Genomic DNA, 115343 nt, shown 5'->3' on the forward strand with positions numbered 1-115343 from the left:
ATCGCGCTGTGTGGATCATGATTGAAGTCCACCGAAACCAGTGGTGCTTCAGTATAGTCAACAATATTACGTAATGTACACTGAGATGCGTTAATAATGGTTTGATTTACGTCATTAACTTTCACATTTGTACTAATTGTGACACTTAAATCCATTGCTGTAACGTTTACCGTTGGAACTCTTACAGAAATTGCTTCAAATCTGTTAGAAAATTTCGGGAAGATTCTTTCAATACCTTGATGAAGCTTCGTATCAACAGGGATGATCGATTGACTCGCACTACGAGTTCGACGTAAGTCAGTGTGGTAAGCATCGATCACTTGCTGATCATTCATAGAAGAGTGAATGGTGGTAATCGTCCCCGAGTCGATACCAAATGCATCATCCAGTACTTTAATAATTGGCACAATACAGTTGGTGGTACAGGAACCATTCGAGACAATTGTCTGATTGGCAGTTAACGTCTCGTGGTTAACACCATAGATAATGGTGTTATCAAGGTCATTATCACCTGGGTGAGAGAAAAGGACTTTCTTGGCACCCGCTTCGATATGTTCTAAACCGTCCGCACGGCAACCGAACACACCAGTACAATCGAGCACAATGTCGACATCCAGATCTCGCCAAGGAAGTAATTTTATTTCATTTAAATGTAGGATACGCACGGCATCATGATCGCCGTTATCGTGATGAACGTAGAGATGTTCTTGGTCATGGCTAATTCGTTTAAAGAATCGACCGTGGCTTGTGTCGTATTGAAGCAAATGCGCCATCGCCTCTGGCTGGGCAAGTTCGTTGACTGCTACCACTTTAATATCTTGATGTTTTCCGCTTTCATAAATAGCGCGCAAAACATTTCGACCGATTCGTCCGAAGCCGTTTATCGCAACTTTCAGCATAGTTCCATCGCCTTTATAATATTTGTTCTAATCGGTTAATGATGGTACTCGATATGCCCCCTATAAGCAGCAAAAGAGTGACATATAACGCAAGCCCTCGCTGTACACTTACGTAATCCTTGATGCAACTATCAATTTACACCTTACCGCTGCTATGATTAGTTACAGTCTGTAGCAACCTTTGGCGATTTTTCTAACCGTTTAACAACCAAAGGACAAGGTTATGAAATCATACCCCGCTACACACTTTTGTCAGAAATGTCAGTCTGATACACCACATAGTGAGCTTTTAGAACGTAAGCCTAGTAGCTACGATACTGATACTTCACTATTAGGGCGTATCACCTTATTCGCACATACTTTTATCAACGGCGGTCACTACTACGACATGAACAGATACGTTCAGTGTAAAGTTTGCGGACAAAAAGAGCTGGATAACAAGGGCAGTGAATTTGAGTAGGCATAAAAAAACCGAGCTGTTTAGCTCGGTTTTTTATTGTTAACTTGTCATTACGCAAGTAATTCTTGTGCTGTGTTCACGACATTTTCAACCGTGAAGCCAAACATCTCGAACAGTTGATCCGCTGGTGCAGATTCACCAAACGTTGTCATACCGATGATACGACCATCGAAACCAACATACTTGTACCAGAAATCTGCAATACCCGCTTCAATCGCGATACGTGCCGTCACATCTGATGGAAGAACGGCTTCGCGGTAAGCTGCATCTTGCTTATCAAAGGCATCCGTTGATGGCATTGATACCACGCGTACTGCTTTGCCTGCTGCTGTTAGTTCTTCATCTGCTTTTACTGCTAGCTCAACTTCAGAGCCAGTTGCAATAAGGATAAGCTCAGGTTTGCCAGCGCAATCTTTTAGGATGTAAGCACCTTTAGCGATGTCCGCCACTTGCTCTGCTGAACGTGGTTGTTGCGCAAGGTTTTGACGCGAGAAGATCAGCGCTGATGGGCCATCTTTACGCTCGATTGCCAGTTTCCAAGCCACTGCAGATTCAACTTGGTCACATGGACGCCATGTGCTCATGTTTGGTGTTAGACGCAGTGATGCCATTTGCTCAACAGGTTGGTGAGTCGGGCCATCTTCGCCAAGACCGATAGAGTCGTGCGTGTACACTTGGATGTTTTGCACTTTCATCAGTGCTGCCATGCGCATTGCGTTACGTGCGTATTCCATAAACATTAGGAAGGTCGCGCCGTAAGGAACAAAACCGCCGTGTAGTGCGATACCGTTCATGATCGCGGTCATACCAAATTCACGTACGCCGTAGTGAATGTAGTTACCCGCGAAGTCGTTTGCTTCTAGCGATTTAGAACCAGACCACATGGTTAGGTTAGAAGGCGCTAAGTCAGCAGAGCCACCCATAAATTCTGGTAGCATTGCACCGAATGCTTCTAGTGCATTTTGTGAAGCTTTACGTGATGCGATGTTGGCAGGGTTTGCTTGAAGATCAGCAATGATTTGGCTTGCTTTCTCTTCCCACTCTGCAGGAAGTTCGCCGTTCATACGACGCTTAAGCTCTGCCGCTTCTGCTGGGTAAGCCGCTGCGTATGCATCAAATTTTGCGTTCCAAGCCGCTTCTTTGTCAGCGCCAGCCGCTTTTGCATCCCACTGTGCGTAGACGTCAGCTGGGATTTCAAATGCAGGGTGCTCCCAACCAAGGAACTCACGCGCTGCTTTGATTTCTTCAGCACCTAGTGGCGCACCGTGACAATCGTGTGAGCCTGATTTGTTTGGTGAACCAAAACCGATGATAGTTTTGGTACAGATAAGAGTTGGGCGAGGATCAGCTTTTGCCGCTTCAATCGCTGCATTAATAGCTTCTGAGTCGTGACCGTCGACTGCTGGAATAACATGCCAACCGTACGCTTCAAAACGCTTAGGTGTGTCGTCAGAGAACCAACCTTCCACGTGACCATCGATAGAGATACCGTTGTCATCCCAGAATGCGATTAGCTTACCAAGACCTAATGTACCCGCCAGTGAACATGCCTCATGCGAGATACCTTCCATTAGACAGCCATCGCCCATAAACACGTAAGTGAAGTGGTCAACGATGTCATGGCCTTCTTTATTGAACTGCGCTGCCAGTGCTTTTTCAGCCAATGCCATACCAACAGCATTAGTGATACCTTGGCCTAGCGGACCCGTGGTCGTTTCAACACCTGGCGCATAACCATATTCTGGGTGACCTGGTGTTTTTGAGTGCAGTTGACGGAAGTTCTTTAGATCATCAATCGATAGCTCATAGCCACTTAGGTGCAGCAATGAGTAAATCAGCATTGAACCGTGACCGTTAGACAGAACGAAACGGTCGCGATCTGCCCACTCTGGGTTTGCTGGGTTGTGGTTTAGGTGTGAACGCCAAAGAACTTCAGCGATATCAGCCATACCCATAGGTGCGCCTGGGTGACCAGAGTTAGCTTGTTGAACGCCATCCATGCTTAGAGCGCGGATTGCATTGGCAAGGTGTTTACGAGAAGACATGTCTGCTCCTGAGTGCAAGTAAGCGAGTTAATCATTCGGGGGAATTGTTGTGGGCGTATTCTCTCAAAGCCCCTAGAGCACTGCAAACGATTTCCAGACATAAAATCCACAAAATTGCAGATTTTATCTGCCAAAATCGTCAACTTTTCCTCCCTGTCACCATTCGATGCAAACGATTGCTGGCAAATTTCAGTAAAAAAGAGCTTGTAATTCGAGCGGGCAAAATTAGAATAGACGTCTAGATGTAGAAACACCTACATAGCTTAAGACTATTTTTAATACAGGTTTGATACCCGTATTCCTACATAAATGGAGTTCACATGGCTAAGCACCTATTTACTTCTGAGTCGGTTTCAGAAGGCCATCCAGATAAAATTGCAGACCAAATCTCTGATGCTGTTCTTGATGCGATCTTAGAACAAGACCCGAAAGCACGTGTTGCGTGTGAGACTTACGTTAAGACCGGTATGGTGATGGTCGGCGGTGAAATCACAACTTCAGCTTGGGTTGATATCGAAGAGCTAACTCGTGAAACAGTGCGTGAAATTGGTTACGTACACTCTGACATGGGCTTTGATGCAAACTCTTGTGCGATTCTAAACACCATCGGTAAGCAATCGCCAGACATCAACCAAGGTGTTGATAAAGCAGATCCTAAAGAACAAGGCGCTGGCGACCAAGGCATCATGTTCGGTTACGCATGTAACGAAACAGATGTACTAATGCCTGCACCAATCACTTACTCACACCGCCTAGTCGAAAAACAAGCGGAAGTGCGTAAAAATGGCACATTAGACTGGTTGCGCCCTGATGCTAAATCTCAGGTAACGTTCCAATACGACCAAGGTAAGATCGTTGGTATCGATGCTGTGGTACTTTCAACTCAGCACTGTGACTCTATCTCTACGCCAGATCTACGCGAAGCGGTAATGGAAGAGATCATCAAACCTGTTCTACCATCTGAGTGGTTAAGCAAAGATACTAAGTACTTTATTAACCCAACAGGTCGCTTTGTTATCGGTGGCCCAATGGGTGACTGTGGTCTAACTGGTCGTAAAATCATCGTAGATACTTACGGCGGCGCAGCTCGTCACGGTGGCGGTGCGTTCTCAGGTAAAGATCCATCAAAAGTAGACCGCTCTGCAGCTTACGCAGCACGTTACGTTGCTAAGAACATTGTCGCTGCAGGTATGGCTGAGCGTTGTGAGATCCAGCTTTCTTACGCAATCGGTGTTGCAGATCCAACCTCTATCATGATCGAAACGTTTGGTACTGAAAAAGTGTCACACCAGATCATCATCGAAGCAGTACGTCAGTTCTTCGACCTACGTCCATACGGTCTACAAGAGATGTTGAACCTACTTCAACCTATCTACAAGAAGACTGCGGCTTACGGTCACTTTGGTCGTGAAGAGTTCCCATGGGAAGCAACTGACAAAGCCGTTCTACTACGTGAATTTGCTGGTTTAAACTAACCACCTAATTTCACTAACTTTTCAAGCCCTCGCTTTTGCGGGGGCTTTTTTTATTCCCAGCGAACACCTCTCTTTTAGGCAGCTAAATCCGCAAATAATTTGTAAATTTGCCCATCCCTGCCAATAGTTAATTTAATGTTAAATATTATTTGTGACGTATAAAACTATGATGTGGCTCACGACCATACCAAGCAAGACAAGTCACTGCGTGATTTATTGACTGTTTGATTGGTAGCAGATGTCCCAACGTCAGCCCAACATCATTCGTAGCCACGCTACGCCAGTGGCATCCGTGAGAGACAATCAAGGAGGAAGTCATGCCTCGAACAGTGAATAACCCATCAGAGCTTAAGCCGGAGCGAAAAGAGGTACCTAACCACGAGTACGCCCGAACCTACCCAGCCAACACGGTCAGTATAAGTGCCCCCTTTCATTGGCTAGCATTAGGCCTACACGACTTTGTTCGCATGCCAATTATTAGCGCTTTTTACGGCTTGTGCTTTATGGCAGCCGCCATTGGCATTGTGCTTTTGGTCCAATGGCAAGGCACACATCTGGTCATTATGCCCAGCCTAGTCGTTTACATGCTGATTGGTCCTTTTCTTGCGCTGGGTCTTTATGATGCCAGTTGGGAGCGAGAGCGTGGACACACCCCTAGTTTATTCCACTCTATTAAAGCCATTGGGCGGAACTCCAGTTCTCAATGGGCATTTGCCGTATTGCTCGCTGTATGTATGATTTTCTGGATGCGTATCGCAGCGCTGTTGCATGCACTCTACCCATCGGTTCAAGGGGCACCGCTGACTGACTTCCTTCCTTTCTTAGTTATCGGCTCGATGGTCGGGTTGGTGCTAGCGTGCGTTGTGTTTAGTATTTCTGCATTCTCGATCCCACTAATGATGGAACGTCGTGTGGATATGATGACAGCCGTCTTTACAAGCTTTAATGCCGTCCGCTCGAATATTTCAGCAATGGTGGTTTGGGCGGCAATAATCTGTGGTGGTGTTTTAATTGGCTTCGCTACCTACGGGATTGGTATGCTGTTTACCATGCCCATTCTTGGTTACGCCACTTGGCATGGCTACCATGAAGTGATTAAGAAAAAGCACCAGCCTTAACAGCACAGTCACTTCCAGTTATTATCACTCAGCCCAGCCTTATCGCTGGGCTGAATTTTTCTCGCACAACTCTCTGGAACCGTCGTGGATATCGAACTTCGCTATCGAGCGCAGCAAAAAGTTGCACACTGCTTACAATTAGCTGAACAAGCGTTTAAACGCTCTTTTACCAAGCCGATCATGCGCTATAGCTTGCGTGGAAAAGCGGCCGGTAAAGCTTATCTCCAATTGAACGAAATTCGCCTTAACTCCGTACTGTTTTTGGAAAACCAACAGGCATTTCTTGAGGAGGTTATTCCTCATGAAGTCGCGCATTTAGTTACGTATCAAGTCTATGGCCGAGTTCGCCCACACGGTAAAGAGTGGCAAGGGGTCATGGAGGCGGTGTTTAATGTCCCCGCGAGCACCACGCACCGTTTTTCCACCGACTCGGTGGCGGGTAAAACGTTTGAGTACCAATGCCAATGTACCCTCTATCCACTGTCGATTCGTCGCCACAATAAAGTGATTCGTCATCAAGCGAGTTACCGCTGCCAGAAGTGCCAACAGTTGCTTACTTTTACCGGTCGCCAGTTGTCTTAATTGTTAAATTATCATCTAACAACCGCGCATTTGAGTGTTATTATGCAAAAAGTCATTCCTTTATAAGACTTTTTCATGCGAACACTCTTAGGTTTATTGCTTGCCGTGACCGCAAGCAGTGCGGTGGCAGCCCCACCCACTTCCTTTTCTGCCGCGAAACGTGAAGCGGTGAGTATCTACAAAGATCTCGAAAAAGATATCAACTATGCCACCAGTTTTTACTGTGGTTGTGATATCCGCTGGCAAGGTAAAAAAGGCATCCCAGATCTCGATGCATGTGGCTACAAGATTCGAAAACAAACGCAAAAAGTACGCGCAACACGCATCGAATGGGAACATGTCGTCCCGGCATGGCAATTTGGTCACCAACTGCAATGCTGGCAAGATGGCGGGCGCAAAAACTGCTCTCGTCGAGATAAGCAGTTCAAAATGATGGAAGCGGATCTGCACAATCTCACTCCTGCGATTGGTGAAGTGAATGGCGATCGTTCCAACTACAACTTTAGTCAGTGGAATGGCGTTGACGGCGTGACCTATGGCCGTTGTGAAATGCAGGTAAACTTTAAACAGCGTCAGGTTATGCCACCGGATCGCGCTCGCGGATCGATTGCCCGCACCTACCTCTATATGAGCCAAGAATACGGCTTCAAGCTATCGAAACAACAGCGTAACCTCATGCTTGCTTGGAACAAAACATACCCAGCCGAAACATGGGAATGTGAGCGCGATAAACGCATCGCCAAAGTACAAGGCAATCACAACCCTTTTGTCATGGACGCCTGTCGTAAACGGTAAGCAGCCCTTATTCTCCCCCAAGTTTCCTTGAGGTACTTGGGGAGAAACCATCGCGTTAAGCAATCGATCCCTTGTTTTTTCTGCTTAACGCATCCATGTTACTCTCTAGATATTAAAACCAAGCTGGAACTGATACACCATGCGAATTCCTCGAATTTATCATCCTGAAACTATTCACCAACTTGGCGTTATCGCTCTAAGCGATGATGCTGCCGGTCATATTGGAAGAGTGCTGCGAATGCAGACTGGTCAAGAGGTGTTGCTATTTGATGGTAGCGGTGCAGAGTTTCCAGCGGTGATAAGCTCAGTTTCGAAAAAGAACGTCGAGGTCGAAATCACGGAGCGAGTTGAACGCAGTTGTGAGTCACCTTTGGACTTGCATCTAGGTCAGGTAGTATCTCGCGGTGACAAAATGGAGTTCACCATTCAAAAGTCGGTTGAACTGGGCGTAAATACCATTACACCGCTTATTTCTGAACGTTGCGGTGTAAAGCTCGACCAAAAACGTTTCGAAAAGAAACTAGAGCAATGGCAAAAAATCGCCATCAGCGCTTGTGAGCAGTGTGGTCGCAATACCGTGCCAGAAATTCGCCCAATCATGAAACTCGAAGATTGGTGTGCTGAAGAGTATGACGGTTTGAAACTCAATCTGCATCCACGTGCAAAGTACTCTATTAATACCCTACCGACCCCTGTAGAAAAAGTTCGTTTGTTAATCGGTCCGGAAGGCGGCCTATCTGCCCAAGAGATCGATATGACTCAAGAATACCAATTTGAAGAAACGTTGTTAGGCCCACGCGTTTTGCGCACAGAAACCGCAGCGTTAACTGCAATTACCGCACTACAAGTTCGCTTTGGCGACCTTGGTTAAACGGAGAAGATCATGATTAAACTTGGCATAGTGATGGACCCAATTTCGTCCATCAACATTAAGAAGGATTCTAGCTTTGCCATGATGCTAGAAGCACAGCGTCGTGGCTACGAAATCCACTATATGGAAATGAATGATCTACACCTAGATCAAGGTGTTGCGATTGCAGATACAAAAGTGGTGACGCTAAAAGAAGATCCAAACGGTTGGTATGAGTTCAAGTCTGAGCAAACCATTAAACTGGCAGACTTAGACGCAGTATTGATGCGCAAAGACCCACCATTCGATACCGAATATATCTACGCGACATACATTCTTGAGCGCGCAGAGGATGAAGGTGCACTGATTGTTAACAAACCGCAAAGCCTGCGCGACTGCAATGAGAAACTATTTACCGCTTGGTTCCCAGAGCTAACGCCAACGACCATAGTGACACGTAAAGCGGAGAAAATTAAAGCCTTCCGCGAAGAGCATGGTGACGTGATCCTCAAGCCTTTAGATGGTATGGGTGGTGCATCGATTTTCCGCGTTAAAGAGAACGATCCAAACGTCTCTGTGATTATCGAAACATTGACCAACCACGGTCAAAACTACGCCATGGCGCAAACCTTTGTTCCAGACATCAGTAATGGTGACAAGCGTATCCTCGTGGTTGATGGCGAGCCAATGCCTTACTGCCTGGCACGTATTCCAGCCAAAGGGGAAACTCGTGGCAACCTTGCAGCTGGTGGCCGCGGCGAAGCTCGTCCACTCAGTGAGACAGATAAACAGATCGCAGAAGCTGTAGCGCCTACACTTAAAGAAAAAGGTCTTATCTTTGTCGGTCTCGACGTCATTGGTGACAAGCTAACTGAAATCAATGTGACAAGCCCGACTTGTATTCGTGAGATTGAAGCGGCTTTTGATATCTCAATTACGGGCAAGTTGATGGATGCCATCGAGCGTCGCATTAAAAAATAAAGTCCAATGGGGCCTAGTGCCCCACTTTGGTTTGACATAAGGCTGGATACTTATGAACTTAACTAACCACTTTTTAGTTGCTATGCCAGGGATGAAAGATCCCTACTTTCAGCGCAGTGTCATCTATATTTGTGAGCACAATCAGGACGGAGCCATGGGCTTGATGATCAGCTCTCCGATTGAGATAACTGTCGGTAAGATGCTTGAGCAAGTCAATGTTCAGCCCGTTCATCCCCAGCTAAAAACGGAAAACCTTGCCATGCCGGTATTAAATGGCGGTCCGGTTTCAGAAGATCGTGGTTTTATACTGCATCAACCAAAAGACAGATATGAGTCCAGTATTCAAATGACCGACCATATTTCTGTCACCACCTCAAAAGACATTTTAAGTGTCCTTGGTACGGAAGCTGAGCCTAATCACTACTTGGTAGCGCTAGGTTATTCTGGCTGGGAAGCGGGACAACTGGAAGTTGAGTTGGCTGAAAATTCTTGGCTAACCGTTGAAGCGGACCCAAGTGTGATTTTTGAAACACCAGTCAAAGAACGTTGGCAGAAAGCAGTCCAAATGTTAGGTATTGATGTGGCACAGCTATCAAGCGATATTGGTCACGCATAACCAATGGTAGTGAGGTCACTACCGCTCTTTTCGCTGGTCTTATTAACACCATTACTAGAAGCAAATTATGTCTAACAGAACCATCATGGCTTTCGACTTCGGCACCAAAAGTATCGGCAGTGCGATTGGTCAAGAGATAACCGCAACAGCATCACCACTGAAAGCTTTTAAAGCCAACGACGGTATCCCGAATTGGGATGACATCGAAAAGCAAATTAAAGAGTGGCAACCCAATCTACTCGTAGTTGGGTTACCTACAGATTTGCACGGCAAAGATTTAGAAACTATCACGCCACGCGCGAAGAAATTTGCTAAGCGTCTACAAGGCCGTTATGGCTTGCCTGTCGAACTGCATGACGAGCGTTTGTCGACCGCTGAAGCGCGCGCAGAGCTGTTTTCGATGGGTGGCTATAAGGCACTATCAAAAGGCAACATCGATTGCCAATCAGCAGTCGTGATTTTGGAAAGTTGGTTTGAAGCCCAATGGGGTGAGTAACAGACTCCAACGCAAAAATTCGCAGCAAACAAAAATCCCAAGCCTAAAGCTTGGGATTTTTCGTTTCGAGTTGGTCGCGATTACTCGCCCGCAACCTTCATTGTTTCAAGTAGGATAGAGCCTGTTTGGATCTGTGAGCGTGTCTCGACGTCGCTACCCACAGCGACAATCTGCTGATACATCTCTTTCAAATTACCTGCAATGGTAATTTCAGACACAGGGTATTGAATCTGGCCATTTTCGACCCAGAAACCTGCCGCTCCGCGTGAATAATCACCCGTCACCACATTGACACCTTGCCCCATCACTTCCGTGACCAATAGACCGGTGCCAAGCTCTTTAAGCATCTGCTCAAAGTTTTGGCCCGTCGACGTCACGTAACAGTTGTGGATGCCGCCCGCATGACCGGTTGGTGTCATCTTCATTTTACGCGCAGCATAGCTAGTGAGTAGGTAGGTCGCCAGTACACCATCTGTAATGATTTCTGTATCACGAGTGTATACACCTTCGCTATCAAATGGACTTGATGCCAAGCCGCGCAACACATGTGGACGTTCAGAAAGATTAAACCAGCTCGGTAGAACTTGCTGACCAAGATGATCCAATAAAAATGATGACTTACGGTAAAGATTACCACCACTGATCGCCATAACGAGGTGTCCCAACAGACCCGTCGCAACATCCGCGGCAAACATGACTGGATACTTGCCCGTGGCGAGGCGTTTTGCGTCTAATCGGCTAACGGTCTTTTCAGCAGCTTGGGCACCCACTTGCTCAGGAGCCCATAAATCGTCTTTATGACGCGCGACGGTATAACTGTAATCACGCTCCATCTCACCATTAGCGCCTTGACCGATCACACAACAACTGGTGCTGTGACGACTGCTGGCGTAACTGGCGAGCAAGCCATGGCTGTTACCGTAAACTTTCACACCATAATGGCTATCGTAGCTTGCGCCGTCACTCTGTTTGATCTTGCTGCTAAACGCCAACGCACGTTCTTCTGCAGCAATCGCCACTTGTGCGGCATAGTCAGGATCAGGCGTATCTGGGTGGAACAAGTCAAGATCTGGAATCTCTTGCACCATCAATTCTTTTGGCGCAGGTCCCGCACAAGGGTCTTCAGATGTGTATTGAGCGATATCTAGCGCAGCCAATACGGTTTGCTGAATCGCCTTTTCACTCAGATCAGAAGTGGATGCGCTGCCTTTACGCTGACCGCGGTAAACGGTAATACCCAGCGCCCCATCACTATTGAATTCCACGTTTTCCACTTCACACATGCGGGTAGAAACACTTAAGCCAGTCGACTTAGTAATGGCAACTTCTGCGGCATCAGCTTTGACTGCTGCCATCTCCAGTGCTTTCGCGACTGCAGCTTCTAGCTCAGCGCGTTGCTGAGCGACTTGCTCTTTTACGTCCATATTTCATCTAAATAATCATGAGTCTTGCTTCTAGGATAACAAGAATTTCGCTTTCTCCCCACGATTCTTGTTAAAATAGAGGAATAGATAGTCAAATAAGGCAAAACAGATGGCACGTAAAAATCAAAAAGCGCCATGGGAACCGGAAGAAGAGATCATCTGGGTAAGTAAATCCGAGATGAAGCGCGATATGGAAGAGTTGCAAAAGCTGGGTGAAGAACTGGTCGGTCTAAAACCGTCTACTCTGGCTAAGTTCCCATTGAGCGAAGATCTGGCTGAAGCAATCCACGATGCACAACGTTTTAAAAACGAAGCACGTCGTCGTCAGCTACAGCGAATCGGTAAGCTGATGCGTTACGAAGATCCAGAGCCAATTCAAGCGGCATTGGATAAGGTTCGTAACAAGCACTCGCAAAACACGGCAGTACTGCACAAGTTAGAGCAACTACGTGATCGTGTTGTTGAACAAGGTGATACGGCAATTGACGAAGTAATGGAGCTTTACCCAGCTGCAGACCGTCAACGTCTGCGTCAGCTTGCACGTCAAGCCGCGAAAGAAAAATCATCGAACAAGCCAGCAAAAGCGTTCCGTGAAATTTTCCAAGTGCTTAAAGAGCTCAATGACGAAGAGTTCTAACTCTCGCTCACTGACTCGAAGAAAATAGAAAAAAGGTTGCCCATTGAGCAACCTTTTTTGTTTTCACCAGCGTTGATTTAATGGCCTGCTTTCACAAACGCCGCTAACTCAGTGTTTGGGTGGGCAACACTGAGCTGGTCGATACTCGCTGCCACGGCAATTTTTCCATGGTTAATAAAGGCAAAATCAGTCGCAATAGCGCGCGCATCACTGACATGATGTGTCACCATGACCACGGTTAGATTGCGCTCATTCGCTAAACGTTGAACCAAACTCAACATCTCTTCACGCAGCAGGGGATCAAGTGCTGAGAATGGCTCATCCAATAGCCAAATCGGATGCGGCTGAACAAAACAGCGCGCCAACGCCACTCGCTGACGTTGCCCGCCTGAAAGTTGCTCTGGTAAGCGATCAAGTAACTCTTCAACGCCAACCTGTTGTGCTGCCCGTTCGATTTGCTGATGTTGTTCTGCCGTCAGTTTTAACCCCGGATGCAAACCAAGCCCAATATTCTCTCTCACACTCAAATGAGCAAATAGGTTATGTTCTTGAAACAGCATCGCTAATGGTCTTTGATGTGGAGCTTTACCGATTAACGATTCGTTTGCCGCAACAATATCGCCACTAATGGGCTCAATAAATCCCGCGATTAATGCCAGCAAGGTTGATTTGCCCGCCCCGCTAGGCCCCATCAAAGCGCAAATTGAGCCTGCCGCTATCTGCAAGTCAAAATCAAATGGCTGATTATGATAGGTATAATGAACTTGCTTAACATTTATCATGCTGAACCTTTGTATTGGCTTTAAACAGTTTTTCAATCAAAGTAAAACAGACCACGCTCAAGAGCAGCAAAGTTAAGGAAACGACACCAGCCGCTTCCATTTGATAGCTGCCTAATAGTTGGAAAAGGTAAAGTGGCAGAGTACGAAACTCTTGTCCGCCAAATAGCGCAATGGCCCCTAAGTCACCAATAGCCAACATAAAGCTGATCGAAAATGCATGCGCCATCGGCTTTTGCAAACCGCGCCACTCAATCACTTTGAAACGTTGCCAGCCTTTTAGTCCTAAACTCGCGGCAAGATATTGGTATTGCTGCTCAATCTGCAACATTGGCTGTGAGAGCGTTTTCACCACATACGGCAAGCCCATCAATGCATTCACCGCCACGACGATAAAAAAGGCAAAACTAAACACATCGGTAATATTGCGGAGCAATAAAAATAGACCGGTTGAAATAACCAGCCCTGGGGTCACCAGAATAATCGTCCCGAGTAACTCAATCTGATCAGCACGACGAGCCTTGTGATTCAGACGCAATCGCCGGCTAGTGGTCAACACCGCTAGACCCGCAGATAGGGCAATGACACTCGCTACCACAGCTACTTGCAAGGAAGCGAGTAGTGCTTGCCAAAAACGGGCATCGCTCAGCACGCTAACAAGCTGCGAGTTCAATCCACTGACGATCACCACCAGCAGCGGCGGTACCACTAGTAAGCTCGCGATAAGGATCCAAGCGCCATCCCAAATTTGCCATCCAAGCGTGTCGTTAACCAAATAACGTTGATGGGTCATCGAGCCACTACTTACCGCAACGGGTTTCGCCAAACGCTGAATCGTTAGCGCTAACACGCCACAAAGTAGCATTTGCCAAATCGCCAGTAACGCGCCAGCCTGTAAATCAAAATCAAACTTAATTGCTTGATAAATTGCCAGCTCAATCGTGGTTGATTTTGGTCCGCCGCCCAACGCCATCACAGTAGCAAAACTGGTAAAGCACAGCATAAACACGAGGCCAGAAACATGAGGCAACTGTTGACGCAGGCGTGGCCACTCCACCCACTTAAACTTCTGCCACTGACTCATACCAAGGTGGGCACACAGCTTATGTTGCTCTTGTGGAATGGATTCTAGCGCCTGCAATAAAAGCCGGGCAGCATAAGGGAGATTAAAAAAGGCATGCGCCAGCAAAATCCCATTCAACCCATAGATGGAAAACGGCAGCTCATCACCAAAATAAGCAAACAGATCGGCGAACAAGCCAGAATTACCATAAATCGCTAACAGACCAAAAACCCCGACTAAAACTGGCAATACCAAGGTTGAACTAAACAGTCTGAGTAGCAGATTTTTGCCTTTAAAATCACGTTTAGATAGCGCATGAGCAACCGGCAGCGCAAAACCGACACTAATGAGTGTCGAGAGAAACGATTGATAGAAACTAAACTGCGTGACGTGGCGGTAGTATGGGTCTTGCCATACCGCAAGAACATTCAGTGAGGGTGCCGCGTAGAACAACGCTGCTAGGGCTGAAAATACAAAGGTCGCGATAACCATCGCGACCACTAGCCCGATTTTAGGCGTACAATTCAAGCAAGCACCCTATCGAGTCAATGCGCTTTGCCATTCGCGAATCCATGCTTTACGCTGCGCTGCAACTTCATCGGAAGTAAAACTTAGCGCCTTAATTGGCACGCTCAAAGATTCATACCCTTGCGGCAATGCAATATCAGTCACTGGATACATCCAGTTGCCCGTTGGCATTGCCGATTGGAAGCCCTCACTTAAGATAAACTGCATAAATTTATCTGCTAACTCAGGGTGTTGCGAACCTTTAACTTTTGCAGCCACCTCCACTTGAGTGTAATGACCTTCAGAGAAGTTAGCCGCAGCAAAGCGCTTATCTTGCTCTGCGATAATGTGATAGGCAGGCGACGTGGTGTATGACAACACCATATCCGCTTCACCTTCGAGGAACATCGAGTATGCCTCAGACCAACCTTTGGTTACCGTCACCGTTTTTTGCGCGATTTTTTGCCAAGCCGCAGCAACATCGTCACCGTATACGGACTTCATCCACAACATAAACCCTTGTCCTGGCGTCGACGTTCGTGGGTCTTGATAGATAATTTTTAGATCATCACGCTGCTCCACTAGCTCTTTTAAGCTGGTCGGTGGATTGGCAAGCTTTTCCGTGTTGTAGACAAAAGCAAAATAACTAAAGTCATAAGGGACAAAGGTTTTATCTTGCCAACCACCAGGAATAGTAACGCTTGAAGTGTCGACCGAGTGTTCAACTAAAAAGCCGGTTTTCTTTGCCTCAGCCATAAGGTTGTTATCTAACCCTAAAACAATATCCGCTTTGCTTTTGCCATTTTCCAAACGCAGACGGTTCAGAATCGAAACACCGTCATCTAGGGCAACAAAGTTAACTTCACAGCCATCACACTGCGCTTCAAACGCTTTTTTCACTGCAGGAGCCGGTCCCCAATCAGCGGCAAAAGAGTCATAGGTATAAACGGTTAATGTATTGTCTGCGGCAAACGCAGAGAAGGAAGCACAAGCAATGGCTAGGGCTGTTAGAGTGGTTTTCACTGTTCGCTCTCCAAGGTTGAGCAGCACAGGTTTGAGGTCGAGGCTTAATTATCCATAATTATCAATTATCCTGACTCAATTCCTACGCCAGCATTATCTGGTTCAGGTACACGGGTCCCGACAATTGTCGATCTCAGCCAGTGCGCTGCACTTGGCTCCCCGATGAGTTTCGCCTCGATTGTAATCATTCCAAATATCAATGGCTACAATCAATCATCATAAAGTCAATTTATCCAATACCCAGACAACAAGGTTATCACTGACGTTGGTCATAGCCCCAACGAGGCACCAAACCTTGCTTAACGCCTAAATGGTCTAAGATCCTTGCCACCATAAAATCGACCAAATCGTCGATGGTTTTTGGCTGATGATAGAAACCTGGGGCCGCAGGCATAATTGTCACGCCCATCTGCGATAACTTGTGCATATTTTCTAAATGCAATGTTGAAAAAGGGGTTTCTCTTACGACAAGTAACAACTGCCCACGCTCTTTCATCACCACATCCGCAGCGCGCTCAATCAAGTTGTCCGACATACCGTGGGCAATAGCGGCAACACTGCCAGCTGAACAAGGGCAAACGACCATTTGTTTGGGGGCAGCAGACCCTGAGGCGACAGGAGAAAACCAGTCGTCTTTACCACAAACAATCAGTTTACTCGGCTCACAGTTAAGATGCTCCACCAGCGCCTGTTTAGCTGCATCAGGGCCACTTGGTAGCTTTAACCCATGCTCGGTGGCAAGCACCACGCGAGCAGCAGATGAAATCAGTAAGTAAACTTGATAGTTAGCCGCAAGCAAACATTCTAATAAACGTAGTCCGTAAGGCGCTCCTGAAGCGCCTGTAAAAGCGAGCGTTATGGCTTTATTATCTTGCTGTGTCATCAATCTTATTCCGCGAGTTTGGCGAGAAGCTTGCCGTGAATACCGTCAAATCCACCATTACTCATCACTAGGATGTTATCGCCCGGTCTAGCACTCTTGGCAATTTGCGCCACTAGTTGGTCAATATCATCATTAGTGTAAGCTGGCTGAGGGCACTGCTCTGCTATCTCCGCAACTGACCAAGCAATTCCTTCCGGTTGATAGAGGTATACCTCATCAGCATGATGCAATGAAGCCGCAAGTGTTTGTTTGTGTACTCCACGCTTCATGGTCGCTGAACGCGGCTCTAGCACAGCGATGATCTTGTCATTGCCAACCTTGTTACGCAGACCACCTGTGGTCAGTTCAATCGCAGTAGGGTGATGAGCGAAATCGTCGTAAACCTTAATCCCTTTGACTTCGCCTTTTAACTCGAGACGTCGTTTAGTATTAATAAACTTACCCAACGCCTCACAGGCTAAGTCAGGTGTGACACCCACATGGCGCGCAGCAGCGATCGCCATCAATGCATTGTCAACGTTGTGGTCACCAACGAGATCCCATTTCACCGTGCCGACATGTTGCTGTTTAAGATAAACATCAAACTGTGAGCCATCTTTGGTGATTTTCTCAGCGCGCCAATCATTCTCTTCGCCAGTAAACTCGGTTTCACTCCAGCAACCACGCTCTAACACGTCAGCAATCGCCGCATCTTTGCTCGGCGCAAGGATACGTCCGTTACCCGGAACCGTGCGCACTAGATGATGGAATTGACGTTTAATCGCTTCAAGATCATCAAAGATGTCAGCATGATCGAACTCTAAGTTGTTCATCACTAACGTACGCGGATGGTAGTGAACAAACTTTGAACGCTTATCAAAAAAAGCACTGTCATATTCGTCTGCTTCAACGACAAAAAACATACTTTCGCCCAAACGAGCAGAAATTCCAAAGTTGCCCAATACGCCGCCAACCAGAAACCCAGGTTGGTAACCGCATGCCTCTAACACCCAAGCAAGCATACTTGAAGTTGTGGTTTTACCATGAGTGCCTGAAACCGCGAGTACCCAGCGATCATGAAGTAAAAATTCTTGTAGCCATTGCGGGCCCGAAGTGTAACGCAAGTTATTATTTAACACATATTCAACGCAGGGATTGCCACGACTCATTGCATTACCAATCACCACGAGGTCTGGAGCCGGGTTTAACTGAGATGGGTCAAAACCTTCTATTAGTTCAATACCTTGAGACTCAAGCATCGTGCTCATTGGTGGGTAAACGTTTGCGTCACTCCCTGTTACTTTATGGCCAAGCTGGCGCGCTAACATTGCCGCACCACCCATAAAGGTGCCACAGATCCCCAAGATATGAATATGCATAAACTAAACCTTGTTCTACGCGAAAATTAACCGCTTCATTATGGCGATAATAGCCGTAAAAGCGAACCATTTTGATCACGCTAATGTGACGAAAATGTCCAAATCCTTGTGGCTTTTGATAGCAAAAGTCGCCGCTGCAACGCGCCTTTGGGCAACTAAATAAATTGAGATCTCAGTCAATTACTTCAGTACCCATAAAAAGATCTACGTCTTACACTTATTAAGGTCAGTGAGGTTTCGTAGAAAACCCGCTGTTTTATTAAGCCCCCACAATAGCTAAACACAAAAAGGAAACACCATGTCTGGAATGCGCACCCTTGGCGAATTTATCGTTGAGAAACAAGCAGACTTCCCGCACGCAAGTGGCGATCTTTCTTCATTACTCGCTTCCATTCGCTTAGCTGCGAAGATAGTAAACCGAGAGATCAATAAAGCAGGTCTTGCCGATATTACGGGTTCTGTAGGCGCAGAGAACGTACAAGGCGAAGAGCAACAAAAGCTCGATTTGTACGCGAATGAAAAATTCAAAGCCGCATTAGAGGCTCGTGACCAAGTCTGCGGAGTTGCGAGTGAGGAAGAAGATGAAGCTGTTGCATTCAACAAGGAGCTCAACAAGAACGCTAAGTACGTGGTTCTGATGGACCCGCTTGATGGCTCATCCAACATTGATGTTAATGTCTCTGTTGGCACGATCTTCTCAATTTACCGCCGAGTATCACCAATCGGTACCCCACCAACCCAAGAGGACTTCCTCCAGCCAGGTAACAAGCAAGTGGCTGCAGGCTATGTTATCTACGGCTCGTCAACCATGTTGGTGTACACCACAGGTAACGGTGTTAACGGCTTTACCTACGACCCTTCGTTAGGCACTTTCTGTCTCTCCCATGAGAACATGATGATTCCTCAAGATGGTCAAATCTACTCAATTAACGAAGGCAACTACACGCGCTTCCCGCTTGGTATCAAAAAGTACATCAAGTACTGCCAAGAGAACGACGCGGCATCAAACAGACCCTACACATCACGCTACATTGGCTCGCTTGTTGCCGATTTCCATCGCAACTTGCTCAAAGGTGGGGTGTATCTCTACCCAAGCACCCAAAGTCATCCACAAGGGAAGCTACGTCTATTGTACGAGTGCAATCCTATGGCCTACATTGCCGAGCAAGCGGGTGGTATCGCATCGGATGGCGTTAACCGAATCATGGACATCAAACCGACCGAGTTGCACCAACGCGTGCCATTTGTCGTTGGGTCGAAAAACATGGTGGCAAAAGTCGAAGACTTTATTGAAAAGTATCGCGACGAAGAACAGTAAGAAAAAGCGCCTTAGGGCGCTTTTTTTATAACCGTTTGTTTACATTAAATGCAATTTCGCTTTATGGTATTAGGCGCATTTTTGACCAAGCAAATACCAATCTGGATAGGTAAGGAATCAATGCTTGTCTAGGTGGGAAAAACATAAGGATATAATACATGAGCTTGAATGACGTACCTGCTGGTAAATCTCTACCAGATGATCTCTATGTCGTGATTGAAATTCCAGCCAACGCAGACCCGATCAAATATGAAGTAGACAAAGACTCAGGAGCGGTGTTTGTTGACCGCTTTATGTCAGCTCCGATGTTCTACCCATGTAACTATGGCTATGTAAACAATACCCTCTCCCTAGACGGTGATCCGGTCGATGTATTGGTTCCGACCCCCTATCCATTGATGCCTGGCTCAGTTATTCGCTGTCGCCCTGTTGGCGTTCTAAAAATGACAGATGAGTCCGGTGAAGATGCTAAAGTCGTCGCCGTCCCGCATACCAAACTATCGAAAGAATATGATCATATTCAGGATGTTGACGATCTACCTGAACTGCTGAAAGCGCAGATCACTCAGTTCTTTGAACGCTACAAAGAGCTAGAAGCAGGAAAGTGGGTTAAAGTTGATGGCTGGGCAGATGTACAAGCCGCACGTCAAGAGATACTAGAGTCATTTGAGCGCGCACAAAAGTAACCAGCTAAAATGATGACAAAAGCCAGCATTGCTGGCTTTTTCACTAGAAGAAATTAAGTCGACCATTCGCGTAATCGTTCTGGAAAAATGGATTAATATCATCGCAAATACCATGATATGGCTTACCGATTAAACCCAATACGTATGCGTTTTGAGAACAGTAGTTCTGCTTGCCCTCCTGATAGCCGACTTGATAGGCCTGAAACATTTCCTCGGTGAACGGCTTAGGCGCACTCAAGCTAACAAGTTTGTCTTGAGATTGAAAAGTTTGCCCCTGCTCTGCTCGATCTTGTCCATAGCTTTGCCAAGTGTCTACCGAATAGAACTCTGGTAGAGGTGGTGATACACAACCGACAATAAACAAAGAAATTAGCACCAATAACCATTTCATTTGCTCATTCCTCCATACTGATGGTGATAGCCCAACCGCAGCCAATTTTTTGCACTACACGCGCTGACTCCAGTCTCCTGATGAAATTATAACGTCTAATAACGATGCATCCTGGTATAGATATATCCAAGCTTGACCAAAGGGTGTGTCAATCAATTCACGACGATATTCCACTGGCACGTCTTCTAATTGATCAAGCGCTTGCAACATCACCTCATCGACAAGATACACCTCACCAAAAATCGCTTGATGCCCACTTATTACGGCTGGGTATGCACCAAGATCATAAAGGGCATAATTAGGTGCAGTCTCATGCAGCCCCAACAGTTGTGCATTTGCCAAATAGTGATGGTTACTTTCTCCTTGGCGCAATGTGCCGTAAACAAACACGAGATGCTGCATAAACTTCCCCTTAGTTAAACTCAAACTGATAAAGCAAGTCGACGGCACTATCTAACCCAGAGACTGCTTCTAAATAGAGATCTTTCATCAAACGATATCGAACCGTAAACTCACCAACCGAATCGAAAATACCTACACCATATTTCACTTGTAGACCAGGTAATACGTAACCACTAACGGTCACTTGCGAGTCATCTCCTGACCCAGCAGTATTTAACTGCAAGTCTTGGACACCAAAGGCTTCGCCTAACTCACCGACCACTTTACCGCTTTTTGCCAAACTTAGCCCAATCAAGGTCGTGGTCATCGCATTGCCCCCAGACTCACCATCAATATCCTGCCCACGCAATAAGTATGAGAGCGCGTTGGCTTGAGGCATGGCAGGTTCAGAGAAAATGGTCAATTGAGGCTCATCAGCAGGACCACTGACTCGCACACCTGCCGTTACATCATCTTGGGTATTGTCAGGATTACGAATCGCGGTGATTTGCACATAGGGTTGATCCGCAGGTCCATTCATCAAGATCTTACCCTCTTTAATCAACAAGTCTTGTCCAAAGGAGGTGTATGAGCCGTTTTCAATGTTAACTTCCCCTACCACAAAAGGACCTTTGTTTTTCTGCGTCACATTGAGGTTGCCAACTAAGCCGCCCTCAAGACCAAAGGCCGACAATTTGAAATCATCACCAATGGTAAGATTGATATTGGTTTCAATATCAAATGGTACAGTGTTGCCTTCAGCCACAGGCTGACCTTGTGCGTCGACAATCACTTGATCTTTGGAGACCTCAATCGCACTCGGTGGCAAATCATCGATCACAATACGCCCCCAAGGGAGGGCAATGGTGCCATCTATCCGCGCATGTTTCGGAGAGGCTGAGATGGTCATATCTGGGATGACTTTCACTTTAACCATCGGCGGCATAACCACCTTGAGTTCCTCAGCAAATACCCGAGCTTGTGTGCGCCATGCGGTTAGATCCTGCCAGTTGGCATCGCCAGACACCTTCAGTTGCCCATCTGGTGTTTGCAGCGCGGCATTTAATTTCGCATCATAACCGGTGAAGTCGAGCACTAACTGACCAGAATCGACCTCTATCGGCGATATCTCGCCTTTGAGCATAATGTCGTCAACCTTAAACTGGCCATTAACCCTAGGATGAAGCAGAGGACCAGATAACTTGAGATCGGTTTCAATATTAGATTTAAGCTGGCTATACTCCCCCACCAAGACGTTAAGGAAATCAAGGTTAAAGGTGCCCAAAGCTAAGCGACCTTCTATTTGCTTATCGCTGGCTAGCACATCGGGAATGGTGACTTCACCACTGATATCACCATTATCAGTCACATCAAACAACCAGTCGGCTTTTAACTGATTATTGGCAATGTTGGCATTGAGTTTCACGCTCTCCCAACCGAACACTAATGGTTGTTCAAGTTGCTGAGTCACGCCGCCTTTCGGCATGATAATTTTTGCAATCAATTCAGGCGCTTTGCTTGGTGCCCATTTCGCCCAGACAGAGGCATCAACCGAACCATCAAGACGGGTCTTTTCCGGCAGTAGTGCGGCTAACTGAGCAAAGTTAAATGCATTAATCGAGAGTTGCGCTTCCCCTGTCTTACCTACCTGAATATCTTTGTCCAAGCAGATCGTCGAGTTCTCTTGTCGCCAGCAATGAGCACCGACCGAGGCCATTTCAGTCGCCCCATCAAATTCTAGAGAAATCGGCTCTTCTAGACGCCATTCACCTTGTTCGGTATTAACCATCATGCGCTGCAATTGACCACGCCAATTAAGGTCAGGCTGAGTCGTTGCACTACCACTCAACGCGAGACTGGTGGAGATCAACGATGAGCGTACATCTAACCTTGCTTCGTGAGCCTGCTCTGTTCCAGACGCGACAAGTGCAATATCGTCAATCTCAGTACCCTGATAATTGAGTGCGTTCACCTCCAACTTAACGTTGCCGTGAGGTGCTGGAAGTGGGACAACATCCCCAATCAGCTTAAGTGATTTAACCTGAGCCTCTCCTCGCCAATCGATATCATTGACCGCTAAGTCCATTGTCACCTGTGGCTCCGCTAACTTGCCACTCATTTGAATCGAACCTTTTGCGCGACCTTTTAGTTCCGGTATCGATTTGGCAATCTCAGGCAAATTTAAGTTAATCGACATATCCCACTGCTGCTCCAGCATGCCGTTCGCTTCAAGGGAGTTGGGACCATGGGACAACACCAACTTTGGCGTTTGCAGCGATAAAATGCCTTTCCCTTTTCGATCTGAGACATCCAACGAACCAACAATATTGAGCGGGTATTGTCGTAATATGCCGTCAATATCAAGCATAGGAACAGAGACTTGCCAACCACCTTGTTTGGTGAGGCTACCTGTAGTGCTCACCTTACCACTGATGTTGCCTTCCGCTTCCTGCCATTGCAGCCCCGGTTGGACGTTCGACAGACTCAAATCTGCAGACCAATTGATTGGTGCTTGCCAGTTCACCATGGCTTGACCTGCAATCGAACCACCCAAGGTATCAATGCCTAATTCAGTAAACTGGATTTGTGAAAGGTCACCTTTACCTTGTAGAGCAAGGGAAACATCAGGGATTGGCTTGCCCTGCGCACTCCCCTGCAAGCTCAACTCATAGCCTTTGAGCGACCCCTGGGCTGTAAACTTATCGACATCAGCTTGATAGTCAGCATCACCCCGCAATGGCCACTGAGCTTTTAACTTATCGATTGAGACAGTAAAAGGAAGATTAGGGTCAAGAGGTTCCAATTGTCCCTGAATGTCTGCTTTGAGCAATTTATCTAATTGAGCATTTAACGAAAGTTGCGCCACGCTACCATTCGCCGTTAATGCGATGCGCTGTCCCTTTACTGGCTCAATGCCCAAGGTGGCATCTAGATTAAGGTCTAGTGGATAGCCTTGTTTGAGGGTCACTTTTCCCGCGAGCTTCCCTACTACCTCTGGCATATCCAGCTCTAGGGTTGATAAGGTCACGTCATAGCCAGAAGCTACGCCCGCTAAACCTAAATGGTTAACGATCACAGGAGAGGCTTGCTGTAACTGAAAGTTATCGATATCTAGTCGTTGAAGAACAATAGCAAGCGGCAGTTCAACTTCCGGTAAAACGATGGCTGAACTCTCTTGCTTAGTCGCAGGAGGCGCGGCAGCATTCTCCTCACTCGGAGCAAGCTTTACCAGTGCGTTATTAAGCTGAGTCGGGCGAATCGTTAAGCGGTTCCCTTGAAAAGAAAACCCAGTAGAAAAACTTTGCCATTGAATATGGTTGCCGAGAATATCGAGATCAATATCCTCCAAAGATATCTGACCGACCCGTATCGGTAATGGCGTAGTGATCGCACCATTGCTACTCGATGTTTGATCACTTTGAGGTTGAGACTCCGGCAGTTGCGTTAAGCTAAACTTAACCCCTTTGAGTGACGCCTCATCAACACACACGCTAGGCTCAGTGAAACACGCAGGTTTAACCGCTAAGGTCAATGAGTCAATCTTGGTTTCTAGGTGCAATTGCGGGTCAAGGTAACTGACTTGCTGCAAAGTAAAACGTGGAAAAAGACTCCCCTGGTAGTGCTCAACACGCAGTTGAGGAACCAATCGCTCAGCTCCCCAGAGTACAACACCCAGTCCGGGCTTGGTAAACAAGAGCATCGCCAACGCAAGCACGAGTAGAATAACAATGCTTAGTAACGATACTGAGAGCCATTTAGACCACTTTAATACCACCTTGGTCATAGCTCAGGTCCTAAAGTAAAGTGAATTCTGAATTCGTCTCCAGGTGTTGCATCAAGCCCCCAAGCAAAATCTAATCGCACAGGGCCCACTGGCGATGCCCAGCGGACACCGACACCGACACCACGTTTGAAATCAGGAGTATCATTGAACGCATCACCATAATCATAGAACATGGCGCCCCACCAATTGCCAACCACTCGGTAGTTATATTCGAGTGAAGTGACCGCAACAAACTTCGCCCCCGACAATGCCCCACTGCTGTCTTTTGGTGAAATCGATTCATAACCATAACCACGCAAGTTGTTATCACCACCAGCAAAAAAACGCAGCGATGGAGAAAGCTTATCGAAATCATCAACGATATTTGCTCCCCCACCAATGCGGAAAATACCTCGATGATTTTCGCCAGCACTGCGTATCCAAGACATTCCACCAATTAGACGCAGAACATCGGTTTCTGACAATGCTTTGGCGTTACCGTACTCAACCGTTAAGCTTTGCTTATCACCCCATGTAGGCATGGCTCCACCACGTGAACGCGTACGATTAAAAGAGATCCCTGGCATCAAGAATTGCGCATTGTCATCTTGAATACCCTGTTCGTAGTTCTCCAATAGGTAGCGAATAAACACCGTACGATGCCAGCCATTATCAAGCGTCCAGTGACGCTCTAATGCTAAGTTAGACTCCAGACTTTTCGTGTCACGATTATCCACATTTTTCATCCCATACTGGATGCGATAGTAATCATTAAGCGCATCTGCCATAGGGATACGGTAGCCAGCCGTAATAGTTTGCTCCGGCTTAGAGAGTGAAAAACTACTGTCAAAACTGTGCCCCCGCGAGCTCAGCCATGGTTTCTTCCACTTAAGAGAGCCTCTCACACCGACATCCGTTGAATAACCGATACCTGTCTCCAACTTATTGCGCGCTTGGGGAGCAAGCGATACTTTAACCGGTAACTCACGTCCCTCGCCTAACATACTCAGGTCAGGCTCGACAAACACTGATGAGAACCAATCGGTATTAGAGAGATTCTGGTTATATTTACCAATTTCAGACACTAAATAGGGCTCGCCAGTCTCATAAGGTTGCAACGAGCGCACACGATCTTCTCGGATTTGGCTACCCGTAATGGTGGTTTCGCCAAAGTGATAACGAATACCACTGTCATAGTGAAGATGAATATTGGCTTGGTTTCGGGTAGGGGAAACCTCCAACCGGCTAACCACAAAGTCTCCCTCAAAATACCCTTTCTGTAGCGCTAAGTTGCGTATGCCCGACTTGAGTTGATCATAAAATCCGTGATTTAAACGCTCCCCCACTTTTAAACCGCTGTTCTTCACCAAGTTAGCAAAATCGGGGTCTTGGCTAGCCTCACCATCAATCTTAATATCGAGAATGTGAATGAGCATCGCAGCTCCTGGCGTCACCGTGACGATCAACTCATCACCTTTATCTGAGGTTTGGAAGTCAAACTGAGGATGGTAGTAACCCAACGCATTCAACGCTTCGGTAATGTTCCTTTCTAAGCGAGCTTGAAAGCGCAATGATGTGTCGTATTCTTTTTCTGGTATTGAAGAAAGATAAACATTGACGTTTTCTTCAACTTTCCCTGCCAAGCCTTTTACAGATAGCTTTGTTCCACTCGCCATAACCACACTCGGTATGCAGAGGAGAGCAACAGCGATAGCTAATGGCTTTTTTATCATGGACTTTAGACACTTTTGTTACGTATTGTTTGTAGTAAATGATAACGTGAGTTATTAAATTCGTCTGTAGGAAAAACGTTATTTTCCCGGTCTAAAGATACCTAAGCGACTTCAATTGCTAAACTTCCGTTTGTTGACGAATGGTATCTGACCACTTGAAAAGTGCGTATTCAGAAATACATGGACGATCAACAAGCTTAAGACAACAGCCACGCTTAGAGGTTCGATCACCATCGCCCAGATCACGTAAAACGATCTTGGTGCAAAATAAGCAGAAAAGGAAAGTCATATGTCAGACAAGCAAACCTTAATTAGCCCTGAGTTGGCCCTACCAGGGCGCAGTGAAGCGCTCACGATTGATGAGCAACACTTTGTAAACGGGTCATACTTGAAAGCGCCGCTAGAGTCTCATCAACAACAAATCCTCCTTGGCATGGGATGCTTCTGGGGTGCGGAAAGATTATTTTGGCAAATCGATGGCGTGATGAGCACTTCCGTTGGCTATGCTGGTGGATTTACGCCAAACCCAACTTATGAAGAAGTGTGCAGTGGCATGACAGGTCACGCGGAAGTAGTGCGAGTCGTCTTCGATCAACGAATCATAACGCTCGAAACGCTACTGCGTCATTTTTGGGAGCGCCACGACCCAACTCAAGGTATGCGTCAAGGAAATGATCTTGGTACGCAATACCGCTCAGTCATTTTTGCCGAGGATCAATTACAACTTGAACTGGCACAGCAGAGTAAAGCGGAATACCAAACACTACTTGGCAACCGTGGTATCACCACTGAAATCGCTATCGTGAAAGACTACTACTATGCCGAAAGCTACCACCAGCAATATTTAGCGAAAAATCCTAATGGCTATTGTGGTCTGGGTGGGACTGGCGTTTGTTTTCCACCCGAAGCGTAATCGACTATGGTCTGGCTAGTGAAGTAGAGATTTGAGTATATACTTTACTTGCGACAGTAAAGTCTCAATAAAACAGGAATATATAATGACAAATAAAACCCTACTTGCGCTCGCTATTGCATGCTCTCCAATGTTTGCCACCGCTCACAACCTGACCATAGGTCAAAACGCACCGAGCGTCGATATTGCCAGTCATGGTGAGATCTTGGTGCAAGGCAATGATGCCATTTATCAAGCATGGAGCAGTAACGATATGCTCGGTAAAGTACGCGTCGTACAGGCCATTGCAGGCCGCAGTAGCTCTAAAGAGATGAACGCACCATTGATGGCGGCAATCACGGCATCAAAGTTCCCAGCGGAAAGCTACCAGACCACAACAGTCATCAATCAAGATGATTCAATTTGGGGGACGGGGTCATTTGTCAAATCATCAGCAGAAGATAGCAAAATGTCTTTCCCATGGTCTTCAATGGTACTGGATGAAGATGGCGCTCTCGCCACAGCTTGGCAGTTGCAACCAGAGTCCTCTGCGATTGTCGTACAAGATAAACAGGGTAAAGTGTTGTTTGTAAAAGAAGGGCAACTTTCTGCCGAAGAAATTCAGCAAGTTCTTGAGCTGATTAAGCAAACTTTGTAACCAATTCAAATTTACCTGACGTTTCAAAACTGAGTTGTTATAGTATAACAACTCAGTTTTTTTTGGTTATTTCTTTGGTTGGCTAACTGTGTTCTATCGCTTGGGATTTTTGTCATCGCATAAGTTTCTGGTTGTACTTTGTACAGTCATGCTACTGCTATGGACAAACTTAGCCGTCATTCATCACCAACTTGATCTTGATACCCAACACCATGAACATCACACTTGCCAGCTTTTTTCCTGTATCACAAACGGCGCAAAAACCAGCGTCTTAACTCTACTACTCAATAACGCCACCGAAGCGCCACCCTCGCTGACAATTTATCGTTACTTAGAAGTGCCGCTGATCGCGCAAATCGCCCGTGCGCCACCTAAGCTTATCTGACTAAATCTATTTAATTTTCTCTATCTAAGATGGTCTTAGGTATACCGCATACTCACCAAACAATAGGCGGGTATGATGATAAATATTGATAAGTTCTAGGAAGATATAATGAACAAGTTTTCTCCAGTCGCTCTTGCTCTAGGTTTGGTATTCTCTCATTCAGCGCTTGCTGATGAAGGTTTTCGTCAACACGATGCCCATGTCCATGGTGAAGTTGAGTTCAACATTGCTCAGGATGGGAATGAGCTATTAGTTGAAATTACGGCTCCAGGTGCTGATGTGGTCGGTTTCGAACATGCACCGGAAAACGATGCCCAGAAACAAGCACTTAATAAAGCCATTGCTCAACTAAACAAACCTGAAGGGGTTCTTGTGATCTCACCTGCGGCACAGTGCGAGGTTGAACATGTGTCTGTCAGTCATACGTTAGGTACAGATGCCCATCATGATCATGGTCACGACCACGACCACGACCACGACCACGACCACGACCACGACCATCATGATGATAAAGCCCATCATCAACATCAAGAAAAACATGCCGATCATCATGATCATGACGGGCATGACCATGAAAAGCATCACGCGCATGAAGCCCATGGTGGTCACGGTGAATTTACCGTTGAGTACCACTACCAATGTGGTGCAATCGACAAACTAGAAAAAATCGATACCCAATGGTTTAAATTGTTCTCTGGCACTGAGAAAATCCATGCCAACGTGCTAACAGACTCAACCCAAGCTGTTGCGGAGCTTAACGCGAGCAACACCAGTATCAAACTGTAATTGAGAATGAGCTTGGCATGCTTGCCAAGCTCTACTTGTCATTGATATTAGTTGGAACATTCAATGGATAACAGCTCACTGCCACCAGTGATCAATCTCGACAATGTACATTTTGCCTGGTCGAACACAGCAAGCCCTACGCTAGTGATCGAACACTTAGAAGTGCAAAGTGGAGAGCACTTATTTATCAAGGGACCAAGCGGTTGTGGTAAATCCACTCTACTTGGCTTACTCACCGGTATTAACCAAGCGCAACGTGGCTCTGTAACGATCTTGGGAGAAAACCTCGCCGACTTAAGCAGCCATCAGCGAGACCGTTTTAGAGCGGATAATATCGGCTACATTTTCCAGCAATTTAATCTGCTGCCCTACTTAAATGTGATTGAAAACGTCACCTTGCCTTGTCGCTTTTCTTCTCAGCGACATCAACGTGTCACAACCACATTAGAGCAGCGAGCAGAAGAGTTATTGAGCAAACTGCATTTACCCCAAAGTTCACTCAATAAGCCAGTGATTGAGCTGAGTATTGGTCAACAACAGCGCGTAGCGGCTGCGCGAGCCCTGATCGGAAATCCACCACTGATCATCGCCGATGAACCGACGTCTTCACTCGATCATGAAAACCGCACCGCCTTTATCGAATTGTTACTTGAGCAAGTGAACCACGCTAATGCGACACTGATTTTTGTCAGCCATGACCCAACGCTTGAGCCTCTTTTTGATCGCAGTATCGATCTTCGTCAAATCAACCAAGCGGGAGAGCTACTATGAGCCCGACCCTGATGCTCGCATGGAAAAGCGTCAATAACCGCCGCTTGACCGCATTTCTCACCATCCTCACTGTCGCGGTATCTTTAGTCTTACTGCTTGGCGTTGAACGTATTCGTACACAAGCAAAAGCAAGTTTCGCTAATACCATTTCAGGTACAGATCTGATTGTCGGAGGACGCTCAGGACAAGTTAACTTGCTACTTTACTCTGTGTTTCGTATTGGTAATGCCACCAATAATATCGACTGGAAAAGCTATCAAGAGTTTAGTCAGCATCGCTCAGTCGATTGGACAATTCCTCTATCACTTGGCGATTCTCACAAGGGATTTCGTGTTCTTGGCACCAATCAAAGTTACTTCGAACACTATCGCTATGGTAGTAAGCAACACCTAGCTCTCGCGCAAGGCAAACCCTTTGCTGGCTTATTTGAAACCGTGATTGGTGCAGATGTAGCCAAACAACTTGGCTACACGATTGGTAGCGAGATCATCATCGCTCATGGGATTAGTGATGTCGGTTTTAGTCGTCATGATAACTTACCGTTTAAAGTGGTCGGCATTTTCGCCCCAACAGGAACACCCGTCGATAAAACGGTTCATGTTTCATTGGAGGCGATTGAAGCGATCCACGTAGGTTGGGAGTCCGGCGCCCGGCTCGGCGCAACACCCACAGCAGAGCAGCTTGAACAACATAGCTTCCAACCCAAGCAGATCACCGCGATGCTGATCGGGTTGAAATCAAAAATCCAAACCTTTGCTTTGCAACGCCAAATCAACACCTACCCACAAGAGCCGCTTAGTGCGATTTTGCCCGGCATTGCGCTGCATGAACTGTGGGGCATGATGTCTATTGCTGAGCAAGCATTGATGGTTGTCTCTGGGTTTGTTGTCGTTGCCGGTCTATTAGGCATGCTCTCTAGCCTACTTACCAGTTTGCAGGAAAGACGCAGAGAGATGGCTATCCTACGTGCAATGGGGGCAAGACCAAGGCATATATTCAGCTTATTAATTTTGGAAGCGAGTGCCTTAACGGCAATTGGCATCGTTGTTGGGGTTGGCTTGCTCTATGGCTTATTAGCACTTATCGGCCCGTTCGTTACCCAAAATTATGGTATTCAACTACCACTAGTCATGTTGTCCTATCATGAACTGGGCTTAGTTGCCGCGGTTCAAATTGCTGGCACACTGATTGGATTCTTTCCTGCACTGCGAGCGTACCGCCAATCTCTCAGTGACGGAATGACCATACGAGTTTAAATACGAGATAAGAAATGAAGAAAATAGTTTTACTACTCAGTTGCATCATGAGTTTCGCTATCCCCCTACAGAGCGTAGCTAATGAAGAAACACTCACCCTAGATTGGATTGACTTAATTCCAGAAGCTGAGCGTAACCAGTTTGATGCGATGGGCATGCCCCTTGTCACTGACCATTCTGGTGGCGCGATGGAGCAATCAAAACTAGGGACAGTCAGGCAAGAGCTCAATGGCAGTAAGGTTAAAATTCCTGGTTTTGTCATTCCTCTCGAAGGGGACGATGAGAAAATCACGGAGTTTTTGTTAGTCCCGTACTTTGGGGCGTGTATTCATGTACCGCCACCACCACCAAACCAAATTTTGTACGTAAAGTTCCCTAAGGGGGCGCCAATACAGCAGTTGTGGGATGTCGTTTACGTTATCGGGACACTGAAAACTGAAACGCTCAATCATGAGTTGGCCGAGACCGGCTATCTCCTCGAAGGCACTGAGATCGCCGAATATGACTATTAATGCATAATTAACAAATTAGTAACCTGTTAATCTTCCTTGTTATATGAGGTATCTAGACAGATACACCAACACCGCTAGGTAAACCAATAACAGCAAGGCGATTGACAGGTGTTTTTTTAGTTTATTATCAATCGAAAACTTCATGAACACCCCGCAAATAACGATAACAACTTTAACAAATTATTATCATTTGGGGTAGCAGATTTTGCCGGACAGCCTCACATTAGTTTCACTGGCAGCAACTGATTGAACAAGGTAGAGTGATGGGGCTAAACATAAAGATTCACGTTCGGGTATAACCCACTGTTGGATAAGGTAATCTCATGTCTGAAAGCAACAAACCAGTAACGCTTGAACACGATCCTCAACCGGAACCTCGCCAAGAGAAAAAGTCCAGCTATGTAAAGGATAGTGCAAGCCGAGTATTGCATATCGCCCAAGCGCATGGCTTAGATGCCCTGTTACAAAAAGAGGCACCGCAAAAACCCGCCCTCGAGAGAGCATTAGTTCGCGAGCGGAATCGACGTGAACAAAGGCAAAAAAATCTTGAACATATCCTCAAGTTAGCTCACCACTCTTGCCAAGATGAAACTGCTGGAGAGCCAGATCAAGACTGGCTATATCGCTTCTTTGATATGGCACAAGAAGTTCATAACCCAGCCATGCAACGGTTATGGGCGCAAGTGTTTAAGCGTGAAGTAACCAACCCAGGCTCAACGTCAATGAAAGCCCTTAAAGTGCTGCATGACATGGCCCCAAAAGAAGCACAGATTCTACAGAGAGCGGCATCGTTAGCCTGTAGCTTTGGGCACGACAATAGTCGCAAGTTACTAGTAGGGTTTCGAGCGCAAGGTGGCATTTTTAGTTTTGGTAAGCGCAATATCACCAACAGTATTAATGTAGGTAGCTTCCAACTGCCCTACTCCAGCCTGTTAGTGCTGTTTGAACTTGGCTTAATGCATGGCACTGAACTTGAGTCAGGCGAGATTGAACTGGAATCATCACTTCCATTGAGTTACCAAGGGAAGAACCTCGCTCTGCAAGTCCATGGCAAAGGGGTCAGATTGCTCTACTACCGCTTCTCTCCGACCGGAAACGAGTTATGTAAGCTGCTGGGGAACAAGCCGAATAGCCAATACTACGATCAGCTTGTTGCACTATTAGGGCAGAAATTCACGGTTCAAACTGAAGTGAAAAGCAGCGTCCATCATACGGTGTGACAGAACACTGCGCTCAAGATAGATTTTAGCGTCGAGAAAAAAACGCCAGCATTTTACTGCTGGCGTTTTTGGTTTCTGATTAAAGCTGCAGTCAACAACGCTGCAGCTTCAAATATGCAGGTTATTACGCTTTGAACGCTTTGAATGCGTTGATCAAACCATTCGTTGAGCTATCGTGAGAGTCAATTGCAGACTCATCAGCAAGCTCAGGTAGGATTTGGTTTGCTAGCTGTTTACCTAACTCTACGCCCCATTGGTCGAAGCTAAAGATGTTTAGGATTACGCCTTGTACGAAGATCTTGTGTTCGTACATCGCAATCAAGTTACCTAGGGTACGCGGCGTGATCTGCTTAACTAGAATTGAGTTCGTTGGGCGGTTACCTTCAAATACTTTGAATGGTACTAGTGATGCCGCTTCTTCTTCGGTTTTACCTGCTTTAATAAACTCAGCCAGTACTGTTTCTGCTGTTTTACCAAATGCGAGAGCTTCAGTTTGTGCAAAGAAGTTCGACATCAGTTTTTGATGGTGATCGCCTGCTGGGTTGTGGCTGATTGCTGGAGCAATAAAGTCACAAGGGATCAGTTTAGTACCTTGGTGAATTAGCTGGTAGAACGCGTGCTGACCATTTGTACCTGGTTCACCCCAGATAATTGGACCGGTTTGGTAAGTCACAGGGTTGCCGTTACGGTCAACGTATTTACCATTTGATTCCATGTTACCTTGTTGGAAGTACGCGGCAAAACGGTGCATGTACTGGTCGTAAGGTAGGATCGCTTCGGTTTCAGCACCGTGGAAGTTATTGTACCAAATACCGATTAGCGCCAAAATCACTGGAATATTGCTTTCTAGATCTGTGGCAACAAAGTGGTTATCCATTTCGTGCGCACCATCTAGCAGCTCAACAAAGTTGTCGTAGCCAACCGCGAGTGCAATTGAAAGACCGATGGCTGACCATAGTGAGTAACGACCGCCAACCCAGTCCCAGAACTCAAACATGTTGTCTGTGTCGATACCAAATTCAGAAACGGCTGGTGCGTTAGTTGAAAGCGCAGCAAAGTGCTTAGCAACATGCGCTTGGTCTTGAGCTGACTCTAGGAACCAATCACGCGCAGTGTGTGCGTTAGTCATGGTTTCTTGAGTAGTAAATGTCTTAGAAGCGATCAGGAACAGTGTTGTTTCTGGACTCACTTTCTTTAATGTTTCTACGATATGTGTGCCATCAACGTTAGAAACAAAGTGTAGGTTTAGGTGGTTTTTGTATGGTGCTAGTGCTTCTGTCACCATGTATGGACCTAGGTCAGAACCGCCGATACCGATATTAACGATATCTGTGATTGCTTTGCCTGTGTAACCTTGCCACTCACCGCCAATGACGCGTTCAGTAAATGATTTGATTTTAGCAAGTACCGCATTAACTGCTGGCATGACATCTTCGCCGTCAACCATCACTGGTTTGTTTGAGCGATTGCGCAGCGCCGTATGCAGTACAGCACGACCTTCTGTTTGGTTAATCGCTTGGCCACTGAACATCGCTTCAATTGCAGATTGAAGATCCGTTTCTTTTGCTAAAGCAAAAAGATGTTGCAACGTTTCTTGATTGATTAGGTTTTTCGAGTAATCGATAAGAAGATCGTTACCAAAACGAGTAGAAAACTTGTCAAAGCGTGCTGCATCGCTCGCGAACAACTCAGTTAAATCCATATCTTGAGCAGATTCAAAATGTGCTGTTAACGCTTTCCACGCTTGAGTTTGCGTTGGGTTAATATTTTTCAACATGGTCTCTATTCCGATGTTACAGTAGGTTTTATTCCTCAGTTTATGCAAACTTGGGAATCCCCGATTTTAAGCAAGAAAATGTGGTTCTAAGCTAGATGTTTGGGCGAAACACGACAAAACAAGAGCTTGTAATTTTTTTTCATAGGGCAATTATGGCTCAGCCCATTTTCAATCACATTGAGTTATATCACGTTCAATCACTTAGTTCATTGACGTAATATTTAATATTCCGTGAGATTAGCCTAGCTATCTTGCTTGAATTTGCCAAATAATTCGCCGAGGAAAGTTTATGTGGTCGCAAAAAACACTCACATTACGCGCCAGAAGACGTGGATTTCACCTAATTACTGATGAAATTGAACAACAATTACCGCAATTAAGGTCAATTTCAGTAGGTTTATTACATCTGTTTGTTCAACACACCTCCGCGAGTCTCACCATCAACGAAAATGCCGATCCAACGGTACGAGTTGATATGGAGAAACACTTTAACCAATCGGTCCCTGAGCGAGCGCCATACTATCAGCACACTTATGAAGGGGATGATGATATGCCTGCACATATCAAAGCATCAACTTTAGGCTGCAGTGTCAGCATTCCCATCCATCAAGGGCGCTTAGCTTTAGGAACATGGCAAGGAATATACTTGGGCGAGCATCGAAATGATGGCGGAGAACGGACAATTATCGCCACCATTCAGGGTGAATAGTGGCGGGGTAAAACACAAACGCTAGAAAGGCTGATTGATCATGACTCTAAACATGCCTTCATCGGATCCTTCCGCGATTTCAGCGCGCACGACAATGCCTTCCACTTGAAAACGTACTGCCGCGCCGATATTCCATTGCATGTCTTGATGTAACGTCTCTAGATTGTACTCATCAGCCACTCGACCAGACTCAAGGAAGACTACCCACTGCCACCATGGCATATTGTAGTAGTTAATCACTGGAATATCGTTGAGCGGTTGCCACTCAGGCATCACGCGATACTCCATTGAGTAGTGGATTGCCGAACGACCATGGTATCGACCAGAGGTAGAACCTCGCAAACGATACAGGCCACCTAAACTCACTTGCTCTTGTTCTGGCGGTCTTGCACATTGATTGCCATTACATTGATTCCAAGTGGGGGTATCTGCGGTATAGATGTCAAAGGCTACTACTTGTTGATCAAACAAGTCGCCTAGTGGACCAAGCGCAAAATAGTGGCTATTTTGAAACTCCCACTTAACCCAAGCGTCGGAGAACCCCCAGTTTTGGTCGCCAAGCGTAATATCCAATGCGGTATGAGAGCCACGGCTTGAATTACGTACACTATCCCGATTGTCCCAATCAAATGTTAGCTTAAAACCTGTCGCTAACTCGCCTTCTCGGTCTCGCGCATCGAGTTTACGTAACGAATAGAATGGCGTGAAACTGATTGAGGAGACACCTGACTCAAGCGGTGAAGCCGTTGTGACATTTCGACGAGGTTTAAATACCCCATTGAGCCCTTCATTTTTAAAGGTTCCCCACGGCAGTAAGTATTTAAACTCCGCTTGATAGTGCTCTTCATCGCTATTGGTGACAGTTTTATCTTCGTATCGAGAGTCATTTTTTCCCTGAGAGCCAAGGTAATAGGGCATCTCATTAAAATGCGCTTGATACATTTGCGCGGTGAACAGTAGCTCAGAGCTAAGAGCATAGTTATATGCCGAGAGGAAAGTCAGATAACTGTCTTTCGATGAGTAAAGCCCCATACCAAATAGTGCGGCTTGTGGTTGTCCGACGCCTTTTGCCACACCAGCTAAGCCATACGTTGCACCCATGGTTTCGGTGCTAAAAAAGAACGGCACAATAGCACTGTCTTTATCTTGACTAAAAACCTTTGGTGCTAAAAGACTACTAATAATGAGAGCGCTGGTCGTGACTGCTTTATTCATCCGTTACTCTGAATATTCCATTTCAACGCGAGGAGTGAGCTTAGTCACCAATTCGTAAGCGATGGTACCAATATGTGCCGCCACCTCTTCAGCCGCGAGCTCTTTACCCCATAAAATCGCTTCATCACCGACTTTATCAGTTGCTTGCGGTCCTAGATCGACCGTTAACATATCCATAGAAACGCGCCCTGCAGTCGGCACTTTACGACCATTAACATAAACAGGTGTGCCGTTAGGGGCGGTACGCGGATAACCATCCCCGTAACCTATCGCAATCACACCCACTTTCGTATCGCGCTCACTGGTCCAAATTCCGCCATAGCCAATGCTTTCGCCTTGCTTCACATCACGCACTGCGATGAGATGGGATTTAAGGGTCATTACTGGCTTAAAGCCCAGCTCTTCCGCTGACTTATCAGCAAATGGCGACACGCCATACATAATAATGCCTGGTCTTACCCAATCTAAGTGACTCTCAGGCCACGCAAGCACTCCCGCAGAGGCGGCTAGCGAGCGCTCACCACTGCAACCATCAGTCAGAGAGCGGAACAGCTCAATCTGTTGGACGGTGGCTGGTTTATCAAGTTCATCAGCACAGGCAAAATGGCTGATATAACGGAGTGGCTGCGCCACATTGTCACACGCTTTTAGACGAGTAATAAATTCTTCTAGCTGTTCAGGGCGAACCCCCAAACGATGCATACCACTGTCGACTTTAAGCCACACTTTCACTGGCGTTTCAAGAATGGCATTTTCAAGCGCTTCAAGCTGCTCAATGCAGTGCACCACAGTCTGAATATTGTTGGTAACCAAAACGGGTAAGTCGCCCGGTGAATAGAAACCTTCTAACAATAGGATCGGTTTCACGATACCTACCGCGCGCAATTGCAGCGCTTCTTCAATTCGCGCTACCCCATAGGCATCCGCCACATTGGCGTTTTTAGCGATCTGGTTTAAACCATGCCCATAGCCATTGGCTTTAACCACAGCCATCATTTTACTGTTGGGCGCTTGCTGTTTAAGCAACTGTAAATTGTGCTTAAGAGCCGCGAGGTCGATCTGAGCGGTTGCCGCCTTCATATAACTCATACTATTACTCGTCATCCATATCAAAGGCAGGGCCAGCGTAGTTATCAAAACGCGAATATTGCCCTTGGAAAGTCAATCGAACCGAACCGATCGGACCGTTACGTTGCTTACCAAGAATGATTTCTGCCGTCCCCTTCATTGAGCTATCTGGGTTGTAGACCTCATCGCGGTAAATAAACATGATCAAGTCAGCATCCTGCTCGATAGAGCCTGATTCACGCAAGTCTGAGTTAACTGGGCGTTTGTCTGCACGTTGCTCTAGGGAACGGTTTAACTGAGATAGCGCCACAACAGGCACATTTAGCTCTTTTGCTAATGCTTTTAATGAGCGAGAGATTTCCGCGATTTCCAAAGTACGGTTGTCCGATAACGCCGGTACACGCATTAACTGAAGGTAGTCGACCATGATCAGCGACAAACCGCCATGTTCACGAGCGATACGACGTGCACGGGAACGAACTTCGGTCGGCGTGAGACCCGAACTGTCATCAATGTACATGTTCTTCTTCTCCATGAGGATTCCCATGGTAGAAGAAATACGCGCCCAATCCTCATCATCTAATTGACCTGTACGAATCTTAGTTTGGTCAACACGAGAGAGTGAGGCGAGCATACGCATCATAATTTGTTCGGCTGGCATCTCTAGCGAGAAAATCAGCACTGGCTTCTCTTGCACCATCGCCGCATTTTCACACAGGTTCATCGCAAAGGTTGTCTTACCCATCGATGGACGTGCCGCGACAATAACCAAGTCTGAACCTTGTAAGCCTGCCGTCTTTTTGTTGAGATCGGTAAAGCCAGTGTCTACCCCTGTGACACCATCTTGAGGCGACTTGTAAAGTAGCTCGATACGCTCGAGTGTCTTTTCAAGAATGTTGTCGACGTTCTGCGGACCATCACTCTCTTTGGTACGTGACTCGGCAATCGCAAACACTTTGCTTTCAGCTAAGTCGACTAAATCTTCCGATGAGCGACCTTGCGGATCATAACCGGCATCGGCGATATCGTTCGCTACGCCAATCAACTCACGAACCACGGCACGCTCTGCGACAATATCCGCATAAGCATTAATGTTGGCAGCACTTGGGGTATTTTTAACTAGGTCAGCAAGATAAGCAAAACCACCCACATCATCGAGCTGCTCATGCAACTCTAGGTGTTCAGAAAGGGTGATCAAATCCAGCGGCTTACTGTCTTCTAAAATTCGCTGCACCGCTTCAAATATGATTCGATGCGGGCGACTATAAAAATCGCGCGCGACGACACGCTCAGCCACCGTATCCCAACGCTCGTTATCCAGCAATAAACCACCAATGACTGACTGCTCAGCTTCCAAAGAATGAGGTGGAACTTTAATTGCATCAACTTGTGCATCTGGTTTGTTGCGTTTGCGATTATCGGGTCTGGTATCTGCCATGGTTCTGCTCAACTACTTGCTATGACCGATTATTATAACGAGATTCGAACGCTTGTCTTCCATTGGCTCAAAGATTGTCGCTTTGTGGTAATAATTAACCTCTACTTGACCAAGAAGAAATGCGATACAGTTACCATTTCGTGCTATTTTGTAGGCGCAGTGTTTTTGTTTATTACTGATGAGGATCTTTGTGACAAAAGTTTGGTTGGCCTGTATGGGTTTATTGAGTGCGACATTGGCGCACGCTCATGAAACGGACACCGCTAGTGACATTGACGTCCCATCGCCGTGGAAAAGTGAAGTTGAGTTTGGCTATCAAGCTCACTCTGGCAACTCCGACTCTGAATCGCTCAACTCACGACTCGACGCAGAATATGTTCGAGGGCGTCACCGTACCAGCGCGGAGTGGAAGTTTTACTTACTTTATAAGGATGGCGAGGAAGACAAACGCCAATCGACTTACAGTGCGCAAACGGACTATAAGTTAAGCCCTAAAACCTATCTTTACGGCAGTTTTAAAGGCGTCGATTCACGATATAGCGCCTACTACAAGGACTATACGCTCTCTAGTGGTTTAGGTTATCAATTTGCCAATACCGAAGACTTTGTATTGGAAGTGGAAATGGGACCGGGCTTTCGTTATCAAGAGCCTAACTTAGATGAAATTGATGACGACGATATTATTTTCCCTGATATCGTTGAAGAGGCCATCTTTCGTGGCAACATAAGCTCCCGCTGGCAAGCGCTGGATAATTTATCACTGGCAGCGACCATGACGCTAGTATCAGGTAGTAGCAACACGCGTATCGATACCGATGCGAGTGTAACCAATGCGATTACTGAAGACATTGCGCTTAAGCTGGCATACTCCCGCCAATATCACGATCAGGTTCCAGAAGGACTACAGAACTCCGACAGTATCTTCTCTGTTAATCTTCTCTTCGTTTTTTAAGTGATAATCCATCCTAGAGATATAAAAAAAGCACCTCAAAGAGGTGCTTTTAAAATACGTCTTGATACTGATATTAGTCAGCAGCAACAACTTGTAGGTTAACTGTCGCGAAAACTTCAGAGTGAAGTTGAACGCTGATTTCGAACTCACCAGTTGTACGTAGAGCGCCTTCAGGAAGACGAACTTCGCTCTTAGCAACTTCAACGCCAGCAGCAGTAACTGCGTCAGCGATGTCACGAGTACCGATAGAACCGAATAGTTTACCTTCGTCACCAGCTTTAGATGCGATAACAACAGCTTCTAGTGCGTTAACTTTCTCTGCACGTGCTTCAGCAGCAGCTAGTTGCTCAGCAACTTTAGCTTCTAGTTCAGCGCGGCGAGTTTCGAACATTTCAACGTTAGCTTTAGTAGCCATAACCGCTTTACCTTGAGGGATAAGGAAGTTACGAGCGTAGCCAGATTTAACGTTTACTGTGTCGCCAAGACCACCTAGGTTACCGATTTTATCAAGTAGAATAACTTGCATTGTTTAATCCTCTTTCTTAATAAACCGACCGATTACTGATGCTTGTCAGTGTACGGTAGTAGTGCTAGGTAGCGTGAACGCTTGATAGCGCGAGCTAGTTGACGTTGGTATTTAGCGCTTGTACCAGTGATACGGCTAGGAACGATTTTACCAGCTTCAGTGATGTAGTTTTTAAGAGTTGCTACGTCTTTGTAATCAATCTCTTGTACGCCTTCTGCAGTGAAACGGCAGAATTTACGACGACGGAAGAAACGAGCCATGGGCTATCTCCTGATCTTAAATTTGAGTAATGTTGTCGGCATGCAACACTAATTTACCTACGCCATTTCGGCCGGTTTGGTAAGTGACAAAGCCGCCTACCTTAATGTTACTGCCTTGTACTAAGTTGTGAGTTAACGCTGTTGACCTTGCCCCACTGACGACGACTGGCATACGACAATAAACTTGGCGTGGTAAGTCGGCTTCAATTACCGTGGAACGGTGCTCTAACCAAAAACGGCAGTGCTCAATTCCACTTGGGCTTTTTGAACGAATCGGAGGCTTAGCAACAGTGCCGCTTAGCTCCATTCGATTGGTCATACAATCAATTACTCAGCAGCAGATTCAGCACGCTCTTCACGCTTTGCAGAACGTTCTTCTTTCTGCTTAAGCATGATTGATGGCTCAGTGATTGCCGCTTTAGTACGCATGATCATGTTACGTAGAACTGCATCGTTGTAACGGAAAGCAGTTTCTAGCTCATCGATTACAGCTTGGTCAGCTTCAACGTTCATTAGAACGTAGTGAGCTTTGTGAAGCTTGTTGATTGGGTACGCTAGTTGACGACGGCCCCAGTCTTCTAGACGGTGGATAGTACCGCCAGCTTCAGTGATTGAACCAGTGTAACGCTCGATCATGCCAGCAACTTGCTCGCTTTGATCTGGGTGCACCATGAATACGATTTCGTAATGACGCATGTGTTGCTCCTTACGGATTATTCAGCTTCCACAAATGGCTCGGTCATCCAGAGGAAGCAAGGAACGAAAGATAATTGACCGAGAATTTAAGAGCACGAATTCTACATAAAGCAGAAAATTTAAGCAAGATAAAAGATACGTCTAGAAGCGTTGACAAACTAAGTGAGAAATACGCTTTATCTCGAAAAGCCTCATCGCCTTGGAAAAGCTCAGTTCCTAGTCAAGCCAACCTGTAATGAAACACGAACAAACACAAAACATCACCAGCTCACCGGTTTGAACTCATATTTAATGTTGTATATGATACATAAAAATCAAACATGAAACCCATTAAATCATTTTTAACGATAAAGCATTGTAATGAAAATTCGATTAAACAGTATTACCTATACCATGTTGGTTGCCGCATTCTTTGCGTCGATGCAAAACATCGCTTTTTGGGAAAGGCTTGCAGCTATATTTCACACCATGCCGAATGCCTCATTTGGCTTTAAACTCTCTTTACCATTTATGATGTTCGCCATCATGAATGTACTGTTTACGTTGCTTATCTGGCCATTGATCCATCGCATCGTAGTGCCTTTTCTGATTGTCGCTTCTGCCGGAGCGACTTATGCTATGACGCAATATGGTGTGGTGTTTAACTATGGAATGATCGTCAGCGTTATTGAAACCGATATTGGCGAAGCAACCAGCTACCTTTCATGGTCAGTCTGTTTTTGGTTCTTTGCGCTTGCTGTCGTGCCGTTACTACTCGTCAGTCAGAGTAAGATTCGCTTCTACTCACTCGGTAGAGAGCTGCTGCTCAAAACGGTGAACATTATAGCTTCGTTGCTTATCGTCACCTGTGTTGCATCACTTTACTTTAAAGACTATGCCTCTTTGTTTCGCAATCACAAAGAACTGGCCTCAGCAATAAACCCAACCAACTACATCACCGCGACCGTGAGAGTTGCTAACAATCGGCTATATGAAGCCAATCAACCATTTTTGCAGATTGGTCTTGATGCTCAAAATAGTAATCTCACAAACTCGCGAAAGAACTTGATGGTGCTGGTTATCGGCGAGACAGCACGGGCTGAAAACTCGGCATTTAATGGTTATGAGAAAGAGACCAATGCTTTTCTTGCCAAGCAAGATGGCGTCATCAACTACCCGAATGTCACTTCGTGTGGAACTTGTACTGCCGTATCGGTGCCTTGCATGTTCTCGAACATGAGCAAAGCAAACTACAGTGCTTCCCAAGCGCGCAATCAAGAAGGGCTGTTGGATATATTGCAACATGCTGGCGTCAACGTACTGTGGAAAAACAATAACAGTGGGTGTAAAGGTGCTTGCGATCGGGTGACCTATATTGATGCTCGCGATACCAATAACAAACGTTACTGCCAATGGGGAAGCTGCTATGATGGTATCCTGCTAGAAGGATTAGAACAGCATATATCCTCACTAAAAGAGGACGCCGTCATTGTCTTGCACTTGCTTGGCAGCCATGGACCGACTTACTATAAGCGATACCCTGAAGAGTTTAAGCGTTTTACCCCCACGTGTGACACGGCTGACATTCAAAACTGCAGCCGAGAAGCATTGATGAACACCTATGATAATTCGCTGCTCTATACCGATTACTTACTCAGCGAAGTGATTGATATCCTTCAACAACATGAGAACAACTTTAATACCAGTATGCTGTATGTTTCTGACCACGGTGAATCACTCGGTGAAAATGGCGTGTATCTTCACGGACTTCCCGCAGCTATCGCACCAGAGAGCCAAACCCATGTACCCATGGTGACTTGGCTATCCAAACATACATTGGTAAAGCATGGGCTAGAGCAACGCTGTTTAAAGCAAGCGGCGCAACAGCCAATTTCTCATGATAACTTTTTCCATTCCGTGCTGGGTTTGATGGATATTACGACCTCAGAGTACCAACCTGAACTTGATATCTTTTCAAGCTGCACAACCCAACAACATAAGGCAACACAATGAAACCAGGTGCAACCGGCATCAAAAGAATCATCGATGCGACCCAATATTCAATGCAGGGATTAAAAGCAGCATGGGTTAACGAGGCTGCTTTTCGCCAAGAGAGTGTCTTATTGCTCGTGATGACAGCCATTACTTTCTTCTTGCCCGTCACACCTGTTGAACAAGCCGTGATGATTGCAACGCTGTTTGTCGTCATCATTACAGAGCTGGTCAACTCTGCCATTGAGGCGGTGGTTGATAGAATTGGTCCAGAGCGCCACGAGCTAAGTGGTCGAGCAAAAGACATTGGCTCGGCAGCCGTATTTGCTTCCCTTTGCTTGGTTGTCATCACTTGGGGAGTGATTTTGTTTCGCTAATGGTAGCGTCCCTCGTTTCGGGACGCCCTTTTACTCTTCATCGTCGTCAACAAACTGCGCCTGAAGATAGTTTTGAATACCGGTCATTTCAATCAAGCCTAACTGGGTTTCCAGCCAATCGACATGCTCTTCTTCATCTTCAAGAATATCTTGGAATAGATCGCGCGAAACGTAGTCATGAACATCTTCAGCGTAAGCAATCGCAGCCTTAAGATCGGGTATCGCCATCATCTCGAGTTTAAGGTCACACTCAAGCATTTCTTTGGTGTCTTCACCAATCATCAACTTACCGAGATCTTGTAGGTTCGGAAGTCCTTCCAAAAACAGGATTCGCTCAATCAAATGATCGGCATGATTCATTTCATCGATCGACTCATGATATTCCTTGTCTGCAAGGTGCTTTAAGCCCCAATCTTTGTACATGCGGGCATGAAGAAAATATTGATTAATCGCAACCAGCTCGTTACCGAGAATTTTATTGAGATGCTGGATAATGATGGGATCGCCTTTCATGGAATAACCCTCCTCGTTGGTTCATTTAACTGTAGAACCAATCAACCAAGAGTCAAAAAGGCGCCCTGCTGTTTTAGCAGGCTTGCTTGTACAATTGCGGAGCCGTTTCGTTAATTATCTGTTTGGCTTGCTTGATGCATTTACCACATTGCGAACCGAGTGCGGTACAGCGCTTGATGCTGCGCATATCAGCAATCCCCTCTTCGAGTACTAACTGTCTGATTTTTTTATCGGATACACCATGACAAAGGCAAACGTACATTTCTATTCTCAACGACCACTGTTTGTAGATGTAATATAAACAGGAATAGTTCTTACTACCAGTTAGATTTATAAAATTATTAATACCGATTTGTTATATCTAAAGAGACATACGTGGCAATACAGGCTTTATACGCAGCTAAACGTGAAGGACGAGAAATCTAGGTAAGAGTAAGTTTTTGTTTTGATTGGAGCGACAAAGAATCAAGATGGGATAGAACGATATAACTAAAAATGAAAAAGGGAAGCCTAAGCTTCCCTTTTTCTAGATGCGCATTCTTCTAACGAAGAAGTGTGCAAGATTTCATTTAATTCTTAAGAATTAAGCGAAGATCTTAGCAACAACACCAGCACCTACTGTACGGCCGCCTTCACGGATCGCAAAACGTAGACCTTCGTCCATTGCGATTGGTGCGATTAGCTCAACAGTCATTTGGATGTTGTCGCCTGGCATTACCATTTCTACGCCTTCTGGTAGAGAGATATCACCAGTTACGTCAGTTGTACGGAAGTAGAACTGTGGACGGTAGCCTTTGAAGAATGGAGTGTGACGACCACCTTCATCTTTAGACAGTACGTATACTTCTGATTCGAACTTAGTGTGTGGAGTGATTGAACCAAAGCTTAGCTAGTACTTGACCACGTTCAACTTCATCACGCTTAGTACCACGTAGAAGTGCACCAACGTTCTCACCAGCACGACCTTCGTCAAGAAGCTTACGGAACATCTCAACACCAGTACAAGTAGTAGTTGTAGTATCTTTGATACCAACGATTGCTACTTCGTCACCTACGTTTAGGATACCGCGCTCGATACGACCAGTTACTACTGTACCACGACCTTGGATTGAGAATACGTCTTCGATAGGCATTAGGAATGGCATATCGATTGCACGCTCAGGTTCTGGGATGTAAGTGTCTAGTGCTTCAGCTAGTTCTACGATCTTAGCTTCCCACTGCTCTTCGCCGTTTAGTGCGCCTAGTGCAGAACCTTGGATAACTGGTAGGTCATCACCGAAGTCGTATTCAGATAGAAGTTCACGAACTTCCATTTCTACTAGCTCTAGAAGCTCTTCATCATCAACCATGTCACATTTGTTCATGAATACGATGATGTAAGGGATACCAACCTGACGGCCTAGTAGGATGTGCTCACGAGTTTGTGGCATTGGACCATCAGTCGCAGCAACTACAAGGATACCACCGTCCATCTGTGCAGCACCAGTGATCATGTTTTTAACATAGTCAGCGTGTCCTGGACAGTCTACGTGTGCGTAGTGACGAGTTGGAGTGTCGTACTCTACGTGTGAAGTAGAGATTGTGATACCGCGCTCACGCTCTTCTGGAGCGTTATCGATAGATGCGAAGTCACGAGCAGCACCGCCGTAAACTTTTGCAAGAGTAGTACAGATAGCTGCAGTTAGAGTTGTTTTACCGTGGTCAACGTGGCCGATAGTACCAACGTTTACGTGCGGTTTTACACGTTCAAATTTTTCTTTAGACACGTTCGTGTTCCTTCCTAGTTATGATTCGTCGTGACCAGAATTGATCATCGACGCGCCAGAATCTGCTATTTTATGCGCCAACGTCCGTCAGCGCAATATTTGGACGTATTGATCTGCAAAAAAGTCTAGGACTTTTTTTACGACCCTTCGTCAATTAGTAACCACGCTCTGCAATGATTGCATCTGCAAAGTTCTTCGGCACTTCCGCATACTCATGGAACTCCATTGAGTATGAGGCGCGACCTTGAGTTGCAGAACGTAGGTCTGTTGCATAACCAAACATTTGAGATAGAGGTACTTGAGCACGGATGATCTTAAGACCAGCGTGACCTTCGTCCATACCTTCGATCATGCCGCGACGACGGTTTAAGTCACCAACAACATCACCCATCCAATCTTCAGGCGTAGTTACTTCAACTTTCATCATTGGTTCAAGAATGACAGGACTAGCTTCTAGTGCGCCTTTCTTGAATGCCATTGAACCTGCGATTTTAAACGCCATTTCGCTTGAATCGACATCATGGTAAGAGCCATCAAACAGTGTAGCTTTAATATCTAGAACAGGGTAACCCGCTAGAACACCACTGTTCATTTGCTCTTCAATACCTTTCGCTACAGAGCTAATGTACTCTTTAGGAACGGCACCACCCACGATCTCATCAACAAAGACGAAACCTTCACCCAGTTCAGAAGGCTCAAGTTTGATCCATACATGACCGTATTGACCTCGACCGCCAGATTGACGAACGAACTTGCCTTCCACTTCCGCAGTGCCACGAATGGTCTCACGGTAAGCAACCTGAGGTTTACCAACGTTGCAGTCAACGCTGAATTCACGCTTCATACGATCAACGATGATGTCTAGGTGAAGTTCACCCATACCTGAGATCAGAGTCTGACCTGTTTCATCGTCGGTTTCCACGCGGAAAGAAGGATCCTCTGCCGCTAGTTTACCTAGCGCGATACCCATCTTGTCTTGATCTGCTTGAGAGCGAGGCTCTACTGCAATCTGAATAACTGGCTCAGGGAATTCCATGCGCTCTAGAATCACTTTGTGGTTCTGGTCACATAGAGTTTCACCGGTCGTTACATCTTTCAGACCGATTGCAGCAGCGATATCGCCAGCGCGAATTTCTTTAATTTCTTCACGCTTATTAGCATGTAGCTGAACGATACGGCCAAAACGCTCTTTCTTGCCTTTTACTGAGTTGTAAACAGAATCACCTGTATTTACTACACCAGAGTAAACGCGCATAAACGTTAACGTACCCACGAATGGGTCAGTTGCAATCTTAAATGCTAGAGCTGCGAACGGTTCGTTGTCGTCAGCATGACGCTCAACTTCGTTCTCGTCGTCGTCGATACCTTTAATCGCAGGTACATCAACTGGAGACGGTAGGTATTCAACCACTGCGTCTAGTACTGCTTGCACACCTTTGTTCTTAAACGCACTACCACAAGTAGCCAGTACGATTTCGTTGTTTAGTGTACGAGTACGTAGAGCTTGCTTGATCTCTACTTCAGACAGTTCACCTTCTTCAAGGTACTTATCCATTAGCTCTTCACTTGCTTCTGCTGCCGCTTCAACTAGGTTGTTGCGCCATTCGTCAGCAAGCTCGATCATGTCAGCTGGAATGTCTTCGTATGTGAACGACATGCCTTGATCGGCTTCATTCCAGTTGATCATTTTCATCTTGATAAGGTCGATAACACCTTTGAACTCTTCTTCTGCACCAACGTTTAGTTGGATTGGAACTGGGTTCGCACCAAGACGGTTTTTAATTTGATCAACAACGCGTAGGAAGTCTGCACCAGTGCGGTCCATCTTGTTTACAAATACCATGCGAGGTACGTGGTATTTATCAGCTTGACGCCATACAGTTTCAGACTGAGGTTCAACACCAGAAGAGCCACAGAATACAACAACGGCACCATCAAGTACGCGCAAAGAACGCTCTACTTCGATAGTGAAGTCAACGTGTCCAGGGGTGTCGATGATGTTGATGCGGTGATCTTGGAATTGTGCTTCCATACCGCGCCAGAAAGTCGTCGTTGCAGCAGATGTGATAGTGATACCACGCTCTTGCTCCTGCTCCATCCAGTCCATGGTTGCTGCACCATCGTGAACTTCGCCGATTTTGTGAGAGAGACCAGTGTAGAACAGAATACGTTCAGTTGTGGTGGTTTTGCCTGCATCTACGTGCGCACAGATACCGATATTACGGTAGCGCTCAATAGGAGTTTTACGGGCCACGGTTGAATCCTCTTAACGTAGGGACTATTGCTATGACCAAGGAGTGTTGAAAAAGCTAACCCCCAGATATAGCAATAGTTCCTAGCAAATGCGTAGGAACTAAAGAAGTGCTGCAAGGAAACTTGCAGCACTATAAAGGTATTACCAGCGGTAATGAGCGAATGCTTTGTTCGCTTCTGCCATACGGTGAACGTCTTCACGTTTCTTAACAGCAGTACCTTTGTTTTCTGACGCGTCTAGCATTTCAGCAGCTAGGCGAGCAGCCATAGATTTTTCACCACGCTTGCGCGCAGCTTCAACAACCCAGCGCATAGCAAGTGCGTTACGGCGAACCGGACGTACTTCTACTGGCACTTGGTAAGTTGAACCACCTACACGGCGAGATTTAACTTCTACCGCTGGGCGTACATTTTCAAGAGCTTCTTCGAATACAGCTAAGTGATCTTTACCAGATTTCTCAGCCATAGTGTCTAGTGCAGTGTAAACGATTTTCTCTGCAGTAGATTTTTTACCGTCAACCATTAGGATGTTAACGAATTTTGCCAGCAGTTCAGATTTGAACTTTGGATCTGGAAGGATCTTACGCTGACCAATAACGCGACGACGTGGCATGGATTTTCTCCGTTGTCTTCTTCAGGTTTTATCCAAAACTTTTCAGTTTTTTCAAAAAATTCAAAATAATTTAGTGTTTGGCCTTACTTAACGGAATCCATTAAGACTTAGGACGTTTCACACCGTACTTAGAACGACCTTGTTTACGGTCATTTACGCCAGCACAGTCTAGTGCGCCGCGAACAGTGTGGTAACGCACACCTGGAAGGTCTTTAACACGACCACCACGGATTAGAACAACTGAGTGCTCTTGAAGGTTGTGACCTTCACCGCCGATGTACGAAGTAACTTCGAAACCGTTTGTCAGACGTACACGACAAACTTTACGAAGTGCTGAGTTAGGTTTTTTAGGTGTAGTAGTGTAAACACGAGTACATACACCACGTTTTTGTGGGCACGCTTCTAGTGCAGGCACGTTGCTTTTAACAACTTGCTTTGCACGTGGTTTGCGTACCAACTGGTTAATAGTTGCCATTAACTAGCTCCTGATTTACTTGAAAGTAAGCTTTGTGAAAAATCTATCCCAAATTACCAATGGCAATATGGGACGCAAAATTCTATGCAGCAGTGAGATGTGTGTCAAGAAATATACAGATCTTTTTTATCCTTCGAGAGGACAATAACATTTCGTCAGCGATTAGAGTGCAAGTAAACCTAACTCCAAGTTAGGGAGTTCGCTTGCTCTGCGCTTAAGTCTACCCATGCTGAAAAGTCAACAAGCGTGATTGAAGGGCTGACTCGATTCTGAATACCACGCGCCTGCACGTCTGCTGCTAATACACATACCGCTAAAGACTTGAGTATAGGAAAAGCTGGGTGTTGTGCATTGCTGGCATAAACCGCATCTTCAACCAATATCACTTGGTCGCCCTCTTTATATAGGGAGGCCAGTTCCGTTAGTGAGTGAATGCTTTTAACGATATGCAACATAAGTGACTCTTAGAAGGAAAGAAGTTTACCGGCTTGATGCAGTTTCGTTTGCATCGCTTGAGTATCAAGTTTCTCAGCATCGATGATGAGGTCAGCCTGTGCCAGTCCACGCTCGCGCAGTGAAGCCTCACACACATAGACTTGCTCAATATCATAGAGATCAAACAATTTGAGCATCGGTGCGTAGTCTTTACTCAGAATCTCATTAGGTTGCTGACCTTGAAGTAACTGATAGACACCATCGCCAATAAACAACACGCTAATATCTTCACAATAGGCGGAAGCGGCAAGTAATGCATCTACCCCTTCGCGACCCGATGCGCTTGAGTGAGGTGCCGAGCGAAATAGATAGGTTAATTGACTCAAAACTGTACCACCCTATCTTGCACTAACATTGCCTCAGCAAGGCTACCAAGCCCCGCTTGGTGAAAGCCTTGCGCTAAATTGTTTTGAGTAAGACCATGCTGCTGCGCTTCGTCTTGGCTCACAATGCCACGGCGCAATGCTGCCGCGACGCAAGTTTCTAAACGCACGCTGTGCTGTTGTGCCAGACGCTGCCAAGCTTTGGTTAAGTCAAATTCGTCATTAGCAGGCACACTCAACGCTGTACCATTGCTCACGCCATCTTGATAGAAAAACACACTCACGAGAGTGTGTCCTTTCTCTATCAGTGCTGTTGCAAATTGGTAGGCATTTCGCGCCGACTGGCTGCCGTAGACTGAACCATTAACCACCAGCGTATAGGTCAAACTCACTTCTCATCATCCTCAGTTTTACGCTGACGAATATAGAGGTAAACAGTGTGCTTGGAGATATTTAATCGATCCGCGACACGGTTAATCGCATCTTTGATATCAAAAATACCTTTGTCGTACAGCTCCATGACGATTTGGCGGTTCTTGGTGTTATTCGAAACGGATTTGTCAGCGTTAATCTCTTCGATTGTGCGCTCAACCGTTTGGTCCACCAGCTCTTCCACGTCACTGGCAAAGTTCACTGATGAAGCCGCATCTTTAGCATCTTGAGTTGGCATGAACGATTGCAGCACTTGTGAGAACGGTGCGTCTAGGTTGACGTTAACACACAATAAGCCAATCACGCGGTTATCACCATTGCGGATCGCTACCGTGATCGACTTCATCAACACCCCTCCTTTCGCGCGCGTAAAGTACGAACGAGAGAAGTTGCGCTCTGAACCTTCGATATCCTTGAGCATCTTTAATGCTAGGTCGGTGATCGGCGAACCGACTTGACGACCCGTATTTTCCCCATTCGCAATTTTAATTGCTGAGGTATTGAGATCTTCCAACGAGTGGAGAACGATTTCACAGAATGGACCAATTAGGCTCGCCATTCCGTCGACTACCGCTTCGTAGGATTTTAGTATGATTTTGTCGTGCTCACTGAATGGCATCACGTTGACGGATTCCATTTCGAGCAACATATCCGTATTTAAGGTTTCTGTCGTCGTCACTTTTTCTTAGCCTTCGAGCGATTAATCAACAAATTGACGTAAGTTTATCAGAAAATTTGAATAGAACACTAAGCTATAAGACTAACTAGTGATTTAGAACAAATAAATTCCCCTGTTTACCACCATTATTTATGCGCAACTGGCTTCATTAAAAAAGAAATAAATGCTGTCGATAAGCTAGAAATAGAAAAGGCTCGGAAAACCGAGCCTTAAGTTAACAATCACAATCAATTATTGCGCTGCTTGTTCACCGTTGTCGATGCTAACCAACTCAACTTCGAAAACTAAGGTTGAGTTTGCCGGAATGCTCGGTGTGTCTTGTTCACCGTATGCAAGCTGTGGCGGAATAACAAACTTGAATTTAGAACCAACAGGCATCAACTGAACACCTTCAGTCCAACCCGGAATAACGCGGTTTAGTGGGAATGTTGCCGTTTCACCACGGTCATACGAACTGTCGAATTGCGTGCCGTCGATCAGTGTACCCTTGTAATGAACTTCTACCGTATCGGTGTCTTTTGGCTTTTCACCTTCAGCAGGTGTTAGCACTTGGTACATCAGACCTGAGTCTGTAGTTTTCACACCCTCTTGCTTCGCAAACTCTGCACGGAAATCATCGCCAGCTTTTTTCGCTGCTGCCGCTTTTTCTGCCGCTTGCTTTTGCATGTTTTCTGCTACGCGCTTATCTAGACCTTCTAGCGCCGTGCGGATTTCATCTTCATTTAACGCAGCTTTATCTGCGAACACATCTTCAATGCCTTTTAGAACTAACTCTTTTTTCAAATCGATACCGATTTCGCTCGGTTTCTCAATGCTTTGCGCTAAGTAGTTTGCGAATGATGCACCAATTGCATAGGCTGCTTTATCATCTTCGCTCTTAAAGTGAACCGCTTTTTCAGCTTGAACTTGCTCAACTGCAGGTTTGACTTCTTGCTTTGGTTCTTCTTCTTTTTGACAGCCAACCGCGAGCATTACCGTAGCGGCTAGCAGTGACACTTTAAAAATCGATTTCATTGAATTCTCCAATTGATGGCATTGCCATTGTGCACAAATATTGAATAAAAACTGGTGTGCATCAACGTGATAGACCAATATATCCAATATGCCTTCAAATTAATGAAAACCAAGTAGATATTTGGAACTTTAATGCGGATATTTTTAAACACTCTTCTGTGTGTCTTTGTCATCATAGCGTTAAATGGCTGCTTTTTCTCGAATTCTGACGATCAACGTTGGAATCTCGAACCAAAAGGAGCCAGTAGCCTCGCATTGAGCCGTGACGCTCGCTTTGCTTTACTCTATTCCAAGCAACAACAATTGGTGCTTTGGGATCTCCACGATTCAACAAAACTTGCCGAGTTAGGCGCACAAGATCAACAAGCCAGTGTGGTGTCACGCATTCGCATCTCCGATAATGGTCGCTATGCCATTACCGCAAGCCAAACTAATTTCGCGGTTTGGGATTTAGCGTGGACACAGTCACAAGGGCTATGGTCGATCTCAGATGGCACAATACGCGATGTCGATATTGCCAACAACGGCGAGCAAGTATTACTCGGGTTATCAAATGGTAAAGCAATCTATGTCAATTTAGTCACCGGCCGCCGCTTAGAGTTCCTCGCACACAGAGAAAAAGTCAATTCCGTTGCTTTGGCACCAAATGGACGCTTCGCCTTAACTGGGGGGAATGATTACAACGCCTATTTATGGGATACCTCCACAGGGCAAGCGTTACACAAATTTGAACACGAGCAGCGCGTCAATCGTGTCGCTCTGCATCGAGATGGGCAATATGGCTTTAGCTCGGATAGTGGCAATCATGCGGTGGTGTGGGATCTGGTTTCAGGTAAAGAAATCACTCAATTGAGCAGCTTCTCACGACAACTGATTTTCTCTAGCGCACGCTTTTCTGATGATGGCTCTCAGTTGGTTACGGGAACGCCATCAAGCCGCATCATGGTATGGGACACGCAAACCGGTAAGCGCCTAGACGGATTTGAAGCAGAGCCGCTAAAAGATGCTCGCCCTCCACGGGCAGTAGTGTATGATGCAGCCTTCGACAATCAAAGCCGCGTGGTTACAGGTACCTCTGCAGGCATTGTTCAGGCTTGGAAATTAGATTAAGACCATGACAGAAAAGCATATCATTGAACTGGAAAATCGCATCAACGACTTGGAATGCCAAATTGCGTTTCAAGAGCAAACTATTGAGTCATTGAATGATGCGCTGAGTCAGCAACAATTGCTGATCACTAAAATGCAGGATCAGATGAAGTATGTCGTCGGCAAAGTGAAAAACATGGATACGTCCAATTTAGCCGATCCTTCAGAAGAGACACCGCCACCGCATTACTGATGCGATGGCAGAGATAGGCTTAGGCAAAACAGTAAGCGATCACAGCACCTGCAACAACCAAGCAACCGCCAATACGGCGCAGTTGAGTATCTGGCTGATTGCTCAGTTCGGTAATCATATTACGCCAACCATTGGGGGCGAGAAGTGGCCCTAAGCCCTCGACGATCAGCACTAAGCCAATCGCTAACCAAATTGAGTTAGACATCATTACTTCCTAGTTCAAGTAACATCAAAAAAGGCTCCTTGCGGAGCCTTTTGCTTATCTATTTCCAAAGACGATTATTGAGCGCCTTTTGCATCATTCATGTATTGGAAGAACTCGCTGTTCGGATCCAGTACTAGAATGTCACTCTTCTCGCTGAATGATTTCTCATACGCGCGTAGTGAGCGCAAGAAGCTAAAGAACTCAGGGTCTTTCGTGTAAGCATCTGCATAGATTTTAGCCGCTTCTGCGTCCGCATCACCTCGCGTAACACGCGCTGTTTTATCTGCTTCCGCTAGAATGGTTGCCACCTCAAGTTCTGCTTGAGCGCGGATAACTTCTGCTTGCTCACGACCTTGAGAACGGAACTGTCTTGCTACCGACTCACGTTCAGCACGCATACGATCATAAATCGACTTACTGATACTGTCAGGAAGGTTGATCTTCTTCATTCGGAAATCAACGATGTGGATACCTAAATCTTCCATCGCATCTTTACGAGTGCCGTTCAGAACGTTCTTCATGATAATGTCACGTTCGCCGTCGATCTCTAACGCTTCTTTGGCTGCTTCTGTAGTTACTTCCGCTTCATCGTCAGGCAGGATATCGGTGTTACGTGGACCCGATACAATCTGCTTGATTTCACGCGAACCGATTTCAGAACGCAGTACGTCAGTCACTTTACGGCTAAGTAGCGTTTGCGCTGTTGCAGCGTTACCACCACCTGTCGCTAGGTAGTACTGACCAAAGTCTTCAATACGCCATTTCACGTACGAGTCGATGATCACGTCTTTTTTCTCAGACGTAACGAAACGGTCAGCACGGCCATCCATTGTTTGAATACGAGCATCAAGCGTATTTACGCGGTCAAACAGTGGCATTTTGAAGTGCAAGCCAGGCTCGTAGATACGAGCGATTTCGTTATTGTCTTTCAGTACTCGTCCGAAACGAATCACGATACCACGTTCCCCTTCAGGGATAACGAATAGTGACATCAGCATCAGTACTAACGCGACGACTAGAACAGGGATCATTAACTTACGCATACTTAATATCTCCCTTGACGTGTAGTCGTTGAGCGCGACGTTGAGTCAGAACTCGGAATATTCAACTGTGGCTCCAATTCAATTTGGTCATAAGTTGACGTTTGCTGAGTTGTACTCTTCTTCGAGTTGCTCTTTTCACCGGCTAACTTATCGATAGGCAAGTAAAGCAGGTTGCCGCTCGATTCAGAGTCAATCAGTACTTTCGACGTACTTGAGTAAACATGTTCCATCGTGTCTAGGTATAGACGGTTGCGCGTCACTTCAGGCGCGGCTTGGTATTCAGGTAGCAGTTTTTCAAACTGAGCTACTTGACCCAATGCACCATTGGTAATGCGTTCGCTGTAACCTTGAGCTTCTTTCAACAGACGCTCTGCACGACCTTTTGCTTTAGGGATAATGTCGTTTTGGTACGCTTCAGCTTCACGTTTGAAACGTTGCGCATCCTCACGAGAAGCGGTTGCATCATCAAATGCATCTTTCACTTCTTCTGGCGGACGAGCATCTTCAAAGTTGACCGCAACGACTTCAATACCCATGTCGTAGCTATCGACAATCTTCTCAAGGGTGACTTGAGTGTTTTGACGAATAGACAGACGACCGCTGGTTAGAATGCTATCCATCAAAGAGTCACCGATTACTGCACGTAGTGCAGAATCCGTTGCTTGACGTAAGCTGTCGTCAGCGTTCGTTACACGGAATAAATATTTGTATGGATCAGCGACACGATATTGCACATCCATCGCAACCGTTACTACGTTTTCATCTTTAGTCAGCATAAGACCTGATGAACGTAGAGAACGAATAGCTTGAACGTTAACTGCAGTCACTTCGTCGATAAAACGAGGACGCCAGTTAAGACCAGGATCGACCACGCGATCGTACTTACCTAGTCGCAGAACAACACCGCGCTCTGCTTCGCCTATGGTGTAGAAGCCAGCAAAGAACCAGATCGCGACTGCGATTGCAGCAATAACACCGATACCCAGTGCACCACCACCACCGATAGTCGGGCCTTTACCACCCTTTCCACCAAACTTTCCACCCAGTTTCTGACTCAGTTTATTGAAGACTTCGTCTAAGTCTGGCGGTCCTTGATCACGGCCACCTTTGTTACCGCGATTATTGTTACCCCATGGGTCATTATCGCGGCCATTGTTGCCGTTGTTATTACCAGGCTCATTCCACGCCATTAGAAAGCTCCATCATTTGATATGACGTTATACTGTAGCAGTCATTTAAGTAACTATAAAGTCACGTAAAACTGCCCCTTCTCTTTTTTCAAGTCTAGACCAATCTACCTGTTGCATACGAATATTAATCAACAAGTTACCATCTTGGTCAAATTCTTCTTGCTGTATACACTTCATTTGGAAGAATGTACTACGCAATCGGCCTTGATTTTGTGGAGGAATACACAATTGGTATTGCACCATTTGACTCGCTAAGCGTTCAGTCAAGGCAGCAAACAGAAGATCGATACCTTTGCCTTCCATTGCTGATACCCAAACGGCGCGAGGAACACCTTCCTCATCACGTTCGATACGGGGTTCTTGCCCTTCTAGATTGTCAATTTTATTCATGACAACTAAGGCAGGCACCTCGTGAGCATCGATTTCTTCAAGTACTTCATGTACCGCTTGAATATTCTCACGAAAACGCTCGTCACTGGCATCGACAACATGTAACAAAATGTCAGCTTCTTGCGTTTCTTGTAGCGTCGCTTTAAAGGCCGCGACAAGATCGTGCGGTAGATGGCGAATAAATCCTACTGTATCAGCAAGTATTGCCGCACCAACATCTGCTAATTCTATTTTACGCAGAGTCGGATCTAATGTAGCAAATAATTGATCCGCGGCGTAAACGCCAGCAGCAGTGATTCGGTTAAACAGGGTCGATTTCCCTGCGTTGGTGTAACCAACCAAAGAGATGGTTGGAATTTCTGCTCGACTTCTCGCTCGGCGGCCTTGTTCACGCTGCTTTGCTACTTTTTCCAAGCGGCGCAAAATAGCTTTGATGCGTTCACGCAATAGACGTCGGTCTGTCTCTAACTGAGTTTCACCTGGACCACGTAAACCAATACCACCTTTTTGACGTTCAAGGTGAGTCCAACCACGAATCAGACGAGTAGAGATATGGCGAAGCTGAGCTAGCTCAACTTGCAACTTACCCTCGTGGGTGCGGGCGCGCTGTGCAAATATATCCAAAATTAGACCTGTACGATCCAATACTCGGCATTGGCACAACTTCTCGAGGTTACGTTCTTGGGCAGGAGAAAGGGCGTGGTTAAAAATCACCACATCAGCGTCAGACCATTGCACTGCTTGTGCAATTTCTTGAGCCTTGCCCTCACCAACATAGTATTTAGGGTGTGGAGACTGGCGGCTTCCTGTTACAACTTGTAACGAAGATACCCCAGCTGAAGAGACCAACATTTCAAACTCGTTGAGATCTTCCCACTCCCCTTCTTGCGTGAAGTTGATATGAACAAGTACGGCTCGCTCACCGGCTTCATAACGGTCAAACAAGCATCAACTCCTCAATATAAAACTAATTGTACTCAGAGATTAATCTTCCGATTTCTCTGATGGACGATCACCATTTTGCTGGCGTTCACCACTGTGGTGGCTTACTGGACGAGCAGGTACAACCGTTGAGATTGCGTGCTTGTAAACCATTTGGTTAACCGTATTCTTTAACAGGATCACGAATTGGTCAAAAGATTCGATCTGACCTTGAAGCTTAATTCCGTTCACAAGGTAGATAGACACTGGAATACGCTCACGACGTAAAGCGTTTAAGAATGGGTCTTGTAGAGATTGCCCCTTAGCCATTTTATTTTCCTTATTTTGTAATTTTGTTCTAGTTATTTAGCTAGTGGTTTACTGCAACACGTTAGGTCACATCTGAGCTAAACGAAGATAAAAACACCCCTGAATTACTGTTATGGCGGTAAATACCACAAAATTCAAGTAACAGATCCTTTACAGGGTACATTCACGCAAAAGCGATCACATTATACACAGCTTGAACCGCTTGATGCCACGGCATTTGAAACAGTTTCTAGTGCTTGTTCAATGTTTTCGCTATCTAACCAAGTTAAATTATCCCAGCTGCGTAACCAGGTAATTTGTCGCTTGGCCAATTGGCGGGTTGCACAGATTCCGCGAAAAATCGCTTCTTCTTGACTGCATTTCCCATCCAAATAGTCCCACATCTGCCTGTAACCTACGCAACGAATCGACGGAAGATCAGGATGGAGATCCTCTCGAGCATAAAGCGAACGCATCTCTTGTTCAAATCCTGCGTCGATCATTTTTTCAAAGCGCAGCTCAATTCGGCGGTGGAGCTCAGCCCTTTCCTTGGGAGCTATCGCAAACTGCTTGACGTTAAAGGGAAGCGTTTCACCTTTGGTCTGCGTCAGCTCTGTTAGAGTTTTACCTGAAATTCGATAAACTTCCAACGCCCGAGACAATCTTTGTGGATCATTCGGATGAATACGCTGAGCAGAAACTGGATCGATCTCACGTAATTGATCGTGCAACGCTTGCCAACCTAGTGTGGATGCCTCTTGCTCTATCTGCTGACGAATCTCGGGATCAGCCGCAGGCAACGGCGATAAACCTTCTAACAACGCCTTGTAGTACAGCATAGTACCACCCACCAACAAGGGGATTTTCCCTTGTGAAACAATCTCGTTCATTTCCGCAAGGGCATCACGACGGAAGTCTGCCGCAGAATAAGATTCGCTTGGGTCTAAAATATCAATCAGACGATGTGGTGCAACCGCCAGCTCATCACTATCCGGCTTTGCAGTACCGATATCCATCCCCTTGTATATCAAAGCCGAATCAACGGAAATGATCTCTACTGGGTACTTTTGGCGAAGACGAATTGCTAAGTCAGTTTTACCTGACGCCGTTGGCCCCATTAAAAATAGAGCAAGTGGTAGTTGTTTATTCATAGGTTAAAGGCTGCGATCGTAGCAGAAAAATCCATTGGTCTTACAAACTGGGGATCATGCAAAGGTAACGTACCTTGCCAAAGCATTTCGACTTCAGCGATGATTTGAATTGCTTCAGACAAAGTGTAGTCACTTTTTACGCTTATTACTTGATCTGCTAACCATTTCGACAGTGCTAGCTGGATTAAGTTCGCTTCGCTCTTCGCTTGGTCAGTGTACAAAGCAGCGTAAGATAACAGATCTGGTATCAACTGTTGTAGGTTTTGTTGCCGTAACGGCTGAGGAACGCCCATAACCATCAAAGTTTGTGGGTTGCGCACTTTAATCTCAATCCCCAACAACGCAAATTGACTTTGAAGAGTCTCAAAAGTCTGCTGCTGCGACAAATCGACTTTTAATGATAAAGGAACCAATAGCGGTTGACTCTTTAACCCCTGCTCACCCACTTGAAGTTGGCCAAAAACTCTCAGCCACTCCGCTTTCGCTAATGAGACTAAATGCGCACCTGATGTTTTATCTGCCATCAGAACAAACTGACCAGATGCCATACATATCGCTTTCCCCAGTGAGGCGACTGGCACACTAGAATCAGGCATTGGCGCGGGTTCAACCGTTGTACTCATTGCTGGGACATCCGGCGTTTGCATCAGTTGCTGATACACTTTAACTTCCGCTTGCGATGGGGACGGTTGAGCATAGCGCTGACTCTCTTTTGCCCTTGAACCACCGCGGCTTTCAACCCATTCACTACGTGGGGCGGATTCACGCACTCTCTGCGCCGGCTGAGTCGATTCTGTGGCTCTACCTGGATAATCAGGCACTCGCTCAATGGCTTGGTATACCTGTTTAGGCACCGAACTTGCGTCCGCGAAATCGCTCGACTCGCTAGGCGATGAAAGTGGCGCTTGATTGCCCTGCTCATCTTGAGTGGTCTGATGAAACGCTGCAGCATTTATCTCGGGTTTATCAATATGCTGGCTTTGTGCCAATGCGTCCGCTAAGGCTTGATAAATAAAATCATGTACTAAACGAGCCTGGTGAAAACGCACTTCATGTTTAGCTGGGTGTACATTGACGTCAACCTGATGGGGATCGATATCAATAAACAATATGTAGGTTGCAAACTGCTCAGGTCGAAGACTGGTCTCGTAACTTTGACGAATAGCGTGGTTGATCAATTTGTCACGCATCATACGCCCATTAACATAGCAGTACTGTAAATCACTTTGTTGACGAGCGCCGTCTGGTGTTGTGATCCAACCATGCAGTCTTAAACCTTGATGCTCCAGTTCAATTTTGAGCATATGACGAACAAAACTATTGCCGCACACAGCAGCAATGCGTTTTTCAGTTTGACTGTCGGTTTTTGCCGCTCGGTATTGCTTAACCAGTTTACCGTTGTGACGCAAGTTTATCGTGACATCAAAGCGACTCAGGGCAATACGTTTAATCAGTTCATCAATATGAGCAAACTCGGTTTTCTCGGTACGAAGAAACTTACGCCGAGCCGGAGTATTGAAAAACAGATCTAAAACTTCAACCGATGTACCGATAGGATGCGCGGCAGGCAATAGCTTTACTGCCATATCCCGCCCCTCACTGTGAGCTGCCCATGCTTGTTCTTGAGTTGCAGGACGGGAGGTGAGCGTCAGTCTCGAGACTGAGCTAATACTCGCCAGCGCTTCTCCACGAAAGCCCAAACTGACAATCGCCTCTAGATCGTCAAGGGAGTGGATTTTGGAAGTGGCATGTCGACTAAGTGCTAAGCCCAATTCGTCTTTTACGATACCTTTGCCGTTATCGCGAACACGAATGAGCTTAGCGCCCCCTTTCTCGATATCAATATCAATTCGAGTGGCACCGGAATCCAAGCTGTTTTCGACCAGCTCTTTGACCACAGAGGCGGGTCTTTCAACCACCTCTCCTGCGGCTATTTGGTTTGCTAAGCGTGCTGGCAGTATTTTAATTGTCATATCTGTATATCAGCTAGTTACGCGGAATAATCAAAGTCTGACCGACCGCCAATTGATCTGATTTCAAGTTATTGGCACGACGTAAGCTATCAACACTGACCCCGTACTTTCTTGCAATTTTACCCAAGAACTCACCTCGTTGAACCTTGTGCTTACGCAAAGGCTGATCTTTGAGGCTAACCGTGATCTTAAGTTTCTGTCCTAACTTAAGAGTGTCGGAACGCAGATTATTTTCCCTTCTAATGTCAGCAACTGAAACTTTGTACTTGGCGGCAATTTTGCCGAGATACTCACCGCGCTGAACAACGTGAGTGATGGTTTTGGTTTCAACAGGATTGCTTGGCTTAGGAACGGATACAGCGGAATGCGCTCCTGGGATAGTCAATACTTGTCCTACCGCTAAACTGGTGCTCTTAAGCTTATTCGCGGCCATAATCGCTTTGGTCGAAGAACCATACTTCTTCGCGATAACAGACAATGACTCCCCTCGACTGACTTTGTGCTTAATGCTCTTGCCGCGGTTGGCAAACAATGTCCCTTCCGGCGGGTTTTCTTCAAAATACTTCACAATCGCTTTCGTTAGTGCTCGCGCTAACTTATCTTGGTGGCTCCTTTGGAACAGCAATCGCTCTTCAGATGGATTAGAAATAAAGCCTGTTTCCACCAGCACTGAGGGAATATCAGGAGATTTCAATACCGCTAAGCTGGCGTTAACTGGATCCTTTTTATGTAGATGAATTCCTGAAGAACGCATCTCGCCCAAGATCTTGGTCGCGACTTTGTAGCCCTCTTTTTGAGAATGGCTAAACTGGAGATCTAACAACGTCTGGCTGACGTTTTTATCGTTGTTGTTCTTGGCAAGCACTTCTCCTGCGCCGCCCAACAACTGGGACTGCTCTTCATGATTCTCTACCCAACGAGCGATTTCTGTATTCGCACGGCGCGTATTTAACACAAATACTGAGCCACCTCGCGGTTTAGGTGAATGAAAAGCATCAGCGTGAATCGACACTAAAAGATGCGCTTTATTTTTGCGGGCGATTTCAGATCGTTTGTTCAAATTAACAAAATAGTCTCCGCGTCGAGTCATCACAGCTTTCATACCGGGAATCGCATTGATCTGAGCAGCTATTTTTTTCGATATCGCCAGCGTTGCATGCTTTTCATATTTGCGAGTTGGTCCAATTGAACCAGGATCTTCGCCACCATGTCCTGCATCTAAAGCCACAACGATATCGGCGGTGCCAAGCAGTTGTGACGCATCGCGGCTAACTTGAGTCTGAGATGAGGAACTGGTTGATGGTGTCGCTTTACTTCCACCGTGGCTGATATCAACAACCAAGCGGTGTCCATATTGTCCACCCGGAGTCGGAGCGAGCTTAAACAGTTGAACCGACGTCTTTTTTGATAACTCAAATACCAGTCGGTAGGTCCCTGAATTAGGTGGGCTACTCTTACGAATCTTACGCAGTACTGGGCTACCCTGCACATTTAGCGGCAGCTTAGCTTTAAGTTGGGTATCTTTGAGATCGACAACTAGTCGCTCAGGGCTAGACAAGGTGAAATAGCTGTACTGAGCTTCAGATTTAAGATCAATAACCACCCGAGTCTCATCAGGCGATGGCCACACTCGAAGGCTTTCTAGAGTGTTGGCCAATGAAGAGACGGAAAACAGCGACAATGCAAAGGCTATGCATAAAATGAAGGCACGCAAAGGGTTAAAGTTCAACATAACTCCAATTGGTCTAAAAGACTGATTCCATATTGATTATTTGCCGCAACTAGCGCGATTCTCTGCTCGCCATTGTAGCGGATGGTAATGTCGAGGTCGGCTTCTGGTAATAAACCGGTTCCCTTCTCCGGCCATTCGACTAAACAGATTGCATCAGGAGTAAAATAGTCACGAATTCCCATAAACTCGAGTTCTTCAGGATCCGCTAAGCGATACAAATCAAAATGGTAAACTTGCCACTGATCTAACTGATAAGGTTCCACTAATGTATAAGTTGGGCTTTTCACATTGCCTTGATGACCTAACGCTCGCACAAATCCACGGCTGAAAGTTGTTTTGCCAGCACCAAGATCACCATGGAGATAAATCGTGGTTTGTTGCGAGCATAAGCCAGCCAGTGACGTCCCTAGCTCAATTGTTACTTGTTCATCGGGTAGGGCAAATTGTTTTGTGCTCATGACTATTTCTTCTCTAAGATGACTATATAAAAATCAAAAGAACTGGAATAGTAAACTGGGTTGGAATTGAGAGACAAGATCTCTTGTGTAAGTTAAAGGAAAATAATCATCACTATTGTGTTAAACACTGGCTAGATCCCACCGATTAGATCTTGTAAGATCCCGCCCCCTTTACTCGTGAGTAACGCTAGAATGAACTATCAAGAACTGGCAGATAAAATCAAAGTATGGGCCAAAGAACTTGGCTTTCAGAAAGTGGGTATCTGTGACGTAGACTTGAAAGAACATGAAGCGGAGCTGCAAAAGTGGTTAGACTCTGGCTATCACGGCAGTATGGACTGGATGGCTCGACATGGCATGATGCGAGCGAGACCTGATGAACTGCTACCCGGCACAATACGAGTTATTAGTGCACGCATGGACTACCTCCCTCCAGAAGCGCAATTTGCGAGTAATTTAAGTAACCCTAACCACGCCTATATTAGCCGCTATGCACTTGGCCGAGACTATCACAAATTGGTTCGTAATCAGCTTAAGAAGCTTGGACAAAGAATTGAAGCTGAAGTCGAGCAACTTGGCTACCGACCTTTTGTGGATTCTGCGCCAATACTCGAGCGACCATTAGCGCAAAAAGCAGGCTTGGGTTGGTCTGGTAAACACTCGCTGATTCTTGATAAAGAGTGTGGTTCGTGGTTTTTCTTGGGCGAACTGTTAGTCGATATTCCTCTGCCCGTAGACAAACCGAGTGAGAATCAATGCGGTGCTTGTAAAGCTTGCATGACCTCTTGCCCGACAGCTGCGATCGTCGATGAAGGCATTGTCGATGCTCGGCGCTGCATCTCTTACCTCACCATTGAATTCGATGGCGTTATCCCTGAAGAGTTTCGCAAAGCGATGGGCAATCGCATCTATGGTTGCGATGACTGCCAACTCGTCTGTCCATGGAACCGTTTTGCCGACGTAACTCAGCAAGAGGACTTTTATCGCCGTTCTTGCTTTCAAACTCCTGAACTTGTCGAGTTATTCCATTGGGATGAAACCACTTTCCTAAAGAACATGGAAGGCTCCCCTATTCGCCGGATCGGTCATCAGCAATGGTTACGCAACTTATCTATTGCATTGGGAAATGCACCGTTCTCGCAACAAATCATAGAATCACTTAAAAGTCGCAAAGGTCTATCTGAACTGTTGGATGAACATATTGACTGGGCGATTGAGCAACAACTTGCTCAAGTACATGAAAAGAATGGTATTAAAATAAAGCACGAACGGCTAATCCGAATAGTGCAAAAAGGGTTGCCTAGAGACGCATAATCCTTGCCAAGTTTTCAGATGGATTATTTGATTTGTTTCCCAATTTGTTTATGTGGAAAAAAATCTCGTCAATAGGTTATAAGACTGAGTAAACGAAAGTTAACCACAAACTCAGTAAATGACTAGGATCAATGTATTTTCACTTAATGATCAATTAATTCTAAGCAATCATTAGGCAATTTTGCTTTATGTTCATAAAAAACAAAGAGTTACATTAAAGGCCATTTAAAAGTGTGACTAAGATTCCGAGAAAGATCTTTTTTTGTATTGTACTTTTTGACAATTTTTCGGTTTACCCACTAAGTTATCCACAGATTGGTTTTTGTGGATAAGTCTGTGAGTTAGATAGGCTTAACCAGTGAATACAACTGTACGCACGCTGGCGAAATATCGCAGAGAGTAAAAAGCAAAATGCCCTCCTAGAAACTAGGTGGACTTTCTTTAAATTTGGGGATTTATGCTTCACAGCATTAGAAAGAGCGGATGGTCTAAGGACCAAATCAAATGACAGTGTCATTTGAAGGGAAATTGGATCGACGCGACCAGCTTGGGCACGAGGTTCCTCGTGTTAGGTCTCATCTCTCTAAAATTGGAGCGACACACGAGGTTCGAACTCGTGACCTCAACCTTGGCAAGGTTGCGCTCTACCAACTGAGCTAGTGTCGCAAGGATAAATCGCAGTAGCAATTTATCTTAATGTGGTTGCGGGAGCTGGATTTGAACCAACGACCTTCGGGTTATGAGCCCGACGAGCTACCAAGCTGCTCCATCCCGCGTCCGGATGTCATTGTTAAGTACAATGAGAACTATCAAATTGGAGCGACGCGACCAGCTTGGGCACGAGGTTCCTCGTGTTAGGTCTCATCTCTCAAAAATTTGGAGCGACACACGAGGTTCGAACTCGTGACCTCAACCTTGGCAAGGTTGCGCTCTACCAACTGAGCTAGTGTCGCAAGGATAAATCGCAGTAGCAATTTATCTTAATGTGGTTGCGGGAGCTGGATTTGAACCAACGACCTTCGGGTTATGAGCCCGACGAGCTACCAAGCTGCTCCATCCCGCGTCCGGATGTCATTGTTAAGTACAATGAGAACTATCAAATTTGGAGCGACACACGAGGTTCGAACTCGTGACCTCAACCTTGGCAAGGTTGCGCTCTACCAACTGAGCTAGTGTCGCAAGGATAAATCGCAATAGCAATTTATCTTAATGTGGTTGCGGGAGCTGGATTTGAACCAACGACCTTCGGGTTATGAGCCCGACGAGCTACCAAGCTGCTCCATCCCGCGTCCGGATGTCATTGTTAAGTACAATGAGAACTGTCAAATTGGAGCGACACACGAGGTTCGAACTCGTGACCTCAACCTTGGCAAGGTTGCGCTCTACCAACTGAGCTAGTGTCGCAAGGATAAATCGCAGTAGCAATTTATCTTAATGTGGTTGCGGGAGCTGGATTTGAACCAACGACCTTCGGGTTATGAGCCCGACGAGCTACCAAGCTGCTCCATCCCGCGTCCGGATGTCATTGTTAAGTACAATGAGAACTATCAAATTTGGAGCGACACACGAGGTTCGAACTCGTGACCTCAACCTTGGCAAGGTTGCGCTCTACCAACTGAGCTAGTGTCGCATTTCATTATTCAGAGTATAATGATTACTCATTCTATCCACTAAAAAAGTGGAGCGACACACGAGGTTCGAACTCGTGACCTCAACCTTGGCAAGGTTGCGCTCTACCAACTGAGCTAGTGTCGCATCAACAACGTTTCCGTCGTTCAGGGCTGCGAATTATAAGAGCATTTTTTTGTGATGCAAGTCCTTCTTGAAAAAAAACCGAGTTTTTTTCTCGTTTGATGAAAAAGCACACAAAAGAGAATAAAACAGAACCGCTTTGCGCAATATTCGCTCAAGAAAACACATCGTCCATTATGATTAATTGGTTGATTTATAAACGCACTTGAAGTCAAGACTAAGAGGTTTCCGGCACAAATGAGATATGAGCCAGTAAATAGCGTCAAAAAAACACGCCGTGCTGGTCTCAATTTCTGCTTTCAGCTATAACCAAAACGGATTATCTGTTTGGTTTAAATAGAATTATTGATTGCAATTGCATAAATGGAGTCAGCAGTGGCAAGAGAAAAGTATTATCTACGTTTTATTTTCCCACTGCTTGCCTGTTTCATACTAACCACGCTCATTGGATGTGGGTCAATGCCTAAACCTGTCAGGAACTTAGGAAAAACCGATGTGGATTTCGTTATGGACGTTCATGCCAGAGAGCAAAAAGAACTGCTAATGGAGCTGACACGAAAGCTCTATGTCCGAAATCCAAACCAGTTACGTAAAATTGAAGACATGACCATCGAAGACCGTATGCTGCAAATTTTCGGTCGCCCCGGTGAGCTTGAATCCAAATCGCTGGTGTTTGATGAACTCGATGGGAAGACCAGTATTGATGCAATCCTGCTGGCTTTTGATGAGTCCTACCAAGGCGATCGCGTTTTTGCAGCCATGGTCGGCCTTACCGAAATGCTGAGACGATCTTACAACCATCAGCAAGAGTTCTTTATTCTCGATTCTTTGGATGAGCAATCACTCTACAACAGTGCACGCAACATCGAGATATTTGTCTGGCGCCTTTACCACCGACGAGATAGCAACGGTGAGCTTTACCTACTTACCAATCACTATAACGAGCAACAGTTTGATGTAAGCTTCGACCGAATATTTACGCGGATGGCAATGGTGCAAGATATGATGGCGCTTATTGTCGCCGACAAAACGAACCGAAGCATTACCAAAGTGGCCCATGGCGTAGTTCAGTTTGTCTTTCTGCCAGTTCCCTAACGCAAACAAGCCGCAGAATTTTCTGCGGCTTGCTTAAAAGGAACGAGGGCCTAAATTTTGAAAATAGTTTGGCGGTAATATTTCAGCTCGGCAATCGATTCTCGGATATCATCCAAAGCAAGATGACTGCCTTGCTTGCTAAAACCGTCTAGTACTTCCGGTTGCCAACGGCGAGTTAACTCTTTTAACGTACTTACATCTAAGTAACGATAGTGGAAATACTCTTCTAGCTCCGGCATATGCTTGTATAAGAAACGACGATCTTGACCAATACTGTTGCCGCAGATCGGTGATTTACCTTTTGGCACCCATTGCTCTAGAAACGCGATAGTTTGTCGAATCGCCTCTTGCTCATCCACTTGGCTATTACGAACTCGCTCTACTAGACCGCTATTGGTATGGGTGTTAGTGCACCAGTCGTCCATTTTCGCGAGTTCATCTTCCGATTGATGCACAGCAAGAACTGGGCCTTCAGCTAAAATATTGAGCTCACTATCGGTAACAATGGTGGCGATTTCGATGATTTTATGAGTTTCCGGATCAAGTCCTGTCATCTCAAGATCGACCCAAATTAAGTTATGATCGCTAAAGGACATAAATCGTTGCCTATTGGTTTTTCGCTAAAAAAGGTACTATACCCAAATTCGGGTACCCAAGATAGCTATGTCAGGTATCGACCCCAAGAGAAATAGATTAAGTAGATCATCGTGGCAAAAAAGAAAAAGCTAACCAAAGGTCAAGTACGACGCGTTCGTAGCAACCAAAAACGCAAACTCACGAAGGAAGAAAGTATCCAGTGGGATGAGTCGATGCTGGGCAACACAAAATCCGGTCTAGTGATCACTCGATTTGGTCAGCATGCTGATATTGAAGATCGCGAAAGTGGCGACATTCATCGTTGCAACCTACGCCGTGGCATTGAAACATTGGTCTCCGGTGACAAAGTAATTTGGCGTCCTGGGCTAGAATCGATGGATGGCATTTCTGGAGTGGTTGAAGCCGTTGAACCACGCAGCTCAGTTCTCACTCGTCCCGATTACTACGACGGTTTGAAACCCGTTGCGGCCAACATCGATCAAATGATCATTGTTTCGTCAGTCCTGCCGGAGTTGTCACTTAACATTATCGACCGCTACCTTGTTGCCTCTGAGACCTTGGGCATCGCACCACTCATTGTTCTCAACAAAGTCGATCTACTTGAAGATGAGCAACGTGAGACTTATCGAAACTGGCTAAGCGAATATGAACGCATTGGATACAAAGTCCTACTGGTCAGTAAACAGTCCGGTGAAGGGATTGAGGCGCTCGAACAAGAATTACAAGGCCGCATCAATATCTTTGTTGGGCAGTCTGGTGTTGGCAAATCAAGTTTAGTTAATGCTCTGATGCCGGAGTTGGATGTGGAAGAGGGTGCGGTTTCAGAAAACTCTGGACTAGGTCAGCACACTACCACTGCCGCTCGCTTGTACCATATACCTTCTGGAGGTGACTTGATCGACTCTCCTGGAGTTCGTGAATTTGGCCTTTGGCACTTGGAAGCAGAAGAAGTCACCAAAGCGTTTGTTGAATTTAAGCCTTACTTAGGCGGCTGCAAATTCCGAGATTGCAAGCACCTCGATGACCCGGGCTGCATTTTGCGTGAAGCGGTGGAGAATGGTGATGTTAGTGAAACACGCTTTGACAATTACCATCGCATCTTAGACAGTATGACCGAGAACAAAGCGAATCGTCAGTACTCACGCAGTAAGAAAGCCGATCTGTAACGCACAGCTTGAGTACAAACATCGGCAAGTACTGACATTTGATAGTTTTTTAAGTAACATCTCGCGCCCAAAAGTTTGAAACAGATAATTAACATTGGAACTAAGCACAATGGATAAGATTAAAGTTAGACTGCAGTACTGGATTCCTCAGCACGGTTTAACTCGCCTAGTTGGTAAGTTAGCCTCAGCTAAAGCTGGCGGTCTAACCACAGCGATCATTCGCTGGTTCATCAAGCAGTACAACGTCAATATGAGTGAAGCACTTCATACCGATCCTGCTTACTTCAAGACGTTTAACGACTTTTTCGTACGAGAACTAAAAGATGGTGCACGACCTATAAGTGAAGGTGAGAACATTATCACTCACCCTGCTGATGCGTGTGTCAGTCAATTTGGCCCAATAGAAAATGGCAAACTGATCCAAGCGAAAGGCCACGACTACACGGCATTAGAACTGCTTGGTGGTGATCAGAAACTGGCTGATGAGTTTGCTGATGGTGAGTTTGCAACACTATACCTTTCGCCAAGCGACTACCACCGCGTACACATGCCATGTGACGGTACATTGCGTCAAATGATCTATGTTCCAGGAGATCTGTTTTCAGTTAATCCTCTGACAGCAGAGAATGTACCAAACCTTTTTGCACGCAATGAACGCGTTGTTTGCATCTTTGATACTGAGTTTGGTCCTATGGCACAAGTCTTGGTCGGTGCAACGATAGTAGGCAGTATCGAACAGGTTTGGGCCGGCACAGTGACACCGCCTCGCGGTAACACAGTGTACCGCTGGGACTACCCTGCAGAAGGTGACAAAGCTGTAATACTGAAAAAAGGCGAAGAGATGGGTCGCTTCAAACTCGGCTCTACAGTGATTAACTTGTTTGCCAAAGATGCCATTACTTTTGACGATTCAATGCAGCTCGGCCAGCCTACCGTGATGGGCACTGCATATGCGGCGCGAAAATCCGCAGAGTAAACCGATAAAAATCCTCGACTTGCTCGGGGATTTTTTTGACCCACAGCAAACCTAATGCAACATTTTTTACGTTTTTGTAAAATTCAAACCTTAGTCTAAGACCCTAATTTGGTTATCTTTTAAGCTTGTCTTTCCTATTGATTTGGAAGGTATGCTTGCCTATGAAAAAAGTTCATTCCGGCACCATTATCAAGCTGCTAATCTGCTTTGGATTGCCGCTTGCGGTATTGTTTATGCCGATTGATTTGATCCCGATTGATGACCTTACTCTTATCCAGCACCGACTCCTCGCCATTTTTCTTCTTGCCGCACTTTTGTGGGTTCTGGAACCTGTCCCTGTTTTCGCCACATCAATTCTTATTATTGCATTAGAACTGATCATGATTTCAGACAAAGGGTTACGGCTCTTTCGCCACCCACCTGAGGGGCACGATCTTGGTGAGCTAATTAGCTATACCGATATTTTTAGCGCTTTCTCTTCGCCGATTATCATCCTCTTTATGGGGGGATTTGCATTGGCGATTTCGGCGTCTAAGTACGAACTGGACAACAATCTTGCACGTGTTTTGCTTAAGCCATTTGGCAGCAAACCCAAATTTATCATGCTCGGATTGATGCTCATTACCGCAGTGTTTTCCATGTTTATGTCTAACACCGCCACCACAGTGATGATGCTGGCACTACTCGGCCCTATCGTTGCCTCTGCGCCGAAAGGGGATCTCGGTATTAAAGCATTGGTACTGTGTATTCCCATCGCCGCGAACACGGGCGGTATTGCGACCCCTATCGGTACTCCACCAAACGCGATCGCCCTACAATATCTCACTGGAGAAAACAGCATTGATTTTCTTTCATGGATGATGATGGGGCTCCCGTTTGTCATTGTACAGTTGACTATCGCTTGGTTTTTGTTGCAAAAACTTTTCCCCTCTCAACAAGATGAAATGGTGCTTAAGCTCAACGGTAAATTCCAGAAAAATTGGCGTGCTATCGTAGTCTATGCCACCTTTGCCATCACCATCTTGATGTGGATGACGACCAAGTTGCACGGCATGAACACCTATGTAGTCTCAATCATTCCTCTCGCGGTATTTACCCTGACCGGTATTATGGGTAAAGAAGAGCTAAAGCTGATTAACTGGGATGTGCTGTGGTTAGTCGCAGGGGGGATAGCGATAGGCATCGCTTTGGATAAAACAGGGTTAGCAGAAGCTCTGGCTCACGCCATTGATTATGAGTCCCTATCGCCAATGGCTGTGATCATCGCGCTATCGATCGTCTGTTGGTTGATGGCAAACTTTATGTCTAACACTGCCACAGCCAACTTGTTGATGCCTATTGCAACTGCGATTGGTGTTTCGATGCAAACGTTAGATATGCAAAACCTGTTAGTGGTGGTCGCCTTCTCTGCATCACTCGGGATGATCTTACCGGTCTCAACTCCACCGAACTCACTGGCGTATTCAACAGGTTTAATCGAAAGCAAAGATATGGCGAAAACCGGATTGATTATTGGTTTGATCGGTCTTTTTATTGTCTATATCGCCAACTGGATTCTTTCTTAGCAACCTCCCCTCACCGTAAGCGATGGGGTTTGATACCCTTTGCTTACGGTGATAAATCAGGCATATTGTTGGCCTAACAAGATGCCAAGAATGGTATCCCTCCCAAGTTCAAGGATGAATCAAGCATGGGCTTTGAGTGGCTCGCTCTGTTTGCCGCACTAATGTGGGCATTTTCCAGTGTACTTTCAGTGGTCCCCGCCAAACACTTAGGCAGTTTTGCCTACAGCCGCTGGCGTATGGGGTGTGCAAGTACGATCTTAGCCAGTATGGCAGTGATAACCGGAGGTTGGGCAACCATCACTCTTCCTGCAGTCAGTGCGATGATGCTTTCCGGATTGATTGGGATTTTTATCGGCGATACGGCACTGTTTGCTTGCTTGAATCGAATGGGACCGCGCCAATCCGGTTTACTGTTTTCCTGCCATGCCGTTTTTTCAACGGTACTTGGCTACTTTCTATTTAGTGAAGCGATGACTCCACTCGAGTTGCTTGGTGCAACTTTGGTTTTCTCTGGTGTATTACTCGCGATTTTTTATGGTCGCCGAGGCCAAGCAAGTAACCAACTCGAAGTTGTGCAAGGGCGCGTATGGGTGGGGATTGCGCTCGGTTTACTGGCAGCACTATGCCAAGCACTTGGTGGCATTATCGCTAAGCCGATCATGCAAACAGAGATTGATCCTGTTGCGGCCTCTGCAATGCGTATGATGACCGCATTTGCCGCTCACCTTTTGCTATTGTTGTGTGGGGTGCGCGTGGCTAAGGCACATCAAACAATCAATAAACAAGTGTTTGCCTTAACTGCTTTAAATGCATTTGTTGCCATGGCGATCGGCATGACATTAATTCTCTATGCGCTGCAAAAAGGCAATGTGGGTATGGTTGCTCTACTCTCTTCCACCACACCAATTATGCTGTTGCCTATACTTTGGCTCTATACCAAACAAGCGCCGAATCGCTATGCATGGTTAGGGACAATATTGGCTGTTTCGGGTACGGCAATTTTGGTTCGGTAGTCCTATTTTCACGTATTAGCTATCAACATGATTGGTTTTACCGAATTTACATTGCGCCAAATTAATTGAGAATAACATTCATTATTGATGTAAAAATTAAGGCGAAATCAGGAAGTCGCTGAAAGATTGCTACATAAAATCGCGAACAATATTTGATCTTAGCCTACAGTTTTGCTTAAAAAGTGTAGTAAAATTACGCTAGTTTTGTTTCAAGGTACTTGGGAAACTTCCCAACACCGACAGTTACTTAAATTTGACGAGGTTCAATCTATGTCTGCTAAGAAGCCACTGGCTCTAGTTATTCTAGACGGTTACGGTCACCGTGAAGATACAGCAAATAACGCTATCGCAAATGCTATTACGCCAAATTTGGATAAGCTATTTGCTAACCACCCAAACACGCTAATTTCTGCCTCTGGTATGGATGTGGGTCTACCTGATGGTCAAATGGGTAACTCAGAAGTTGGTCACACTAACATCGGCGCTGGTCGTATCGTGTACCAAGATCTTACTCGTATCACTAAATCAATCGCTGACGGCGAATTCGTACAGACTCCAGCTTTAGTTGAAGCGATTGACGCAGCAGTAAAAGCAGACAAAGCAGTACACATCATGGGTCTAATGTCTCCAGGTGGCGTACACTCACACGAAGATCACATCTACGCTGCTATTGAAATGGCAGCTGAGCGTGGCGCAGAGAAAATCTACCTACACTGCTTCCTAGATGGTCGTGATACACCACCACGTAGCGCAGAAGGCTCTCTACAACGCTTCCAAGAGTTATTTGCGAAACTAGGTAAAGGTCGTGTTGCATCGCTTGTGGGTCGCTACTACGCAATGGACCGCGATAACAACTGGGATCGCGTTCAAGTCGCTTACGACCTTCTAACGCAAGCAAAAGCTGAGTTCACATACGAAACAGCAGTCGCAGGTCTTGAAGCGGCATATGCTCGTGAAGAAAACGATGAGTTCGTAAAAGCAACGGCAATCAAAACTGCTGATCAAGAAGATGCAATCATGCAAGATGGTGATGCGGTTATCTTCATGAACTACCGTGCTGACCGTGCTCGTCAAATCACTCGTACTTTCGTACCTGGTTTCGAGGGCTTTGAGCGTGCAGTATTCCCTGCAGTAAACTTTGTGATGCTGACTCAATACGCAGCAGATATCCCTCTCGCTATCGCATTCCCACCAGCATCACTGGAGAATACTTACGGTGAATGGTTGTCTAAGCAAGGCCAAACTCAGCTACGTATCTCTGAAACAGAAAAATACGCGCACGTTACTTTCTTCTTCAACGGCGGTGTTGAAACTGAATTTGAAGGCGAGGAACGTCAACTCGTTGCTTCTCCTAAAGTTGCGACTTACGACCTACAGCCAGAAATGAGCTCTGCAGAGCTTACAGACAAGCTAATCGCAGCCATTAAGTCTGGTAAGTACGACACCATCATCTGTAACTACCCTAACCCGGATATGGTTGGTCACACTGGTGTTTACGAAGCAGCAAAACAAGCAATTGAAGCTATCGACGAATGTATGGGTCGCGTCATTGATGCGATCAATGAAGTTGACGGTCAAATGTTAGTAACAGCAGACCACGGTAACGCGGAAATGATGGTCGACCCAGAAACGGGCGGTATCCACACTGCACATACTAACCTACCTGTACCGCTAGCATACGTGGGTAGCAAGTCAGTTGAGTTTATTGAAGGCGGTAAACTGTCTGACTTAGCACCAACCATGCTGTCTCTAGCAGGCCTAGAAATTCCAGCAGAAATGTCTGGTCAAGTTATCGTTAAGTAACGAACTAACTTAATCGTAAACGCCTGAGCTTTGCTCGGGCGTTTTTGTATCAGGCACTAATGTAGCAAGACTTATCTGCGTGCCAAATTCAACGCAAGATTTGACTAAGTACTTTTGCCCGCCGTTTTTCTTTAGGTATACTGACCCTTAATCAACCGCTTAGGATAACTCGCGCTAATGACGCTTAAAGCAACATCAAGTCTTTGCCGTAAACTCGCCTCCTTAATGGCAATCTCGGCTTGTATCGGCACGCTTATTTCTCCTTTCGCTTATGGCGCATCAAAGAATGAGTTAACCGGAGTTAAAAGTGAAATCTCGCGTCAGAAGCAAAATCTATCCTCGCAGCAAAAGCAGTTGGATAACTTACAAAAGTCTTTGAAAGATCAAGAGCTAAGCATTAACAAGCTTGAGAAAGAGATTAAGCAAACCAAAACCTCATTGACGCAAACCAACAATAATATTGCCTCACTGGACAGCAAAATAGCCAAGTTAGAAACACAGAAAAAAGCACAAAGCGAAAAGCTAATTCAGTTGTTGCAAACCTATTACGTCACTCAACGGGCAAAATCATCAGCGAATATTCTCACACAAGGTGTCGAAGAAGATCGCATGAGCCAATATTTCCAACATCTCGCCAAACAGCGCGCTGAAACCATCGAAAAATTGGAAAAGACAGTGACTGACCTAGAGCAGAGCGAGAAGCAACTGCTCCTAGAGAAACAGCAAATCACTCGACTGCTCGAACAGCAGACCAGCAAACGCAACCAACTTGGTAAAGCGCAGTCACAGCGCAAAGGGACAGTCAGCCAAATTAAAAAGAGCATTTCTAGTGATAAGGTTTACTTGTCTGAACTGCAACGCAACGAAGCACGCCTAAAAGCAGAAATTGCGAAAGCAGCCAAACGCAATGCGGTACCAATGGATGGATTAGCACGTCAGAAAGGCAAATTACCTTGGCCGATTAAAGGTCAGGTGCTCAATAGCTATGGCTCACGCCAAACCGGCCAGATCAATTGGAAAGGTATGGTGGTCAAAGCAAATTATGGACAATCCGTTAAAGCGGTTTATTCCGGTACCGTGGTATTTGCTGACTACCTACGCGGCTATGGCCTAGTGGTTCTACTCGATCACGGTAAGGGTGATATGACGCTGTACGGCTTTAACCAGAGCTTACTGAAAAAAGAAGGGGATAAAGTCGCCGCAGGTGAGTCAATTGCACTGGCTGGCGATACTGGCGGACAAGCCCAGCCATCGCTCTACTTTGAAATTCGCCGCAACAGTAAAACCCAAGACCCTATCGCTTGGCTAAAACGTCGCTAACGACACAAGAATCGGGGCGCGATATGCGCCCTATGTAAGCAGAATTCACTTGCTATAGTGGCTCGTGACAGTCTCAATCAATCTTTGCAAATCAGCTCGCTCAAGATGATTGATGCCACCAGCAGCTTCCCTTCCTCCCCCTGAAACAAACTGACTACAGAGTTCGCCCGCCCCTTGCTTGTTATCTAAAGGGGCACGCAGCGAAACCGTATAACCATTAAGGCTATTTTCTGTTAAGACGAGATGCGCTTGGGACGGTGTTTGATTAGCGAGCCAGTTACCATATACCCCACTGACACGCCGCGAGGCGGCACGATTTGGCAACTGATAAACGGCGAGACTGGCATCATGATAAAACGGTTTAATTGCTTGAGCCAATCTCATGTCCTGTTGATAAGCTCGCTTCAAACGGTGATATGGTGAATCTTGTGCAGCAATCACTGCAAATGGATCATCGTAGGCTAAAAGCTCTTGAAACAATTTCGCGGGGTGGTAATGAAGGTCATCGGTGGTCTCTCCGTAACCATTATAGTTGATCAGCGTGCCTAACTCTTTTAACTGCTCAGCCTGTTGTGGCGATAATCCCGCTTGCTGCGCCAACAGATCCGCTTGAGCGACTAGATTATCCCCATAAGCGGCAGTCATTGCCCAATATTGAAAACGACCTTGCAATAACCGATCGATGATTAGCGCAGTGCAAGTATTGGCATCGAGATCGATATACGCCTCTAAGTTTTCGGCCTCAGGGATGGCATCGCTTTTATGGTGGTCGGCATAAAACACCAACGCCCCGATTTCGAGAGCCTTTAACAACTGAGGCTTGTTACGGCTCATCGATATATCAAGCACGGTGAGGGAGTCATCAGGTTTGAGATCAAGATGGTTGAGCAGCTGGATATCGCGCTTTACGCCCGTGACTAATTGCGCCTGTTTGGGCTCAGCTAGGCGCAGTTGGAGCAAAGAAATAATCCCGTCGGCATCGCCGTTAAAAATATCGTAGTGCATAATCATACTCAAATCTAAAGTTATGATTAATCTATCCTTTAACGGCACGTAAACCAAAGAGCTAAAGGTTATAAACTAGATTAAGGTGGTAGCGAAGAACTCAACGCAACAAGGTTACGCATGCATCGCCTTGACCCCTTCTTCCAATAACTGCAACTGCTCTAGTCCCGTCTCTGTTGCTCTTGGCTTGACGACCGCAATCATTTGCAACATCCCTTGATGGATGATCTCCTCGGTGATCAGCGTCTTAGGGGACATGGCAGATTGATAACCTAGCCAACTGGTGGCAATCAAATGCAAGGTACGAACCTGAGATTTCATTTCACTCGGAGAGAGTTGAAGCAAGCCCAATGAGACAAAGTCTGCCATTATGCTAACTAAGTTCGCTTGGAGCTTTTCTTGCACCACAATGTAGTCTTGATGCAACTCTTCGTCTCGCTGCAAAATCTCGGGTAGATTGGCGTAGAAAAAGCGGTATTTCCACATCAAAGTGAAGATCGAATTAAGATAACGCTTCAACAACACTAGGCTTTCTTGCTGCTCCAAGATTGGCGTAAATCGCTCTAATAACTCATTGGAATACAGGGTAAAAATCTCACGGACAATTTCCTGCTTATTGCGAAAATGGTAGTAGAGATTACCCGGGCTGATATCAATATGCGCGGCAATATGATTGGTAGTGATGTTTCGCTCGCCATGCTCATTAAAGAGCTCAAGAGCCGCGAGGACAATTTTATCACGCGTCTTCATGAATAGCGTGTTCCTTCAATTCAGTTCGAGATAAGTAAAATCAGCATCATTGAGATACTTAATGCATACAAGTAATAGTGTACTCAAAAATAAAAAAGCGCCTGGTCTAATCAGGCGCTTATTTGAGTATGATTACTTGTGATACGGTTTAGAAAGCTCGTGAACCGCTTCCACAAACACACCAGCATTTTCTGGTGGAACATCCAGATGGATACCATGGCCTAGGTTAAATACATGACCTGTACCTGCATCACCATAGCCTTCTAGGATTGATGACACTTCTTCACGAATACGCTCAGGTGATGCGTATAACATTGAAGGATCCATGTTACCTTGCAGCGCCACTTTATCGCCAATGCGCGCTTTCGCATCAGCAATGTTGATTGTCCAGTCTAGACCGACAGCGTCACAGCCTGTTGCTGCGATCTGTTCAAGCCACATACCACCGTTCTTCGTGAACAAAGTCACCGGTACACGACGACCATCATTTTCACGGATAAGACCATCAACAATCTTATGCATGTATTGCAGCGAGAACAGGTTGTAATCACGAGGAGTCAAAACACCACCCCAAGTGTCAAACACCATTACTGACTGTGCACCCGCTTTGATTTGCGCGTTAAGGTACTCGATAACGCTATCGGCCAGCTTATCCAGTAACAAGTGCAGAGTTTGTGGCTCTGCGTACATCATTTTTTTAATTTTGGTGAAGGCTTTCGAGCTACCACCTTCTACCATGTAGGTAGCGAGTGTCCAAGGGCTTCCTGAGAAACCGATCAATGGCACTTCACCTTGAAGATCTTTACGGATCTGACGTACTGCGTTCATCACATACTGCAGTTCACCTTCTGGGTCCGGAATGCCGATCTTATCCACGTCTGCCTTACAAGTGATTGGTTTATCAAAAACCGGGCCTTCACCTGTTTCAAAACGTAAACCAAGCCCCATTGCATCGGGAATGGTCAGAATATCAGAGAACAAAATGGCCGCGTCCAACGGGAAACGACGTAAAGGCTGAAGAGTCACTTCAGAAGCGAGCTCTGCGTTACGACACAGTGACATAAAATCACCCGCTTGGGCGCGCGTCGCTTTGTACTCAGGTAGGTAACGACCTGCTTGGCGCATCATCCATACTGGGGTGTAATCTACCGGCTGTTTTAAAAGCGCGCGCAGATAACGATCATTCTTTAATTCTGTCATTATGCTTTTCCAATCTTAGGCCTTATTTTTAACGCCCGTATTCTAACACTGTTTTGCTCGCAAAAGCCGAGTGCTTTGCAACCTAGATCAAGTTATTAACTTTTTATTCAATGGTTAATTTGCACCCGCCTCCTATCAGTGTTAAAAATTCCAACGCTAGCGAAAACTACAATAATTAACTGGGTACTCAGTACTCAGCATCTCATAACGACATCTTACTTACCCCCTCCCTCTCGGAGGGTTTTTTTTATCTATTTTTCAGTAAGATGCTGTTTTATATCCGCCACTGTTCGTTCTATTAGTGCTCGGGCAATCGTCCCCTCCGGAGCCACTGGAGGCATCTCCTCAACCGAAAACCACTGAGCGTCACTCAATTCGCTGTAATCAGGTTTAACACTGCCTGACTGATAATCGGCCAAGAATCCCATCATCATACTGGAAGGAAATGCCCATGGCTGACTACCAAAATAACGAATATTGGTCACGTCGATGCCGGTTTCTTCCTTAACTTCCCTTGCGACACATTGCTCGAGTGTTTCGCCAACCTCAAGGAAACCCGCAATAACCGTGTACATGCCGTTGCGATGGCGTGGATGCTGGGCAAGAAGAATTTGATCTTGTTTGCGCACTGCAACAATAATGCAGGGGAAAATCCTTGGATAATGCAATGTTCGGCACTCGCCACACTGCATGGCAAGCTGATTGTGATTAAGATGATTCCTGCCGCCACACAAAGGGCAAAAACGCATGCTTTGGGACATATGTCCATATTGCACCGCTTTGCTCACCAACAAAAATAACGGTTGAGGAAAAGCCAAACACTCACGTAGTGAAGTCAGGGTTAGTTGCTGCTCTACATCTTGCTCATTGAGCCACAATACTGGGAGTGCGTTATACATACCCACGCAGGTTGCTTTGTCTAAATTGAAACAAAATTCTTCTGCGCTGCCTATTGGCAACTCACCTTCTGGCAACCAAACCTCACTACCTGAAACCACACACCAGTATGCACGGCACTGTTGGTCAATTTCACTGTTCTCTATCATTAGCTTCCCTCTATGCTTGCAGTTCAACCATTTTACTGGCAATCTAAATTCATACCAGAATTTGTGTCTATTAGGTTTTTTGACTACAAATTGGGTAAGGACAAATAGATTTGTAATCTATCACTGCTTTGCAATGCAAAGCTTAATAATCACCGGAGTGTGATTGGATCATGAGGGCATGGTCATGCTAAAAAAATTCAAACAAACACAGGAACAGTGGGGTGGCTCAAGTGAAGTCATCGACCATTGGTTAGAGACTCGTCAGTCACTGATTGTCGAGTACTGTAAGCTTGCCGCGCTTCAACCCGCTAGTCAAAAAGCTCCCCTTTCTTCGCTGCCAACCCCGGCTGAACTCCAAAGCTTTTGCCAACATCTTGTCGACTATATTTCTGAAGGTCATTTTAAGATCTACGATATGGTGATGGATAAGTGGCGAACAACCGGATTTCAAGCCACTGATGAAATCAATACGGCTTACGCCAAAATTGTTTTAACCACCGACCCTTTACTTAACTTCACTGACAAATACGCCGATGTGAGTGATGAAGACACACTCGATGATTTTGATGAAGATCTGTCTAATGTCGGAGAAATTTTAGAAATCAGGTTTGGTGTGGAAGATCACCTTATCCAATTAATTGCCGATAGCTTAGCAGTGCCACCGGGCGCGTAGATATTGGAACGCCCAGCCGTGCTGCTGGGCTATGAAGATAGAAACGCCCAACCTTGTTGGGCTACACAACCCTGCACTACGAAGTGTTGAACATAAGCCTTTTCAGTGGCTTTCGCCACTCTCATTTCTTCGATCCCATCTCTAAATTCTTAACTCTCAATTCTCATTATGAGCCGCTAAGCTGAATGCTCCAACACCACACTAACTAAGCGTAATAAGCAGATTCTCGACAACGGTCCTGCGTCACTTTCGGCAACGACAAACTGGGCAATGCGTACGAAGGCATCTATTTAGAGATATGGGTTTACTTATCCTCATTGATTTACCCCCAAACGCAAAAAAGGCACCCGAAGGTGCCTTTTGTTATTTCTTATTCAGCGACGAATTAGTCTTCTGAAGAAAAGCCTGCGTTTAGAAGTGCAGCTAGGTTGTCAGTAGCTTGTTCAGCTGATGGACCTTCTTGCTCTTCTGCGCGCTTAGCTTGACGCTCTTGGTGGTAAGCGAAACCAGTACCCGCTGGAATTAGACGACCAACGATTACGTTTTCTTTCAGACCACGTAGCTCATCACGTTTACCAGAAACAGCTGCTTCTGTTAGTACGCGAGTTGTCTCCTGGAACGATGCCGCAGAGATGAACGACTCAGTCGCTAGAGATGCTTTAGTGATACCTAGAAGGTCACGTTCAAAACGTGCAGGCTCTTTGCCTTCAGCTTCTAGATTACGGTTAGCAATCTTAACTTGTGAGTATTCAACTTGCTCGCCAGGTAGGAACTCAGAGTCACCTGCGTGTGTAATAGTACACTTACGTAGCATTTGACGAACGATAGTCTCAATGTGCTTATCGTTAATCTTAACGCCTTGTAGTCGGTAAACTTCTTGTACTTCGTTAGCGATGTACTGAGTTACTGCGTGGATACCACGTAGACGTAGGATGTCATGCGGAGTCTCTGGACCATCTGCAATAACGTCACCACGTTCAACTTTCTCGCCTTCGAATACGTTCAGCTGACGGTGCTTAGGAATCATCTCTTCGTAAGTTTCACCGCTTTCGCGAGTGATCACTAGACGACGCTTACCTTTCGTTTCTTTACCGAAGCTCACAGTACCTGTGTGCTCAGCAAGGATCGCAGGCTCTTTAGGCTTACGAGCTTCGAATAGGTCAGCTACGCGTGGTAGACCACCCGTGATGTCCTTGTTACCGCCTGATTTCTGAGGAATACGTGCTAGCGTATCACCCACACCAACTTCTGCGCCGTCTTCAATGTTCACGATCGCTTTACCAGGTAGGAAGTAGTGAGCTGGCATATCAGTACCAGGGATCATTACATCGTTACCTTGCTCGTCAACAAGTTTGATAGCTGGACGCATATCTTTACCTGCTGATGGACGAGCCGCAGCGTCTGTTACTTCACTTGAAGATAGACCAGTTAGGTCATCAGTTTGACGAGAAACTGTCACACCATCAATCATATCAACGAACTGGATACGACCAGCTACTTCAGTGATGATTGGCATTGTGTGTGCTTCCCAGTTCGCTACTGTTTCACCAGCAGTTACTGTGTCGCCATCTGCCTTGCTCAGTAGAGAACCGTAAGGCAGTTTGTGTTTCTCTTTAGTACGACCAAATTCGTCAATGATGGTTAGCTCAGAAGCACGTGATGTGATTACTAGCTTACCAGCTTTGTTGGTTACGAATTTCGCGTTGTGTAGCTTAACAGAACCGTTGTTCTTAGCTTGGATGCTGTTCTCTGCTGCTGCAGTCGATGCCGCACCACCGATGTGGAACGTACGCATCGTTAGCTGTGTACCAGGTTCACCGATAGATTGCGCAGCGATAACGCCCACTGCTTCACCTTGGTTCACTAGGTGACCACGAGCTAGGTCACGACCGTAACACTGTGCACAACAACCGAAGTCAGAATCACAAGTAACTACAGAACGAGCTTTAATGCTGTCTACTGAGTTCTCTTCCATGATCTGACACCACTTCTCATCAATTAGAGTATTACGTGGGATCAGAACTTCTTCTGTACCTGGTTTTAGAACATCTTCAGCAACTACACGACCTAGAGCAAGTTCAGTTAGAGCAACTTTAACATCACCACCCTCGATGTGAGGCATCATGTCAACACCTTCTACAGTGCCACAGTCATGTTCAGTTACAACAACGTCTTGTGCTACGTCTACTAGACGACGAGTCAGGTAACCTGAGTTCGCTGTCTTAAGTGCCGTATCCGCTAGACCCTTACGAGCACCGTGGGTAGAGATAAAGTACTGTAGTACGTTTAGACCTTCTTTAAAGTTCGCAGTGATCGGCGTTTCGATGATCGAACCATCTGGACGAGCCATCAGACCACGCATACCCGCTAGCTGACGAATCTGAGCTGCAGAACCACGTGCGCCCGAGTCGGCCATCATGTAGATGCTGTTGAACGATTCTTGCTGTTCTTCTTCGCCGTCGCGGTTGATAACTGTCTCGTAAGACAAGTTTTCCATCATCGCTTTCGCTACGCGATCGTTGGTCGATGCCCAAATATCGATCACTTTGTTGTAGCGTTCGCCCGCTGTTACAAGACCTGATTGGTATTGGTCTTGAATTTCACGTACTTCGTCTTCCGCTGCTGCGATTTCAGTGTACTTAGCTGCTGGAACAACCATGTCGTTGATACCAACTGATACACCAGAAAGTGCCGCGTAAGCAAAACCTGTGTACATGATTTGGTCAGCGAAGATAACCGTGTCTTTCAGACCTAGCTTACGGTACGCTTCGTTAAGTAGGTTAGAGATTTGCTTCTTACCTAGTTTTTGGTTAACGATGCTGTACGGTAGACCTGCTGGCACGATTTGCCACAACATTGCACGACCGATAGTGGTATCCACCATCTTAGTTTCTGTTGTTGTGTTGCCATCTTCGTCTTTAATAGTCTCTGTGATACGAACTTTAACGCGAGCGTGTAGCTCTGCAGTCTTAGTACGGTATGCCTTTTCAGCCTCAGCAGGGCTTGCAAGGTACATACCTTCGCCTTTCACGTTGATCTTGTCGCGAGTCATGTAGTACAGACCCAATACAACGTCCTGAGAAGGTACGATGATCGGATCACCTGACGCTGGCGACAGAATGTTGTTTGTCGACATCATCAGTGTACGTGCTTCAAGCTGTGCTTCTAGAGTTAGAGGCACGTGAACCGCCATTTGGTCACCATCGAAGTCCGCGTTGTACGCCGCACAAACTAGTGGGTGTAGCTGAATCGCTTTACCTTCGATTAGTACTGGTTCAAACGCTTGGATACCGAGACGGTGAAGTGTCGGTGCACGGTTTAGTAGTACTGGGTGTTCACGGATTACTTCGTCTAGAATATCCCAAACAACCGCTTCTTCACGCTCTACCATTTTCTTAGCAGCTTTGATTGTAGTCGCAAGACCACGAGTCTCTAGCTTGCTGTAGATAAATGGTTTGAATAGCTCAAGTGCCATCTTCTTAGGAAGACCACACTGGTGCAGACGTAGGTATGGACCAACTGTGATTACAGAACGGCCTGAGTAGTCTACACGTTTACCTAGCAGGTTCTGACGGAAACGACCTTGTTTACCCTTGATCATATCAGCAAGAGATTTCAGAGGACGTTTGTTCGAACCTGTGATCGCACGACCACGACGACCGTTGTCTAGTAGCGCATCAACAGACTCTTGCAGCATACGTTTTTCGTTACGTACGATGATGTCCGGAGCAGCAAGCTCTAGAAGACGCTTCAAACGGTTGTTACGGTTGATCACACGACGGTATAGGTCGTTCAGATCTGAAGTCGCAAAGCGACCGCCATCTAGTGGTACTAGTGGACGTAGATCTGGCGGTAGAACTGGAAGTACAGTTAGGATCATCCACTCAGGGTTGTTACCTGAAGAGATAAACGCTTCAACCAGTTTCAGACGCTTAGTTAGTTTCTTACGCTTAGTTTCAGAGTTAGTAGTATCTAGCTCTTCGCGCATCTGCTCAACTTCAGCGTGCAGATCCATAGAACCTAGTAGGTCCTTGATCGCTTCTGCACCCATCTTAGCAGTAAACTCATCACCCCACTCTTCTAGACGATCCAGATACTCTTCTTCAGTCAGCATCTGAGATTTTTCTAGATCAGTCATACCTGGTTCAGTTACTACGTACATTTCGAAGTAAAGAACACGTTCGATATCACGTAGAGGGATATCCATCAGTAGACCGATACGAGACGGTAGTGATTTTAGGAACCAGATGTGAGCAACTGGCGATGCAAGCTCAATGTGGCCCATACGGTCACGACGAACTTTAGTTTGTGTAACTTCAACGCCACACTTCTCACAGATAACACCACGGTGCTTCAAGCGCTTGTATTTGCCACAAAGACATTCGTAGTCTTTAACTGGACCAAAGATACGCGCACAGAACAGACCATCGCGTTCAGGTTTGAACGTACGATAGTTGATCGTTTCAGGTTTTTTAACTTCACCAAAAGACCATGAACGGATCATGTCTGGTGAAGATAGACCGATTTTGATTGCATCAAATTCTTCGGTCTTATGCTGTGCTTTTAGAAAGTTTAATAAGTCTTTCACAATCAGCTCCTGTAAGGAGTTAAAAGGAGCCCACCGTTAAGTGAGCACCTTCTACCTAATAATCGCTTTTACTTCCCCAAGCCAAGGCTTGGGGAGATAAGAGATTACTCTTCGTCTTCTAGCTCGATGTTGATACCTAGCGAGCGAATCTCTTTCAACAATACGTTGAACGATTCTGGCATGCCAGGTTCCATGCTGTGGTTACCGTCTACGATGTTTTTGTACATCTTAGTACGGCCGTTAACGTCATCCGACTTAACGGTTAGCATTTCTTGTAGCGTGTAAGCAGCACCGTATGCTTCTAGTGCCCATACTTCCATCTCACCGAAACGCTGACCACCGAACTGAGCTTTACCACCAAGTGGCTGCTGAGTTACTAGGCTGTACGAACCAGTTGAACGAGCGTGCATCTTGTCATCAACAAGGTGGTTCAGTTTCAGCATGTACATGTAACCTACAGTTACAGGACGCTCAAACGCATCACCTGTGCGACCATCAAATAGCGTTAGCTGACCAGATGTTGGAAGGTCTGCTAGTTCTAGTAGCGCTTTGATTGATGATTCTGGTGCACCATCAAATACTGGCGTTGCAATTGGTAGACCACCACGTAGGTTGCCAATCAATGTGCGAACTTCAGCATCAGATAGAGAAGCAATGTCTACTTTCTGGCGAGTATCGCCTAGGTCGTAAACTTTTTGCAGGAATTCGCGGAATTTCGCTAGCTCTTGCTGCTCTTTCACCATCTTGTTGATCTTGTCACCAATACCTTTCGCCGCCAGACCTAAGTGTACTTCTAGGATCTGACCGATGTTCATACGCGAAGGTACACCCAGTGGGTTTAGTACGATATCAACTGGCTGACCAGTTTCATCGTATGGCATGTCTTCAACAGGGTTGATCTTAGAGATTACACCCTTGTTACCGTGACGACCGGCCATCTTATCACCAGGCTGGATGCGACGTTTAACCGCAAGGTAAACCTTAACGATCTTCAGTACGCCAGGTGCTAGATCATCACCTTGTGTGATCTTACGACGCTTAGTTTCAAACTTCTTATCGAAGTCTGCACGTAGCTCGTCATACTGCTCTGCTAGTTGCTCAAGCTGAGTCTGTAGAGCATCATCTTCAAGCGTTAGCTCTAGCCACTTCTTACGATCAGTCGTGTCTAGTTTCGCTTCAGAGTAACCACCGTCGATCAATACAGCGCGAACACGGTTAAGAAGGCCGCCCTCAAGAATCTGGAATTCTTCAGTTAGGTCTTTCTTCGCTTCTTTCAGCTGCATCTGTTCAATTTCAAGTGCACGTTTGTCTTTTTCAACACCGTCACGAGTAAATACTTGAACGTCGATGATAGTACCTGAAACAGAGTTTGGTACGCGTAGAGACGTATCTTTCACGTCTGACGCTTTCTCACCGAAGATAGCGCGTAGTAGCTTCTCTTCTGGAGTTAGCTGAGTTTCACCTTTAGGTGTTACTTTACCTACAAGGATGTCACCGCCTTTCACTTCCGCACCGATGTAAACGATACCTGACTCATCTAGTTTAGATAGAGCAGACTCACCTACGTTTGGAATGTCAGCTGTGATCTCTTCTGCACCCAGCTTAGTATCACGTGCCACACAAGATAGTTCTTGGATGTGGATTGTCGTGAAGCGGTCTTCTTGAACTACGCGCTCAGATACTAAGATCGAGTCTTCGAAGTTGTAACCGTTCCAAGGCATGAACGCGATACGCATGTTCTGACCAAGAGCAAGTTCACCTAGGTCTGTTGAAGGACCATCAGCAAGAACGTCGCCACGAGCCACTGGTTCACCTGGCATCACACATGGACGCTGGTTGATACAAGTGTTCTGGTTAGAACGAGTGTATTTAGTTAGGTTGTAGATATCGATACCTGCTTCACCAGGGATCAATTCTTCTTCGTTCACTTTAACAACGATACGAGAAGCATCTACAGACTGGATTACACCACCACGTTTCGCTACTGCAGTTACACCTGAGTCAACAGCGATGTTGCGTTCGATACCAGTACCTACTAGAGGTTTGTCAGCTTTCAGTGTTGGAACTGCCTGACGTTGCATGTTCGCACCCATTAGGGCACGGTTCGCATCATCGTGTTCTAGGAACGGGATTAGCGAGGCTGCAATTGATACTACCTGGTTCGTTGCAACGTCCATGTACTGAGCGTGCTCACGAGGGTGAAGACCAGATTCACCTTTTTGACGAGCTGTGATCAGCTCTTCTGCAAACGTGCCATCTTCGTTTAGCTTAGTGTTCGCCTGAGCGATAACGAATTGACCTTCTTCGATTGCAGATAGGTAATCTACTTCGTCTGTTACTACGCCATCTACTACGCGACGGTATGGAGTCTCAAGGAAACCGTACTCGTTACAACGCGCAAACGCAGATAGAGAGTTGATCAGACCGATGTTTGGACCTTCTGGCGTTTCGATCGGACATAGACGACCGTAGTGAGTTACGTGTACGTCACGTACTTCAAAGCCAGCGCGTTCACGAGTTAGACCGCCAGGACCCAATGCAGAAATACGACGTTTGTGCGTTACTTCTGATAACGGGTTGTTTTGGTCCATGAACTGTGAAAGCTGTGAAGAGCCAAAGAATTCTTTAACCGCTGCTGAAATAGGCTTAGCGTTGATTAGATCTTGAGGCATGATTGCATCAAGGTCACCAAGGCTTAGGCGCTCTTTCACTGCACGTTCAACACGTACAAGACCAACGCGGAATTGGTTCTCAGCCATTTCACCAACAGAACGGATACGACGGTTACCTAGGTGGTCGATATCATCGACTTCACCGATACCGTTACGGATCGCGATCAGTTTCTTCATCACTTCGATGATGTCTTGCTCATCTAGTGTGCCTTGCTCTTCTGCGTCAGTACGAGCGATCGAGCTGTTGAACTTCATACGGCCAACAGTTGATAGATCGTAGCGCTCTTCAGAGAAGAATAGGCTTTCGAATAGAGCTTCTGCAGCTTCTTTCGTTGGTGGCTCGCCAGGGCGCATCATGCGGTAGATTTCTACCAGTGCAGAAATACGGTCAACAGTGCTGTCAACACGCAATGTTTCTGACATGAATGGGCCGTGGTCTAGATCGTTCGTAAATAGAACTTCTAGAGCTTTGTGACCAGCTTGAGATAGGTTTGCTAGAGCTTCCAAGCTAATTTCTTGGTTCGCGCCAACAATGATCTCACCAGTCGCTTCATTGATGTAATCTTTCGATGCAACTTTACCAACGATGTACTCTACTGGTACTTCGATGTGGTCAACGCCATCTTTTTCAAGTTGACGGATATGACGCGCAGTTACACGACGACCTTGCTCAATGTAAACTTTGCCGTTTGCTTCGATATCAAATGAAGCAGTCTCACCACGTAGGCGATCTGGGATCAACTCCATCATTAGAGTTTGATCTTTTACTTGGAAGTTCACTTTTTCGAAGAATAGATCAAGGATCTCTTCAGTTGACTTACCAAGTGCGCGCAAGATGATTGACGCTGGCAGTTTACGACGGCGGTCGATACGTACGTACAGGTTGTCCTTAGGATCGAACTCAAAGTCTAACCATGAGCCACGGTAAGGAATGATACGTGCGTTGTATAGAACTTTACCTGATGAGTGGGTCTTACCCTTATCGCTGTCGAAGAACACGCCTGGGCTTCTATGCAGCTGGGATACGATAACCCTCTCGGTACCATTGATTACGAAGGTACCATTGTCTGTCATAAGCGGAATTTCGCCCATGTAGACTTCTTGTTCTTTAATGTCTTTTACAGTACCTGCTGGCGCGTCTTTATCAAAAATAACTAGGCGTAGTTTAACGCGTAGTGGTTTTGAATAAGTAACACCGCGAATTTGACATTCTTTAACGTCAAAAACTGGCTCACCAAGACGGTAGCTAACGTATTGCAGCTCTGAATTGCCGTTGTAGCTCTGAATTGGGAATACAGAACGGAAAGCAGCCTCAAGACCGTATTGTCCCTCAGGATCCTGTTCGATAAATTTTTCGAACGAATCGAGCTGGATCGATAGCAGGTATGGAATGTCCAAAACTTGTGGACGAGTACCAAAGTCCTTACGGATGCGCTTTTTCTCGGTATAAGAGTAAACCATGGGGTTCCTCAGCTCGCTGATAAGTGACCCAAACTGTCCGCCTTTCACCTTGTCGATGGGGAGGGACAGTGACTAACAACTGTTTACTGTAGTGACATGACATTCTGATTGAATGCGATGTTTTTTGCTCAGGTAGAGGTGCTTAAACAGCGGGAAAATTCACCTGTACCCTACAGCGCAAAAAGGCCGGTGGTCAATAAACCACCAGCCAATAGCCTTTCGGCTAAGAAATTAAGTAATAATTACTTAACTTCAACAGTAGCACCAGCTTCTTCTAGCTGAGCTTTAAGTGCGTCAGCTTCAGCTTTGTCAACACCTTCTTTAAGAGGTGCTGGAGCGCCGTCTACTAGAGCTTTAGCTTCTTTAAGACCTAGGCCAGTTGCGCCACGTACAGCTTTGATTACAGCAACTTTGTTACCGCCAGCTGAAGTTAGGATTACGTCGAATTCAGTTTGCTCAGCAGCAGCTTCGCCTGCAGCAGCGCCGCCAGCAACAACAGCAGCAGCAGCAGTTACGCCGAATTTCTCTTCCATTGCTTCAATTAGTTCAACAACTTGCATTACAGACATTTCTGCAACTGCGTCTAGGATTTGCTCGTTAGTAATAGACATAACAATTCTCTTTTAAGTCAACAATAAGTTTATTAAGCAACCAGTAAAAAGCAAGGCTTATGCCGCTGCTTCTTCTTTTTGGTCGCGGATAGCAGCGATAGTACGAACCAGCTTGCCAGCAGAAGCTTCTTTCATGCACATCATTAGGCGTGCGATAGCTTCGTCGTAAGTTGGTAGTGTCGCTAGTACTTCAGCGTCAGTTAGAGCGCCTTCAAATGCAGCAGCTTTGATCTCGAAATCTTTGTTCTCTTTAGCGAAGTCTTTGAAAAGACGCGCTGCAGCACCTGGGTGCTCGTTAGAGAATGCGATTAGAGAAGGACCAGTGAAAGTGTCAGTTAGACACTCGTACTGTGTACCTTCAACTGCGCGACGTGCTAGAGTGTTACGAACAACTCGTAGGTAAACGCCCGATTCACGAGCTTGTTTACGTAGAGTAGTCATTGCACCAACAGCAACGCCACGAGAGTCAGCTACAACTGCAGAAAGTGCACCACTGGCAGCTTCGTTGACTTCAGCAACAATTGCTTTTTTGTCTAGAAGGTTTAAAGCCATCTTGGATTTACTCCTGGTTGTTATTACACCACTCACTATTATCACAACAGTGAGAGCTATTGAGGTGCTTCCCAGAAGAAAGGTAACTATTTACATAGAGCTTTCTGTCAGTTCGGGCACCATCTACGTAGGATAATTAAGCCAGCGTTTATTAAATAAACTCAGACACCTACGGTCTTGGACGGAGACTGGGTCATAATTCAAACTAAACTCACAAGTGAGTTTAACGAACCAAAGTTCAGCCCCAACCACAAATATTAGGCGCGAAATTATACACAAATTTCGCGCCTAAGCAAATAAATTAAGCTTGAGTGTTCAGAGTAGCCTGATCAACTGCAACGCCAGCACCCATTGTAGTAGAGATGCTTACTTTCTTCAGGAAAGTACCTTTCGCTGAAGATGGCTTAGCTTTCTTAAGAGCAACTAGAAGTGCTTCTAGGTTCTCTTTCAATTGTTCTGCGTCGAAAGACACTTTACCAATTGTTGTGTGAACGATACCGTTCTTGTCGTTACGGTAACGAACCTGACCAGCTTTAGCGTTCTTAACCGCTTCAGCAACGTTAGGAGTTACAGTACCAACTTTAGGGTTTGGCATAAGACCACGAGGACCTAGGATAGTACCTAGTTGACCAACAACGCGCATTGCATCTGGAGAAGCAACAACTACGTCGAAGTTCATTTCGCCCTTCTTAACTAGCTCAGCTAGATCTTCCATACCCACTAGGTCAGCGCCAGCTTCTTTAGCAGCTTCAGCGTTTGCACCTTGAGTGAATACAGCAACGCGGATATCACGACCAGTACCGTGTGGTAGTACAGTTGCACCACGTACGTTTTGGTCAGATTTACGAGCGTCGATACCTAGGTTAACAGCAACGTCTACAGACTCAACGAATTTAGCAGTTGCTAGTTCTTTTAGAAGAGCTACAGCTTCGTTGATTTCGTATTCTTTAGTTACGTCAACTTTTTCGCGGATTACGCGCATGCGCTTAGTAAGTTTTGCCATGTTCTTAACCCTCTACCACTAGGCCCATTGAACGAGCAGTACCCGCAATAGAGCGTTTCATCGCTTCGATATCAGCACCAGTCATATCAGCAGCTTTAGTTTCTGCGATTTCTTGGATTTGAGCTTCAGTTACAGTACCCACTTTTACAGTGTTTGGACGGCCTGAACCAGACTTAAGACCAGCAGCTTTCAGAAGAAGAGTAGCAGCAGGTGGAGTCTTAGTGATGAATGTGAAAGAACGGTCGTTGTAAACAGTGATTACAACTGGTGTTGGTAGACCTTTCTCTAGAGATTCTGTTTTTGCGTTGAACGCTTTACAGAATTCCATGATGTTAACACCGTGTTGACCTAGTGCAGGACCAACTGGTGGACTTGGGTTCGCCATACCAGCTGCAACTTGTAGCTTGATGTAAGCTTCAACTTTCTTAGCCATGATAATTCCTAAATTTGGGTTCTAGCGCTAATCCACTGATCAGCTCCCCGGTTATTACAAAACTCTTTACTTCAGGGAGAAGTAAAAAGGCGCGAAATTATAGTCATAATCCGCGCCTTAAACAAGCCTTTATAAGGTGTTTTTTTAATCAAGTTTTTCCACTTGACCAAATTCAAGCTCAACTGGTGTTGCACGACCAAAGATCGATACAGACACTTTCATGCGGCTCTTCTCGTAATCCACTTCTTCAACAGTACCGTTGAAGTCAGCAAATGGACCGTCAGTAACGCGTACCACTTCACCCGCTTCGTACATAGTACGTGGACGTGGAGCTTCACTCGCTTTCTCAAGACGGTTAAGAATCGCGTCAGCTTCCTTATCAGTGATAGGAGCTGGACGATCAGAGGTACCACCAATGAAGCCCATGACACGCGGAACACTGCGCACTAAGTGCCATGATTCATCGTTCATGATCATCTGAACAAGGACGTAACCTGGGAAGAACTTACGCTCTGACTTACGACGTTGTCCAGCGCGGATTTCCACTACTTCTTCAGTAGGGACAAGTACTTCACCGAATAGCTCTTCCATAGCATGCATTTTGATATGCTCACGTAGAGACTGAGCTACACGACCTTCAAATCCAGAAAAGGCTTGAACTACATACCAGCGTTTTTTAGGAGCTTCACTCATGTAAATAAACCCTCTATACCCCAGTTACTAGAGCTACCAAACGAACCATAATGCCGTCGATACCCCATAGTGCTAGAGCCATTACAATACTTACAGCTAGAACGATCAGTGTGGTTTGCAAAGTTTCTTGACGCGTTGGCCAAACCACTTTACGAACTTCCATGCGAGATTCTTTCGCAAATGCGATCGCAGCTTTACCTTTCGTTGTTGTAGCAGCAACACCAAGTGCAGCAGCAATAAGAACAACAACACCTGCAGCGCGAACCACTACAGACATATCACCATACAGGTAATTACCCACAACAGCGGCAGTTAGCAGAACAAAAGTGATAATCCACTTAAAGATATCTGCGCCATTTGAGCTTTCAGGAGTTTCAGCATTATTTGCTTTCATAAAACCAACCTGTCACAAGTCTTAATATAGACGACAACAACCCCGCTGTTGCAGGGCAAATCCATGAAACGGCAATTTAAATTAATTGACGCACTCTTTTTTTTGAGTGAGCAACAAGTTTTCACTCAAAAAAATCCTGCTAAACATCTGCTTGGACAAGAAATCAGCAAACATTATGTCTTGTGCAGAAAAAGGGCATCAAATGATGCCCTTTTTGCTACTGGTTCGTCAAATCTTATTCAAAAGATTTTCCGAAGATTTCGTTAATTCTATGAATTATTCGAAGATCTTAGCAACAACACCAGCACCTACTGTACGGCCACCTTCACGGATCGCAAAACGTAGACCTTCGTCCATTGCGATTGGTGCGATTAGCTCAACAGTCATTTGGATGTTGTCGCCTGGCATTACCATTTCTACGCCTTCTGGTAGAGAGATATCACCAGTTACGTCAGTTGTACGGAAGTAGAACTGTGGACGGTAGCCTTTGAAGAATGGAGTGTGACGACCACCTTCATCTTTAGACAGTACGTATACTTCTGATTCGAACTTAGTGTGTGGAGTGATTGAACCAGGCTTAGCTAGTACTTGACCACGTTCAACTTCATCACGCTTAGTACCACGTAGAAGTGCACCAACGTTCTCACCAGCACGACCTTCGTCAAGAAGCTTACGGAACATCTCAACACCAGTACAAGTAGTAGTTGTAGTATCTTTGATACCAACGATTGCTACTTCGTCACCTACGTTTAGGATACCGCGCTCGATACGACCAGTTACTACTGTACCACGACCTTGGATTGAGAATACGTCTTCGATAGGCATTAGGAATGGCATATCGATTGCACGCTCAGGTTCTGGGATGTAAGTGTCTAGTGCTTCAGCTAGTTCTACGATCTTAGCTTCCCACTGCTCTTCGCCGTTTAGTGCGCCTAGTGCAGAACCTTGGATAACTGGTAGGTCATCACCTGGGAAGTCGTATTCAGATAGAAGTTCACGAACTTCCATTTCTACTAGCTCTAGAAGCTCTTCATCATCAACCATGTCACATTTGTTCATGAATACGATGATGTAAGGGATACCAACCTGACGGCCTAGTAGGATGTGCTCACGAGTTTGTGGCATTGGACCATCAGTTGCAGCAACTACAAGGATACCACCGTCCATCTGTGCAGCACCAGTGATCATGTTTTTAACATAGTCAGCGTGTCCTGGACAGTCTACGTGTGCGTAGTGACGAGTTGGAGTGTCGTACTCTACGTGTGAAGTAGAGATTGTGATACCGCGCTCACGCTCTTCTGGAGCGTTATCGATAGATGCGAAGTCACGAGCAGCACCGCCGTAAACTTTTGCAAGAGTAGTACAGATAGCTGCAGTTAGAGTTGTTTTACCGTGGTCAACGTGGCCGATAGTACCAACGTTTACGTGCGGTTTTACACGTTCAAATTTTTCTTTAGACATGAGTTGTCCCTCTAGGTACGGATTTAAGTGGCGCAAAAGACCACGTAACCAAACTTATTGGTGATTAGTATATATCAAAAGGAAAATTTTGCTTTGAGAGCTGGTGCTGATACCCAGAGTCGAACTGGGGACCTCATCCTTACCAAGGATGCGCTCTACCGCCTGAGCTATATCAGCAACAATTGTGATTGGAGCGGGCAGCGGGAATCGAACCCGCATCATCAGCTTGGAAGGCTGAGGTAATAGCCATTATACGATGCCCGCACACGTAACTCTTCGAGCTATTTCCTAAAGAATATGGTGGAGGGGGACGGATTCGAACCATCGAAGGCAGTGCCGGCAGATTTACAGTCTGCTCCCTTTGGCCACTCGGGAACCCCTCCAAATTTTTTAGCCATTCTCACTACTAACTGGAGAGAATGGTGCCGACTACCGGAATCGAACTGGTGACCTACTGATTACAAGTCAGTTGCTCTACCTACTGAGCTAAGTCGGCATAAGTGGTGCGCATTCTATTGAATGATTTTCTAGCTTGCAATAGCTAAATCAAAAAAAGTAATTTTTTTGCCTAGATTCCGCTCATTTGCTGAAATTTCGCACAGTTTTAGCGAGAAAATAGTGAATCTCATCGGCTAGTGATTTGCTTTCTGGTTCGCTTGATGTATTTTCGCAATCTTAGAGCGATAAAAACCGTTGGGAAAACTATGACGCCATACCTCTCTTTTGATCGGCAACAGTGGGCTGAGCTGCGCAACTCAGTGCCTATGACTTTGTCCGAAGCAGACTTGAAAGAGCTGCAAGGGGTCAATGAAAACCTAACCATGGAAGAGTCGGTAGAAATCTACTTACCCCTCGCGCGTTTGCTCAACCTTTATATCGCCGCACGACAGAGTCGTAATTCCGTGTTGCAAAACTTTTTGGGTGCCACCAACACGGCGCCGCCTTTTATTATCGGTATCGCTGGTAGTGTTGCGGTAGGCAAAAGTACCACCGCTCGCCTGTTAAAAGCTTTGCTATCTCGTTGGCCTGACCACCCGAAAGTCGAACTGGTGACGACCGATGGCTTCCTCTACCCTAAGAAAGTACTGGATGAGCGCGGAATAATGCACCGAAAAGGCTTCCCAGAGTCCTACGATATCAAACGCTTGGTTGAGTTTGTCTCCGACATAAAAGCTGGTAAACCAAACTTACAAGTGCCCGTCTACTCACACATCACTTATGACATCACAGATGAAGTGAAGGTTGTTGATCGCCCAGATGTTTTGATTATTGAAGGGTTAAACGTACTGCAAAGCGGGATGGATTACCCTCAGGATCCCCATCGGGTATTTGTTTCTGACTTTCTCGACTTTACTCTCTACGTCGATGCCGATACCGATACCATTCAAAATTGGTACATTGAACGCTTTTTGAAGTTCCGCCAAGGCGCCTTTACGAAACCTGGCTCTTACTTTAGTCACTATACACAATTGAGTGAAGATGAGGCGGTGGCGAAGGCTCGCTCAATTTGGCGCAGCATCAACGGTATAAACCTTGAGGAAAATATTCTGCCGACCAAAGGGCGCGCTCAACTGATTTTGAAAAAAGGTGCTAACCATTTGGTCGAGGAAATACTGTTACGTAAGTAAAACTGTACTATTTTCACCCCGACTTTCAGTAAATAGTAAAAGAGCAAGCATTGACGCTTGCTCTTATTTGTTTGCCTTAAGGTGACGTTCTAACGAGGCTCTGGGCCATACTGATTGTTGCCCGACTGACCTTTCATAAAGCCACATTCGATCAGAATCCACACTCCACACACCAATGCCGCCAATGAAGTCAGCATCTGCAAGGTCGTGGTGTCCACTGGTACGCCTGGATCCGCGGTAGGTACAGTCATACGACCAACCACCACCGGAATATTAAGCAATAACCACCAGCTCGACTTCCCACGGTCATGCCAACGTTTTGCCGTTATCGCCAAATCCGGTACCAATACAAAGAGCAAAAACACCGGAAAAATCAGGTAGGCACTGGCTGGGAACAAGCTGTTTATCCCGATACCAAAACCAAAAATCATCAAGTAGTAGAATAGGTTCCAAGTCCAGTAAACTTTCCGCCCTATACGCCCCTGAAAGGAAAACAGTAACTCTTTAATCGACATCTTACACACCTAAAAATCGTGGCTAATTGACCACTTTTTGAAAACACTCTCGATCCATATCACGTATGTTGACGGTTAAACTGTAAATATGCGCTGCTTGTTGCTGCAGCACTGCCATTAACATGCGCGACAGTTCGCGCTTTTGCTCGGCACTGCGTCCGTCTAACAACTCAAACGTAATATGAATAAAATCTACACTATCAGCTTCATCACCAATCAGCCAGTCGTGATAGCGACGCGCACGTGACTTAAGCGATGGCGCATCAAACAAACCTGATTGTATGGCAGCTTGATGTAGATCTTCCAACAAGCGTTGAATATTTACGCGCTCTTCCACGGAATTAGAATACTCCATTACTAAATGTGGCATAACGTCCCCTGTCTATCACCGATTTAGAAGGCACTAATACCAATTTCCCCAACGAATGCCGAGTGAGTTGCTATCATTCTGTCTAGGAGATCACTGATAGTCATAGAGTGAATGAATGTTTAGATAAATGTTTCAAGCCATCGATCAAATCCTAAATAAGAAATGATGCGGGTCATGATCTGAGAGATTTATTCTGTTATATTCTTACGTAGATTTTTTACATTAACGCTTTAATTTAAATATGGAGATATTCCTATGCGTCGTCCTGTAGTGATGGGTAACTGGAAACTTAATGGCAGCAAAGCAATGGTGAAAGAGCTGCTGACTGGTCTTAACGCTGAACTTGAAGGCGTTGAAGGTGTTGACGTGGCAGTCGCGCCACCAGCACTTTACATCGACCTAGCTGAGCGCGTAATCGCTGAAGGCGGTAACAAGATCATCCTTGGCGCACAAAACACTGACCTAAACAACAGCGGTGCGTTCACTGGCGATATGTCTCCAGAAATGCTGAAAGACTTTGGTGCTACTCACATCATCATCGGTCACTCAGAGCGTCGTGAGTACCACGAAGAATCTGACGAGTTCATCGCGAAGAAATTCGCTTTCCTAAAAGAGAACGGTCTAAAACCTGTTTTCTGTATCGGTGAATCTGAAGCGCAAAACGAAGCAGGCGAAACTGAAGCAGTTTGTGCACGTCAAATCAACGCAGTTATCGACGCGTACGGTGTTGAAGCACTAAACGATGCAATCATCGCATACGAGCCAATCTGGGCTATCGGTACTGGTAAAGCAGCAACAGCTGAAGATGCACAACGCATCCACGCTTCTATCCGCGCACTAATCGCAGCGAAAGATGCAGCAGTTGCAGAACAAGTAATCATCCAATACGGCGGCAGCGTTAAACCAGAAAACGCAGAAGCTTACTTCTCACAACCAGACATCGACGGTGCTCTAGTTGGTGGTGCTTCTCTAGACGCTAAGAGCTTTGCGGCTATCGCTAAAGCGGCAGCTAAAGCGAAAGCTTAATTTTCGATTTCATTTTCGAAAATACACGCTAAGGTCAGCTTCGGCTGGCCTTTTTGTTATCTGATGATCCGCGCTAACGGATTACGGCAAAATAACGACTTCACCCTATCCCCATCGTAGTGAATCAAGTATTCTACGCTTTTACCCCAGTTAGACTAAGTTATGCACGACAAACACGGCCTACTGACCGGCTCTATTCCTAAAGTGCTACGCCAAATGACCATCCCTATGACGATGGGTATGATCGCTATCTTAATGTTTAACTTGGTCGATACCTTTTTTATCTCCCTATTGGGTACCCAAGCCCTAGCTGCCGTCAGTTATACCTTCCCAGTCACCTTTACCGTAAACTGCATCACCATGGGAATTGGTATTGGATTATCAACCAATATCGGTCGCCTACTTGGGCAACGCCAAGCTCAAGATGCTGCGCGCTTTACTAGCCATGGCTTACTGCTCGCTATTATGCTCGTCACACTAGCATCTACACTGGGCTTATTGACCATTGAGCCACTATTCCTCGCCCTTGGCGCAGAAGCGGCACTGATCCCTTTGATCAAACAGTATATGGTGATTTGGTACTTCTCGATTCCATTGTTGGTCATACCAATGGCAGGCAACAGCGCGATTCGTGCCACTGGCGATACCAAAACCCCGGCCAAGATCATGATGCTCGCTGGTCTGATTAATGGTGTGCTCGACCCGTTATTGATCTTCGGTTACGGTCCATTCCCTGAATTAGGCATCCAAGGCGCAGCGATAGCCAGCGCCGTCAGTTGGTTCGGCGCATTAATCGGTTCACTTTACGTGCTGATAAAACGCGAAAAATTATTGGCTTGGCCAAATTTCGCCTTTGTCATCGAAGATTGCAAAATGATCCTCAAAATTGGCACCCCAGCAGGGCTATCCAATGCAATGTCTCCCCTCTCGGGAGCGCTACTGATGATGATTCTCTCAACACACGGCACCTCTGTGGTCGCCGCTTATGGCGCCGCGCAGCGCATTGAGTCTATCCTTATCTTAGTTTTAATGTCACTCACCTCAGCGCTTACGCCATTTATGGCGCAAAATTTTGGTGCCGATAACCCAGAGCGCAGCTTCGCGGGTTTGTTTTTAAGCATGCGCTTTGCTATCGCATTCCAATTAGTGATCTTTATTATGATGGTACCACTGAGCATTCCGCTTTCAGCAATGTTCTCCCAAGAGCAAGCCGTGCAAAACCAATTGTGGCATTACCTAATCGTGGTGCCTTTTAGTTATGGTTTTCAGGGGATTATGATGATGTTGGTCTCTGGACTAAATGCCTTGCATCAACCCATCAAAGCCTTTCAGTGGAGTGCAATGCGATTGTTCCTGTTCACGCTACCTTTAGCTTGGCTTGGTGGGATGATCTATAGCGTTGAAGGGGTGCTCTTTGGTATTGCGGCGGGAAATATTCTCGGCGGCACTTTAAGCTACTTATACGCACTTCGATTACGTCAGCAATATCGTCAGCTTTCAGTGTAGTGACCATTTGTCAGTCGATTAAAAAAGCCAGCATTACGCTGGCTTGTTTATTAAATATCTTCGACTTCATCGTCATCTAAATCAAGGTCGATATTGAGTGGCTCTTGGGAAAGAATGACACCAGTATTGTCTGCGTAGAGATAGTCTTCTGGGATAAAGGTAACGCCGCCAAAGTTGACTGGGATATCGACTTCCCCCTCTCCTCGCCCTGTTGCACCAACGGGAATGGATGCTAAAGCTTGAATACCGATGCTCATGTCTTCAAGTTCATCGACCTCACGGACACAACCATAGACTACGATGCCTTCCCATTCATTCTCTTCAGCCAACGCTGCTATTTCAGCATCAACTAAGGCGCGACGAAGCGAGCCACCACCATCAATGAGTAATACTCGACCTACGCCATCTTGCTCAAGAATTTCGCGGATAATGCCGTTATCCTCAAAACATTTTACTGTCGTGATTTGACCCGCAAACGAGGCGCTGCCACCAAAGTTACTAAACATTGGCTCCACCACATCAACTTGGTCTAAGTAGATATCGCATAATGCTGAAGTATTGTATTCCATCGCATTCATTCTCATAGCATTGGTCGTATAAATCGAGTATATCCAGTCACTTTGTCATTGCAATGACAAGCTGAAATTAACTCACCAGAGTTTGAGCTATAACCACTCCTGCAAACAACAAGTTGGTTACCAGAGAGCACTTAACCACAACAGGCATCATAGGTGCAATCTGCGCAGGTTGCTCTGCGAGCCATACAGCTCGCCCATGCTTAAACGTCACCATTAAGCTCAATAAAAACGGCAACATTACCCAAATTGGTGAAGGTTGTAGCAGTAGATAGGCAATAAATGCTGCAACAGCCCCCGCCAGCAAGATAAAGTGATATTGCTTAGCGCGCTTTTGTCCCAAACGAACCGCTACCGTTCGCTTTCCACAACGTTCATCGTTCTCAATATCACGCATGTTATTGATATTCAGTACCGCAACAGCGAGTAAGCCACACCCTATTGCTGGCAGAATAAGCGAGAGATCAACAATACCTGTGTGAAGGAAATAAGTCCCTGCGACCCCTAACAAACCGAAGAAAGTAAACACGGAAATATCACCGAGTCCTACATAGCCATACGGTTTGTTACCCACGGTATAAGCAATAGCAGCGCCAATTGCGAGTAGACCTAAGCCCATAAAGGCCAGTATGCTTTCCCAGCTGTTCAGTGCGTGTAGCACCAGCACTAAACCCGCCACCATCGTCAATATAACGTTCACGATAATGGCTTGTTTCATTGTCTTTGGTGTCACAGCACCAGATTGAATTGCCCTTGTCGGACCTAAGCGAGCTTCGTTGTCGGTTCCTTTGACTGCATCTCCATAATCATTCGCCAGATTCGATAAGATCTGTAGTAGTGTCGCAGTAATAAATGCCAATACCGCAACCGATAGAGAAAAATGGTGGCTCGAGAACGCCAAAACACTACCAGTCAAAATAGAGACTAGCGCCAACGGCAAGGTTTTAGGGCGAGCGGCATCAAGCCAAATTTGCAGCGTCTGTTTCATGCTCTTCAGTTTAATGAGATATCCAATAGTAGGAATTGTGTCATATCAAAGTTAGCAGAAAAATAAAAAAGGCCACCGAAGTGACCTTTTTTATTTTTAAGCGGCGATTATTTTACGCGGCTTACGTATTCAGCTGTACGAGTGTCAACTTTGATCACTTCGCCAATTGCAATGAATAGTGGTACGCGAACTACTGCACCAGTTGATAGTGTTGCTGGCTTACCACCTGTACCTTGGGTATCACCTTTTAGACCTGGATCTGTCTCAACAACTTCTAGTTCAACGAAGTTTGGTGGTGTAACTGCGATTGGGTTACCGTTCCAAAGTGTTAGCATACAAGTGTTGTTTTCTACCAACCATTTAGCGTTTTCGCCTACTGCTTTCATATCTGCAGCAATTTGCTCAAACGTTTCGTTGTTCATAAAGTGGTAGAATTCGCCATCGCTGTATAGGTAATCTAGATCGATATCCATTACGTCAGCCACTTCAACAGTGTCGCCAGACTTGAATGTTTTCTCTAGAACTTTACCTGAAAGCAGCTTACGGATTTTAACGCGGTTGAATGCTTGACCTTTACCTGGTTTTACATACTCATTTTCGAGAATGACACAAGGCTCGTTATCAAGCATAATTTTAAGACCGCCTTTGAATTCATTCGTGCTAACAGTAGCCATTTTTTCCTCTTACCATTCTTCGAGTTAAATTTAATGCCGCACATCATAACCCGAAATGCCGATTCTGTTGAGCAAAACTGGCTCAAACAGCTAGCGAATGGGATCTCTGATCCTGCAAAACTGCTAGAACAACTGGAAATTGATCCTTCACCATGGCAACACGGATTTGAAGCGAGAACGCTTTTTGCACAGCGTGTGCCGCAAAGTTTTGTCGATAGAATGGAAAAAGGCAATGCTTTTGATCCGCTTTTACGCCAAGTTCTGCCCTTATCAGAAGAATTTGCGGTACATGAGGGGTACTCTACCGATCCTTTAGAAGAACAAGACAATCCAGTTCCGGGATTGCTACACAAATATCGTAACCGTGCCCTAATGATTGTCAAAGGTGGCTGTGCCGTAAACTGCCGCTACTGTTTCCGTCGCCATTTCCCTTATCAAGACAATAAAGGCAGCAAAGCCATTTGGCAAAACAGCCTTGATTATCTCGCCAACCATCCTGAGCTTAATGAAGTGATCCTCTCTGGTGGTGATCCACTGATGGCGAAAGATGATGAGTTACGCTGGCTTATTACTCGGATTGCTGCGATTCCTCATATTAAGCGTCTACGGATTCACTCTCGCTTGCCAGTCGTGATCCCAGCTCGAGTCACTGAAGAACTGATTGATATCCTAAGTGCCACGCGCTTACAGGTGGTACTCGTTACTCATATCAACCACGCCAATGAGGTGAATCAAGAACTGAAAGTGCAGACTGCTCGCCTCAAACAAGCGGGCGTCACGCTGCTTAATCAAGGGGTGCTACTCAAGGGCGTCAACGACTCAACTGCTGCTTTGGTCGCATTAAGTGAAGCGCTGTTCGACGCAAACATTCTGCCGTACTACTTGCACGTTCTCGACAAAGTACAAGGCGCAGCACACTTTTTCGTCAGCGACCAAGAAGCCAAACAATTAATGGCGGGGTTAATTGAGCAGGTCTCAGGTTATCTCGTGCCAAAGTTAACCCGTGAAATTGGCGGGCGAGCCAGCAAAACACCACTTGATTTACACTTAGAGTAACGCACAGATTGCTCAAGTCGCGCGTATAAAAGAACAATGACCATGAAGATCAAAACTCATCACTAGCGATGACTCACTCAACAAGCTAAATTTATCTTAAGTAACACGATCTTTTGTTCGCCAGCCTGTGCAATTGCAAGGATACTCCGCCCATTTGGGAGGTAACTATGCCAACAAATCTCGCCCACCTGCTCGACTTAGGCCCTTTTAGTTGGGCTGGCTTACTTTGCTGTGCCTTAAATGGCGTCTTGATTGGTGTCGAGCGCCAAACCCGAGGCAAGCCCGTTGGGATTCGTACCTCTATTTTGGTTATCTCTGGAACCTACTTCTTTATGTCAATGGCGGTGTCATTGTCACCCAATACGTTGGATCAGGCTCGCGTGCTGGGGCAAATCATTACGGGAGTAGGGTTTCTTGGCGCCGGTGTGATGATGACCCAAGATGGCAAAATTCATGGTGTCACTTCCGCTGCCGTTATATGGGTACTGGCGGCGTTAGGTATGATGATAGGTCTGGGCTATATGCAGCAATCGGTGCTGATAACATTACTTGCTTTAAGCGTGCTACTCGGCGTAGACAAAGCGGAAAATCGCATCCAAGCACTGCGCCGCGGTGTGCATAAAACCTTTCAAAATCGAGCCATGCCGAGTCGGGCAAAATCGATTGAAAAAAACAAGAGCGACAAAATTATCTAACACGCTTTAGAGACAAAAAAACCACCTCAAAAGGTGGTTTTTTTTACTGTCCGAGCGTGGAGCTTAGAATAGCTCTTCAGCGACTTGATACAAGTCATTACGCACTGGGCGTTTCATGTTCTCGATGGCATCAATGATGTCGTGGTGAACAAGTTGCTCTTTCACGATACCTACACAACGACCACCTTGGCCTTGTTGTAGAAGGTGTACCGCATAGTTACCCATGCGAGACGCAAGTACACGGTCAAATGCCGTTGGGCGGCCACCGCGTTGAATATGACCAAGAACCGTTGCGCGAGTCTCACGACCCGTAGCCGCTTCAATCTCTTTCGCTAATTCGTTAGCATCCATCATCAGCTCAGTAAGCGCGATGATTGCGTGTTTCTTACCTTTTTCGATGCCGTCTTGGATGTTGCCAATCAGCTTCTCTTTGTCTAGACCAGTTTCTGGAGTGATGATGTATTCACAACCACCAGCAATCGCAGACATTAGCGTTAGATCGCCACAGTGACGTCCCATGATCTCAACGATCGAGATACGTTGGTGAGATGAAGAAGTGTCGCGCAGACGGTCGATAGCATCAATAACAGTGTTTAATGCAGTCAGGTAACCGATAGTGTAATCTGTACCCGCAATATCGTTGTCGATAGTGCCTGGTAGACCGATACATGGGTAGCCCATTTCTGTTAGCTTTTTCGCACCCATGTAAGAACCATCACCACCGATAACAACCAATGCATCAATGTCATGCTTCTTCAGGTTTTCGATCGCTTGCTCACGAACGGCTACATCTCTAAATTCTGGGAAACGCGCAGAGCCTAGGAATGTACCGCCTTTGTTGATCACATCAGACACGCTAGAGCGGTCTAATTTCACGATACGATCTTCATAAAGACCTAGGTAGCCATCGTATACACCGTATACTTCTAGCCCTTCAGATAACGCCGTACGTACAACACCGCGAATTGCTGCGTTCATACCAGGTGCATCACCACCACTCGTTAAAACACCGATCTTCTTAATCATGCTCACCCTCGATTTTTGGGAATCTTGTTTCAAATTTTACGTTAGAGGCTTACAGAAAAGCCGCTGATCAAATTCGTTAGCTGTGCAATATGTTACCTTGCCTTGATAGGAATACTACTTTTATTTGCACGAAATTATGTAAGTTTTCTACTTATGTAAGAGTATTACAGTTTTGCTCATTAACTTTGTTGATACATATCAGTATCACGTTTATTTGTCGCATCGTTGAAAAGATAGTCAATCCACCGCCACTGTCCAATCAAAACCCGCCTTACCAGTCTGCTGATTTTTGTAAACGCTCTGAGGTATGTACCACGGAGAATGGGTCTTGATGGATAAGGATATCGGCTTGTGGGAATGCTGCCAGTAAAGCTATCTCTACTTGGTCAGAAATTCGATGCGCCTCTATTAATTTCAATTCATCTTCCAACTCTAAATGAAGTTGAATAAAACGTACCGGACCAGACATACGAGTTCGTAACTGATGCACACCAAGCACACCTTCAACCTGTAAGCAAACCTGTTTGATTTTCAGTAATTCTTCCTCAGGCAACTGGCGATCAAGCAGCGTTTGAATCGCTTCATTAACCATCTTAAATGCACTAAACAAAATATAGCCGCCGATAGCGACAGCAAAGACGGCATCCGCCTGACCGAAGCCAAACCAGCTCAGTCCAAGGGCAATCATAATGGCGCCATTCATGTATAAGTCGGTTTGGTAATGCAATGAATCCGCAGCAATCGCCTGACTGCCCGTTTTGCGCACCACACTTTTTTGAAAGCGAACTAACGCAAATGTCACCACGATGGCCAAAAAGCTGACATAAACCCCTAGCTCTGGCGATTGCAACTCATGCGGCCTAAAGAAACGCTCAATACCATTTAGAATCAGGAATACAGCTGAACCGGAAATAAACATCGCTTGCGCGAGAGCAGCTAAAGACTCGGCTTTACCATGCCCAAAACGGTGCTCTCTGTCGGCAGGTTGAAGAGAATAGCGAATCACAACGAGGTTGACGACGGATGCCGCAATATCGAGCATCGAGTCTATTAATGAAGCGAGCAGACTTACCGAGCCAGTAATCCACCAAACTGCTAGCTTGATGATAAGTAAAAAGGTCGCTACTAAGGTCGCAGCCCACGCCGCGATGGTGACTAGCTTTGCGTAATCGTGTTTCATTGCACTTTGTTAATCATTTGCCATGCGGCAATTATAACCAGTGAAGTGAATAAGCAACAAGGCAGCCAGATGGCTGCCTTAAGAATTGTAACAACTACTTAGCTGCGTTTTTGATGTTTCTCAGCACACTTTTCCATGCGCTCTTTGCTCAACTCAACAAACTTCGTTTTTTGCTCAGGAGTTAAGATGCTAAGCATCTGATGCTGCTTCTCTAGCATCTTCACTTTACGTTCAGTTTGCTTCTCAACCATCTGTTTTGCTAGGTCATTAGCTGCCGCTTGATCAAAATTGTCCGCCAATACAAGTTGCTGCACTTGCTCATGGTGTGCTTGACGCTCCGCTTTGCGCGCTTCGAAGTTCGCTTGATAATTTTCTTTCATCTGCGCTTTGTTCGCTTCACGCATCTCTTTTAGCTGTTCTTTTTGTGCATCGGTTAGGTCAAGCTGCTTCATCATGCCGCGATCCATACCACCTTGGCAGTGCCCACCTCTGTGTTCGCCTTTACCACCAAATGCGAATGCGCTTGCTGACGCAAATGCTAGTGGAACAACCGCCGCAGCCAAAACAAGTTTCTTAACAGTTTTCATAATCTCTACCTTTTAAGTGTGTTAGTGAGGCTGCGATTGCAGCGCTTGAATATAGATTAGTTGGCTGGGCGTAAATTGGCGTCTAGAGAGCGTAAAGATACGTAAAGAGCAAAAATTACGCTAATGCTTGGCAGCAATAACCAGTAATATACTTGAGGTAACGCTTATATGAAGGGCAACACAATGGCGCATATCTTACTGATTGATGATGATACTGAACTGACCAGCCTACTTAATGAGGTTCTTAGTTTTGAGGGCTTTACCGTTTCTGAAGCCAATGATGGCGAAGCAGGATTGATGGCACTGAACAAAGATATCGATCTGATCTTGCTTGATGTGATGATGCCCAAGTTAAATGGCACCGAAACCCTAAAACGTATCCGCGAGAAATGGGAAACCCCTGTGTTAATGCTTACCGCCAAAGGGGAAGAGATTGACCGTGTTATCGGTTTAGAACTCGGCGCAGATGATTACCTACCCAAGCCATTTAGCGATAGAGAGTTGCTGGCGAGAATTCGCGCCATCTTGCGCCGCACACAAAATACTACCAGCAAATCGAGCGATTGCCTTGAGTATCAAGATATCAAAGTCTACCCGGGCAAACAGGAAGCGTACTGCCAAGAACAGCTGATTGATTTGACCACAACCGAGTTTGCCCTATTGAGCCACTTTATTGCCCACCCCGGCGCCACCATCACCAAAGAAGAGTTAAGCTTAGATGTGCTTGGTAAGCGATTGGCCGCCTTTGATCGCGCTATCGATATGCATGTTTCCAATTTGCGTAAAAAGCTGCCTGAGCGTAGCGATGGAAAGCCTAGAATCAAAACACTTCGAGGGCGTGGCTACTTATTGATGGAGGAAGATTGATGCGCTTACCGCGTTTCACTAGCCTATATGGGCGTATTTTTGCGATTTTTTGGCTCACCATGTTGTTGGTGGTGATTGCCGTACTCACCTTGCCACATCTTGATCCACGCAAACCACACGCTATTCCTGCCGAGAGTTACAAACAAATGCAACGGTTTGCCACTCATATTGAGCAGCGTTATCAAAGTGAAACGAATTTCCAACGATTACTGCGCCGGATTGCCGCCGATCGTCCGTCGCCTCGCGATCCTAAACCCCGTTACTTCTTAACCGATCTCGATGGCAATATTGTCAGCATTCAAAAGCAGCGTGATTTTAAGGTGCGAGCCTTACAAAATTTGATCTCGACAATTGAGTCTGCCGATGAGCCCAAACAAAGGTTGTACGGCCATTTTATGGTGGCAGGTCCCGTTCCTGTTACATTAGCCAATCAACCGCTGCATATGTACATCTCTTTTAAGTGGGATGAGCCGCCACCATTTCTATTACGTTTATTTGACCACCCTCTGCAACTTCTGTTAACCGTGATGGCTGTCAGCACGCCATTTCTGTTGTGGCTTGCTTGGGCATTGAGTCAACCTGCACGTAAATTAGAACGGGCAGCAAAACGAGTCGCCAAAGGTGAGTTTATAGCCGATCCCAGCTTAGAAAAAGGGACCTCGGAGTTTCGTCAAGCAGGAACGGCTTTTAACCAAATGGTGCAAGACGTCAATCATATGATTTCCGGCCAACAGCGCCTGCTATCTGATATTTCCCATGAGTTACGCTCTCCCCTAACCCGCTTGCGAATGGCGACAGCCCTCGCAACACGCAAGCAGGGAGAAAGCCCAGAGTTAAGCCGTATCGACACTGAAGCACAGCGTCTAGAACAAATGATTGCAGAGCTATTGGAGCTGTCTCGTACGCAACTCGATAGCCACACCGACCGTGAACAGCAACCACTCTCAAGTTTATGGGAAGCGATCCTCAGTGATGCTCAATTTGAAGCCGAGCAAATGGGGAAAACACTCACTTACTCAGCAATCCCTGAACGAAAGATCTCAGGTAAACCAAAATTATTAATGAGTGCGCTCGACAACATTGTTCGCAACGCCATTCTCTATGGTAAAGATCAGATTGAAGTCTCGATCACTGCTGAGCGAGAACAAGTGATCATTCTCGTTGATGACAATGGTGAGGGCGTTCCCGAACAAGAACTTGAAGCTATTTTCCGTCCTTTCTATCGTGTCTCAACCGCGCGAGACCGAGTAAGCGGTGGCACCGGACTTGGTCTTGCGATAACTCAAACCGCCGTGCGTCAGCACAGTGGCAGTATTGAAGCGATTCGAAGTCCACTGGGCGGTTTACGCGTAAAAATTTGCCTTCCTCTCGTATTTGAGTAACGTAAGGCACCAATACCCTTACAAACAGACAGTTGATAATCGATCTCATTATCATTTAAAGTAAATCCTTCAACAAGGAGGATTTACAATGTCACATCAATTTCCCGAACTCCCATACGCCTATGACTCCTTAGAGCCATATATTGACGCCAAAACCATGGAAGTGCACTACAGCAAACACCATCGCACATACTACGATAAATTTATTGCCGCCATCGCGGGAAGTGATTTAGAAACCACCAGCTTAGAAGCCATTTTCGCCAACATCTCTCAACTGTCTCCTGCTGTGCGCAATAATGGCGGTGGCTACTACAACCATATCCTTTACTGGCATTGTATGGCTCCCAACGGTGGTGGTCAGCCAAGCGGGAACTTAGCCGAAGCGATTGAAAATACGTTTGGTGGCCTAGCCAGCTTCAAAGAGCAGTTCACTCAAGCCGCGATCAATACCTTTGGTTCGGGTTTTGTCTGGCTAATCGTTAAAAATGGCGAACTGGCGATCGTTTCAACCCCTAATCAAGACAATCCGCTAATGGATGTGGCTTCCACACAAGGAGAACCTATCTTGGCCCTAGATGTGTGGGAACATGCCTACTACATCAGTTACCAAAACCGCCGCCCTGAATACATTGATGCTTGGTGGAACGTGGTCAACTGGCCTGCGGTTGAGGCAAACTACAGCAAAGCACTAGATCGCTAAGCACTTCACATAGCGAACAAGTAACTTAGCGGTGGTTAGCTGACACCGCTAAATACTCACGCACTATCCCGCCCCTCTTTACATCCTGTTATACTCGAAGCAACTTTCTTTGATGACACCGTTAGATTCCATGTTTGATATCGCTCTATACGAACCTGAAATTGCACCAAATACTGGCAATATTATTCGACTTTGCGCCAACTGTGGCGCCAACTTGCACCTTATTGAACCTTTAGGTTTTGATTTGGAAGAGAAAAAGGTCCGTCGTGCAGGATTGGACTACCATGACCTAGCGCGAGTAAAGCGCCACAAAAACCTGCAAGCTTTCTTAGATTACTTAAATGACGAGCGTGAAGGTCAGTACCGCATTTTCGCTTGTACGACTAAGACGACTGGCCACCATACCGATGCCCAGTTCCAAGCAGGAGATGTGTTGATGTTTGGACCTGAAACCCGTGGCCTTCCGGCAGAAGTAATTGAAAACCTGCCCATGGAACAGCGTATTCGTATTCCAATGATGCCAGATGCACGCAGCTTGAACTTGTCCAATGCTGTGGCAATCATTGCTTATGAAGCTTGGCGTCAAATGGGATTTAACGGTGCACAATAAGCCCCTTTAATAACGTCAAAAGGGCGCCTCGGCGCCCTTAAATCATCATATCGACACTACTTTAACTTAGGTCGATCATTGTCATCGTCATCTTTGCGCTCGTATTCGCCTTCAAACGTATTGCCCTGATCGTCGCGTTGATCGAATGGATTACGCTGAAATGGGTCGTTATCAAAGCCATTCTGCCCACCAAAACCACCTTGGTTGCCAAAACTGCCGTGAAAACCACCACCCACTGACTTCACCACCATTTTGCTCATCAAGTACTTGGCGATAGCCGCACGAGGAGCAGGTAGCAGCACAAGCATACCTAATGCATCAGTCATAAACCCAGGCGTTAACAACAATACGCCAGCCACTGCTAACATGACGCCTTCAAAAATCTGTTGAGCAGGTAACTCACCCTGCTGAAGACGATTCTGCACATTGAGCAAGGTTTGCAAACCTTGGCTGCGAACCAGTGATGCCCCAACAAAGGCAGTAATCAACACAAGAGCAATCGTCGGCCAAAGGCCAAGAAATCCGCCTACTTGAATAAATAAGCCGATTTCAATAATCGGGACTAAGATAAACAGTAAAAGTAAAATAGGAAACACATGACCTCCTTTTGTTTTGAACACATTAGCGTTAAGTGTGCCTGACCACAACTGTTTCCAATCAAGAGTTATCACAAATCGTGACTAGCCAATTTAACCAGAATGGTCTACGGTATATAGAGTTATAGCGCGAGCGTATAAAATTAATGAAAAGACTGGTGCGCATAAGCAGAAATATGCTGGTCTTGTGGTTGGGTTTAACACTGATCCCTTTGCTGTACTACTGGTACGTCAGTTCGAAAACACAAGACGAAATGTACAAGCAACTGCAAACTCAAGGCTTGCAGTTTTTGTCGTTTGTTGACGAAAGAGCGCAGGTTATCTATTCAGAAATCGAGAAAACGACTTACGAAATAAGCCACTCTTCTCTATTGCATGATTTTGCTCACTCCAATGATCCTCGCTTAAAAGATTACCTAGAAAAGCAGTGGTATATCGCCTCACTTAACTCATCTCGCTTTGACCAGTTGCGCTTTATTGATATGCGAGGCGATGAAGTGATCCGAGTCGATTACCCTAACGGCAGTGAGCAGCCGCATATCGTTACCGAAGCACAACTGCAAAACAAAGCCCATCGAGATTATTTCCTTAAGTCACAGCAACTCAAAACGAACCAAACTGGCTATGTCGGCATTGATTTAGAGTATGAACACGGGAAAGTGGTTCTGCCATACAAACCCGGCTTTCGAATCATCTACCCTCTCGACTACATTCATAAGAGTCACACCGAACGGCTCGGTTATTTTGTCGCTAACTTAGATGTACTGCAGTTAATCGACGAAATCACTCAAAACACACAAAACCTACCCGTCGACTTTATTGATCAAGCGGGTTTTTATCTGCTTAGCACTCGCACGGATAAGTTATTTGGTCACTTAATCAATGAGCGCGAGCACCACCAGATAGGTAAGGAGTTCCCTGCGCTGTGGAAGCTAATTCAAAGCCAACCTGCCGCTGGCAGTTATCTTGCTGATGATGGATTATATGTTTATCGAACCGTACAAACTCCTTTGTTCAACCATGTTAGCGGCCTGACATTAGTCACCTTTTACCCACAGAGCTTGTTTGCTAAAGGCGGGGCGGCAAGGTTTGAGTTGTTGCTGCTTGAAGTGGGTATTATCTGGCTGGCTCTTGGGTTAGGTGCCGGCATTTTTACTATGATGTTTGAAACCTACCGCCGGAGTAAAATCGATCACGCTTTTACCAACCTATTGGTTGAAAGTAGCAGTGCAATTGTTCTCACCGACAGCCACTTTAACATTCTTAGAGCCAACCATCGCTTTCTTGAACTAACGGGCTACCATCATGAACAGCTACTTGGCGAGCAGCTCAAGCATTTGCAACTCTTACCCATTTCCACTCGCAAGTTAACCAAAACTCTTCAAACAAAACGCTACTGGAAAGGCAGTATCGAACTACGCAATGCTAATCAAGACCAACTCAGTTGTGAGTTAGAAATTCGTCCACTGGATCCCCAGCAAACTGACATCCACTACTTTGTCCATTCGTTCACTGATATTAGCGTGCATCGCAAAAAGATTGCCGAACTACAAACATTAAGTGAGTGCGACAGCGCCACCAACTTATGGAATAAAGCAAAATTTGAAGTTTTACTCAGCGAGCAAGCGAAACTGATCTCTCGTTATAAAAATCATCCGCCTAGTTGTCTCGCGATCATTGATATTGATGACTTCAAGTCAATCAATGACTCTCGCGGCCATGCGTTTGGCGATCAAGCGATCCTATTTGTCAGCAGTAAACTACGCCAGATAATGCGTGATAGTGATGTGATTGGTCGTATTGGCGGCGATGAGTTTGCCATGATCATCCAGCACGTTGATGCCGAGAAAGCGCAAACACTTATGCGTCGTGTAAATCAAGAAATAGCCAGATGGACGGAGTACCCTATCAGCATCAGTGTCGGCATCGCACCAATCACCGATAAGTGGCGAGAAAGCTATGAAAGAGCGGATAATGCGCTCTATCACGCCAAAGCAAGTGGAAGAAATTGTGTCGTTACTCATGGCATTAACAATGTCACCTCTATTGATCATCACTCTGCTTAACAACTATTGAGTCAGATAATGAAGTGCATCAAATTGATGAAATGTTTTTCATGACTTTGACCTAAATAGTGATCCAGTTACTATTTTTAAGAACTAGGTGCAGTATCATGTGCTACATAACAGTCAGGACGGATTTCAGCCAACATTTCTGGCGAATGGATTCTTAATTTCAGAATTGGCATGACACGAGCTTAATTTGATAATAATTAATAAAGGATCCACCTATGGCTACCCTATCTGAAGCTACATCAGCGAACGCTGCTACTCGCATCGAAGAAGATCTACTGGGTCAACGTCACGTACCGGCAGATGCCTACTACGGTATTCACACTCTGCGCGCAATCGAAAACTTCAACATTTCAAACAACACCATTTCCGATGTGCCTGAATTTGTTCGCGGTATGGTCATGACTAAAAAAGCAGCCGCTCTAGCAAACAAAGAGTTGGGTGCAATTCCAAAAGAAGTTGCGAATTACATCCTTGAAGCATGTGACCTCATTCTTGAAACTGGCAAGTGCATGGATCAGTTCCCTTCGGACGTATTCCAAGGTGGTGCTGGCACATCAGTAAACATGAATACCAACGAAGTCATTGCTAACGTTGCGCTAGAGCTGATGGGCAAAGAAAAAGGCCAATATCAGTTTATCAATCCAAACGATCACGTAAACAAGAGCCAATCAACCAACTGTGCTTACCCTACTGGTTTCCGCATTGCTGTTTTCAATAGCGTGCACAAACTGATGGACGCGATTGAGTACCTAAAAGGGGCATTCGAACTCAAAGCACAAGAGTTCAAAGGCGTGCTAAAAATGGGACGTACTCAGTTGCAAGATGCGGTTCCAATGACGGTTGGTCAAGAGTTCCACGCTTGGGCTGTAACGTTGAATGAAGAGATTCGCGCACTTGATTACACCTCAAAATTACTGCTTGAGATCAACTTGGGTGCCACGGCAATCGGTACAGGTCTAAACGCACCAACCGGTTACCAAGGTCTTGCAGTGAAACACCTTGCTGAAGTGACAGGATTGGAAGTGGTACCTGCAGAAGATTTGATTGAAGCAACTTCTGACTGTGGTGCTTATGTAATGACCCACGGCGCTCTAAAACGCCTAGCCGTGAAACTATCGAAAATCTGTAACGATTTGCGTCTGCTTTCTTCTGGTCCTCGCTCTGGTCTTAACGAGTTGAACCTACCTGAGCTACAAGCCGGTTCTTCAATTATGCCAGCGAAAGTAAACCCAGTGATTCCTGAAGTCGTCAACCAAGTGTGCTTTAAAGTACTTGGTAACGACAACACCATCTCATTTGCAGCGGAAGGCGGTCAGCTTCAGCTAAACGTGATGGAGCCAGTGATTGCTCAAAGTATGTTTGAGTCAATCTCACTGCTACACAACGCATGTGTCAATCTACGTGACAAGTGTATTGATGGTATTACCGTTAACAAAGAGATCTGTGAGAACTACGTTTACAACTCTATCGGTATCGTTACCTACCTAAACCCATACATCGGTCACCATGAAGGCGATATCGTCGGCAAGATTTGTGCGGAGACAGGAAAGAGTGTCCGCGAAGTCGTTTTAGACCGCGGATTACTCACCGCAGAAGAGCTCGATGAGATCCTTTGCGTTGAAAACTTCATGCATCCAACGTATAAAGCCAAGCGTTACGAATAACAAATATTACAAGGGTCCCGTGAGGACCCTTTTTTAACGCCCCAATTTGGGCGTATTAAGTCGACTCATGGCGTCACGACGCTTTTTTTGAACACCTTTGTTCAAACAGCTAACGCCATGAATTAAAAAATAAAATACATGAGGGTCATATTATGGTAGCAGTCGAACTGTTCGTCGTTCTGCTCTTTATCTTTTTAGGAGCGAGAATCGGAGGGATTGGAATAGGCTTTGCAGGCGGAGCGGGGGTTATCGCTTTGTCACTGGGTTTAGGTGTCCCTACCAGTCAAGCTTATATTCCAGTTGATGTTATTTTAATCATTATGTCAGTTATCACCGCGATTGCCGCAATGCAAGTGGCAGGCGGTATGGACTGGTTAGTGCAAGTGGCGGAAAATTTTCTACGCAAAAACCCAAAGCGAATTACCTTTTACGCGCCGATTGTCACTTTCCTAATGACATTAATGGCGGGGACAGGGCATACCGCATTTTCAACACTGCCGGTCATCGCTGAAGTTGCAAAAGGGCAAGGCGTTCGTCCGTCTCGTCCGCTCTCTATCGCAGTGATAGCCTCACAAATCGCGATCACTGCCTCGCCTATCTCTGCAGCGGTTGTCGCATTTGCGGCGATGCTAGCACCTGTCGGCGTAGATTATCTCACCCTACTCGCGGTGTGCATTCCAACGACGTTTATCGCTTGTATGATTGGCGCATTCGTGGCGAACTTTATGGGACGCGAACTCAAAGACGACCCTATTTATCAGCAACGATTAGAACAAGGTTTAATCAAGCTAGCCAGTGAAGAAAAGCGCGAACTGCTACCCACAGCAAAAACCGCAACCTACATCTTTCTTGCCGCTATCGGATTAGTGGTTTGCTACGCTGCGGCAATTTCGAACTCAATTGGTTTGATCGATAACCCGGCTCTTGGTCGCAACGAAGCTATCATGACGGTAATGTTAGCGGCTGCGGCGCTGATTGTGCTAATCACCAAAATTGACGCCAACCAGATCCCTGCTGCTAGCACTTTCCGCTCAGGTATGACGGCTTGTGTTTGTGTGTTAGGTGTTGCATGGCTAGGCGCGACTTTCGTTAATGCGCATGTCGATGGCATTAAAGAGTTCGCTGGAGAGCTATTGGCCGACTACCCGTGGATGCTGGCACTGGTGCTATTCTTCGCATCAATGTTACTTTACTCGCAAGGCGCAACAACCGTCGCTCTAATGCCTGCAGCATTGGCGATCGGTGTCGCACCATTAACAGCAGTCGCCTCATTTGCTGCGGTAAGCGCTCTATTTGTCCTACCGACATACCCAACACTATTAGCTGCCGTCGAGATGGATGACACAGGATCCACACGAATTGGTAAGTATGTATTCAATCACCCGTTCTTTATTCCTGGTGTTGTCACCATAAGCTCTGCTGTTGCACTGGGCTTTGCCTTCGGCGGAATGGTGATTTAACTCTGTCATAT

At 45.9% G+C, this 115343-nt stretch carries 109 protein-coding genes, 14 tRNA genes, 1 pseudogene and 1 riboswitch (1 of these 125 only partly in view); of the genes and pseudogenes, 47 read left to right on the forward strand and 77 right to left on the reverse strand.

Annotated elements, in window-relative coordinates; all coding sequences use genetic code 11:
• Nucleotides 1-899 carry the 5' portion of an erythrose-4-phosphate dehydrogenase gene (gene epd, locus GZK95_RS13165; protein WP_075707047.1) on the reverse strand. It extends 127 nt beyond the left edge of the window, so 899 of the gene's 1026 nt are visible here — the first part of the coding sequence; the start codon lies at nt 897-899; the stop codon falls past the left edge of the window.
• Nucleotides 900-1122: 223 nt separating this feature from the next.
• On the opposite strand from epd, the gene GZK95_RS13170 reads away from it, so the two are divergent.
• The gene (locus tag GZK95_RS13170; protein ID WP_075712893.1) at nt 1123-1359 is read left to right on the forward strand and encodes a hypothetical protein; all 237 of its coding nucleotides are present in this window, start codon (nt 1123-1125) and stop codon (nt 1357-1359) included.
• A 50-nt stretch (nt 1360-1409) separates the two neighbouring features.
• Here the strand turns inward: GZK95_RS13170 and tkt are convergent, their stop codons facing one another.
• The gene (tkt, locus tag GZK95_RS13175; protein ID WP_151148788.1) at nt 1410-3404 is read right to left on the reverse strand and encodes a transketolase; all 1995 of its coding nucleotides are present in this window, start codon (nt 3402-3404) and stop codon (nt 1410-1412) included.
• 320 nt (nt 3405-3724) lie between these two features.
• Here tkt and metK point away from each other — a divergent pair, with 320 nt between their 5' ends.
• The 8 genes from metK to ruvX all read left to right on the forward strand — a co-directional run bounded on the left by metK (nt 3725) and on the right by ruvX (nt 10317).
• Entirely contained in the window at nt 3725-4879 is a 1155-nt protein-coding gene (gene metK / locus GZK95_RS13180; RefSeq protein WP_075716088.1) for a methionine adenosyltransferase, read from the forward strand.
• A gap of 317 nt (nt 4880-5196) precedes the next feature.
• A complete protein-coding gene (locus GZK95_RS13185) occupies nt 5197-5997 on the forward strand; it encodes a DUF2189 domain-containing protein (protein WP_075716087.1) in 801 nt (266 codons plus the stop codon).
• 84 nt (nt 5998-6081) lie between these two features.
• Nucleotides 6082-6579 carry a SprT family zinc-dependent metalloprotease gene (locus GZK95_RS13190; protein WP_075716086.1) on the forward strand — a complete coding sequence of 166 codons (498 nt, stop codon included), beginning with the start codon at nt 6082-6084 and terminating at the stop codon, nt 6577-6579.
• Nucleotides 6580-6654: 75 nt separating this feature from the next.
• Nucleotides 6655-7374, forward strand: coding sequence for an endonuclease (locus GZK95_RS13195; protein ID WP_075716085.1), 720 nt, complete (start codon nt 6655-6657; stop codon nt 7372-7374).
• 139 nt (nt 7375-7513) lie between these two features.
• Nucleotides 7514-8245 (forward strand): 16S rRNA (uracil(1498)-N(3))-methyltransferase, encoded by a 732-nt coding sequence (rsmE, locus tag GZK95_RS13200; protein ID WP_075716084.1) that lies wholly within the window; start codon nt 7514-7516, stop codon nt 8243-8245.
• Between the two features lie 12 nt (nt 8246-8257).
• Nucleotides 8258-9205, forward strand: a complete 948-nt coding sequence (gene gshB / locus GZK95_RS13205; protein WP_075708923.1) for a glutathione synthase — start codon at nt 8258-8260, stop codon at nt 9203-9205.
• A gap of 52 nt (nt 9206-9257) precedes the next feature.
• Complete coding sequence (locus GZK95_RS13210) at nt 9258-9821, forward strand: YqgE/AlgH family protein (protein WP_075708924.1); 564 nt, start codon at nt 9258-9260, stop codon at nt 9819-9821.
• Nucleotides 9822-9888: 67 nt separating this feature from the next.
• Nucleotides 9889-10317: a Holliday junction resolvase RuvX gene (ruvX, locus tag GZK95_RS13215; RefSeq protein ID WP_075708925.1), complete on the forward strand. Its 429-nt coding sequence runs from the start codon at nt 9889-9891 to the stop codon at nt 10315-10317.
• 80 nt (nt 10318-10397) lie between these two features.
• Here the strand turns inward: ruvX and pmbA are convergent, their stop codons facing one another.
• Nucleotides 10398-11741, reverse strand: a complete 1344-nt coding sequence (gene pmbA, locus GZK95_RS13220) for a metalloprotease PmbA (protein WP_075716083.1) — start codon at nt 11739-11741, stop codon at nt 10398-10400.
• Nucleotides 11742-11850: 109 nt separating this feature from the next.
• Between pmbA and yjgA the strand changes: the two genes are divergently transcribed.
• Nucleotides 11851-12378 carry a ribosome biogenesis factor YjgA gene (gene yjgA / locus GZK95_RS13225; protein ID WP_075716082.1) on the forward strand — a complete coding sequence of 176 codons (528 nt, stop codon included), beginning with the start codon at nt 11851-11853 and terminating at the stop codon, nt 12376-12378.
• A gap of 77 nt (nt 12379-12455) precedes the next feature.
• Here the strand turns inward: yjgA and thiQ are convergent, their stop codons facing one another.
• The 5 genes from thiQ to mpl form a co-directional block, all read right to left on the reverse strand.
• Nucleotides 12456-13160 carry a thiamine ABC transporter ATP-binding protein gene (gene thiQ / locus GZK95_RS13230; protein ID WP_075708928.1) on the reverse strand — a complete coding sequence of 235 codons (705 nt, stop codon included), beginning with the start codon at nt 13158-13160 and terminating at the stop codon, nt 12456-12458.
• On the reverse strand, nt 13147-14748 hold the full coding sequence (gene thiP / locus GZK95_RS13235; RefSeq protein WP_075716081.1) for a thiamine/thiamine pyrophosphate ABC transporter permease ThiP: 1602 nt from the start codon (nt 14746-14748) through the stop codon (nt 13147-13149). The genes thiQ and thiP overlap by 14 nt, the downstream gene beginning before the upstream one ends.
• 9 nt (nt 14749-14757) lie before the next feature.
• A complete protein-coding gene (gene thiB, locus GZK95_RS13240) occupies nt 14758-15750 on the reverse strand; it encodes a thiamine ABC transporter substrate binding subunit (RefSeq protein ID WP_075716080.1) in 993 nt (330 codons plus the stop codon).
• A gap of 62 nt (nt 15751-15812) precedes the next feature.
• Nucleotides 15813-15922, reverse strand: a riboswitch (TPP riboswitch).
• Between the two features lie 84 nt (nt 15923-16006).
• Nucleotides 16007-16633: a flavin prenyltransferase UbiX gene (locus GZK95_RS13245; RefSeq protein WP_075708931.1), complete on the reverse strand. Its 627-nt coding sequence runs from the start codon at nt 16631-16633 to the stop codon at nt 16007-16009.
• A gap of 5 nt (nt 16634-16638) precedes the next feature.
• A complete protein-coding gene (gene mpl / locus GZK95_RS13250; protein ID WP_075716079.1) occupies nt 16639-17991 on the reverse strand; it encodes a UDP-N-acetylmuramate:L-alanyl-gamma-D-glutamyl-meso-diaminopimelate ligase in 1353 nt (450 codons plus the stop codon).
• Nucleotides 17992-18289: 298 nt separating this feature from the next.
• On the opposite strand from mpl, the gene fbp reads away from it, so the two are divergent.
• Together fbp and ppa are read left to right on the forward strand one after the other, a co-directional pair.
• Nucleotides 18290-19309 (forward strand): class 1 fructose-bisphosphatase, encoded by a 1020-nt coding sequence (gene fbp / locus GZK95_RS13255; RefSeq protein WP_075708933.1) that lies wholly within the window; start codon nt 18290-18292, stop codon nt 19307-19309.
• 158 nt (nt 19310-19467) lie between these two features.
• Nucleotides 19468-19995 carry an inorganic diphosphatase gene (gene ppa, locus GZK95_RS13260; RefSeq protein WP_075708934.1) on the forward strand — a complete coding sequence of 176 codons (528 nt, stop codon included), beginning with the start codon at nt 19468-19470 and terminating at the stop codon, nt 19993-19995.
• A gap of 43 nt (nt 19996-20038) precedes the next feature.
• Here ppa and GZK95_RS13265 read toward each other — a convergent pair whose 3' ends face one another.
• The 4 genes from GZK95_RS13265 to tamA are packed head-to-tail and all read right to left on the reverse strand — an operon-like array spanning nt 20039 to nt 26263.
• On the reverse strand, nt 20039-20386 hold the full coding sequence (locus tag GZK95_RS13265) for a DUF2799 domain-containing protein (RefSeq protein WP_075708935.1): 348 nt from the start codon (nt 20384-20386) through the stop codon (nt 20039-20041).
• A 54-nt stretch (nt 20387-20440) separates the two neighbouring features.
• Entirely contained in the window at nt 20441-20788 is a 348-nt protein-coding gene (locus GZK95_RS13270; RefSeq protein WP_075708936.1) for a gamma-glutamylcyclotransferase family protein, read from the reverse strand.
• Nucleotides 20789-20798: 10 nt separating this feature from the next.
• Nucleotides 20799-24551 (reverse strand): autotransporter assembly complex protein TamB, encoded by a 3753-nt coding sequence (tamB, locus tag GZK95_RS13275; RefSeq protein ID WP_075716078.1) that lies wholly within the window; start codon nt 24549-24551, stop codon nt 20799-20801.
• A complete protein-coding gene (gene tamA, locus GZK95_RS13280) occupies nt 24548-26263 on the reverse strand; it encodes an autotransporter assembly complex protein TamA (protein WP_075716077.1) in 1716 nt (571 codons plus the stop codon). The genes tamB and tamA overlap by 4 nt, the downstream gene beginning before the upstream one ends.
• A 289-nt stretch (nt 26264-26552) precedes the next feature.
• On the opposite strand from tamA, the gene msrA reads away from it, so the two are divergent.
• The 8 genes from msrA (at nt 26553) to GZK95_RS13320 (ending at nt 32743) form a co-directional block, all read left to right on the forward strand.
• Nucleotides 26553-27176, forward strand: coding sequence for a peptide-methionine (S)-S-oxide reductase MsrA (gene msrA / locus GZK95_RS13285; protein ID WP_151148787.1), 624 nt, complete (start codon nt 26553-26555; stop codon nt 27174-27176).
• A gap of 85 nt (nt 27177-27261) precedes the next feature.
• Nucleotides 27262-27813 (forward strand): YtfJ family protein, encoded by a 552-nt coding sequence (locus GZK95_RS13290; RefSeq protein WP_075708940.1) that lies wholly within the window; start codon nt 27262-27264, stop codon nt 27811-27813.
• Between the two features lie 88 nt (nt 27814-27901).
• A complete protein-coding gene (locus tag GZK95_RS13295; protein ID WP_139315102.1) occupies nt 27902-28198 on the forward strand; it encodes a DUF2607 family protein in 297 nt (98 codons plus the stop codon).
• 108 nt (nt 28199-28306) lie between these two features.
• Nucleotides 28307-28984 carry a zinc uptake protein ZrgA gene (gene zrgA / locus GZK95_RS13300; protein WP_075716377.1) on the forward strand — a complete coding sequence of 226 codons (678 nt, stop codon included), beginning with the start codon at nt 28307-28309 and terminating at the stop codon, nt 28982-28984.
• 63 nt (nt 28985-29047) lie between these two features.
• Complete coding sequence (locus GZK95_RS13305) at nt 29048-29755, forward strand: ABC transporter ATP-binding protein (RefSeq protein WP_075708943.1); 708 nt, start codon at nt 29048-29050, stop codon at nt 29753-29755.
• On the forward strand, nt 29752-31011 hold the full coding sequence (locus GZK95_RS13310) for an ABC transporter permease (protein ID WP_075716378.1): 1260 nt from the start codon (nt 29752-29754) through the stop codon (nt 31009-31011). Before GZK95_RS13305 ends, GZK95_RS13310 begins: the two co-directional genes overlap by 4 nt.
• 14 nt (nt 31012-31025) lie before the next feature.
• On the forward strand, nt 31026-31523 hold the full coding sequence (locus GZK95_RS13315) for a DUF3299 domain-containing protein (protein WP_075716379.1): 498 nt from the start codon (nt 31026-31028) through the stop codon (nt 31521-31523).
• A 323-nt stretch (nt 31524-31846) separates the two neighbouring features.
• Entirely contained in the window at nt 31847-32743 is an 897-nt protein-coding gene (locus GZK95_RS13320) for a TIGR03899 family protein (RefSeq protein ID WP_075708946.1), read from the forward strand.
• 124 nt (nt 32744-32867) lie between these two features.
• Here the strand turns inward: GZK95_RS13320 and pgi are convergent, their stop codons facing one another.
• Nucleotides 32868-34520, reverse strand: coding sequence for a glucose-6-phosphate isomerase (gene pgi / locus GZK95_RS13325; protein ID WP_075716380.1), 1653 nt, complete (start codon nt 34518-34520; stop codon nt 32868-32870).
• 289 nt (nt 34521-34809) lie between these two features.
• On the opposite strand from pgi, the gene GZK95_RS13330 reads away from it, so the two are divergent.
• Nucleotides 34810-35229, forward strand: a complete 420-nt coding sequence (locus tag GZK95_RS13330) for a secondary thiamine-phosphate synthase enzyme YjbQ (protein WP_075708948.1) — start codon at nt 34810-34812, stop codon at nt 35227-35229.
• A gap of 21 nt (nt 35230-35250) precedes the next feature.
• Here GZK95_RS13330 and GZK95_RS13335 read toward each other — a convergent pair whose 3' ends face one another.
• Genes GZK95_RS13335 through GZK95_RS13345 form a run of 3 tightly spaced genes read right to left on the reverse strand, consistent with a single transcriptional unit; the run spans nt 35251 to nt 38950 of the window.
• Entirely contained in the window at nt 35251-36444 is a 1194-nt protein-coding gene (locus tag GZK95_RS13335) for a BamA/TamA family outer membrane protein (protein ID WP_075716381.1), read from the reverse strand.
• Nucleotides 36445-36447: 3 nt separating this feature from the next.
• Nucleotides 36448-37524 carry an alanine racemase gene (gene alr / locus GZK95_RS13340; protein ID WP_075708950.1) on the reverse strand — a complete coding sequence of 359 codons (1077 nt, stop codon included), beginning with the start codon at nt 37522-37524 and terminating at the stop codon, nt 36448-36450.
• Nucleotides 37525-37537: 13 nt separating this feature from the next.
• Entirely contained in the window at nt 37538-38950 is a 1413-nt protein-coding gene (locus GZK95_RS13345) for a replicative DNA helicase (protein ID WP_075708951.1), read from the reverse strand.
• A gap of 214 nt (nt 38951-39164) precedes the next feature.
• On the opposite strand from GZK95_RS13345, the gene GZK95_RS13350 reads away from it, so the two are divergent.
• Nucleotides 39165-39902: a DUF481 domain-containing protein gene (locus tag GZK95_RS13350; RefSeq protein ID WP_075708952.1), complete on the forward strand. Its 738-nt coding sequence runs from the start codon at nt 39165-39167 to the stop codon at nt 39900-39902.
• A 73-nt stretch (nt 39903-39975) separates the two neighbouring features.
• Here GZK95_RS13350 and rplI read toward each other — a convergent pair whose 3' ends face one another.
• The 4 genes from rplI to rpsF are packed head-to-tail and all read right to left on the reverse strand — an operon-like array spanning nt 39976 to nt 41384.
• Complete coding sequence (gene rplI, locus GZK95_RS13355) at nt 39976-40428, reverse strand: 50S ribosomal protein L9 (protein WP_075708953.1); 453 nt, start codon at nt 40426-40428, stop codon at nt 39976-39978.
• 32 nt (nt 40429-40460) lie between these two features.
• The gene (gene rpsR, locus GZK95_RS13360) at nt 40461-40688 is read right to left on the reverse strand and encodes a 30S ribosomal protein S18 (RefSeq protein ID WP_000090472.1); all 228 of its coding nucleotides are present in this window, start codon (nt 40686-40688) and stop codon (nt 40461-40463) included.
• Between the two features lie 16 nt (nt 40689-40704).
• Nucleotides 40705-41007: a primosomal replication protein N gene (gene priB / locus GZK95_RS13365; protein WP_075708954.1), complete on the reverse strand. Its 303-nt coding sequence runs from the start codon at nt 41005-41007 to the stop codon at nt 40705-40707.
• 8 nt (nt 41008-41015) lie between these two features.
• Complete coding sequence (gene rpsF, locus GZK95_RS13370; RefSeq protein WP_075708955.1) at nt 41016-41384, reverse strand: 30S ribosomal protein S6; 369 nt, start codon at nt 41382-41384, stop codon at nt 41016-41018.
• Between the two features lie 360 nt (nt 41385-41744).
• Here rpsF and eptA point away from each other — a divergent pair, with 360 nt between their 5' ends.
• Both eptA and GZK95_RS13380 read left to right on the forward strand, forming a co-directional pair.
• Entirely contained in the window at nt 41745-43376 is a 1632-nt protein-coding gene (gene eptA, locus GZK95_RS13375) for a phosphoethanolamine transferase EptA (RefSeq protein WP_075716382.1), read from the forward strand.
• Nucleotides 43373-43732, forward strand: a complete 360-nt coding sequence (locus GZK95_RS13380) for a diacylglycerol kinase (RefSeq protein WP_075716383.1) — start codon at nt 43373-43375, stop codon at nt 43730-43732. The genes eptA and GZK95_RS13380 overlap by 4 nt, the downstream gene beginning before the upstream one ends.
• 30 nt (nt 43733-43762) lie before the next feature.
• Here the strand turns inward: GZK95_RS13380 and bfr are convergent, their stop codons facing one another.
• From bfr to fkpA, 11 genes and pseudogenes are all read right to left on the reverse strand, one after another.
• Nucleotides 43763-44245, reverse strand: a complete 483-nt coding sequence (gene bfr / locus GZK95_RS13385) for a bacterioferritin (RefSeq protein ID WP_075708958.1) — start codon at nt 44243-44245, stop codon at nt 43763-43765.
• 73 nt (nt 44246-44318) lie between these two features.
• Entirely contained in the window at nt 44319-44507 is a 189-nt protein-coding gene (locus GZK95_RS13390; protein WP_075652509.1) for a (2Fe-2S)-binding protein, read from the reverse strand.
• Between the two features lie 321 nt (nt 44508-44828).
• Nucleotides 44829-46011 (reverse strand): annotated as a pseudogene (gene tuf / locus GZK95_RS13395) (elongation factor Tu).
• A gap of 154 nt (nt 46012-46165) precedes the next feature.
• Nucleotides 46166-48265 (reverse strand): elongation factor G, encoded by a 2100-nt coding sequence (fusA, locus tag GZK95_RS13400; RefSeq protein ID WP_075709694.1) that lies wholly within the window; start codon nt 48263-48265, stop codon nt 46166-46168.
• 141 nt (nt 48266-48406) lie between these two features.
• A complete protein-coding gene (rpsG, locus tag GZK95_RS13405) occupies nt 48407-48877 on the reverse strand; it encodes a 30S ribosomal protein S7 (RefSeq protein WP_053397177.1) in 471 nt (156 codons plus the stop codon).
• A gap of 100 nt (nt 48878-48977) precedes the next feature.
• Entirely contained in the window at nt 48978-49352 is a 375-nt protein-coding gene (rpsL, locus tag GZK95_RS13410; RefSeq protein WP_004399892.1) for a 30S ribosomal protein S12, read from the reverse strand.
• A 179-nt stretch (nt 49353-49531) separates the two neighbouring features.
• Complete coding sequence (tusB, locus tag GZK95_RS13415; protein WP_075709693.1) at nt 49532-49807, reverse strand: sulfurtransferase complex subunit TusB; 276 nt, start codon at nt 49805-49807, stop codon at nt 49532-49534.
• A gap of 9 nt (nt 49808-49816) precedes the next feature.
• Nucleotides 49817-50173, reverse strand: a complete 357-nt coding sequence (gene tusC / locus GZK95_RS13420; RefSeq protein ID WP_075716367.1) for a sulfurtransferase complex subunit TusC — start codon at nt 50171-50173, stop codon at nt 49817-49819.
• Complete coding sequence (gene tusD / locus GZK95_RS13425) at nt 50170-50556, reverse strand: sulfurtransferase complex subunit TusD (protein WP_075709695.1); 387 nt, start codon at nt 50554-50556, stop codon at nt 50170-50172. The genes tusC and tusD overlap by 4 nt, the downstream gene beginning before the upstream one ends.
• Before the next feature lie 2 nt (nt 50557-50558).
• A complete protein-coding gene (locus GZK95_RS13430; RefSeq protein ID WP_075709691.1) occupies nt 50559-51281 on the reverse strand; it encodes a helix-turn-helix transcriptional regulator in 723 nt (240 codons plus the stop codon).
• Between the two features lie 231 nt (nt 51282-51512).
• Entirely contained in the window at nt 51513-52295 is a 783-nt protein-coding gene (gene fkpA, locus GZK95_RS13435) for an FKBP-type peptidyl-prolyl cis-trans isomerase (protein ID WP_075709690.1), read from the reverse strand.
• 132 nt (nt 52296-52427) lie between these two features.
• On the opposite strand from fkpA, the gene GZK95_RS13440 reads away from it, so the two are divergent.
• Both GZK95_RS13440 and GZK95_RS13445 read left to right on the forward strand, forming a co-directional pair.
• Nucleotides 52428-53405 carry a WD40 repeat domain-containing protein gene (locus GZK95_RS13440; RefSeq protein WP_075709689.1) on the forward strand — a complete coding sequence of 326 codons (978 nt, stop codon included), beginning with the start codon at nt 52428-52430 and terminating at the stop codon, nt 53403-53405.
• Between the two features lie 4 nt (nt 53406-53409).
• Nucleotides 53410-53637, forward strand: a complete 228-nt coding sequence (locus tag GZK95_RS13445; RefSeq protein ID WP_075709688.1) for a SlyX family protein — start codon at nt 53410-53412, stop codon at nt 53635-53637.
• A gap of 19 nt (nt 53638-53656) precedes the next feature.
• Here GZK95_RS13445 and GZK95_RS13450 read toward each other — a convergent pair whose 3' ends face one another.
• The 9 genes from GZK95_RS13450 to tsaE form a co-directional block, all read right to left on the reverse strand.
• Nucleotides 53657-53842 (reverse strand): DUF2065 domain-containing protein, encoded by a 186-nt coding sequence (locus tag GZK95_RS13450; protein ID WP_075709687.1) that lies wholly within the window; start codon nt 53840-53842, stop codon nt 53657-53659.
• Between the two features lie 74 nt (nt 53843-53916).
• Nucleotides 53917-54885, reverse strand: a complete 969-nt coding sequence (hflC, locus tag GZK95_RS13455) for a protease modulator HflC (protein ID WP_075716366.1) — start codon at nt 54883-54885, stop codon at nt 53917-53919.
• Between the two features lie 2 nt (nt 54886-54887).
• Nucleotides 54888-56075 (reverse strand): FtsH protease activity modulator HflK, encoded by a 1188-nt coding sequence (hflK, locus tag GZK95_RS13460; RefSeq protein ID WP_075709685.1) that lies wholly within the window; start codon nt 56073-56075, stop codon nt 54888-54890.
• A gap of 45 nt (nt 56076-56120) precedes the next feature.
• Nucleotides 56121-57410, reverse strand: coding sequence for a ribosome rescue GTPase HflX (hflX, locus tag GZK95_RS13465; protein ID WP_075716365.1), 1290 nt, complete (start codon nt 57408-57410; stop codon nt 56121-56123).
• A gap of 39 nt (nt 57411-57449) precedes the next feature.
• Nucleotides 57450-57716, reverse strand: coding sequence for an RNA chaperone Hfq (hfq, locus tag GZK95_RS13470; protein WP_075709683.1), 267 nt, complete (start codon nt 57714-57716; stop codon nt 57450-57452).
• 182 nt (nt 57717-57898) lie between these two features.
• The gene (miaA, locus tag GZK95_RS13475) at nt 57899-58846 is read right to left on the reverse strand and encodes a tRNA (adenosine(37)-N6)-dimethylallyltransferase MiaA (RefSeq protein WP_075709682.1); all 948 of its coding nucleotides are present in this window, start codon (nt 58844-58846) and stop codon (nt 57899-57901) included.
• Nucleotides 58843-60819 (reverse strand): DNA mismatch repair endonuclease MutL, encoded by a 1977-nt coding sequence (gene mutL, locus GZK95_RS13480; RefSeq protein ID WP_075716364.1) that lies wholly within the window; start codon nt 60817-60819, stop codon nt 58843-58845. The genes miaA and mutL overlap by 4 nt, the downstream gene beginning before the upstream one ends.
• A 13-nt stretch (nt 60820-60832) precedes the next feature.
• The gene (locus GZK95_RS13485; protein WP_075709680.1) at nt 60833-62551 is read right to left on the reverse strand and encodes a LysM peptidoglycan-binding domain-containing protein; all 1719 of its coding nucleotides are present in this window, start codon (nt 62549-62551) and stop codon (nt 60833-60835) included.
• A complete protein-coding gene (tsaE, locus tag GZK95_RS13490; protein WP_151148786.1) occupies nt 62545-63009 on the reverse strand; it encodes a tRNA (adenosine(37)-N6)-threonylcarbamoyltransferase complex ATPase subunit type 1 TsaE in 465 nt (154 codons plus the stop codon). Before tsaE ends, GZK95_RS13485 begins: the two co-directional genes overlap by 7 nt.
• Before the next feature lie 192 nt (nt 63010-63201).
• On the opposite strand from tsaE, the gene queG reads away from it, so the two are divergent.
• On the forward strand, nt 63202-64323 hold the full coding sequence (gene queG, locus GZK95_RS13495) for a tRNA epoxyqueuosine(34) reductase QueG (protein WP_075716362.1): 1122 nt from the start codon (nt 63202-63204) through the stop codon (nt 64321-64323).
• A 590-nt stretch (nt 64324-64913) separates the two neighbouring features.
• On the opposite strand, the gene GZK95_RS13500 is transcribed toward queG, so the two are convergent.
• The 10 genes from GZK95_RS13500 to GZK95_RS13550 all read right to left on the reverse strand — a co-directional run bounded on the left by GZK95_RS13500 (nt 64914) and on the right by GZK95_RS13550 (nt 66078).
• Nucleotides 64914-64989 (reverse strand) — tRNA-Gly (locus tag GZK95_RS13500).
• 33 nt (nt 64990-65022) lie between these two features.
• Nucleotides 65023-65099: transfer RNA gene (locus GZK95_RS13505), tRNA-Met, on the reverse strand.
• Nucleotides 65100-65200: 101 nt separating this feature from the next.
• Nucleotides 65201-65276 (reverse strand) — tRNA-Gly (locus GZK95_RS13510).
• A gap of 33 nt (nt 65277-65309) precedes the next feature.
• Nucleotides 65310-65386: transfer RNA gene (locus tag GZK95_RS13515), tRNA-Met, on the reverse strand.
• A 40-nt stretch (nt 65387-65426) separates the two neighbouring features.
• Nucleotides 65427-65502 (reverse strand) — tRNA-Gly (locus GZK95_RS13520).
• 33 nt (nt 65503-65535) lie between these two features.
• Nucleotides 65536-65612: transfer RNA gene (locus GZK95_RS13525), tRNA-Met, on the reverse strand.
• Nucleotides 65613-65651: 39 nt separating this feature from the next.
• Nucleotides 65652-65727, reverse strand: a tRNA-Gly gene (locus GZK95_RS13535).
• A 33-nt stretch (nt 65728-65760) separates the two neighbouring features.
• Nucleotides 65761-65837: transfer RNA gene (locus tag GZK95_RS13540), tRNA-Met, on the reverse strand.
• Between the two features lie 40 nt (nt 65838-65877).
• A tRNA-Gly gene (locus GZK95_RS13545) sits at nt 65878-65953 on the reverse strand.
• Nucleotides 65954-66002: 49 nt separating this feature from the next.
• Nucleotides 66003-66078: transfer RNA gene (locus tag GZK95_RS13550), tRNA-Gly, on the reverse strand.
• Nucleotides 66079-66450: 372 nt separating this feature from the next.
• Here GZK95_RS13550 and GZK95_RS13555 point away from each other — a divergent pair.
• Nucleotides 66451-67170 carry a hypothetical protein gene (locus tag GZK95_RS13555; RefSeq protein WP_232061566.1) on the forward strand — a complete coding sequence of 240 codons (720 nt, stop codon included), beginning with the start codon at nt 66451-66453 and terminating at the stop codon, nt 67168-67170.
• Between the two features lie 50 nt (nt 67171-67220).
• On the opposite strand, the gene orn is transcribed toward GZK95_RS13555, so the two are convergent.
• Entirely contained in the window at nt 67221-67766 is a 546-nt protein-coding gene (orn, locus tag GZK95_RS13560) for an oligoribonuclease (protein ID WP_075709016.1), read from the reverse strand.
• Between the two features lie 111 nt (nt 67767-67877).
• On the opposite strand from orn, the gene rsgA reads away from it, so the two are divergent.
• From rsgA to GZK95_RS13590, 6 genes are all read left to right on the forward strand, one after another.
• Nucleotides 67878-68933, forward strand: a complete 1056-nt coding sequence (gene rsgA, locus GZK95_RS13565) for a small ribosomal subunit biogenesis GTPase RsgA (protein ID WP_075709017.1) — start codon at nt 67878-67880, stop codon at nt 68931-68933.
• A 109-nt stretch (nt 68934-69042) separates the two neighbouring features.
• Nucleotides 69043-69909, forward strand: coding sequence for an archaetidylserine decarboxylase (gene asd, locus GZK95_RS13570; RefSeq protein ID WP_075709018.1), 867 nt, complete (start codon nt 69043-69045; stop codon nt 69907-69909).
• A 161-nt stretch (nt 69910-70070) separates the two neighbouring features.
• Nucleotides 70071-71474 carry an SLC13 family permease gene (locus GZK95_RS13575; RefSeq protein ID WP_075715909.1) on the forward strand — a complete coding sequence of 468 codons (1404 nt, stop codon included), beginning with the start codon at nt 70071-70073 and terminating at the stop codon, nt 71472-71474.
• A 125-nt stretch (nt 71475-71599) separates the two neighbouring features.
• Nucleotides 71600-72487, forward strand: coding sequence for a DMT family transporter (locus tag GZK95_RS13580; RefSeq protein WP_075715910.1), 888 nt, complete (start codon nt 71600-71602; stop codon nt 72485-72487).
• A 270-nt stretch (nt 72488-72757) separates the two neighbouring features.
• On the forward strand, nt 72758-74290 hold the full coding sequence (gene gpmM / locus GZK95_RS13585; RefSeq protein WP_075715911.1) for a 2,3-bisphosphoglycerate-independent phosphoglycerate mutase: 1533 nt from the start codon (nt 72758-72760) through the stop codon (nt 74288-74290).
• Between the two features lie 225 nt (nt 74291-74515).
• Nucleotides 74516-75610 carry a murein hydrolase activator EnvC family protein gene (locus GZK95_RS13590; RefSeq protein ID WP_075709034.1) on the forward strand — a complete coding sequence of 365 codons (1095 nt, stop codon included), beginning with the start codon at nt 74516-74518 and terminating at the stop codon, nt 75608-75610.
• Nucleotides 75611-75655: 45 nt separating this feature from the next.
• On the opposite strand, the gene GZK95_RS13595 is transcribed toward GZK95_RS13590, so the two are convergent.
• The 4 genes from GZK95_RS13595 to nudC form a co-directional block, all read right to left on the reverse strand.
• The gene (locus tag GZK95_RS13595) at nt 75656-76615 is read right to left on the reverse strand and encodes an acetyltransferase (protein ID WP_075715916.1); all 960 of its coding nucleotides are present in this window, start codon (nt 76613-76615) and stop codon (nt 75656-75658) included.
• A 114-nt stretch (nt 76616-76729) separates the two neighbouring features.
• Nucleotides 76730-77365, reverse strand: coding sequence for a TetR/AcrR family transcriptional regulator (locus GZK95_RS13600; RefSeq protein ID WP_075709022.1), 636 nt, complete (start codon nt 77363-77365; stop codon nt 76730-76732).
• 132 nt (nt 77366-77497) lie between these two features.
• Nucleotides 77498-78565 carry a uroporphyrinogen decarboxylase gene (gene hemE, locus GZK95_RS13605; protein ID WP_075709023.1) on the reverse strand — a complete coding sequence of 356 codons (1068 nt, stop codon included), beginning with the start codon at nt 78563-78565 and terminating at the stop codon, nt 77498-77500.
• A 251-nt stretch (nt 78566-78816) separates the two neighbouring features.
• The gene (nudC, locus tag GZK95_RS13610) at nt 78817-79611 is read right to left on the reverse strand and encodes an NAD(+) diphosphatase (protein WP_075709024.1); all 795 of its coding nucleotides are present in this window, start codon (nt 79609-79611) and stop codon (nt 78817-78819) included.
• Between the two features lie 178 nt (nt 79612-79789).
• On the opposite strand from nudC, the gene GZK95_RS13615 reads away from it, so the two are divergent.
• Complete coding sequence (locus tag GZK95_RS13615) at nt 79790-80284, forward strand: Rsd/AlgQ family anti-sigma factor (RefSeq protein WP_075715912.1); 495 nt, start codon at nt 79790-79792, stop codon at nt 80282-80284.
• Nucleotides 80285-80669: 385 nt separating this feature from the next.
• On the opposite strand, the gene rpoC is transcribed toward GZK95_RS13615, so the two are convergent.
• The 13 genes from rpoC to GZK95_RS13680 all read right to left on the reverse strand — a co-directional run bounded on the left by rpoC (nt 80670) and on the right by GZK95_RS13680 (nt 94648).
• The gene (gene rpoC / locus GZK95_RS13620) at nt 80670-84872 is read right to left on the reverse strand and encodes a DNA-directed RNA polymerase subunit beta' (RefSeq protein WP_075715913.1); all 4203 of its coding nucleotides are present in this window, start codon (nt 84870-84872) and stop codon (nt 80670-80672) included.
• A gap of 104 nt (nt 84873-84976) precedes the next feature.
• Nucleotides 84977-89005, reverse strand: coding sequence for a DNA-directed RNA polymerase subunit beta (rpoB, locus tag GZK95_RS13625; RefSeq protein WP_075709027.1), 4029 nt, complete (start codon nt 89003-89005; stop codon nt 84977-84979).
• A gap of 242 nt (nt 89006-89247) precedes the next feature.
• The gene (gene rplL / locus GZK95_RS13630) at nt 89248-89616 is read right to left on the reverse strand and encodes a 50S ribosomal protein L7/L12 (RefSeq protein ID WP_075709028.1); all 369 of its coding nucleotides are present in this window, start codon (nt 89614-89616) and stop codon (nt 89248-89250) included.
• A gap of 57 nt (nt 89617-89673) precedes the next feature.
• Nucleotides 89674-90168, reverse strand: a complete 495-nt coding sequence (rplJ, locus tag GZK95_RS13635) for a 50S ribosomal protein L10 (RefSeq protein WP_075709029.1) — start codon at nt 90166-90168, stop codon at nt 89674-89676.
• A gap of 301 nt (nt 90169-90469) precedes the next feature.
• On the reverse strand, nt 90470-91171 hold the full coding sequence (gene rplA, locus GZK95_RS13640) for a 50S ribosomal protein L1 (protein ID WP_075715914.1): 702 nt from the start codon (nt 91169-91171) through the stop codon (nt 90470-90472).
• Between the two features lie 4 nt (nt 91172-91175).
• Nucleotides 91176-91604: a 50S ribosomal protein L11 gene (rplK, locus tag GZK95_RS13645; RefSeq protein WP_075715915.1), complete on the reverse strand. Its 429-nt coding sequence runs from the start codon at nt 91602-91604 to the stop codon at nt 91176-91178.
• Nucleotides 91605-91748: 144 nt separating this feature from the next.
• Nucleotides 91749-92297, reverse strand: coding sequence for a transcription termination/antitermination protein NusG (gene nusG / locus GZK95_RS13650; protein ID WP_075651604.1), 549 nt, complete (start codon nt 92295-92297; stop codon nt 91749-91751).
• A gap of 13 nt (nt 92298-92310) precedes the next feature.
• A complete protein-coding gene (secE, locus tag GZK95_RS13655) occupies nt 92311-92691 on the reverse strand; it encodes a preprotein translocase subunit SecE (protein WP_075651602.1) in 381 nt (126 codons plus the stop codon).
• A 276-nt stretch (nt 92692-92967) separates the two neighbouring features.
• Nucleotides 92968-94152, reverse strand: coding sequence for an elongation factor Tu (gene tuf, locus GZK95_RS13660; protein WP_151148785.1), 1185 nt, complete (start codon nt 94150-94152; stop codon nt 92968-92970).
• A 101-nt stretch (nt 94153-94253) separates the two neighbouring features.
• Nucleotides 94254-94329, reverse strand: a tRNA-Thr gene (locus tag GZK95_RS13665).
• Nucleotides 94330-94341: 12 nt separating this feature from the next.
• Nucleotides 94342-94416 (reverse strand) — tRNA-Gly (locus GZK95_RS13670).
• Between the two features lie 34 nt (nt 94417-94450).
• A tRNA-Tyr gene (locus GZK95_RS13675) sits at nt 94451-94535 on the reverse strand.
• 37 nt (nt 94536-94572) lie between these two features.
• Nucleotides 94573-94648: transfer RNA gene (locus tag GZK95_RS13680), tRNA-Thr, on the reverse strand.
• A gap of 208 nt (nt 94649-94856) precedes the next feature.
• Here GZK95_RS13680 and coaA point away from each other — a divergent pair.
• Nucleotides 94857-95780: a type I pantothenate kinase gene (gene coaA, locus GZK95_RS13685; RefSeq protein ID WP_075708819.1), complete on the forward strand. Its 924-nt coding sequence runs from the start codon at nt 94857-94859 to the stop codon at nt 95778-95780.
• Nucleotides 95781-95869: 89 nt separating this feature from the next.
• Here coaA and GZK95_RS13690 read toward each other — a convergent pair whose 3' ends face one another.
• Both GZK95_RS13690 and GZK95_RS13695 read right to left on the reverse strand, forming a co-directional pair.
• Nucleotides 95870-96295: a DUF805 domain-containing protein gene (locus GZK95_RS13690; RefSeq protein WP_075708818.1), complete on the reverse strand. Its 426-nt coding sequence runs from the start codon at nt 96293-96295 to the stop codon at nt 95870-95872.
• Between the two features lie 22 nt (nt 96296-96317).
• The gene (locus GZK95_RS13695) at nt 96318-96665 is read right to left on the reverse strand and encodes a 5-carboxymethyl-2-hydroxymuconate Delta-isomerase (protein WP_075708817.1); all 348 of its coding nucleotides are present in this window, start codon (nt 96663-96665) and stop codon (nt 96318-96320) included.
• A 255-nt stretch (nt 96666-96920) separates the two neighbouring features.
• Here GZK95_RS13695 and tpiA point away from each other — a divergent pair, with 255 nt between their 5' ends.
• Nucleotides 96921-97691: a triose-phosphate isomerase gene (tpiA, locus tag GZK95_RS13700; RefSeq protein ID WP_075708816.1), complete on the forward strand. Its 771-nt coding sequence runs from the start codon at nt 96921-96923 to the stop codon at nt 97689-97691.
• Between the two features lie 162 nt (nt 97692-97853).
• Nucleotides 97854-99197, forward strand: a complete 1344-nt coding sequence (locus tag GZK95_RS13705) for an MATE family efflux transporter (protein WP_075716108.1) — start codon at nt 97854-97856, stop codon at nt 99195-99197.
• A 50-nt stretch (nt 99198-99247) separates the two neighbouring features.
• Here GZK95_RS13705 and rraA read toward each other — a convergent pair whose 3' ends face one another.
• The 3 genes from rraA to efp form a co-directional block, all read right to left on the reverse strand.
• Nucleotides 99248-99766, reverse strand: coding sequence for a ribonuclease E activity regulator RraA (gene rraA, locus GZK95_RS13710; RefSeq protein ID WP_075708814.1), 519 nt, complete (start codon nt 99764-99766; stop codon nt 99248-99250).
• 76 nt (nt 99767-99842) lie between these two features.
• Entirely contained in the window at nt 99843-100760 is a 918-nt protein-coding gene (locus GZK95_RS13715; protein WP_075708813.1) for a 1,4-dihydroxy-2-naphthoate polyprenyltransferase, read from the reverse strand.
• Between the two features lie 107 nt (nt 100761-100867).
• Complete coding sequence (efp, locus tag GZK95_RS13720; RefSeq protein WP_075708812.1) at nt 100868-101434, reverse strand: elongation factor P; 567 nt, start codon at nt 101432-101434, stop codon at nt 100868-100870.
• Nucleotides 101435-101467: 33 nt separating this feature from the next.
• Here efp and epmB point away from each other — a divergent pair, with 33 nt between their 5' ends.
• Nucleotides 101468-102490 (forward strand): EF-P beta-lysylation protein EpmB, encoded by a 1023-nt coding sequence (gene epmB / locus GZK95_RS13725; protein ID WP_075716107.1) that lies wholly within the window; start codon nt 101468-101470, stop codon nt 102488-102490.
• A 167-nt stretch (nt 102491-102657) separates the two neighbouring features.
• On the forward strand, nt 102658-103185 hold the full coding sequence (locus tag GZK95_RS13730; RefSeq protein ID WP_075716106.1) for an MgtC/SapB family protein: 528 nt from the start codon (nt 102658-102660) through the stop codon (nt 103183-103185).
• A gap of 63 nt (nt 103186-103248) precedes the next feature.
• On the opposite strand, the gene pfkA is transcribed toward GZK95_RS13730, so the two are convergent.
• The 3 genes from pfkA to GZK95_RS13745 all read right to left on the reverse strand — a co-directional run bounded on the left by pfkA (nt 103249) and on the right by GZK95_RS13745 (nt 105978).
• Nucleotides 103249-104211: a 6-phosphofructokinase gene (gene pfkA / locus GZK95_RS13735; protein ID WP_075708809.1), complete on the reverse strand. Its 963-nt coding sequence runs from the start codon at nt 104209-104211 to the stop codon at nt 103249-103251.
• 271 nt (nt 104212-104482) lie between these two features.
• Nucleotides 104483-105391, reverse strand: a complete 909-nt coding sequence (gene fieF / locus GZK95_RS13740; RefSeq protein ID WP_075716105.1) for a CDF family cation-efflux transporter FieF — start codon at nt 105389-105391, stop codon at nt 104483-104485.
• A 98-nt stretch (nt 105392-105489) separates the two neighbouring features.
• Nucleotides 105490-105978, reverse strand: a complete 489-nt coding sequence (locus tag GZK95_RS13745) for a CpxP family protein (protein WP_075708807.1) — start codon at nt 105976-105978, stop codon at nt 105490-105492.
• A gap of 183 nt (nt 105979-106161) precedes the next feature.
• Here GZK95_RS13745 and GZK95_RS13750 point away from each other — a divergent pair, with 183 nt between their 5' ends.
• From GZK95_RS13750 to trmL, 4 genes are all read left to right on the forward strand, one after another.
• The gene (locus GZK95_RS13750; RefSeq protein WP_075716109.1) at nt 106162-106845 is read left to right on the forward strand and encodes a response regulator; all 684 of its coding nucleotides are present in this window, start codon (nt 106162-106164) and stop codon (nt 106843-106845) included.
• Nucleotides 106845-108227, forward strand: coding sequence for an envelope stress sensor histidine kinase CpxA (gene cpxA, locus GZK95_RS13755; protein ID WP_075716104.1), 1383 nt, complete (start codon nt 106845-106847; stop codon nt 108225-108227). Before GZK95_RS13750 ends, cpxA begins: the two co-directional genes overlap by 1 nt.
• An 88-nt stretch (nt 108228-108315) precedes the next feature.
• Nucleotides 108316-108927, forward strand: coding sequence for a superoxide dismutase (locus GZK95_RS13760; protein ID WP_075716103.1), 612 nt, complete (start codon nt 108316-108318; stop codon nt 108925-108927).
• Between the two features lie 130 nt (nt 108928-109057).
• Nucleotides 109058-109537 (forward strand): tRNA (uridine(34)/cytosine(34)/5-carboxymethylaminomethyluridine(34)-2'-O)-methyltransferase TrmL, encoded by a 480-nt coding sequence (gene trmL / locus GZK95_RS13765; RefSeq protein WP_075708804.1) that lies wholly within the window; start codon nt 109058-109060, stop codon nt 109535-109537.
• Nucleotides 109538-109593: 56 nt separating this feature from the next.
• Here the strand turns inward: trmL and GZK95_RS13770 are convergent, their stop codons facing one another.
• Nucleotides 109594-110133, reverse strand: coding sequence for an FxsA family protein (locus GZK95_RS13770; RefSeq protein ID WP_075716102.1), 540 nt, complete (start codon nt 110131-110133; stop codon nt 109594-109596).
• 176 nt (nt 110134-110309) lie between these two features.
• Here GZK95_RS13770 and GZK95_RS13775 point away from each other — a divergent pair, with 176 nt between their 5' ends.
• From GZK95_RS13775 to GZK95_RS13785, 3 genes are all read left to right on the forward strand, one after another.
• Complete coding sequence (locus GZK95_RS13775) at nt 110310-112199, forward strand: GGDEF domain-containing protein (protein WP_161987212.1); 1890 nt, start codon at nt 110310-110312, stop codon at nt 112197-112199.
• A gap of 224 nt (nt 112200-112423) precedes the next feature.
• Nucleotides 112424-113872: an aspartate ammonia-lyase gene (gene aspA, locus GZK95_RS13780; RefSeq protein WP_075716100.1), complete on the forward strand. Its 1449-nt coding sequence runs from the start codon at nt 112424-112426 to the stop codon at nt 113870-113872.
• A gap of 152 nt (nt 113873-114024) precedes the next feature.
• Nucleotides 114025-115332 (forward strand): anaerobic C4-dicarboxylate transporter, encoded by a 1308-nt coding sequence (locus GZK95_RS13785; protein ID WP_075708800.1) that lies wholly within the window; start codon nt 114025-114027, stop codon nt 115330-115332.
• The last annotated feature ends 11 nt before the right edge of the window (nt 115333-115343 follow it).

The sequence above is a fragment of the Vibrio panuliri genome (assembly GCF_009938205.1).
GTDB lineage: Bacteria > Pseudomonadota > Gammaproteobacteria > Enterobacterales > Vibrionaceae > Vibrio > Vibrio panuliri.

Bases quoted from the DNA above. Each gene is read 5' to 3' on its own strand.
- queG (WP_075716362.1), top strand. From the start codon at position 63,202: ATGAACTATCAAGAACTGGCAGATAAAATCAAAGTATGGGCCAAAGAA.
- GZK95_RS13730 (WP_075716106.1), top strand. From the start codon at position 102,658: ATGCCAACAAATCTCGCCCACCTGCTCGACTTAGGCCCTTTTAGTTGG.
- GZK95_RS13440 (WP_075709689.1), top strand. From the start codon at position 52,428: ATGCGGATATTTTTAAACACTCTTCTGTGTGTCTTTGTCATCATAGCG.
- rraA (WP_075708814.1), bottom strand. From the start codon at position 99,766: ATGGAATACAATACTTCAGCATTATGCGATATCTACTTAGACCAAGTT.
- pfkA (WP_075708809.1), bottom strand. From the start codon at position 104,211: ATGATTAAGAAGATCGGTGTTTTAACGAGTGGTGGTGATGCACCTGGT.
- fieF (WP_075716105.1), bottom strand. From the start codon at position 105,391: ATGAAACACGATTACGCAAAGCTAGTCACCATCGCGGCGTGGGCTGCG.
- GZK95_RS13290 (WP_075708940.1), top strand. From the start codon at position 27,262: ATGACAAATAAAACCCTACTTGCGCTCGCTATTGCATGCTCTCCAATG.
- hflK (WP_075709685.1), bottom strand. From the start codon at position 56,075: ATGGCGTGGAATGAGCCTGGTAATAACAACGGCAACAATGGCCGCGAT.
- GZK95_RS13330 (WP_075708948.1), top strand. From the start codon at position 34,810: ATGTGGTCGCAAAAAACACTCACATTACGCGCCAGAAGACGTGGATTT.
- GZK95_RS13265 (WP_075708935.1), bottom strand. From the start codon at position 20,386: ATGAAATGGTTATTGGTGCTAATTTCTTTGTTTATTGTCGGTTGTGTA.
- pgi (WP_075716380.1), bottom strand. From the start codon at position 34,520: ATGTTGAAAAATATTAACCCAACGCAAACTCAAGCGTGGAAAGCGTTA.
- GZK95_RS13305 (WP_075708943.1), top strand. From the start codon at position 29,048: ATGGATAACAGCTCACTGCCACCAGTGATCAATCTCGACAATGTACAT.
- gpmM (WP_075715911.1), top strand. From the start codon at position 72,758: ATGTCTGCTAAGAAGCCACTGGCTCTAGTTATTCTAGACGGTTACGGT.
- GZK95_RS13210 (WP_075708924.1), top strand. From the start codon at position 9,258: ATGAACTTAACTAACCACTTTTTAGTTGCTATGCCAGGGATGAAAGAT.
- GZK95_RS13335 (WP_075716381.1), bottom strand. From the start codon at position 36,444: ATGAATAAAGCAGTCACGACCAGCGCTCTCATTATTAGTAGTCTTTTA.
- secE (WP_075651602.1), bottom strand. From the start codon at position 92,691: ATGAAAGCAAATAATGCTGAAACTCCTGAAAGCTCAAATGGCGCAGAT.
- GZK95_RS13775 (WP_161987212.1), top strand. From the start codon at position 110,310: ATGCTGGTCTTGTGGTTGGGTTTAACACTGATCCCTTTGCTGTACTAC.
- tkt (WP_151148788.1), bottom strand. From the start codon at position 3,404: ATGTCTTCTCGTAAACACCTTGCCAATGCAATCCGCGCTCTAAGCATG.
- GZK95_RS13170 (WP_075712893.1), top strand. From the start codon at position 1,123: ATGAAATCATACCCCGCTACACACTTTTGTCAGAAATGTCAGTCTGAT.
- aspA (WP_075716100.1), top strand. From the start codon at position 112,424: ATGGCTACCCTATCTGAAGCTACATCAGCGAACGCTGCTACTCGCATC.
- rpsL (WP_004399892.1), bottom strand. From the start codon at position 49,352: ATGGCAACTATTAACCAGTTGGTACGCAAACCACGTGCAAAGCAAGTT.
- ppa (WP_075708934.1), top strand. From the start codon at position 19,468: ATGAGCTTGAATGACGTACCTGCTGGTAAATCTCTACCAGATGATCTC.
- rpsG (WP_053397177.1), bottom strand. From the start codon at position 48,877: ATGCCACGTCGTCGCGTTATTGGTCAGCGTAAGATCCTTCCAGATCCA.
- alr (WP_075708950.1), bottom strand. From the start codon at position 37,524: ATGAAGGCGGCAACCGCTCAGATCGACCTCGCGGCTCTTAAGCACAAT.
- GZK95_RS13345 (WP_075708951.1), bottom strand. From the start codon at position 38,950: ATGGCAGATACCAGACCCGATAATCGCAAACGCAACAAACCAGATGCA.
- GZK95_RS13575 (WP_075715909.1), top strand. From the start codon at position 70,071: ATGAAAAAAGTTCATTCCGGCACCATTATCAAGCTGCTAATCTGCTTT.
- GZK95_RS13270 (WP_075708936.1), bottom strand. From the start codon at position 20,788: ATGCAGCATCTCGTGTTTGTTTACGGCACATTGCGCCAAGGAGAAAGT.
- pmbA (WP_075716083.1), bottom strand. From the start codon at position 11,741: ATGGACGTAAAAGAGCAAGTCGCTCAGCAACGCGCTGAGCTAGAAGCT.
- nudC (WP_075709024.1), bottom strand. From the start codon at position 79,611: ATGATAGAGAACAGTGAAATTGACCAACAGTGCCGTGCATACTGGTGT.
- rplA (WP_075715914.1), bottom strand. From the start codon at position 91,171: ATGGCAAAACTTACTAAGCGCATGCGCGTAATCCGCGAAAAAGTTGAC.
- hflC (WP_075716366.1), bottom strand. From the start codon at position 54,885: ATGCGTAAGTTAATGATCCCTGTTCTAGTCGTCGCGTTAGTACTGATG.
- fbp (WP_075708933.1), top strand. From the start codon at position 18,290: ATGTCTGGAATGCGCACCCTTGGCGAATTTATCGTTGAGAAACAAGCA.
- zrgA (WP_075716377.1), top strand. From the start codon at position 28,307: ATGAACAAGTTTTCTCCAGTCGCTCTTGCTCTAGGTTTGGTATTCTCT.
- GZK95_RS13785 (WP_075708800.1), top strand. From the start codon at position 114,025: ATGGTAGCAGTCGAACTGTTCGTCGTTCTGCTCTTTATCTTTTTAGGA.
- eptA (WP_075716382.1), top strand. From the start codon at position 41,745: ATGAAAATTCGATTAAACAGTATTACCTATACCATGTTGGTTGCCGCA.
- tpiA (WP_075708816.1), top strand. From the start codon at position 96,921: ATGCGTCGTCCTGTAGTGATGGGTAACTGGAAACTTAATGGCAGCAAA.
- rplI (WP_075708953.1), bottom strand. From the start codon at position 40,428: ATGCAAGTTATTCTACTTGATAAAATCGGTAACCTAGGTGGTCTTGGC.
- thiQ (WP_075708928.1), bottom strand. From the start codon at position 13,160: ATGATAAATGTTAAGCAAGTTCATTATACCTATCATAATCAGCCATTT.
- GZK95_RS13600 (WP_075709022.1), bottom strand. From the start codon at position 77,365: ATGAAGACGCGTGATAAAATTGTCCTCGCGGCTCTTGAGCTCTTTAAT.
- GZK95_RS13445 (WP_075709688.1), top strand. From the start codon at position 53,410: ATGACAGAAAAGCATATCATTGAACTGGAAAATCGCATCAACGACTTG.
- GZK95_RS13690 (WP_075708818.1), bottom strand. From the start codon at position 96,295: ATGTCGATTAAAGAGTTACTGTTTTCCTTTCAGGGGCGTATAGGGCGG.
- GZK95_RS13485 (WP_075709680.1), bottom strand. From the start codon at position 62,551: ATGTTGAACTTTAACCCTTTGCGTGCCTTCATTTTATGCATAGCCTTT.
- GZK95_RS13315 (WP_075716379.1), top strand. From the start codon at position 31,026: ATGAAGAAAATAGTTTTACTACTCAGTTGCATCATGAGTTTCGCTATC.
- hfq (WP_075709683.1), bottom strand. From the start codon at position 57,716: ATGGCTAAGGGGCAATCTCTACAAGACCCATTCTTAAACGCTTTACGT.
- rpoB (WP_075709027.1), bottom strand. From the start codon at position 89,005: ATGGTTTACTCTTATACCGAGAAAAAGCGCATCCGTAAGGACTTTGGT.
- GZK95_RS13245 (WP_075708931.1), bottom strand. From the start codon at position 16,633: ATGACACAGCAAGATAATAAAGCCATAACGCTCGCTTTTACAGGCGCT.
- trmL (WP_075708804.1), top strand. From the start codon at position 109,058: ATGTTTGATATCGCTCTATACGAACCTGAAATTGCACCAAATACTGGC.
- GZK95_RS13695 (WP_075708817.1), bottom strand. From the start codon at position 96,665: ATGCCACATTTAGTAATGGAGTATTCTAATTCCGTGGAAGAGCGCGTA.
- mpl (WP_075716079.1), bottom strand. From the start codon at position 17,991: ATGCATATTCATATCTTGGGGATCTGTGGCACCTTTATGGGTGGTGCG.
- rplJ (WP_075709029.1), bottom strand. From the start codon at position 90,168: ATGGCTTTAAACCTTCTAGACAAAAAAGCAATTGTTGCTGAAGTCAAC.
- hemE (WP_075709023.1), bottom strand. From the start codon at position 78,565: ATGACAGAATTAAAGAATGATCGTTATCTGCGCGCGCTTTTAAAACAG.
- rplL (WP_075709028.1), bottom strand. From the start codon at position 89,616: ATGTCTATTACTAACGAGCAAATCCTAGACGCAGTTGCAGAAATGTCT.
- tusB (WP_075709693.1), bottom strand. From the start codon at position 49,807: ATGTTGCATATCGTTAAAAGCATTCACTCACTAACGGAACTGGCCTCC.
- GZK95_RS13350 (WP_075708952.1), top strand. From the start codon at position 39,165: ATGGGTTTATTGAGTGCGACATTGGCGCACGCTCATGAAACGGACACC.
- GZK95_RS13450 (WP_075709687.1), bottom strand. From the start codon at position 53,842: ATGTCTAACTCAATTTGGTTAGCGATTGGCTTAGTGCTGATCGTCGAG.
- GZK95_RS13380 (WP_075716383.1), top strand. From the start codon at position 43,373: ATGAAACCAGGTGCAACCGGCATCAAAAGAATCATCGATGCGACCCAA.
- tsaE (WP_151148786.1), bottom strand. From the start codon at position 63,009: ATGAGCACAAAACAATTTGCCCTACCCGATGAACAAGTAACAATTGAG.
- rpsR (WP_000090472.1), bottom strand. From the start codon at position 40,688: ATGGCTCGTTTCTTCCGTCGTCGTAAATTCTGCCGTTTCACTGCAGAA.
- nusG (WP_075651604.1), bottom strand. From the start codon at position 92,297: ATGAGTGAAGCTCCTAAAAAACGCTGGTATGTAGTTCAAGCCTTTTCT.
- cpxA (WP_075716104.1), top strand. From the start codon at position 106,845: ATGCGCTTACCGCGTTTCACTAGCCTATATGGGCGTATTTTTGCGATT.
- miaA (WP_075709682.1), bottom strand. From the start codon at position 58,846: ATGAATAAACAACTACCACTTGCTCTATTTTTAATGGGGCCAACGGCG.
- GZK95_RS13595 (WP_075715916.1), bottom strand. From the start codon at position 76,615: ATGCACTACGATATTTTTAACGGCGATGCCGACGGGATTATTTCTTTG.
- GZK95_RS13705 (WP_075716108.1), top strand. From the start codon at position 97,854: ATGCACGACAAACACGGCCTACTGACCGGCTCTATTCCTAAAGTGCTA.
- yjgA (WP_075716082.1), top strand. From the start codon at position 11,851: ATGGCACGTAAAAATCAAAAAGCGCCATGGGAACCGGAAGAAGAGATC.
- GZK95_RS13195 (WP_075716085.1), top strand. From the start codon at position 6,655: ATGCGAACACTCTTAGGTTTATTGCTTGCCGTGACCGCAAGCAGTGCG.
- metK (WP_075716088.1), top strand. From the start codon at position 3,725: ATGGCTAAGCACCTATTTACTTCTGAGTCGGTTTCAGAAGGCCATCCA.
- GZK95_RS13760 (WP_075716103.1), top strand. From the start codon at position 108,316: ATGTCACATCAATTTCCCGAACTCCCATACGCCTATGACTCCTTAGAG.
- orn (WP_075709016.1), bottom strand. From the start codon at position 67,766: ATGTCCTTTAGCGATCATAACTTAATTTGGGTCGATCTTGAGATGACA.
- rpsF (WP_075708955.1), bottom strand. From the start codon at position 41,384: ATGCGTCATTACGAAATCGTATTCATGGTGCACCCAGATCAAAGCGAG.
- coaA (WP_075708819.1), top strand. From the start codon at position 94,857: ATGACGCCATACCTCTCTTTTGATCGGCAACAGTGGGCTGAGCTGCGC.
- tuf (WP_151148785.1), bottom strand. From the start codon at position 94,152: ATGTCTAAAGAAAAATTTGAACGTGTAAAACCGCACGTAAACGTTGGT.
- fkpA (WP_075709690.1), bottom strand. From the start codon at position 52,295: ATGAAATCGATTTTTAAAGTGTCACTGCTAGCCGCTACGGTAATGCTC.
- tamB (WP_075716078.1), bottom strand. From the start codon at position 24,551: ATGACCAAGGTGGTATTAAAGTGGTCTAAATGGCTCTCAGTATCGTTA.
- efp (WP_075708812.1), bottom strand. From the start codon at position 101,434: ATGGCTACTGTTAGCACGAATGAATTCAAAGGCGGTCTTAAAATTATG.
- rsmE (WP_075716084.1), top strand. From the start codon at position 7,514: ATGCGAATTCCTCGAATTTATCATCCTGAAACTATTCACCAACTTGGC.
- GZK95_RS13745 (WP_075708807.1), bottom strand. From the start codon at position 105,978: ATGAAAACTGTTAAGAAACTTGTTTTGGCTGCGGCGGTTGTTCCACTA.
- GZK95_RS13185 (WP_075716087.1), top strand. From the start codon at position 5,197: ATGCCTCGAACAGTGAATAACCCATCAGAGCTTAAGCCGGAGCGAAAA.
- GZK95_RS13310 (WP_075716378.1), top strand. From the start codon at position 29,752: ATGAGCCCGACCCTGATGCTCGCATGGAAAAGCGTCAATAACCGCCGC.
- gshB (WP_075708923.1), top strand. From the start codon at position 8,258: ATGATTAAACTTGGCATAGTGATGGACCCAATTTCGTCCATCAACATT.
- GZK95_RS13750 (WP_075716109.1), top strand. From the start codon at position 106,162: ATGGCGCATATCTTACTGATTGATGATGATACTGAACTGACCAGCCTA.
- mutL (WP_075716364.1), bottom strand. From the start codon at position 60,819: ATGACAATTAAAATACTGCCAGCACGCTTAGCAAACCAAATAGCCGCA.
- GZK95_RS13320 (WP_075708946.1), top strand. From the start codon at position 31,847: ATGTCTGAAAGCAACAAACCAGTAACGCTTGAACACGATCCTCAACCG.
- GZK95_RS13580 (WP_075715910.1), top strand. From the start codon at position 71,600: ATGGGCTTTGAGTGGCTCGCTCTGTTTGCCGCACTAATGTGGGCATTT.
- priB (WP_075708954.1), bottom strand. From the start codon at position 41,007: ATGACCAATCGAATGGAGCTAAGCGGCACTGTTGCTAAGCCTCCGATT.
- GZK95_RS13390 (WP_075652509.1), bottom strand. From the start codon at position 44,507: ATGTACGTTTGCCTTTGTCATGGTGTATCCGATAAAAAAATCAGACAG.
- bfr (WP_075708958.1), bottom strand. From the start codon at position 44,245: ATGAAAGGCGATCCCATCATTATCCAGCATCTCAATAAAATTCTCGGT.
- ruvX (WP_075708925.1), top strand. From the start codon at position 9,889: ATGTCTAACAGAACCATCATGGCTTTCGACTTCGGCACCAAAAGTATC.
- GZK95_RS13715 (WP_075708813.1), bottom strand. From the start codon at position 100,760: ATGAAACAGACGCTGCAAATTTGGCTTGATGCCGCTCGCCCTAAAACC.
- epmB (WP_075716107.1), top strand. From the start codon at position 101,468: ATGCCGCACATCATAACCCGAAATGCCGATTCTGTTGAGCAAAACTGG.
- asd (WP_075709018.1), top strand. From the start codon at position 69,043: ATGGATAAGATTAAAGTTAGACTGCAGTACTGGATTCCTCAGCACGGT.
- rplK (WP_075715915.1), bottom strand. From the start codon at position 91,604: ATGGCTAAGAAAGTTGAAGCTTACATCAAGCTACAAGTTGCAGCTGGT.
- GZK95_RS13615 (WP_075715912.1), top strand. From the start codon at position 79,790: ATGGTCATGCTAAAAAAATTCAAACAAACACAGGAACAGTGGGGTGGC.
- GZK95_RS13590 (WP_075709034.1), top strand. From the start codon at position 74,516: ATGGCAATCTCGGCTTGTATCGGCACGCTTATTTCTCCTTTCGCTTAT.
- tamA (WP_075716077.1), bottom strand. From the start codon at position 26,263: ATGATAAAAAAGCCATTAGCTATCGCTGTTGCTCTCCTCTGCATACCG.
- msrA (WP_151148787.1), top strand. From the start codon at position 26,553: ATGTCAGACAAGCAAACCTTAATTAGCCCTGAGTTGGCCCTACCAGGG.